Source organism: Arthrobacter sp. MA-N2 (assembly GCF_000517125.1).
GTDB classification, from domain to species: Bacteria; Actinomycetota; Actinomycetes; order Actinomycetales; family Micrococcaceae; genus Arthrobacter; species Arthrobacter methylotrophus.
This window is the reverse complement of the sequence record NZ_KI912155.1, coordinates 1,826,308-1,939,059: the sequence shown is the minus strand read 5'-3', so window position 1 is coordinate 1,939,059 and position 112,752 is coordinate 1,826,308. Positions and strand designations below refer to the sequence as shown.

Annotated in this window: 109 protein-coding genes and 4 riboswitches (1 of these 113 only partly in view); of the genes, 52 read left to right on the top strand and 57 right to left on the bottom strand. The window is 63.5% G+C overall.

Annotated features, from left to right (window positions below; genetic code table 11):
- Positions 1–170: 170 nt before the first annotated feature.
- The 3 genes from A3M3_RS0109825 to A3M3_RS0109815 form a co-directional block, all read right to left on the bottom strand.
- Positions 171–935 carry an NlpC/P60 family protein gene (locus tag A3M3_RS0109825; protein ID WP_028266172.1) on the bottom strand — a complete coding sequence of 255 codons (765 nt, stop codon included), beginning with the start codon at positions 933–935 and terminating at the stop codon, positions 171–173.
- Positions 936–939: 4 nt separating this feature from the next.
- A riboswitch (cyclic di-AMP (ydaO/yuaA leader) is annotated at positions 940–1,107 on the bottom strand.
- Positions 1,108–1,252: 145 nt separating this feature from the next.
- A complete protein-coding gene (locus A3M3_RS0109820; RefSeq protein ID WP_028266171.1) occupies positions 1,253–2,074 on the bottom strand; it encodes a M23 family metallopeptidase in 822 nt (273 codons plus the stop codon).
- Between the two features lie 2 nt (positions 2,075–2,076).
- Positions 2,077–2,287, bottom strand: a riboswitch (cyclic di-AMP (ydaO/yuaA leader).
- Between the two features lie 127 nt (positions 2,288–2,414).
- Positions 2,415–3,110 carry a metal-dependent transcriptional regulator gene (locus A3M3_RS0109815; RefSeq protein ID WP_028266170.1) on the bottom strand — a complete coding sequence of 232 codons (696 nt, stop codon included), beginning with the start codon at positions 3,108–3,110 and terminating at the stop codon, positions 2,415–2,417.
- A gap of 314 nt (positions 3,111–3,424) precedes the next feature.
- Between A3M3_RS0109815 and serC the strand changes: the two genes are divergently transcribed.
- Positions 3,425–4,555 carry a phosphoserine transaminase gene (gene serC / locus A3M3_RS0109810; protein ID WP_028266169.1) on the top strand — a complete coding sequence of 377 codons (1,131 nt, stop codon included), beginning with the start codon at positions 3,425–3,427 and terminating at the stop codon, positions 4,553–4,555.
- Positions 4,556–4,575: 20 nt separating this feature from the next.
- Here the strand turns inward: serC and A3M3_RS0109805 are convergent, their stop codons facing one another.
- The 3 genes from A3M3_RS0109805 to A3M3_RS0109795 are packed head-to-tail and all read right to left on the bottom strand — an operon-like array spanning position 4,576 to position 6,956.
- Positions 4,576–5,937, bottom strand: coding sequence for an MFS transporter (locus A3M3_RS0109805; RefSeq protein ID WP_028266168.1), 1,362 nt, complete (start codon positions 5,935–5,937; stop codon positions 4,576–4,578).
- A gap of 44 nt (positions 5,938–5,981) precedes the next feature.
- On the bottom strand, positions 5,982–6,566 hold the full coding sequence (locus A3M3_RS0109800) for a DUF3027 domain-containing protein (RefSeq protein WP_028266167.1): 585 nt from the start codon (positions 6,564–6,566) through the stop codon (positions 5,982–5,984).
- Positions 6,567–6,572: 6 nt separating this feature from the next.
- Positions 6,573–6,956 (bottom strand): cold-shock protein, encoded by a 384-nt coding sequence (locus tag A3M3_RS0109795; protein ID WP_028266166.1) that lies wholly within the window; start codon positions 6,954–6,956, stop codon positions 6,573–6,575.
- Positions 6,957–7,189: 233 nt separating this feature from the next.
- Between A3M3_RS0109795 and A3M3_RS0109790 the strand changes: the two genes are divergently transcribed.
- Genes A3M3_RS0109790 through A3M3_RS0109780 form a run of 3 tightly spaced genes read left to right on the top strand, consistent with a single transcriptional unit; the run spans position 7,190 to position 11,571 of the window.
- Positions 7,190–7,405, top strand: coding sequence for a hypothetical protein (locus A3M3_RS0109790; RefSeq protein WP_028266165.1), 216 nt, complete (start codon positions 7,190–7,192; stop codon positions 7,403–7,405).
- 49 nt (positions 7,406–7,454) lie between these two features.
- Entirely contained in the window at positions 7,455–9,917 is a 2,463-nt protein-coding gene (locus A3M3_RS0109785) for a helicase-associated domain-containing protein (RefSeq protein ID WP_028266164.1), read from the top strand.
- Between the two features lie 10 nt (positions 9,918–9,927).
- Complete coding sequence (locus tag A3M3_RS0109780) at positions 9,928–11,571, top strand: DNA repair helicase XPB (RefSeq protein ID WP_028266163.1); 1,644 nt, start codon at positions 9,928–9,930, stop codon at positions 11,569–11,571.
- A 25-nt stretch (positions 11,572–11,596) separates the two neighbouring features.
- Here A3M3_RS0109780 and A3M3_RS24590 read toward each other — a convergent pair whose 3' ends face one another.
- Entirely contained in the window at positions 11,597–11,851 is a 255-nt protein-coding gene (locus A3M3_RS24590) for a hypothetical protein (RefSeq protein WP_051423090.1), read from the bottom strand.
- Between the two features lie 70 nt (positions 11,852–11,921).
- The gene (locus A3M3_RS0109770) at positions 11,922–12,830 is read right to left on the bottom strand and encodes a LysR family transcriptional regulator ArgP (RefSeq protein ID WP_028266162.1); all 909 of its coding nucleotides are present in this window, start codon (positions 12,828–12,830) and stop codon (positions 11,922–11,924) included.
- Between the two features lie 69 nt (positions 12,831–12,899).
- Between A3M3_RS0109770 and A3M3_RS0109765 the strand changes: the two genes are divergently transcribed.
- The 4 genes from A3M3_RS0109765 (at position 12,900) to A3M3_RS0109750 (ending at position 16,261) form a co-directional block, all read left to right on the top strand.
- A complete protein-coding gene (locus A3M3_RS0109765; protein WP_028266161.1) occupies positions 12,900–13,535 on the top strand; it encodes a LysE/ArgO family amino acid transporter in 636 nt (211 codons plus the stop codon).
- 82 nt (positions 13,536–13,617) lie between these two features.
- A complete protein-coding gene (locus tag A3M3_RS0109760; protein ID WP_028266160.1) occupies positions 13,618–14,328 on the top strand; it encodes a response regulator transcription factor in 711 nt (236 codons plus the stop codon).
- 1 nt (position 14,329) lies between these two features.
- Positions 14,330–15,823, top strand: a complete 1,494-nt coding sequence (locus A3M3_RS0109755; RefSeq protein ID WP_035741571.1) for a sensor histidine kinase — start codon at positions 14,330–14,332, stop codon at positions 15,821–15,823.
- A 147-nt stretch (positions 15,824–15,970) separates the two neighbouring features.
- Positions 15,971–16,261 carry a WXG100 family type VII secretion target gene (locus A3M3_RS0109750; protein WP_028266158.1) on the top strand — a complete coding sequence of 97 codons (291 nt, stop codon included), beginning with the start codon at positions 15,971–15,973 and terminating at the stop codon, positions 16,259–16,261.
- A 98-nt stretch (positions 16,262–16,359) separates the two neighbouring features.
- Here the strand turns inward: A3M3_RS0109750 and A3M3_RS0109745 are convergent, their stop codons facing one another.
- From A3M3_RS0109745 to A3M3_RS0109720, 6 genes are all read right to left on the bottom strand, one after another.
- Positions 16,360–17,421: a ribonuclease HI family protein gene (locus A3M3_RS0109745; RefSeq protein WP_028266157.1), complete on the bottom strand. Its 1,062-nt coding sequence runs from the start codon at positions 17,419–17,421 to the stop codon at positions 16,360–16,362.
- A 316-nt stretch (positions 17,422–17,737) separates the two neighbouring features.
- Entirely contained in the window at positions 17,738–19,366 is a 1,629-nt protein-coding gene (gene groL, locus A3M3_RS0109740) for a chaperonin GroEL (protein ID WP_028266156.1), read from the bottom strand.
- A gap of 298 nt (positions 19,367–19,664) precedes the next feature.
- On the bottom strand, positions 19,665–20,948 hold the full coding sequence (locus A3M3_RS0109735) for an ABC transporter substrate-binding protein (RefSeq protein ID WP_155854356.1): 1,284 nt from the start codon (positions 20,946–20,948) through the stop codon (positions 19,665–19,667).
- A gap of 62 nt (positions 20,949–21,010) precedes the next feature.
- Positions 21,011–21,214, bottom strand: coding sequence for a cold-shock protein (locus A3M3_RS0109730; RefSeq protein WP_028266154.1), 204 nt, complete (start codon positions 21,212–21,214; stop codon positions 21,011–21,013).
- 139 nt (positions 21,215–21,353) lie between these two features.
- Positions 21,354–21,959, bottom strand: coding sequence for a LytR C-terminal domain-containing protein (locus A3M3_RS0109725; RefSeq protein ID WP_028266153.1), 606 nt, complete (start codon positions 21,957–21,959; stop codon positions 21,354–21,356).
- 49 nt (positions 21,960–22,008) lie between these two features.
- A complete protein-coding gene (locus A3M3_RS0109720) occupies positions 22,009–22,344 on the bottom strand; it encodes a DUF3263 domain-containing protein (RefSeq protein ID WP_028266152.1) in 336 nt (111 codons plus the stop codon).
- Positions 22,345–22,494: 150 nt separating this feature from the next.
- Between A3M3_RS0109720 and A3M3_RS0109715 the strand changes: the two genes are divergently transcribed.
- Positions 22,495–23,265: a uracil-DNA glycosylase gene (locus A3M3_RS0109715; RefSeq protein WP_028266151.1), complete on the top strand. Its 771-nt coding sequence runs from the start codon at positions 22,495–22,497 to the stop codon at positions 23,263–23,265.
- Between the two features lie 15 nt (positions 23,266–23,280).
- Positions 23,281–24,120 carry a siderophore-interacting protein gene (locus A3M3_RS0109710; RefSeq protein WP_028266150.1) on the top strand — a complete coding sequence of 280 codons (840 nt, stop codon included), beginning with the start codon at positions 23,281–23,283 and terminating at the stop codon, positions 24,118–24,120.
- A 27-nt stretch (positions 24,121–24,147) separates the two neighbouring features.
- On the opposite strand, the gene A3M3_RS0109705 is transcribed toward A3M3_RS0109710, so the two are convergent.
- The 8 genes from A3M3_RS0109705 to A3M3_RS0109665 form a co-directional block, all read right to left on the bottom strand.
- Complete coding sequence (locus A3M3_RS0109705) at positions 24,148–25,626, bottom strand: threonine/serine ThrE exporter family protein (protein WP_028266149.1); 1,479 nt, start codon at positions 25,624–25,626, stop codon at positions 24,148–24,150.
- A 78-nt stretch (positions 25,627–25,704) separates the two neighbouring features.
- Positions 25,705–26,778, bottom strand: a complete 1,074-nt coding sequence (locus A3M3_RS0109700; protein ID WP_028266148.1) for a lipid II:glycine glycyltransferase FemX — start codon at positions 26,776–26,778, stop codon at positions 25,705–25,707.
- 395 nt (positions 26,779–27,173) lie between these two features.
- Complete coding sequence (locus A3M3_RS0109690) at positions 27,174–28,604, bottom strand: L-serine ammonia-lyase (RefSeq protein ID WP_028266146.1); 1,431 nt, start codon at positions 28,602–28,604, stop codon at positions 27,174–27,176.
- A gap of 100 nt (positions 28,605–28,704) precedes the next feature.
- A complete protein-coding gene (gene glyA / locus A3M3_RS0109685; RefSeq protein ID WP_051423088.1) occupies positions 28,705–30,042 on the bottom strand; it encodes a serine hydroxymethyltransferase in 1,338 nt (445 codons plus the stop codon).
- Positions 30,039–30,425, bottom strand: a complete 387-nt coding sequence (gene gcvH / locus A3M3_RS0109680) for a glycine cleavage system protein GcvH (RefSeq protein ID WP_028266144.1) — start codon at positions 30,423–30,425, stop codon at positions 30,039–30,041. Before gcvH ends, glyA begins: the two co-directional genes overlap by 4 nt.
- Before the next feature lie 67 nt (positions 30,426–30,492).
- Positions 30,493–31,626 (bottom strand): glycine cleavage system aminomethyltransferase GcvT, encoded by a 1,134-nt coding sequence (gene gcvT / locus A3M3_RS0109675; RefSeq protein WP_028266143.1) that lies wholly within the window; start codon positions 31,624–31,626, stop codon positions 30,493–30,495.
- 10 nt (positions 31,627–31,636) lie between these two features.
- The gene (gene gcvP / locus A3M3_RS0109670; RefSeq protein ID WP_028266142.1) at positions 31,637–34,495 is read right to left on the bottom strand and encodes an aminomethyl-transferring glycine dehydrogenase; all 2,859 of its coding nucleotides are present in this window, start codon (positions 34,493–34,495) and stop codon (positions 31,637–31,639) included.
- Positions 34,496–34,546: 51 nt separating this feature from the next.
- A riboswitch (glycine riboswitch) is annotated at positions 34,547–34,680 on the bottom strand.
- A gap of 1 nt (position 34,681) precedes the next feature.
- A riboswitch (glycine riboswitch) is annotated at positions 34,682–34,779 on the bottom strand.
- A 189-nt stretch (positions 34,780–34,968) separates the two neighbouring features.
- A complete protein-coding gene (locus A3M3_RS0109665; protein WP_028266141.1) occupies positions 34,969–35,517 on the bottom strand; it encodes a TetR/AcrR family transcriptional regulator in 549 nt (182 codons plus the stop codon).
- A 69-nt stretch (positions 35,518–35,586) separates the two neighbouring features.
- Here A3M3_RS0109665 and A3M3_RS0109660 point away from each other — a divergent pair, with 69 nt between their 5' ends.
- The gene (locus A3M3_RS0109660; RefSeq protein WP_028266140.1) at positions 35,587–37,128 is read left to right on the top strand and encodes an MFS transporter; all 1,542 of its coding nucleotides are present in this window, start codon (positions 35,587–35,589) and stop codon (positions 37,126–37,128) included.
- Between the two features lie 16 nt (positions 37,129–37,144).
- Here A3M3_RS0109660 and A3M3_RS0109655 read toward each other — a convergent pair whose 3' ends face one another.
- The 3 genes from A3M3_RS0109655 to A3M3_RS0109645 all read right to left on the bottom strand — a co-directional run bounded on the left by A3M3_RS0109655 (position 37,145) and on the right by A3M3_RS0109645 (position 38,867).
- Positions 37,145–37,546, bottom strand: coding sequence for a VOC family protein (locus A3M3_RS0109655; RefSeq protein ID WP_028266139.1), 402 nt, complete (start codon positions 37,544–37,546; stop codon positions 37,145–37,147).
- Between the two features lie 10 nt (positions 37,547–37,556).
- Positions 37,557–38,015 (bottom strand): helix-turn-helix transcriptional regulator, encoded by a 459-nt coding sequence (locus tag A3M3_RS0109650; RefSeq protein ID WP_028266138.1) that lies wholly within the window; start codon positions 38,013–38,015, stop codon positions 37,557–37,559.
- A gap of 102 nt (positions 38,016–38,117) precedes the next feature.
- On the bottom strand, positions 38,118–38,867 hold the full coding sequence (locus A3M3_RS0109645; protein ID WP_028266137.1) for an ABC transporter permease: 750 nt from the start codon (positions 38,865–38,867) through the stop codon (positions 38,118–38,120).
- Positions 38,868–38,944: 77 nt separating this feature from the next.
- On the opposite strand from A3M3_RS0109645, the gene A3M3_RS0109640 reads away from it, so the two are divergent.
- The 12 genes from A3M3_RS0109640 (at position 38,945) to A3M3_RS24585 (ending at position 49,467) form a co-directional block, all read left to right on the top strand.
- Positions 38,945–39,295 carry an ArsR/SmtB family transcription factor gene (locus A3M3_RS0109640; RefSeq protein WP_028266136.1) on the top strand — a complete coding sequence of 117 codons (351 nt, stop codon included), beginning with the start codon at positions 38,945–38,947 and terminating at the stop codon, positions 39,293–39,295.
- A complete protein-coding gene (locus A3M3_RS0109635) occupies positions 39,292–39,993 on the top strand; it encodes an aquaporin (protein ID WP_028266135.1) in 702 nt (233 codons plus the stop codon). The genes A3M3_RS0109640 and A3M3_RS0109635 overlap by 4 nt, the downstream gene beginning before the upstream one ends.
- The gene (locus A3M3_RS0109630; RefSeq protein ID WP_028266134.1) at positions 39,990–40,412 is read left to right on the top strand and encodes an arsenate reductase ArsC; all 423 of its coding nucleotides are present in this window, start codon (positions 39,990–39,992) and stop codon (positions 40,410–40,412) included. The genes A3M3_RS0109635 and A3M3_RS0109630 overlap by 4 nt, the downstream gene beginning before the upstream one ends.
- Positions 40,413–40,469: 57 nt before the next feature.
- Complete coding sequence (locus A3M3_RS0109625) at positions 40,470–41,867, top strand: FAD-dependent oxidoreductase (protein WP_028266133.1); 1,398 nt, start codon at positions 40,470–40,472, stop codon at positions 41,865–41,867.
- A 55-nt stretch (positions 41,868–41,922) separates the two neighbouring features.
- A complete protein-coding gene (locus A3M3_RS0109620) occupies positions 41,923–42,345 on the top strand; it encodes an arsenate-mycothiol transferase ArsC (protein ID WP_028266132.1) in 423 nt (140 codons plus the stop codon).
- A gap of 15 nt (positions 42,346–42,360) precedes the next feature.
- Positions 42,361–42,894: a DinB family protein gene (locus tag A3M3_RS0109615; protein WP_028266131.1), complete on the top strand. Its 534-nt coding sequence runs from the start codon at positions 42,361–42,363 to the stop codon at positions 42,892–42,894.
- A gap of 158 nt (positions 42,895–43,052) precedes the next feature.
- Positions 43,053–44,117, top strand: coding sequence for an iron ABC transporter substrate-binding protein (locus tag A3M3_RS0109610; protein WP_028266130.1), 1,065 nt, complete (start codon positions 43,053–43,055; stop codon positions 44,115–44,117).
- A 4-nt stretch (positions 44,118–44,121) separates the two neighbouring features.
- The gene (locus tag A3M3_RS0109605) at positions 44,122–45,732 is read left to right on the top strand and encodes an ABC transporter permease (protein ID WP_028266129.1); all 1,611 of its coding nucleotides are present in this window, start codon (positions 44,122–44,124) and stop codon (positions 45,730–45,732) included.
- Entirely contained in the window at positions 45,729–46,883 is a 1,155-nt protein-coding gene (locus A3M3_RS0109600; RefSeq protein WP_028266128.1) for an ABC transporter ATP-binding protein, read from the top strand. The genes A3M3_RS0109605 and A3M3_RS0109600 overlap by 4 nt, the downstream gene beginning before the upstream one ends.
- Before the next feature lie 88 nt (positions 46,884–46,971).
- Positions 46,972–47,109, top strand: a complete 138-nt coding sequence (locus tag A3M3_RS28035) for a hypothetical protein (protein ID WP_442853099.1) — start codon at positions 46,972–46,974, stop codon at positions 47,107–47,109.
- Positions 47,110–47,152: 43 nt separating this feature from the next.
- Positions 47,153–47,725, top strand: a complete 573-nt coding sequence (locus A3M3_RS0109590; protein WP_028266127.1) for an MOSC domain-containing protein — start codon at positions 47,153–47,155, stop codon at positions 47,723–47,725.
- Between the two features lie 215 nt (positions 47,726–47,940).
- Entirely contained in the window at positions 47,941–49,467 is a 1,527-nt protein-coding gene (locus A3M3_RS24585; RefSeq protein WP_035741560.1) for an HNH endonuclease, read from the top strand.
- Positions 49,468–49,478: 11 nt separating this feature from the next.
- Here the strand turns inward: A3M3_RS24585 and A3M3_RS24580 are convergent, their stop codons facing one another.
- The 4 genes from A3M3_RS24580 to A3M3_RS24570 are packed head-to-tail and all read right to left on the bottom strand — an operon-like array spanning position 49,479 to position 52,644.
- Positions 49,479–50,474: a sensor histidine kinase gene (locus A3M3_RS24580; protein ID WP_035741557.1), complete on the bottom strand. Its 996-nt coding sequence runs from the start codon at positions 50,472–50,474 to the stop codon at positions 49,479–49,481.
- A complete protein-coding gene (locus A3M3_RS0109575) occupies positions 50,467–51,141 on the bottom strand; it encodes a response regulator transcription factor (RefSeq protein WP_028266126.1) in 675 nt (224 codons plus the stop codon). Before A3M3_RS0109575 ends, A3M3_RS24580 begins: the two co-directional genes overlap by 8 nt.
- 5 nt (positions 51,142–51,146) lie before the next feature.
- Positions 51,147–51,800, bottom strand: a complete 654-nt coding sequence (locus A3M3_RS24575) for a DedA family protein (protein ID WP_081736761.1) — start codon at positions 51,798–51,800, stop codon at positions 51,147–51,149.
- Between the two features lie 10 nt (positions 51,801–51,810).
- Positions 51,811–52,644, bottom strand: coding sequence for a phosphatase PAP2 family protein (locus A3M3_RS24570; RefSeq protein WP_081736760.1), 834 nt, complete (start codon positions 52,642–52,644; stop codon positions 51,811–51,813).
- 167 nt (positions 52,645–52,811) lie between these two features.
- Here A3M3_RS24570 and A3M3_RS0109560 point away from each other — a divergent pair, with 167 nt between their 5' ends.
- The 3 genes from A3M3_RS0109560 (at position 52,812) to A3M3_RS0109550 (ending at position 56,160) form a co-directional block, all read left to right on the top strand.
- Positions 52,812–53,600 (top strand): alpha/beta fold hydrolase, encoded by a 789-nt coding sequence (locus A3M3_RS0109560; protein WP_028266125.1) that lies wholly within the window; start codon positions 52,812–52,814, stop codon positions 53,598–53,600.
- Between the two features lie 17 nt (positions 53,601–53,617).
- On the top strand, positions 53,618–54,493 hold the full coding sequence (locus A3M3_RS24565) for a hypothetical protein (protein ID WP_051423087.1): 876 nt from the start codon (positions 53,618–53,620) through the stop codon (positions 54,491–54,493).
- Positions 54,494–54,708: 215 nt separating this feature from the next.
- Entirely contained in the window at positions 54,709–56,160 is a 1,452-nt protein-coding gene (locus A3M3_RS0109550; protein WP_028266124.1) for a purine-cytosine permease family protein, read from the top strand.
- A 42-nt stretch (positions 56,161–56,202) separates the two neighbouring features.
- Here the strand turns inward: A3M3_RS0109550 and A3M3_RS24560 are convergent, their stop codons facing one another.
- From A3M3_RS24560 to A3M3_RS0109530, 4 genes are all read right to left on the bottom strand, one after another.
- Positions 56,203–57,783: an arylsulfotransferase family protein gene (locus A3M3_RS24560; protein WP_051423086.1), complete on the bottom strand. Its 1,581-nt coding sequence runs from the start codon at positions 57,781–57,783 to the stop codon at positions 56,203–56,205.
- Positions 57,784–57,992: 209 nt separating this feature from the next.
- Complete coding sequence (locus A3M3_RS0109540; protein WP_028266123.1) at positions 57,993–58,403, bottom strand: (R)-mandelonitrile lyase; 411 nt, start codon at positions 58,401–58,403, stop codon at positions 57,993–57,995.
- 102 nt (positions 58,404–58,505) lie between these two features.
- Positions 58,506–59,423 carry a DUF4389 domain-containing protein gene (locus A3M3_RS24555; RefSeq protein ID WP_081736759.1) on the bottom strand — a complete coding sequence of 306 codons (918 nt, stop codon included), beginning with the start codon at positions 59,421–59,423 and terminating at the stop codon, positions 58,506–58,508.
- Between the two features lie 37 nt (positions 59,424–59,460).
- A complete protein-coding gene (locus A3M3_RS0109530; protein WP_231497221.1) occupies positions 59,461–60,495 on the bottom strand; it encodes an NAD(P)-dependent alcohol dehydrogenase in 1,035 nt (344 codons plus the stop codon).
- A 105-nt stretch (positions 60,496–60,600) separates the two neighbouring features.
- Between A3M3_RS0109530 and A3M3_RS24550 the strand changes: the two genes are divergently transcribed.
- Positions 60,601–61,323 (top strand): TetR/AcrR family transcriptional regulator, encoded by a 723-nt coding sequence (locus A3M3_RS24550; protein ID WP_051423084.1) that lies wholly within the window; start codon positions 60,601–60,603, stop codon positions 61,321–61,323.
- 45 nt (positions 61,324–61,368) lie between these two features.
- Here the strand turns inward: A3M3_RS24550 and A3M3_RS0109520 are convergent, their stop codons facing one another.
- On the bottom strand, positions 61,369–61,833 hold the full coding sequence (locus tag A3M3_RS0109520; RefSeq protein ID WP_028266121.1) for a MarR family winged helix-turn-helix transcriptional regulator: 465 nt from the start codon (positions 61,831–61,833) through the stop codon (positions 61,369–61,371).
- A gap of 105 nt (positions 61,834–61,938) precedes the next feature.
- Between A3M3_RS0109520 and A3M3_RS0109515 the strand changes: the two genes are divergently transcribed.
- Complete coding sequence (locus tag A3M3_RS0109515; protein ID WP_028266120.1) at positions 61,939–62,520, top strand: NADPH-dependent FMN reductase; 582 nt, start codon at positions 61,939–61,941, stop codon at positions 62,518–62,520.
- A 227-nt stretch (positions 62,521–62,747) separates the two neighbouring features.
- Here A3M3_RS0109515 and A3M3_RS0109510 read toward each other — a convergent pair whose 3' ends face one another.
- The 6 genes from A3M3_RS0109510 to A3M3_RS0109485 form a co-directional block, all read right to left on the bottom strand.
- Complete coding sequence (locus A3M3_RS0109510) at positions 62,748–63,302, bottom strand: NADPH-dependent FMN reductase (protein WP_028266119.1); 555 nt, start codon at positions 63,300–63,302, stop codon at positions 62,748–62,750.
- Positions 63,303–63,531: 229 nt separating this feature from the next.
- A complete protein-coding gene (locus tag A3M3_RS0109505) occupies positions 63,532–64,773 on the bottom strand; it encodes an NAD(P)/FAD-dependent oxidoreductase (RefSeq protein WP_028266118.1) in 1,242 nt (413 codons plus the stop codon).
- Positions 64,774–64,822: 49 nt separating this feature from the next.
- Positions 64,823–66,223 carry a dihydrolipoyl dehydrogenase family protein gene (locus tag A3M3_RS0109500; protein ID WP_028266117.1) on the bottom strand — a complete coding sequence of 467 codons (1,401 nt, stop codon included), beginning with the start codon at positions 66,221–66,223 and terminating at the stop codon, positions 64,823–64,825.
- Positions 66,224–66,318: 95 nt separating this feature from the next.
- Positions 66,319–66,522, bottom strand: a complete 204-nt coding sequence (locus A3M3_RS0109495; protein ID WP_028266116.1) for a hypothetical protein — start codon at positions 66,520–66,522, stop codon at positions 66,319–66,321.
- Positions 66,523–66,659: 137 nt separating this feature from the next.
- Positions 66,660–68,519: an FUSC family protein gene (locus A3M3_RS24545; protein WP_081736758.1), complete on the bottom strand. Its 1,860-nt coding sequence runs from the start codon at positions 68,517–68,519 to the stop codon at positions 66,660–66,662.
- 171 nt (positions 68,520–68,690) lie between these two features.
- Positions 68,691–69,446: an SDR family NAD(P)-dependent oxidoreductase gene (locus A3M3_RS0109485; protein ID WP_028266115.1), complete on the bottom strand. Its 756-nt coding sequence runs from the start codon at positions 69,444–69,446 to the stop codon at positions 68,691–68,693.
- Between the two features lie 52 nt (positions 69,447–69,498).
- Between A3M3_RS0109485 and A3M3_RS28495 the strand changes: the two genes are divergently transcribed.
- From A3M3_RS28495 to A3M3_RS0109465, 3 genes are all read left to right on the top strand, one after another.
- Positions 69,499–69,729 (top strand): hypothetical protein, encoded by a 231-nt coding sequence (locus A3M3_RS28495; protein ID WP_028266114.1) that lies wholly within the window; start codon positions 69,499–69,501, stop codon positions 69,727–69,729.
- Positions 69,730–69,820: 91 nt separating this feature from the next.
- A complete protein-coding gene (locus A3M3_RS29510) occupies positions 69,821–70,126 on the top strand; it encodes a HipA N-terminal domain-containing protein (RefSeq protein WP_028266113.1) in 306 nt (101 codons plus the stop codon).
- A 372-nt stretch (positions 70,127–70,498) separates the two neighbouring features.
- The gene (locus tag A3M3_RS0109465; protein ID WP_028266112.1) at positions 70,499–72,064 is read left to right on the top strand and encodes an APC family permease; all 1,566 of its coding nucleotides are present in this window, start codon (positions 70,499–70,501) and stop codon (positions 72,062–72,064) included.
- A 134-nt stretch (positions 72,065–72,198) separates the two neighbouring features.
- Here the strand turns inward: A3M3_RS0109465 and A3M3_RS0109460 are convergent, their stop codons facing one another.
- The 4 genes from A3M3_RS0109460 to A3M3_RS24540 all read right to left on the bottom strand — a co-directional run bounded on the left by A3M3_RS0109460 (position 72,199) and on the right by A3M3_RS24540 (position 75,709).
- Entirely contained in the window at positions 72,199–73,503 is a 1,305-nt protein-coding gene (locus tag A3M3_RS0109460; protein WP_081736756.1) for an FtsX-like permease family protein, read from the bottom strand.
- Entirely contained in the window at positions 73,500–74,231 is a 732-nt protein-coding gene (locus A3M3_RS0109455; RefSeq protein ID WP_028266110.1) for an ABC transporter ATP-binding protein, read from the bottom strand. The genes A3M3_RS0109460 and A3M3_RS0109455 overlap by 4 nt, the downstream gene beginning before the upstream one ends.
- A gap of 162 nt (positions 74,232–74,393) precedes the next feature.
- Positions 74,394–74,696: a DUF4193 domain-containing protein gene (locus A3M3_RS0109450; protein ID WP_028266109.1), complete on the bottom strand. Its 303-nt coding sequence runs from the start codon at positions 74,694–74,696 to the stop codon at positions 74,394–74,396.
- A 170-nt stretch (positions 74,697–74,866) separates the two neighbouring features.
- Positions 74,867–75,709, bottom strand: coding sequence for a COG4705 family protein (locus A3M3_RS24540; protein ID WP_231497220.1), 843 nt, complete (start codon positions 75,707–75,709; stop codon positions 74,867–74,869).
- A gap of 125 nt (positions 75,710–75,834) precedes the next feature.
- On the opposite strand from A3M3_RS24540, the gene A3M3_RS0109440 reads away from it, so the two are divergent.
- Entirely contained in the window at positions 75,835–76,149 is a 315-nt protein-coding gene (locus A3M3_RS0109440; protein ID WP_035741554.1) for a hypothetical protein, read from the top strand.
- A 17-nt stretch (positions 76,150–76,166) separates the two neighbouring features.
- Here the strand turns inward: A3M3_RS0109440 and A3M3_RS24535 are convergent, their stop codons facing one another.
- The 3 genes from A3M3_RS24535 to A3M3_RS24530 form a co-directional block, all read right to left on the bottom strand.
- Positions 76,167–77,381, bottom strand: coding sequence for a virginiamycin B lyase family protein (locus A3M3_RS24535; protein WP_051423083.1), 1,215 nt, complete (start codon positions 77,379–77,381; stop codon positions 76,167–76,169).
- A gap of 91 nt (positions 77,382–77,472) precedes the next feature.
- On the bottom strand, positions 77,473–78,144 hold the full coding sequence (locus tag A3M3_RS0109430; RefSeq protein ID WP_028266107.1) for a response regulator: 672 nt from the start codon (positions 78,142–78,144) through the stop codon (positions 77,473–77,475).
- Positions 78,141–79,691, bottom strand: coding sequence for an ATP-binding protein (locus A3M3_RS24530; protein ID WP_231497219.1), 1,551 nt, complete (start codon positions 79,689–79,691; stop codon positions 78,141–78,143). The genes A3M3_RS0109430 and A3M3_RS24530 overlap by 4 nt, the downstream gene beginning before the upstream one ends.
- Positions 79,692–80,060: 369 nt before the next feature.
- Between A3M3_RS24530 and A3M3_RS0109420 the strand changes: the two genes are divergently transcribed.
- From A3M3_RS0109420 to A3M3_RS0109405, 4 genes are all read left to right on the top strand, one after another.
- Positions 80,061–80,909 (top strand): ABC transporter ATP-binding protein, encoded by an 849-nt coding sequence (locus A3M3_RS0109420; protein WP_051423081.1) that lies wholly within the window; start codon positions 80,061–80,063, stop codon positions 80,907–80,909.
- A complete protein-coding gene (locus A3M3_RS24525; protein WP_051423080.1) occupies positions 80,906–81,796 on the top strand; it encodes an ABC transporter permease in 891 nt (296 codons plus the stop codon). The genes A3M3_RS0109420 and A3M3_RS24525 overlap by 4 nt, the downstream gene beginning before the upstream one ends.
- A 68-nt stretch (positions 81,797–81,864) precedes the next feature.
- Complete coding sequence (locus A3M3_RS0109410) at positions 81,865–82,971, top strand: ABC transporter substrate-binding protein (RefSeq protein ID WP_197023180.1); 1,107 nt, start codon at positions 81,865–81,867, stop codon at positions 82,969–82,971.
- A 163-nt stretch (positions 82,972–83,134) separates the two neighbouring features.
- Positions 83,135–84,133 carry an aldo/keto reductase gene (locus A3M3_RS0109405; RefSeq protein ID WP_028266104.1) on the top strand — a complete coding sequence of 333 codons (999 nt, stop codon included), beginning with the start codon at positions 83,135–83,137 and terminating at the stop codon, positions 84,131–84,133.
- Between the two features lie 476 nt (positions 84,134–84,609).
- Here the strand turns inward: A3M3_RS0109405 and A3M3_RS0109400 are convergent, their stop codons facing one another.
- From A3M3_RS0109400 to A3M3_RS24515, 3 genes are read right to left on the bottom strand one after another with little or no spacing between them, the layout of a single operon-like run.
- Positions 84,610–84,897 carry a YciI family protein gene (locus tag A3M3_RS0109400; protein WP_028266103.1) on the bottom strand — a complete coding sequence of 96 codons (288 nt, stop codon included), beginning with the start codon at positions 84,895–84,897 and terminating at the stop codon, positions 84,610–84,612.
- A complete protein-coding gene (locus A3M3_RS24520; protein ID WP_035741551.1) occupies positions 84,897–85,370 on the bottom strand; it encodes an SRPBCC family protein in 474 nt (157 codons plus the stop codon). The genes A3M3_RS0109400 and A3M3_RS24520 overlap by 1 nt, the downstream gene beginning before the upstream one ends.
- Entirely contained in the window at positions 85,367–87,040 is a 1,674-nt protein-coding gene (locus tag A3M3_RS24515) for a putative bifunctional diguanylate cyclase/phosphodiesterase (protein WP_051423079.1), read from the bottom strand. Before A3M3_RS24515 ends, A3M3_RS24520 begins: the two co-directional genes overlap by 4 nt.
- Before the next feature lie 218 nt (positions 87,041–87,258).
- Here A3M3_RS24515 and A3M3_RS0109385 point away from each other — a divergent pair, with 218 nt between their 5' ends.
- Positions 87,259–87,882 carry a PadR family transcriptional regulator gene (locus A3M3_RS0109385; RefSeq protein WP_028266102.1) on the top strand — a complete coding sequence of 208 codons (624 nt, stop codon included), beginning with the start codon at positions 87,259–87,261 and terminating at the stop codon, positions 87,880–87,882.
- Positions 87,883–88,016: 134 nt separating this feature from the next.
- Here A3M3_RS0109385 and A3M3_RS0109380 read toward each other — a convergent pair whose 3' ends face one another.
- On the bottom strand, positions 88,017–88,847 hold the full coding sequence (locus A3M3_RS0109380) for a response regulator transcription factor (RefSeq protein WP_028266101.1): 831 nt from the start codon (positions 88,845–88,847) through the stop codon (positions 88,017–88,019).
- A gap of 392 nt (positions 88,848–89,239) precedes the next feature.
- Between A3M3_RS0109380 and A3M3_RS24510 the strand changes: the two genes are divergently transcribed.
- Positions 89,240–90,328: a hypothetical protein gene (locus A3M3_RS24510; protein WP_231497218.1), complete on the top strand. Its 1,089-nt coding sequence runs from the start codon at positions 89,240–89,242 to the stop codon at positions 90,326–90,328.
- An 88-nt stretch (positions 90,329–90,416) separates the two neighbouring features.
- Here A3M3_RS24510 and A3M3_RS28030 read toward each other — a convergent pair whose 3' ends face one another.
- The 3 genes from A3M3_RS28030 to A3M3_RS0109355 all read right to left on the bottom strand — a co-directional run bounded on the left by A3M3_RS28030 (position 90,417) and on the right by A3M3_RS0109355 (position 93,490).
- The gene (locus A3M3_RS28030) at positions 90,417–90,590 is read right to left on the bottom strand and encodes a hypothetical protein (protein ID WP_155854352.1); all 174 of its coding nucleotides are present in this window, start codon (positions 90,588–90,590) and stop codon (positions 90,417–90,419) included.
- On the bottom strand, positions 90,587–91,636 hold the full coding sequence (locus A3M3_RS0109365) for a glycosyltransferase family 2 protein (protein ID WP_231497217.1): 1,050 nt from the start codon (positions 91,634–91,636) through the stop codon (positions 90,587–90,589). Before A3M3_RS0109365 ends, A3M3_RS28030 begins: the two co-directional genes overlap by 4 nt.
- A 663-nt stretch (positions 91,637–92,299) precedes the next feature.
- Positions 92,300–93,490, bottom strand: coding sequence for a calcium:proton antiporter (locus tag A3M3_RS0109355; RefSeq protein ID WP_081736897.1), 1,191 nt, complete (start codon positions 93,488–93,490; stop codon positions 92,300–92,302).
- Positions 93,491–93,903: 413 nt separating this feature from the next.
- On the opposite strand from A3M3_RS0109355, the gene A3M3_RS0109350 reads away from it, so the two are divergent.
- A complete protein-coding gene (locus A3M3_RS0109350) occupies positions 93,904–94,155 on the top strand; it encodes a hypothetical protein (protein WP_028266098.1) in 252 nt (83 codons plus the stop codon).
- A gap of 61 nt (positions 94,156–94,216) precedes the next feature.
- Here A3M3_RS0109350 and A3M3_RS0109345 read toward each other — a convergent pair whose 3' ends face one another.
- Entirely contained in the window at positions 94,217–96,172 is a 1,956-nt protein-coding gene (locus A3M3_RS0109345) for an acetate--CoA ligase (protein WP_081736896.1), read from the bottom strand.
- Positions 96,173–96,302: 130 nt separating this feature from the next.
- Here A3M3_RS0109345 and A3M3_RS0109340 point away from each other — a divergent pair, with 130 nt between their 5' ends.
- The 9 genes from A3M3_RS0109340 to A3M3_RS0109300 all read left to right on the top strand — a co-directional run bounded on the left by A3M3_RS0109340 (position 96,303) and on the right by A3M3_RS0109300 (position 106,619).
- Complete coding sequence (locus tag A3M3_RS0109340; protein ID WP_028266096.1) at positions 96,303–96,947, top strand: GntR family transcriptional regulator; 645 nt, start codon at positions 96,303–96,305, stop codon at positions 96,945–96,947.
- A gap of 11 nt (positions 96,948–96,958) precedes the next feature.
- On the top strand, positions 96,959–98,476 hold the full coding sequence (locus tag A3M3_RS0109335; protein WP_028266095.1) for an MmgE/PrpD family protein: 1,518 nt from the start codon (positions 96,959–96,961) through the stop codon (positions 98,474–98,476).
- Entirely contained in the window at positions 98,477–99,382 is a 906-nt protein-coding gene (prpB, locus tag A3M3_RS0109330; RefSeq protein ID WP_028266094.1) for a methylisocitrate lyase, read from the top strand.
- A gap of 38 nt (positions 99,383–99,420) precedes the next feature.
- Entirely contained in the window at positions 99,421–100,563 is a 1,143-nt protein-coding gene (locus tag A3M3_RS0109325; RefSeq protein WP_028266093.1) for a bifunctional 2-methylcitrate synthase/citrate synthase, read from the top strand.
- Positions 100,564–100,680: 117 nt separating this feature from the next.
- Positions 100,681–101,040: a PAS domain-containing protein gene (locus tag A3M3_RS0109320; protein ID WP_028266092.1), complete on the top strand. Its 360-nt coding sequence runs from the start codon at positions 100,681–100,683 to the stop codon at positions 101,038–101,040.
- A gap of 179 nt (positions 101,041–101,219) precedes the next feature.
- Positions 101,220–101,564 carry an EAL domain-containing protein gene (locus tag A3M3_RS27410; RefSeq protein ID WP_442853098.1) on the top strand — a complete coding sequence of 115 codons (345 nt, stop codon included), beginning with the start codon at positions 101,220–101,222 and terminating at the stop codon, positions 101,562–101,564.
- A 312-nt stretch (positions 101,565–101,876) separates the two neighbouring features.
- Complete coding sequence (locus A3M3_RS0109310) at positions 101,877–103,067, top strand: ABC transporter substrate-binding protein (protein WP_028266091.1); 1,191 nt, start codon at positions 101,877–101,879, stop codon at positions 103,065–103,067.
- Between the two features lie 91 nt (positions 103,068–103,158).
- Positions 103,159–105,861, top strand: coding sequence for an ABC transporter permease subunit (locus A3M3_RS0109305; protein WP_028266090.1), 2,703 nt, complete (start codon positions 103,159–103,161; stop codon positions 105,859–105,861).
- Positions 105,858–106,619 carry an ABC transporter ATP-binding protein gene (locus A3M3_RS0109300; RefSeq protein ID WP_051423078.1) on the top strand — a complete coding sequence of 254 codons (762 nt, stop codon included), beginning with the start codon at positions 105,858–105,860 and terminating at the stop codon, positions 106,617–106,619. Before A3M3_RS0109305 ends, A3M3_RS0109300 begins: the two co-directional genes overlap by 4 nt.
- Positions 106,620–107,055: 436 nt before the next feature.
- On the opposite strand, the gene A3M3_RS0109290 is transcribed toward A3M3_RS0109300, so the two are convergent.
- Together A3M3_RS0109290 and A3M3_RS0109285 are read right to left on the bottom strand one after the other, a co-directional pair.
- A complete protein-coding gene (locus tag A3M3_RS0109290; RefSeq protein ID WP_028266087.1) occupies positions 107,056–107,739 on the bottom strand; it encodes an SDR family NAD(P)-dependent oxidoreductase in 684 nt (227 codons plus the stop codon).
- Positions 107,740–107,806: 67 nt separating this feature from the next.
- A complete protein-coding gene (locus tag A3M3_RS0109285; RefSeq protein ID WP_028266086.1) occupies positions 107,807–109,180 on the bottom strand; it encodes an MFS transporter in 1,374 nt (457 codons plus the stop codon).
- Positions 109,181–109,480: 300 nt separating this feature from the next.
- Here A3M3_RS0109285 and A3M3_RS0109280 point away from each other — a divergent pair, with 300 nt between their 5' ends.
- The 4 genes from A3M3_RS0109280 to panD form a co-directional block, all read left to right on the top strand.
- Positions 109,481–110,257 carry an electron transfer flavoprotein subunit beta/FixA family protein gene (locus A3M3_RS0109280; protein WP_028266085.1) on the top strand — a complete coding sequence of 259 codons (777 nt, stop codon included), beginning with the start codon at positions 109,481–109,483 and terminating at the stop codon, positions 110,255–110,257.
- Between the two features lie 11 nt (positions 110,258–110,268).
- Positions 110,269–111,252, top strand: coding sequence for an electron transfer flavoprotein subunit alpha/FixB family protein (locus A3M3_RS0109275; RefSeq protein WP_197023176.1), 984 nt, complete (start codon positions 110,269–110,271; stop codon positions 111,250–111,252).
- 74 nt (positions 111,253–111,326) lie between these two features.
- On the top strand, positions 111,327–112,496 hold the full coding sequence (locus A3M3_RS0109270) for a cytochrome b/b6 domain-containing protein (RefSeq protein WP_081736895.1): 1,170 nt from the start codon (positions 111,327–111,329) through the stop codon (positions 112,494–112,496).
- 22 nt (positions 112,497–112,518) lie between these two features.
- Positions 112,519–112,752 carry the 5' portion of an aspartate 1-decarboxylase gene (gene panD, locus A3M3_RS0109265; RefSeq protein WP_028266082.1) on the top strand. 183 nt of this gene lie beyond the right edge of the window, so the window shows 234 of its 417 coding nt (coding positions 1–234); its start codon is at positions 112,519–112,521; the stop codon falls past the right edge of the window.

The window sequence follows — 112,752 nt, the reverse complement described above, 5'->3', positions numbered from 1 at the left end:
GACTGTGTCGGGCAAAATTCATGTCCCGGACACGTCGCGGGAACCTTCGAATCGTCCGAAGAGCGGGTCTGGAATTGGGTCCCAAGGTTCCCCAGGCCGTGATTTAGCGCATGCCGGTTAAAACGAAACATCCCCGCAAGCACTCCAGCGGGGATGTTTCAGGAAGCTATTTAGCCACCAACGCGGATGAAGACCGGGCCGGAGCCAACGTTGACGCTGTACAGGGCGGTGGTGCCACCGTTCCAGCCACCGTGGACTGCCATGCCGTTGCCGACGTAAACGGCGATGTGGGCCATGCCCATGCCACCGTTCTGGTAGTAAACGAGGTCACCCGGCTGTGCTTCTGCGGCGCTGACGGTGCGGCCCAGGGAAAGGTAGTCTGCCGGCCAGCCGTGGAAGTTGATTCCCACGGCAGCCAGGGAGTTCGACGCCAGGGCGGTGCAGTCCTGGGCAACGCCAAGCTGAGCGTAGGCTGCAGCGGCAATTGCTGCACCCCGGCCGCTGGCAAGCTTGGTAGCAGGTGAAGCGGGGGTGGAGACAGAGAGCGTTGCGGTGGCCGTAGCGGCACCGGTCGTGGCCGCGGGGGCGGCAACGGCTTCCTGAACGGCAACCGGAGCAGCAACAACTGGAGCGGCTTCGGTCGAAACAGCCGGACGCTCGTACTTGATCGCGACCGAGGAGTCGGCCGCAATGCTGGCTTGGGCGATGGACTGGACTTCCAAAGTGGAGGTCCCAGTGGACTCGCGGGGGACGTTGGTTTCGGCAGCATTCGCTGCGATACCGCTAGTGAGGACCAGTCCGGACGCAGCGGCGATAACTGCTGCCTGACGGCCTACGCCACCGGCGTTGCTGCCGACTGATCTAGCGATAACGGCAAGCGAGTTGGTCTTGGTGACCGCGGCACGATGGCGCGCAAGAGTAGAGCGTGAAGACACGTAAGAGGCCTCTCCCTATGCCCGCGAGGTAAGCTGTCGGATTCGGATGGGAGTCATCCGGCCGCACTACTCCCCTTCGGAAGCTGTGCGACTTAACCCCAAGGCCATCGGTAAAGATGGCCAAAAGTTGGGTCCCCCGCCTCTGCCAGACGATGTTTTGCGAACGGAACCTCGGGCAGTGGCAGAGCTAGGCAATCCACCCGAGTGCATCAACTCTCTAAAAGTTGATGCGTGTTAGACGGTACATGAGTTTTGGCTGAATGTCACATTCAGGTCACGGCACGTGACAAGCATGCGATAGGCGGCCATCGGATTGGCTAGAGCCAACCCAAGGGGTCGACAACGTTGCCGTTGACCATGACTTCAAAATGGAGGTGGCAGCCGGTAGAGGCGCCCGTAGTGCCGCTCAGGGCGACCACATCGCCACGGCTGACCATTTGGCCCACCTGGACGTTGAACGAGGACAAGTGGTTGTACGTGGTTTCCAGGCCATTGCCATGGTCCACCACAATGCGGTTTCCGCCGCCGTAAGGGTGCCAGCCAGCGAAGGTGACTTTGCCGGCGGCGGCCGCGTGGACCGGGGTGCCACACTGGGCCACGAAGTCCTGGCCCCGGTGGAATTCTCCCAAACCGCCCGTGATCGGGTTCACGCGGTAGCCGAAGGGCGAGGCCGTGGTCAGGGTGTCCAGCGGCGCCCCCAGCGTTCCTTTGGAGGAAGACGTGGTGATGCTACCGACGGATTGAGCGCTCAAGAGTTGTTTGAGCTTGCTGTCCGGATCTGCCGTAGTGGACACTGCGGCGCGGCTGAAGTCGATCGTGGCATTGGCTGCCGCAGGAATCTCGGGCTGGTTTTCCACGGAAGGGGCGGACTGGCTTGACTCAGAGGCAGCCGTCATGGCGCCGGTGCCGGGCACTGCGACTGTCAGGAGGAGGCCTGTGGTGGCCAGGGCGACCCCTGCCTTCTGTCCAGCACCGCTCGCGGCCGCGAAATCGGCCATTTGCCGCAAGGGTCCTTTGCGTCGGCGGAATTCGCGATGCGGATCGCGGGGCCGTGGTTCGTGCGCAGCGACGCCGGCGGTCCGCAGCTCGGCAGTAAGACCGGACGCACGTCTGCGGCCCCTGGTGTTCTGGGTGGTCAAAGTCTTCCTCTCTGGCAAGCCTGCGAAGTTAGCTGTCGGATTCGGATCAGAGAGTGCATGGACCCGGTCCGCGCGAAGCACTCGAAGCACAGCGGAGTCCCTGAAAGGGTCCTGCGCTTTGTGCACTTCCGCTGCGGACTTCACCCCAAGGCCGCCTTTCGGCGACCGCTGATGGTTCCCCCGCTTCTGCCGATGAATGGGCTAATCCACCTGACCCGCCGGCAGAACTGGGCTTCGAATCAGGTAACGCTTTGGTATCGGCGCCAGTAGCCAACTATAGGGGATTAACCCCCTACGGTAATAATTTCGTTATCTTTGCCGGTCGCGCTGCTGAGGAAGGCTAAGCGACGGTCACAAACACGTGCGAAGCGACCTCGGGGGGAAGCTCCAGCGCACCATCTATATTGGGCACGCGAACGGAGATGTACTCCCCCACACGCTCCAAGGAAACCCTGGCGCCCGGGCGGATTCCACCCTCGTCGAACTGCACCAACAGCTCCGGCTCAACCTGAATCGGTTCGGCCAGGCGACTGACAGTGACTCGGTTCTCCGGCGAGTATTCGTTCATCGCTTCCAGAAGGTTGACCACGCCATCCGTAAAGGCATGGGACGCTACTCCGCCCAATGCTTCGAGTCCTGGGATGGGATTGCCATAGGGAGACTCCGTGGGGTGGTCCAGAAGTTCGTAGAGGCGCCGTTCCACCCGTTCGCTCATGACGTGCTCCCAGCGGCACGCTTCGTCGTGAACGTAGGCCCAGTCCAGTCCGATGACGTCGGCCAGCAGACGCTCGGCGAGCCGGTGCTTACGCATCACCTCGGTGGCGCGTTTCCGTCCGGTTTCGGTCAACTCGAGGTGCCGGTCGTTGGAAACAATCACCAGGCCGTCGCGCTCCATCCGGCCGATCGTCTGCGAAACGGTCGGACCGGAGTGCCGCAAGCGCTCGGCGATGCGGGCGCGAAGAGCCACGATGTTCTCTTCTTCAAGCTCCAAAATGGTCCGAAGATACATCTCAGTGGTATCAATCAGATCCGTCATCCAGCTCAGCTCCTCGAGCGCAGTATCTTGGGTGTGTCCACCGTATCGGGGCCGCCTCAACGGTCGAACAGACGGTCGACCCGCCGGCCGTCCCGGGCCGGGCGCCAGCTCCAAGCTTAGCTTATTTGGAATTACTCCGGATAATTCCGTTCGCGTACTCCTGCGCGCCACGGCAAAACTTTTCCACGTGGCGGACTGTGACACCGTCGGTTCTGCCCCGGGCTGCGGAGTCAGGCAGAATTGGGGAGTCGAAGGGGCAGAGATGCCACCTGCCACGACCCATCTAGGCCGCTACTTCACCATTGGAGCATCCCGTGAGCGACAACAGCATCACTATCCCCGCCGATTTGCTGCCCAAGGACGGCCGCTTCGGCGCCGGCCCCTCCAAGGTCCGCCCGGAGCAGATCGAGGCCTTGTCCGCAGCATCGACGTCGATCCTCGGCACCTCCCACCGCCAGGCACCAGTCAAGAACCTGGTGGGCTCGGTCCGCGAGGGACTCAGCCGGTTCTTCCGCGCGCCCGAGGGTTACGAGGTGATTCTCGGCGTCGGCGGCTCCACCGCGTTCTGGGATGTCGCCAGCTTCGGTCTGGTGGAGAAGAAGGCCCAACACCTTTCTTTTGGTGAGTTCGGCTCGAAGTTCGCCTCGGCCACCAACAAGGCTCCTTTCCTGGAGGCTTCCTCCATCATCACCTCCGAGCCGGGCACACGGCCGGTTTCCCGGGCAGAAGCAGGCGTGGACGTCTACGCCTGGCCGCAGAACGAAACCTCAACCGGCGTCGCCGCTCCCGTCAAGCGCGTTCAGGGCAGCGACGATGGCGCCTTGGTCCTGGTGGACGCCACGTCCGCGGCCGGCGGTCTGGATGTTGATGTTGCCGAGGCCGATGTCTACTACTTCGCGCCGCAAAAGAACTTCGCCTCCGACGGCGGCCTGTGGCTCGGTCTTTTCTCCCCGGCTGCAATAGAACGCGCCGCCCGCATCAAGGCGAGCGGCCGCTGGATCCCCGATTTCCTGGATCTGCAGACGGCCATCGACAACTCGAGGCTCAACCAGACCTACAACACGCCGTCCCTGTCCACCTTGGTGACGCTGGACGCACAGATCCAGTGGCTCAACAGCAACGGCGGTTTGGACTTCGCCAGCAAGCGCACTGCGGACTCCGCCAGCCGGATTTACGCCTGGGCCGAGGCTTCCGAGTACGCCACCCCATTCGTGGCCAAGGCCGAGGATCGTTCCAATGTCATCGCCACGATCGATTTCGACGAGTCGCTCGACGCCGCGGCCATCGCCAAGGTGCTGCGTTCCAACGGGATCGTGGACACGGAACCGTACCGCAAGCTAGGCCGCAACCAGCTCCGCGTCGCTACGTTCGTTGCCATTGAACCGGATGACGTCTCGGCGTTGCTTGCGAGCATCGACTTCGTCGTGGGCGAACTGAAGAAATAACGTCTGCCGCATTCCAGCGGTCAGGAGTGGTCGGCGTCGTCCGGGTATGGATCCCGGGCGGCGTCAGCTTCTTTAACGGCGTCAGCCCTTTTAACGGCGCCGTCTCCTTCGGCACCACGGGAGCCTTGGGATTCGATGCGGAAGAACCGCAAGCCACCGGCGCTGCGATCGAAGCGGAGCCGCAGCTGACGTGCGCGGATAATCCAGATGATGCCGACGACGGCGGTGCTTGCGCCGGCAGCCGCTGCCACCCCGACGGCCCAGCGGGGGCCGGCCACATTGGCCACCCAGCCAACGAAAGGAGCCCCAATGGGGGTTCCACCCATGAATATGGCCATGTACAGTGCCATGACCCTCCCGCGCATGACCGGTTCAGTGGTGGACTGCACATAGCCGTTGGCGCTCGTAATCATGGTCAGTGCAAACAGGCCGCAAGGAATCAGGGCCAAGGCAAACAAGGTGTAATTCGGCGCCAGGGCAGCCAGCCCGCTCGCAATGCCGAAACCGCCCGAGGCGGCGAAAATGAGCCGCATCCGGGGGCGCCCGCGCCGGGCGGACAGCAGCGCTCCGGCGACGGAACCGATCGCCATGATTGAGTTGAGCAGTCCGAATGCGCCCGCGTCCATGCCGAACTCCGTACCGACCATGGCCGCAATGAAGAGCACGAAGTTCAGGCCGAACGTGCCCATGATGAAGATCGCGACGAGGACAACCACAATGTCCGGGCGATTGCGGACATAGCGAAGCCCCTCACGGATACGGCCTTTGCCCGCGGCCGCCCGGGGCTGGACGCGCAATGAGGAGACAGGAATTGCCCGGATCGCGGCAAGCATTGCCACAAAGGTCAGCGTATTGATCATGAACACCCAGCCCGGGCCCACCGCCACCGTCAAGATGCCGGCCACGGCAGGACCGATCATGCGGGCAACGTTGAAGGAAGCACTGTTCAGCGCCACAGCGTTGGAGAGGTAGTCGTCCTTGACCAGCTCCGACACGAACGTCTGGCGCACGGGGGCGTCAAGTGCCGAGACAACGCCAAGCAAGAGCGCGAACACGTAGACGTGCCACAACTGGGCTGCGCCGCTCAGCACCAGAAGTCCCAAGCCAGCGCTCAGGATAGCCATAGCCGATTGCGTCATGACCAGGAGCCTGCGCCGGCTGTAACGGTCGGCAAGGAGGCCAGCCCACGGGGCGAGAAAAAGCTGCGGGCCCAGCTGCAGGGCCAGGGTCACGCCCATGGCACCGGCATCATGGTTGCTCAGGTGCGCAAAGACCAGCCAGTCCTGGGCAGTGCGTTGCATCCACGTGCCGATATTGGAGATCAGCGCACCGATAAACCAAATGCGGTAGTTAAGGACACCCAGCGATTTGAAGGTGGACATTAGCTTCCCCCTTCAAGGAATTCGATCGCCGGGTCCGCCAAGGGTTAGTCGGCCTCGATGTCGTCGGCTTCGTCGCTCTCTTGTTCGTCACCGGAGGCGGTGAGGTCCTCACCGGAGGGATCGCCGTCGTCGTCCGCGTCAACGGGGATGCCAGCCTCCTCCGCCAATTCTTCGGCTGCGGTAGCCTCGTCCTCCGGACGGACGCGCTTTGCCCACGGCACCCATTCAGGGGCGAGGATGGAGTCCTCGGACGGCAGGAGCCCAAGCTCGCTGACCGTGACCACTTTGGAGCGCGAATTGCGGGTCACGACGGCGTACCACTGCCAGCCGCCATAGCCGGCCAGCCGAGATTCGAACAGATGCGTGACGACGCGTTCGCCTTCGGAGCGCGCCGCAATATGCGGTCCGATCTCACCGGGCTTGGCGATGGTCTCTACCGCATTTCGGGCAACGTCGACGGCGGCGGCAAGGAAGGCGTCCGGCTTGCCGACGCGCCACACGGGAATGCCGGCGCGGCGCTTCGCCGTGGCCGGCTTCCGCTCAGCCCCGGGACCGGCCGTTCCAGCCGTTACAGCAGCGGCACCAATTCCGGCCACTTCAGGACTGGCTTCAGCGGATTCCGATGTCATCGGGGTTTAGGCTTCCAGCTCGTCGGCAACCTTGCGCAGAGCTGCCGCAATTGCTTTGCCTTTGGCGCCTTCAGGGTACTTACCGGCCGACAACGTCCCCGAAAGGTTGTCCAGAACGGACACAAGGTCCTGGACAACGGGCGCGAGTTCGCGGGCATTCATGCGCTTGGCCTTCGCGATGGACGGCAACTTGTCCAGCACGCGCAGGCCCAGCGCCTGGGCGCCTCGGCGACCGTCGGCGACGCCGAACTCAACCCGGGTGCCTGCCTTGAGATCCGTTACGCCCTCGGGCAGTGCGGATTTGGGCAGAAACACTTCCTGGCCGTCCTCTGCTGCGAGGAATCCGAAGCCTTTGTCCTTGTCATACCACTTGACCTTGCCGGTGGGCACGTAATCAACCTTCTTCGTTCTTGCTTTGAGACACAGCCGGCACGTCACCGCATCCGCAGGATACTGCGGGAACAGGGGTAACTGCCTGGTCCGTGTTGGTCTATTACTTCAAGGTTATCCTGCCCAGCCACGGATTCGCGCTTTGAGACCCCGGCAGGGCAGGTTCCGCCGCCTTTTGTTCGCAAGCAGACCCGGCCGGGTGAATGAGGTCCGGGACTGTTAGCGTTACATCCATGATTCCCCACGGCTACCGCCGCCCGCTCTTGATAGTTGCCGCCGTCGTCGCAGTCCTGTCCCTGGCGGCCGTAGGCACTGTCATGGCAATCGCTTTTGGCAACGGCGTGGCACCGGTCTGGATCACTTTCACCGCCCTCTACGGCCTGCCGCTCGCCTTTATCTTGATGGCAGCATTGGTGGTTGACTCCGTGTGGGCACGACGCCGCCAATGAGCAGCCGGAAAGCCCGACGGTGGGTCCGGCTGGCGGTAACGTTGAACTGATGTCCCTTATTCGTGCGCTCAGCAAGGAACTGGCAGCACGCAGCGATGATTCGCTGCGGGCCCTGTTTGCTGCGCGGCCGGACCTCATTTCTCCTGTCGTTCCGGATTTCGCGGCACTCGCGGCGCGGGCAAGTGCCAGGGTCAGCGTGCAGCGCGCGCTCGAGCGGCTCAACAAACCGGAAATGCAGGTACTGGAGACCCTCCACCTCTGCACCAATGCAGACACCGGCCACAGTGTCTCTGCGGCCGGACTGAAGAAATGCATCAACGGAGCTACGCTTGCGGCGCTCGAGCCGATCTTGAACAAGCTCCAGGACCTGGCGCTCATCCACCGGGCCGATCCGCCGGCCACGGTGCACAATCCTGGTCGGCAGCGCTTCTACTTGCCGGTGGGCAGCCTCAAGGATGTCATCGGCATCTACCCGGCCGGCTTAGGCCGCAGCTACACCGAGTTGGTACGGCTGCAACCAGCCTTCGCCCAGCGCGTGGTGCAGCTCGTCGCCGAACTCCACCAGAGCGGCGCAACGATCCTTCCTGCCACCACTCCCATGGACGCTGCGCTGGCGCTGCAGCGTTGGACTTCGACGCCGGACAACCTCCAGCACATCCTGTCCGAGGCCCCCGTCCGGACGCGTACTCTTTTGAACAAGTTCGGCAACTGGGCCATGGGTGCCGTGCCGCAGGCGCAGCGCAAGGCCTCCGTGCTCCATGAAGGCCGCGACGTCGGTCCGGTCGATTGGCTGTTGGCCCGCGGATTGCTCGTCCCCCTCGACGCCGGTCACGTCGAGCTGCCGCACAGCGTCGGCTTGTCGCTGCGCGGAGGCGCGATCGTGGACCACTTCACGTTGAAGCCTCCCGTGCCGGAGCTTGGCCAGACCAGCGCCGCGTTGCGCCGAAATGCCGCTTTGGGTGCCATCGCCGAAGCCCTCCGCTTAGTAGGCGAACTCCTCCATGCGGTCCGGGAGCAGCCGGTGGTGACACTGCGCAGCGGCGGGGTCGGCGTGCGGGAGCTCAGGCGTCTCGCGGACAGCCTCCGCTTGGACATGCCGGAGACCGCCCTGCTCCTCGAGTTCAGTGCCCTGTCAGGATTGCTGCGCTTGGATGTGGACAGTTCCACCTGGGTACAGCCGCCCTCGGTGGAATGGCTCACGCTCCCGCGCCAAGAACAGTGGCTCTGGCTGGTCAACGCCTGGCTCGCCAGCGAGCGCGCGCCCTCACTCGTCGGGCAGACATTCCTTGGGCCTGCCACTACCGCTTCGCGATCCGGCTCACCGGCATCTTCCATCAACGCTTTGTCCGCCGAGGCCCAACGCCCTGACGCGCCCCTCGTGCGCAAGCGGATTCTGGAGATCCTCGACGAACTCACCCGCGAGGCCGAAGCGCCTGACGGCAAGGTTCCGGTGCTCAACGCCGAAGCCATCATGGAACGCGCCGAATGGAGCCAGCCCCGCATGTCCCGGCGCTTCAGCTCCCTCGTGCGCGGCATCCTGCACGAGGCGGAATTCCTGGGGCTTATGGGTTCCGGCGCCCTGACCCAGCTGGGCTCCGCGATCGCGGCCGAACACCCCGAGCTAGCCCTCAGCATCCTCGGCGAGCACTTGCCCGCCGCCGTCAATCACGTCCTGCTCCAAGCAGACCTGACCGCCGTCGCGCCCGGGTACCTGGCGCCTGAACTGAGCGAAAAACTCCTCATGATCGCGGAGGCCGAGGGCCAAGGTCCGGCCACGATTTTCCGATTCTCGGGCGACTCGATCCGCCGGGCGCTCGACGCGGGCCAAGACGCCGAGACCATTCTCGGGTTCCTGCGTTCCCACTCGGCAACCGATGTTCCGCAACCCCTCCAATACCTCATCAAGGACATCGCCTCGCGGCACGGACGGCTCCGCGTCGCCAGCAGTCCCAGTTTGATCCAAAGCGATGACGAGGCCGCCATCGCCGATCTCGCTCGCGAACCCGGGGCCGCAAGCCTGGGGCTCGTCCGGATCGCCCCCACAGTGCTGACCTCCGCGGCGAGCCCCCGGGAAACCGCGAGGGTGCTGCGCGAGCTGGGACTCTCGCCCGCCGTGCAGGAGGCGGAGACCGCCGTCGTACGCTTTAGGAGGACGGCGGCGGTGGCCGGCAGTGCACGCCCCGTTTACACGGCGCCCCGCACGGCCCCGGCAGACGACGACGTCGACGCCCAACTTGCCGTGCTGAGGCAGCATCGTGCGGTCCACGGCCAGGCGACAAGCGAAACGGCAACGCAACTGGGACTCGAAACGCTGCAACGGGCCATCCGCCTGAAGCAAGCCGTCATCATGAACGTGGTTGACGGCTTGGGGAATTCCAACACCGAGACCGTTGTTCCCGTATCGGTATCCGGCGGGCGTGTCCGGGTGTTCGACGCTGCCAGGGACACCGAAAGAGTCTTGTCCATTCACCGCATTATCGATGTGGAACCCGCGGGCGATCCGCACAAGTGAGGAAGCAATAGTGAGCGACGGTCCGCTGATCGTGCAGAGCGACAAAACCATCCTGCTGGAAGTCGACCATGAGCTCGCCACCGAGGCACGGCATGCGATTGCGGCATTCGCCGAGCTGGAGCGCGCTCCGGAACATGTCCATAGCTACCGGCTCACCCCCTTGGGCCTATGGAATGCGCGCGCCGCCGGACTGGACGCCGAAATAGTCCTCGATACGCTCCTGCGCTATTCCCGGTTTCCGGTGCCGCACTCGTTGCTGATCGACATCGAAGAGACAATGTCGCGCTATGGGCGGCTGCGACTGGAGAAAGACCCGCAACACGGATTGGTCATGCGCACCGACGACTACCCTGTGCTCGAGGAGGTCATCCGGGCCAAGAAGATCGCACCGTTGCTGGGTCCCAGGATCGATGGCGAAACCGTGGTGGTGCATTCCTCCCAGCGGGGCCAGCTCAAGCAATTGCTGCTCAAGCTCGGGTGGCCGGCCGAGGACCTCGCCGGCTACGTGGACGGCACTCCGCATTTGATTGCCTTGAACGAGGACGGCTGGCACCTGCGGCCCTACCAAAAGCTTGCCACGGAGAACTTCTGGGCCGGCGGAAGCGGCGTCGTCGTCCTGCCCTGTGGTGCTGGGAAGACGCTGGTGGGGGCGGCCGCCATGGCTATCAGCTCCACCACTACGCTGATCCTGGTGACCAACACGGTCGCGGCCCGGCAGTGGAAGGACGAACTCCTCAAACGGACGTCCTTGACGGAGCAGGAGATCGGCGAGTATTCGGGGGCGGTCAAGGAAGTCCGGCCCGTCACGATCGCCACGTACCAGGTCCTGACTACCAAGCGCGGAGGCCTCTACCCGCATCTGGAGCTCGTGGACGGGCACGACTGGGGACTCATTATCTACGACGAAGTCCACCTGCTGCCCGCCCCGATCTTCCGGATGACCGCGGACTTGCAGGCGCGCCGGCGCCTGGGGCTCACGGCAACCTTGGTGCGTGAGGACGGACGCGAAGGCGAGGTCTTCAGCCTGATTGGTCCCAAGCGCTACGACGCACCGTGGAAGGACATCGAAGCCCAAGGCTATATTGCGCCGGCGGACTGCGTGGAGGTCCGGGTGGACCTCCCCCGGGACGAGCGCGTGGCCTACGCCATGGCCGAAGATGCGGACAAGTACCGTTTGTGCGCGACGTCGGAGACCAAGACCCACTTGGTGGAGCAGCTCGTGGCTCTCCACCAGGGCGAGCAGCTGCTGGTGATCGGCCAGTACATCGACCAGTTGGATGAGATCGGCGAGCGCTTGGACGCTCCCGTGATCAAAGGCGACACCACGGTGAAAGTGCGGCAGAAGCTCTTTGATGCCTTCCGTGCCGGGGAAATCAAGACCCTGGTGGTGTCCAAAGTGGCCAACTTCTCGATCGACCTTCCCGAAGCCTCCGTGGCGATCCAGGTATCGGGGTCCTTCGGTTCCCGCCAAGAAGAAGCGCAGAGGTTGGGACGCTTGCTTCGCCCGAAGCAGGACGGCCGGGCCGCACGCTTCTACTCCTTGGTCGCCAGGGACACCCTCGACCAGGACTTCGCCGCCAAGCGGCAGCGCTTCCTCGCCGAACAGGGCTACGCGTACCGGATCATGGACGCCAAGGACGTTCCAACTGCTTAGGGGTTAAGCAAGCCGGCGCTAAGCGCTAGGCAACCAGCTGTTGTGCGTGTTCGTGCTGCTGTTGCGCTGCCGGCAGCACGACGACGTCGACAACCGCCCATGCTTCAGCTTCTTTCAGCTGCGAATTCGCGAAGCGCTCAGCGGCGGAGCGATCGCCGAATTCCTCGTGCTCGATGCGTCCGGAAAGTGTGTTCAGGTAGCTGACATGGAATTCGAGCTGCTGGGCTTCCGGTGGTTGTGGGTTCAGTGGTTGTGGGTTCAGTGCCTGTGAATTCTCCATGGCTCCAGTGTGAAACGAGGCTACGACAATTCATGACCGTGCCGGCGGCGTGTTGGCATTTGGCTGGCTGTCAGGCCCTGCGCAGCACGTCCGCGGCGGTGCTGCGGACCGCCGCGGTCACGGCGTCCAGTATCCGCGACGAAGTCCGCCATCGTTGCCAGTAGAGGGGAATGTCCAGCGGCCGCCCGGGCGCGAGTTCCACCAAGCGCCCATCGGCTATTTCCCGTTCACATTGCGTCTCAGGCAAGAGCCCCCACCCGAGCCCCAAGCGGATGGCCTCGGCAAACTCCTGGCTCGACGGAACATAATGGCGCGGACCTGCCGGTTCCGTTCCACGCCGCGCGCCGCCCATGAGCTCCAGGAACCGATGCTGGTACTCATCCTTGCGGTCAAAGTCCACGGCAGGAGCCGCGCGCAGGGAGGCGACGTTCACGCCGTCGGGAAGCCACCGGGTCCTGAAAACCGGGGTAGTGACGGCGCGGTAGCGCATGCTTCCCAGCGGCTCCACGCGGCAGCCCTGTACAGGCTCCGGAGTCGCCGTCACCGCGGCCATCACCGTTCCAGCGCGCAGCATGGACGTGGAATGCTGTTCATCGTCACGGTGGAGGTCGAACACGGCATTCAACTCAGCGGGGACCCGGGTGAGTGCATTGAGGAACCACACAGCAAGGGAATCCGCGTTGACCACGATCGGAACCGAGACCATCGGGGACTCGCCTGGCAGGCCCAGCTCACGTTCCGCGTCGGCTTCCAGCTGGGCAACTTGCCTCGCGAGCCTGAGCACCACCTGCCCCGACTCGGTGGCCTGGACGGGGTTGCTGCGCTGGAGCAACACCCTTCCGGATGCTTGTTCCAATGCCTTGAGTCGCTGGGAGACCGCCGACGGCGTGATGTTCAATAAGCCGGCGGCCGCGTCGAGCGTCCCCTCCGTGAGCACGGCGGCGAAGGTATGCAGCTGTTCAGAAGAGAATCTGGCCATAAGATGATCTTACGATGCCTAAGAATGTTTAGCTGTACTAATGCTGGGTGCTGAACCTAGCCTCGAAGAATGATCTCTCCCGACGCGTTTCATGCCGCTTGCCTTGGCCTCGGCGCTGGCCTGGCCCTCATCGTTGCCATCGGCGCACAGAACGCCTTCGTCCTCCGGCAAGGAATCCGCGGCGAACACATCGGGCCCATCGTCGCGGTGTGCGCCGTCTCGGACGCCATCCTCATCGCGGCCGGGGTACTCGGCACCGGTGCCCTGCTCGCCGCGGCCCCTGCCGCCGTCGTCGTCTTCCGTTACGTTGGTGCCGCTTTCCTCATCACGTATGGCGTGATGGCGGCGCGGCGGATCCTCACGCCGAAAGCACTGGTGTCCGCCGATCCAGAAACTTCGGGCGGCGGTCGAAGCGGACGGGCGGCTGCCCTGGCAACCGTCCTGGCCCTGACCTGGCTCAATCCGCATGTCTACCTGGACACCGTCTTGCTGTTGGGATCCGTGGCGAACGCCCAGGGGCCCGGGCTGCAGTGGTGGTTTGGCGCCGGAGCCATGCTGGGCAGCATTGCATGGTTCAGTTCTCTGGGGTTCGGTGCCAGACTGCTGCGCGGATTCTTTGCCCGCCCGGCGTCCTGGCGGATCCTGGACGGCGGGATTGCCGTCACTATGGTGGGACTCGGCGTCGGATTGGCCCTGGGCACCTGACAGCCACGCAACCACGACACCTGGGTAATTCTCACAACAAGCATCCAGTCAACTCCCAGAAACTGGGAGCATCATGAATGGTATGAAAAAGAACGGCCCCGAAGCCAAGCTGCTCGTCGTCGACGACGAACCCAACATCCGTGAGCTGCTCTCCACCTCGCTGCGCTTTGCTGGCTTTGAGGTCGTTGCGGCGTCGAACGGCCGCGAAGCCCTCGCAGCCGCGGATCTCCACGCCCCGGACCTCGCGGTCCTGGACGTCATGCTCCCGGACATGGACGGGTTCACCGTCACTCGCCGCCTCCGGGCTGCCGGGAAGCACTTCCCCGTCCTGTTCCTGACCGCCAAGGACGACACCGAGGACAAGGTCACCGGCCTGACTGTGGGCGGGGACGACTACGTCACCAAGCCCTTCAGCCTGGATGAAGTGGTGGCGCGGATCCGCGCTGTGTTGCGCCGCACGCAGCCCATGGAAGACGACGACGCCGTCATCCGCGTGGACGATCTGGAACTCGACGACGACGCGCACGAGGTCCGCCGAGGCGGCACCATCATCGAGCTCTCACCCACCGAGTTCAAACTGCTGCGCTACCTCATGCTGAACCCCAACCGGGTGCTCTCCAAGGCGCAGATCCTGGACCACGTCTGGGAGTACGACTTCAACGGGGACGCTTCGATCGTAGAATCCTACATCTCCTACCTCCGGCGCAAGGTGGACATTGATCCCGATGCAGCTGCGTTGATCCAGACCAAGCGCGGCGTCGGTTACGTGCTGCGGACGGCCGAGAAGCGCTGACTTGTTTAACCGTTGGAAGTCGGCGTCCCTCAGGTCGCAGCTGGTCGCCATCATCATGGGACTGCTGCTCCTTGCCTTGGCCGCCACCGGTGCCGGGACGCTGACGCTCGTCAGGAGCTACCTTCAAGGGCAGGTGGACGACAAGCTCAAGGCCGCCGTCCAGCTCGCCCAGCAGCAACAATCTTTTGCCAACCTGTCTGAGCCCAACCCGGCCGTGCCCACGGACTACTCCCTGACGCTCTACGCTCAGGGGTATCCGCTGTATGTTTTCGGCGGCAGCAAGAGCGACCGGCCCAATATCGCCAACATCACGCCAGCCGAAGCCAAGGACAGGAATTACGTGCCTTTCCAGGTGGGCGGGACAACCGGGGGCGATTGGCGCGTCGTAGCCGTCAACGTGGTGGACAACCGGACCGGCCAAAACGCCGTGGTGATCGTGGGACTGCCCTTATCCCCAGTGGACAAGGTCATGGAACACGCCACCCTCGTGGTGGTGGGCGTCGGCCTCCTGACCCTGGTGCTGGCGTTCTTCATCGCCACCTGGACCGTGGCACGCTCATTCCGGCCCCTCACCCGGGTTGAGAAGACGGCGGCCGCGATCGCCGCCGGTGATCTCTCACGCCGGGTCGACATCGAGAACCCCGTCACCGAGGTCGGCCGGCTGGGTGGCTCGCTCAACGCGATGCTCGCCCACATCGAATCGTCCTTCGCGGCACGGGCAGCTTCCGAAGCGCGCATGCGGCGATTTGCCGCCGATGCCTCCCACGAACTACGTACCCCATTGGTCACCATCCGCGGTTTCTCCGAGCTCTACCGCCACGGCGCCCTCGCCACGCCCGAAGACGTGCGTACCGCGATGGGCAGGATCGAGAGCGAAGCCAAACGCATGGGATCCATGGTTGAAGACCTGCTCTTGCTTGCGCGCCTCGATGAACAAAGGCCCCTGCAGCTCAAACCGGTGGACTTGCACCTCCTGGCGAACGACGCCGTCGTCGACTCCCTCGCAACCTCAGGCGCGCGCAAGATTTCCCTGACAGGACTCGACGGCGGGGCGGCGGCGCCTGCACCGGTCCAGGGCGACGAAGCCAAGCTGCGCCAAGTCCTGGGGAACCTGGTGGGGAACGCTTTGCGCTACACCCCTGAAGGATCACCGATTGAGCTCGCCGTCGGGGTTCGGAACACTCCCTCCGGCATGTTCTCCGTCCTTGAAGTGCGGGACCACGGCAGCGGTATTCCCGCCGAGGAGCTGCCCCGGATTTTCGAGCGCTTCTACAGGGCGGATACCTCGCGCACCCGGGAGACCGGCGGCAGCGGCCTTGGACTGGCCATTGTGGCAGCGATCGTAGGGTCCCATGGCGGTACCGTCAGGGTCGAAGAGACCGACGGCGGCGGGGCCACGCTAGTGGTCAGCCTCCCCTTCCAGGACGCCATCTCCGCGATACCTGAAGACGCGAGCATAGCCGATGGCGTTGCTGAGGCGGACGTCTCCGACTAGCGCCCGGCGGGGTGGCGGCGTGGCCGGAAGTTATCCACATAGCCGGGTTCGCCTCTGGCTGGGGACGTTTGCCGGCTCCTAGGCTCGTCGTGTGGACCACAAGCCAGCCGCACCCGCGGGACACCTTCAGTTGAAAGGCAACGCCCCATGAGCGTTATTTCCGTCGATACCGAACTGCTCCAGATCAAGTCCGCCAACGTCAAAGCCACCGTGGACCGGATCAGCGCCGACGTTCAGGCGATGAAATGTGGTTTGGACGAACTCCAAGCCACGTGGAAGGGATCAGCGGCCAACAATTTCCAGGCCCTCGTCTCGGAATGGACGTTGACCCAGAACAAGGTGGAAGCCTCGCTTGCATCCATCAACCTGGCCCTGTCTTCCGCAGCGGCAAGCTACCTGCAAACCGAACAGGGCAACACCCAGCGGTTCAGCTACTAGACGTACCCAGCAAGTAGGTGAGGGATTCCGGCGGGGGGCGCATCGGCTTCCCGCCGGATCCATCTTGCCCGCCAGCGTCCGTTTCTGCTTCCGCGTCCCTACTTCTCCGGCGTCGACTGGTGGAAGCGTAAGCGCCATCGGCCGTCGTCGAGCAACCAAATCGAACTCCGCACGGCGGATCCTGCCCGCCCATAACTTCTGTAACTCAGCAGGATGGTGTTGCTGCAGATACGGTCTACGGAAATGACCTCTGCCTCCGCGGTTTCCCCCGGATTATCCTCCAACGCCATCATGAGTTCGTCGCGGGACCAAACGCGTCCGGTGCTGCCGATCTCGGTAAAGTCTGGGTGAAGCAAGATCCCTGTTCGCCCGAGGTCCCCCCTGACGTCGGGCCTCAGGAGCTCTCTTTCGAGGCGAACCACCGTGTCCTCGTCCGAGCTTCCACCACTCCGGGCAAGGGCTCCGACCTCGTCGTCCCCGGCGAACAAAGTAGGCTCGATGAAGGCTTCGCGCTCTGTGAACGGCTCCGGCCCGGTGCCCAACGCCGAAACGTTGGAAAGGTCCTGACTGCCGAATAAGGTGAGGTCCTCACCGTCCTCAGCGGCATCAGCGTCGTCGTGGGGATCGTCGAAGAGGGAGGGCACTTCCGCCCTAACTGTGCGGGATGGGGAAGCCCTTGGCGCTTCGACGGCGCCTGGATAACCGGGTCCGCCAGGGGCGACTGTTATGCCTTGTTGGTACGCACTCGCAACGGCCCGGGCGCGCTCGTCGGCGGCCTCGTTGAGCTCGTGGCCTGCGTGGCCTTTGACCCACTCGAACGTATACTTTCGGCCGATGATGGCCTGGTCGATGTCTTTCAGCAGATCGACATTCAAGACGGGCTTTCCGTCGGCTTTTCGCCAGCCCTTCCGCTTCCATCCTGGCATCCACTTAGTGATGCAGTTGATGACGTACTGGCTGTCGCAGAGAATCTTCAGCTCTTCATCGGGAATATGCGCCGTGGACCGGAAAAGGTCCAGCACCGCCATCAGCTCGCCTTGGTTGTTGGTTCCGTGCGGCCATCCGCCGGCCCTCCAGCAAGAGTCGTTCACATACCAAGCCCAACCAGCAGGCCCGGGATTGCCGAGGGCAGAACCGTCGGCGGCAGCAATAATCGTCATGGTTTCCATCCTGCCAGACCACCCCGACACCCCATCACATCCCCCGAAGGACGCTCGCTCACTTATGCGGCGAAAATTTCAAACCCTCCTGCGGATATGGGGCCCAAACCCAAAGCCCTCCTCCACCAAACCTGAGCGAGCGCCGGCGGGAAACCCACCAAACGTGAGCGAGCGTCGCCGGGAAACCCACCAAACCTGAGCGAGCGCCGGCGGGAAACCCACCAAACCTGAGCGAGCGTCGTTAAACGGCGACGACGGCCCCCACCTGAGGCGGGAACCGTCGTCGTGCTTGTGACTAGTGAGTCAGCGCGGGGGCTTAGAAGCCGCCCATGCCGCCCATGTCGTCGCCGCCACCCATGGCCGGAGCGTTCTTCTCCGGCTTGTCGGCAACAACGGCCTCGGTGGTCAGGAACAGACCAGCGATGGACGCAGCGTTCTGGAGGGCCGAGCGGGTGACCTTTACGGGGTCGTTGACGCCGGCAGCCAGCAGGTCTTCGTACACGCCGGTCGCGGCATTCAGGCCGTGGCCTGCGGGCAGGCCGCGGACCTTGTCCACCACAACGCCCGGCTCCATGCCGGCGTTGAAGGCGATCTGCTTCAGTGGGGCATCGATGGCAACACGGACGATGTTGGCGCCCGTTGCTTCGTCGCCTTCGAGCTGCAGGTTGGCGAATGCTTTGGCGCCGGCCTGGATGAGGGCAACGCCACCACCAGCGACGATGCCTTCTTCAACGGCAGCCTTCGCGTTGCGGACTGCGTCCTCGATGCGGTGCTTGCGTTCCTTCAGTTCGACTTCGGTTGCGGCACCGGCTTTGATGACTGCAACGCCACCGGCCAGCTTGGCCAGGCGCTCCTGCAGCTTCTCGCGGTCGTAGTCGGAGTCGGAGTTTTCGATCTCGGCACGGATCTGCGCCACACGACCGGCAATGGCGTCGGCGTCGCCGGCACCCTCAACGATGGTGGTCTCGTCCTTCGTGACAACAACCTTGCGGGCGCTGCCGAGCAGTTCGAGGGTGGCGTTCTCCAGCTTGAGGCCGACTTCCTCGGCGATGACCTGGCCACCGGTGAGGATGGCGATGTCGGCGAGCTGTGCCTTGCGGCGGTCGCCGAAGCCCGGAGCCTTGACGGCAACGGACTTGAAGGTGCCACGGATCTTGTTGACGATCAGGGTGGCCAGGGCCTCGCCCTCAATGTCTTCGGCGATGATCAGCAGCGGCTTGCTGGACTGCATGACCTTCTCCAGGACCGCAACGAGTTCCTTCACGTTGGAGATCTTGGAGTTGACGATCAGGATGTACGGGTCTTCGAGGACCGTTTCCTGGCGCTCTGCGTCGGTGACGAAGTACGCGGAGATGTAGCCCTTGTCGAAGCGCATGCCTTCGGTGAGCTCAAGCTCCAGGCCGAAGGTGTTGGACTCCTCGACCGTGATAACGCCTTCCTTGCCGACCTTGTCAAGGGCCTCGGCGATAAGGTTACCGATTTCGGTGTCGCCAGCAGAGATGGATGCCGTGGCTGCGATCTCTTCCTTGGTCTCGATCTCCTTGGCGGAGGCGAGCAGCTCGGAGATGACGGCTTCGACAGCCTTCTCGATGCCGCGCTTGAGGGACAACGGGTCGGCGCCGGCAGCTACGTTGCGCAGGCCTTCCTTGACCAGGGCCTGGGCGAGAACGGTTGCGGTGGTGGTACCGTCGCCAGCGACGTCGTCAGTCTTCTTGGCAACTTCCTTGACCAGCTCGGCGCCGATCTTCTCGTAAGGATCGTCCAGCTCGATCTCCTTGGCGATGGAAACACCATCGTTGGTGATCGTGGGAGCGCCCCACTTCTTTTCGAGGACGACGTTGCGTCCACGCGGGCCGAGGGTGACCTTGACGGCGTCGGCGAGGATGTTCAGACCCCGCTCGAGACCGCGGCGTGCCTCTTCATCAAATGCAATGATCTTGGCCATAACGGCGGTAGTCCTTTCGGGACAGTCGTTAAGAAGGTGCCTTCACTGCGGTGCCCGCGACGGACGATCCTTCACATTCGGCCTCTGTACGCCGCCTGCTCCGGATCTCACCCCAGCAAGGTGTTCTTTGATCCCCAAGCAAGGCCACCAGCACCCATACGGCCGGGGCCATACGGAGAATTAGCAGTCAATGCTTGAGAGTGCTAATCAATAATTAGCACTCACCTGAGGAGAGTGCAAGCAGCGAGGGCTGGAAACGCCTCGCCACGCCACGGTAGTTCGCTATGGGCACAGCCCATCACGGCGTCCGGGATGCCGTCTCCTTGCCACTCACCCGCGCAGTGTTGTCTGCGCCGTAGGTGAAGACCATGTAGTTGGACGAGGTGACGTCCCCATTGGCGTCGAATCCGATGGCGCCGGACTCGCCGTCGTAATCCGGGAGCTTTGCCCCCTTCAACACCTCGACGCAATCCTTATATGACGCACAGGATGTGCGTTCTTTCGAGGCCGCATCGCCCGACGTCGGACGCACCCCGCCGGACACAGTGGTGAGCCACGCCGCGATCGAGCCCCCGGCGTCGTCGTTCGCGGCTGCAGCGGCAAGCGCCGCGAGAGTGACGGCGTCGAACGTTTCGGCAGCGTACGTCGTGTCCTTGAGATTGGGATCGATGCCCGTCAATCCGGACTGGAACTCAACGCTCGGAAAGACGCCGGGAAGAATTCCGCGCGCACCGTCGAGGCCACCGGCACCGAGCGTGGTTCCGTATTGACGGATGGCCCCGTCACTCAAGATCAGCTGCTTACCGCCCAGGCCCGCGTTCACGAGCTCGGCCAGCGCGCCGGGGGCACCATCACGGGCAACCACGACGACGGCGTCCGGTGACCCGGCCTTGATGCTCGCCGCGGCGGGAGCTGCTTTCCCTGCCGTGAATTCCGCGTTGGACACGGCTTCCATGCCGAGGCTGCGGGCCGCGTCCACGACCGCTCCGGAGACCCGCGTACCGTAGTCCCCGGCTTCGTGGAGGACGGAAATCCGCTTGGCGCCGGCGTCGTGGGCAAGCTTCGCCAGGACGCTGCCTTGGGCGGCGTCAGCGGCCGAGGTGCGGAAGTAGAAGCCGCCACTCTTGTAGCTGCTGAGTCCCGAGGCCGTGTTGGCTGGCGAAATGAGCGGAATCCGGGCGGGAGACAGTACGTCGATGGCTGCGGGCGCATGGCTGGAGTCCGTGGGCCCGACGACGACGTCGGCGTGCGCCGATAGCAACGCCTTGGCCTGGCTCGCCGTATCAGCACTAAAAGCGGCCGCGCTGCTGCCTTCACTCACCCCCGAGGCCGGAAGCAATTCGACGGGACTGCCCTTGAAACCGCCTGCGTCGTTGATTTGTTTGACGGCGAGCTTCGCGGCCGCCAGCTCAGACTCATTGAGAAATGCGGAACTGCCGCTATTGTCCAGAATCACCCCGATGCGCAGGACCCCGTCGCCGCTCGGAGTAACCGAGCTCAACCTGGCATTGCCGACGGACGCGGAACATCCGGACAGCCCGAGGGCCAAGACCGCAAAGCCTGCAAGAAGAGGCGATACCAACGAAATGACTCGGGACCGGCGCCCTCCAATGGGCCAGGACAGCCTTGTTGCCGCAATACCCACTAGATAAGCCGCACGCTTTCTGCCTGGGGGCCCTTCTGGCCCTCGCCGAGTTCGAAGTCGACCCGTTGTCCTTCTTCGAGCGCACGGAAGCCATCCATCTGGATAGCGGACCAATGCACAAAGACGTCGTCACCGGACTCATCCACAGTGATGAATCCGTAGCCCTTTTCGGCATTGAACCATTTGACGGTTCCCAAAGCCATGATCCCCACACTTTCAACTAGCAGTGGCCGGCTTCCGGGATCTCCGGGCCAGCTCACAACTACTGTAACCACAGTCACGTTGCAGAAGCGCAACCCTGGGTATGGGTGGCCGCAATGTTATTGAGGCGTAACCGAGTTGCTACTTGTAGCCTGGGCCCAGGATGACGACCACGGGCTGTTGGAATTCGGCGCTGTCCACGAGGTTTGCGATGCCCAGCAGTTTGCCGAGCGCCTCGGCGTTGCCTTTCTGAGCCGGCCCTTTGTAGAAGACCGAAGAGGTCTGCTGGGGCATGCCGCCCCAGTTTGCGATCGTAGACAACGGCCAGCCCCCGCCTTGCACCACCCCGGCAACCCGAGCGGCCAGGCCCCCCGTGGTGGTTCCGTTGTAGACCGCGACGGCGGCGGTCTTGTCCAACGGCGCGGTCGTGGGCGTCGGAGCACTGGACGGGGTGTCGCTGGGGCTCGGCTGACTGGATGCCGGTGCCGGGCTGCTGACGGGAGCCGTCGCCGCGGCGCTCGGTTGAGGGACGACCGCGGTGACAACTGCTTGCGGCGTGGTCGTCGAAGTGAATCCGAGCTTTGGAAGGATCAGGAAAGCGACGAGGCCTACGGCCAGCGCAATACCGCCCAGAAGCAGGACCGGCCACAGTGCCGGGCGGGACGCGGAGGCGACGAGCCGGTGGACACCCTGGCGAGATGAGCTCTGCGGGACGCGGTCGAATTCATCCCGGGCAAATTTGGTCATGGTGAAGCCTTGTCCTTGCTGCTTGCTTGCTGGGGGATCAGCGGGTGCCTTACGCGTCAGAACCGAGACGGCGCGCTGTGCGGGCCCTCTGACGTGACATACGTAGTCTACGCAATCTCTTGACCAGCATAGGATCGTGTGCCAGAGCTTCCTCGGTATCGATGAGGGCGTTGAGGAGCTGGTAGTAATGGGTGGCAGAAAGATCGAAGAGCTCCCTGACGGCCTGCTCCTTGGCTCCGGCGTACTTCCACCATTGCCTTTCCAAAGCGAGCATCTGCTGCTCACGCTCGCCTAGCGGCGAGTCACTTCGGAGCCCGGTGGACAGGTCTTCCAGCACCAATCCAGTTGCTTCGGACGCCATGGGTTCCCGTGCGGGTTCTGCCACGACACACTCCTTCGACGCATTGACTGAAAAATGTCCCCTGCCAATGGTAACGGGCGAATAACACCGATGTCGTTTGCCCCGCCGCCTTCCCGGAGGACGACTTTCCGGCCGAGTCGCTTTCCCCTGGAGCTCCAAGACAGCGACAATGGCTTGGTGTCAGGCGAAGAAGCGTTGTTTGAACTTGAAGCAGAGGATCACTCCCCCGATTTCGGATCACTCCCGGGAAAAGCCCTGGAAGATTTGATGGCCCCGGACTGGGCTGAAGCGCTGTCCGGCGTCGAAAACGAATTGCGTTCGGTGCTGAGCTTCGTGGCGGGCGAGGCCGCCCGAGGAACCCACGTGCTGCCTGCGGCGTCGAACATCCTCCGCGCCTTCCGGCTGCCGCTGGCCGACGTCAAGGTGTTGATCCTGGGCCAGGACCCCTACCCGACGCCGGGACACGCCGTCGGGCTCTCGTTCGCGGTAGCGGGGCACGTCCGGCCCATCCCGCGAAGCCTCGCGAACATCTACCGGGAAATGGAGTCCGATCTCGGCCTGCCGCCACGGGTCCACGGCGATCTTTCAGCCTGGACCGGCCAGGGAGTACTCCTGCTGAACAGGGTCCTGAGCGTTGCTGCCGGTGCGGCCGGATCGCACCGGGGCAAAGGTTGGGAGGCGATTACGACGGCGGCAGTCGCCGCCGTCGCCCGGCGCCGCACAACTGCCGGGCAACAGAGTCCGCTCGTCGCGATCTTGTGGGGCAAGGACGCCGAAGCGGTGCAACCGCTGCTTGACGGCGCCCCCGCGATCACCTCCGCGCATCCCAGCCCCTTGTCGGCATCCCGGGGCTTCTTCGGATCACGCCCGTTCAGCCGAGCCAACGCGTTGCTTCGCAAGCAAGGCGCAGATCCCGTCATCTGGGAACTTCCACCGTTGCCCTAGCTTAGGCTTGCCTACATGACATCTTTGCCCGCGACGTCGTCTGCTTCCCGCAATACCCGCCCCCAAGTGAACCTGACTGTGCTGCGCACGGAACAGCTCTCGCCCCACATGGTGCGCATCATTGCAGGTGGACCCGGTTTTGCCGGTTACGCGAACAACGCCTTCGTGGACCGTTACGTGAAGATCGTGTTCCCGCAGCCGGGCGTCGACTATGAGCTGCCATTAGATCTTTGGGCCATCCGCGAGACCATGCCGCGCGATCAGTGGCCCTACACGCGCACCTACACCATCCGCTGGGTGGACGAGGCTGCCCAGGAACTGGCCATCGACTTTGTGGTCCACGGCGGTGAGGGCCTTGCGGGACCCTGGGCCATGGCGGCCCGGCCCGGTGACGCGATGGTCTTCACAGGGCCGGGCGGCGCCTACAACCCGGCGCCCGACGCCGATTGGTACCTTTTTGCGGGCGACGACGCCGCGCTGCCGGCCATCGCGGCGTCGATCGAATCCCTGCCGCCCACCGCGACGGGCCTCGCTTTCCTGGAGGTCGACAGCGAGGCTGACATCCTCGACATCTCCGCGCCCGACGGCCTCGAGTTGCGCTGGCTCCTGCGCTCGGGAGTCCCGGCCGGGTCAAGCCACATCCTGCTCGATGCCTTGGGTGAAGCCGAGTGGCTGCCGGGCCGGGTGGATGTTTTTGCACACGGTGAACGCGGCTACATGAAGGGCTTACGGGATATCTTCTTCAAGCAGCGCGGGCTGGAGCGTTCCCAAGTGTCGCTCTCCGGATACTGGGCCCAAGGACGGGTCGAGGACGATTTCCAAGCCGAGAAAAAACTGCCGATCGGGCAGATCTAGCGGCCCTTACCGGCGTCGAACGCGGCCCTAGCGTCGGCGAACGCGGCGGCGCTCGTTGCTGGCCAGCCCCTTGGTCATTGGCCGGGCGAGGTTGTCGCCCAACACAATTCCCGCTGCCACACCCAGCACGATTGCTCCCGCGTTGAGCATGCCACCCGAGCCCAGCAAGACGTCCGCTTCCTGCACCGTCAACACATACATGGAACGGAATATCTTCAGGCCAGGCAACAGGATGAGTGCTGCAGGGACTGCCACCACGAGTTGCGGAGCTCCAAGCCTGAGCGCCACCATCCGGGCCAGCAGGCCGATGACCACCGCCGAAATCGCAGGCGAGAGACGATCCCCCAGACCGAGGTTGGCAGCCCCCCACAAGATGAAGTAGCCCACCAAACCGACTGCCGCCGTCGGGAGCAGAAGTTTGAGCAGTGTCTGCTCGGTGATGCCGATGGCAATCACTGCGACGGCGATCAAGATCGCTTGCCCCCACAATGGATACGCCTCGGGGAATGTTTGCGTGACGTCGATCGGGACACTGCCGGACAGATCACCGACAACCACCGCCACAGCGATCCCCGCAACGATCGCACCGAAGGTGAGAATGGTGGACAGGAATCGCCCGGCCGCTGTGACCGGGAATCCGTTGATGGCGTCCTGCACCGAAGAGACGAGCCGTCCCGTTGGCAACAAGAGGAGAATGCCGCCCGCGACCACGATCGAGGGCGGGATGTCCGCCCCGGCCCAGCGCAGCATGAGCGCAATGAACGTCACCAGGAAGGCACAGGCCGCTGTCACGAAGAAGTCCGGCGTGCGCCATTTGCCCAATTGCCTGGCGACAAGGTTGACGAGCATGTTGGAGACGAAAGCCAAGGCAGACGCTCCAAGGCCCCCACCCAGTACCCCGACGAAAACAGCGGAGAAGACGCCGAACGCCATGGTGACCATCCACCGGGGGAAGGGCTTGCTTCTTCGAATGATGTCATCCAGTCGGCGCACGGCCTCCGCCCTGCCCACTCCTCCGGCCACGATGTCCGTCACGAGCTGGTGGACTTCGGCCAAACCGGCGTAGTTGTTGGTCCAGGAGCGGACCACCCGGAGCAGGGTGATCGGAGTCTGGTCCTTGGGCGCATAGTTGATCTGTACCGACTGGTTGGTGATGTCGACTTCGATGTTCTTCAAACCGAGTGCGGCAGTGACCGCAATGATGCTGGTCTCGACTTCCAATGCACCGGCCCCGTAACGGAACATCGATTCGGCCATGTGCAACGCGAAGTCAATGGTCTTGCGGGCCGAAGCATCAACCCCGCCCACATGAATGGTGGGGTTGGCGTAGGGACTGCCGGCAAGTCGGTCCACAATGCTCAAGGGGGCCGTGGGCGGGTTCTCGCCCTGCACGAGCCTGCGAAGCATGCGTTTGGCGTTGACGTTCTGGCGCACCTGGGATGGCTTGAGCGGCTGCGTCTTGGGCAAGCCGTCCGTGCTGGGCCTGTTGTCGGGGCGGTCAGTCACGCAGGTATTCCTCCAAAGAGCGGGATTCCTCCAAGTATGGTGTTTTTCACATGCAGCAACCGGATCGGCGCGGCGATTCTAGTAGAACTGCTGGCCCGTCCGGCGGGTGTAGATCTGCCGGGCGATGCGTTCCCCAGCTGCGGTCCAGAGCTTGTATTTCAGGGGACTGATGACCTGGTCATAGCAGCCCACGAAGTCCGTGACCGTCTTGCTGAAGCTGGTCTTGAACAGACCGAGGCCGTGGAACGGGTGCGTGGTGTCCTTGAGCCGGTCCGCTGGCGGAGTGCCGCAGAAATCGTACTCAGTGCAGCCCAGCTCCTTGACTTGGTTGATGGCCGTCCACTGGACCAAGTGCGAATCGCCGTACTGTGAGCGCTTCTGCAGCGATCCGCCGTCCTTGTACGTGCCCTTTCGGCCGTAGTTGATCACGAAGGCCCCCACCGAAGGAACACCATTTTCGAAGACAAACAGGAGCCGGCCCTGGCCGCGGTCCATGAAATTGGTCCAGAACTGGCGGTAGTACCCGAATTCGCGGACCCGTACTTGGGACTTCGCCTCGACGGTGTTGGTCATGAGGGCATACATGGAACGGAAGTTCTCTTCCGAGGGTTCCATGGTGTGGACCTCGACGCCTTCGCGGATGGCCCTCCGGACGGCGTTGCGGCCGCGGGAATGGAGGTTACGCAGAAGCTGGTTCTCCTCCGGAGAAATGTCCAACAAGGCGGTGGAGTCGTTCGGCTGCAGGTTGGGAGTCTTGACCACTCCGGTGTCCTCGATCGCGTCCCGGGATTCCGGGCTGAGGACGATGTCCGGTTCGATCTTCACGGCGAAAACTCCGAGCTTGTCCCGCTTCACGAATTCCGCATTGGCCCTGATGATCCCCGGGATATCCTCGACGCCGGCAACGTCCGGGCCCTTGATCAGGTACCAGAGCTTGCCGAGCAGCGGAAAGGACTTCTCCAGGACCAGGTTGTAGCTGCTGTAATCCTGGGTTTCATAAACGAGGTGCAGGGGCTTCCAGCCGAAGTGCTGCTTGACGTCTGCGAACGCCTCGGATTGGAGGAGGTTGCCCCCGTTGGGATTGGCCGTGACGTGTTTGTCCCAGTGTTCGATTTCTTCGGCGGTGGCAAAGCGTGCGGTAAATTCTCGCAAGGGGGCCGTGTCCAATCAGTTGCGTACTTGAGGCAGCAGGCACCGGTGTGCGGCGCAGGCGTTTCAGCCTCAAGTCTATCGGCCTCCCAAGATAGCTACGGCCTGATCCGCCCAGGGCCCCGGAACCCTCCGGTTCACAGCCAGGGCAAAGGTTCCCCAAAGTCCACAACTATTCCGGCGGCGGAGAGTGGTTATAACCCGCTGAACAAGGAGGACCCGATGATCGTCTACCGCCCCATTCCACCGCTCTTCGCAAGCCGCAACAACAGCTTGTGGTCGGTATTCGCAGCCATGGCATCGGCAGCATTGCTGGGCCCGGCTTGGCCGTCCGGTGCCCGGCGCGCCAAACATAGTGCGCGACGCGCCGAACATCAAGAGGCCGGCGGGCTACTCCCCTAGCATTCGACGACGTTGACGGCAAGGCCGCCCATGGCGGTTTCCTTGTATTTGGAGGACATGTCCTTGCCCGTTTCGCGCATGGTCACGATGACCTCGTCCAGGGACACACGGTGGGTGCCGTCACCCCAGAGCGCCATCTTCGCGGCGTTGATGGCCTTCGCCGCGGCGATCGCGTTTCGTTCGATACAAGGGATCTGCACGAGCCCGCCGATCGGATCGCAGGTCAGGCCCAGATTGTGTTCCATCGCGATCTCGGCCGCGTTCTCTACTTGTCCCGGGGAACCGCCCATGACTTCGGCCAAGCCCGCGGCGGCCATCGAGGACGCCGAGCCGACCTCGCCTTGGCAGCCCACTTCGGCGCCGGAGATCGAGGCTTGCTCCTTGTAGAGCACCCCGACGGCGCCCGCGGCGAGCAGGAACTTCACCACGACGTCGTCGCGGTCCTGCTGCGTGGCTTTGTCCATGCCGGGGGCGAAGTGCAGGGCGTAGTACAGCACTGCGGGGATGATCCCGGCGGCACCGTTCGTGGGGGCGGTGACCACGCGGCCGCCCGAGGCGTTTTCCTCGTTCACGGCCAAGGCGATCAGGTTCACCCATTCCTGCCAGTACTTCGGGTCCCGATAGTCGGGGTCCTGGTCCTTGGTTTCCTTCAGGAGCCGTTCGTGCCAGTCAGGAGCCCGACGGCGAACCTTGAGTCCGCCGGGCAGCACCCCTTCGCGCTTCAGCGACGTTTCAACGCAGGCCACCATGACGGAGTAGATGTGCAGCAGTCCTTCGCGGATGTCCTCTTCGCTCCGGGAGGCGCGTTCGTTGATGAACATGATTTCCGAAATGCCGAGTCCCTTGGAGGAGCACCGGCCCATGAGTTCGGCGGCGGTGCGGAAGGGCAGCGGGAGTTCCTTCTTGGACTCCTCCAGTTCCTTCTGGGCTGCGTCTTCCTCGCCCTCGCGGACAATGAACCCACCGCCCACGGAGAAGAACGTTGCTTCGTGCAGCACTTCGCCGTCGGCGTCGGAAACGGAAAACTTCATTCCGTTCGTATGCCGGGGCAGGACGGTGAGGGGGTGGAGGATCATGTCCGCCTCCCCATACGGCAGGGCCACCCCGGATTCTGGATCGACTGCGCCGCCAAGGTTCAGGGTCCCGGTTTCGGCGATCGAGGCGAGGCGTTCCTCCACTTCCTCGGGCAGGATCTGCTCCGGATGGAAACCCTCCAGCCCCAACAGCACTGCAGTCATCGTGCCGTGGCCGCGGCCCGTGGCGGCCAGGGAACCGTACAGATCAACGCGCAGGGAAGCGACCCGCTCCAAGGCACCGGAATCCTTGAGTTCGCCCGCGAAGACCGCGGCAGCACGCATCGGCCCCACGGTATGCGAACTCGAAGGACCAATCCCGATAGAGAAAAGATCGAAGACGCCAACAGCCATGTTGGTTCCTAACTAGATAAGTGGGGGCGGGTGAAGTGCAAAAGCCCGAAGGCCGTTGGATCCGGCAGGCTCGCCGGATCCAACGGGCCAAAGGAGAACCTCAGCTAAGGTTCGCAACACCCGGGTAGAGCGGGTGCGCGGCGGCGAGGGCCTCCACGCGGTGACGCAAACCGGAAAGGTCGGCATCGGCGTCGGCGATCAGTGCCTCGGCAATGATGTCCGCAACCTCGCGGAACGCCGCTTCACCGAAGCCGCGCGTGGCCAGCGCCGGGGTGCCGATCCGCAGACCGGACGTCACCATCGGCGGACGCGGGTCGAACGGAACCGCGTTGCGGTTGACGGTGATATCGATCGCGGCGAGGCGGTCTTCGGCCTGCTGACCGTCGAGTTCGCAGTTGCGCAGGTCCACGAGCACCAGGTGCACGTCCGTGCCGCCGGAAATCACGGAAATCCCCTTCGCAGTGACGTCGGGCTGGACCAGGCGCTCGGCCAGGATCCGGGCACCAGCCAGAACACGCTCCTGGCGTTCCTTGAACTCCGGCGAGGCGGCGATCTTGAAGGCCACTGCCTTGCCGGCAATCACGTGCTCCAACGGACCACCCTGCTGGCCGGGGAAGACCGCGGAGTTGATCTTCTTGGCGATGTCGGCGTCGTTGGAGAGGATGATGCCGCCGCGCGGACCGGCGAGGGTCTTGTGCGTCGTCGACGTCGTGACGTGTGCGTGCGGGACCGGGGACGGGTGCAGACCAGCGGCGACGAGGCCGGCGAAGTGCGCCATGTCCACCATCAGGTAGGCGCCCACGAGGTCCGCGATCCGGCGGAACTCGGCGAAATCCAGCTGACGCGCATATGCCGACCAGCCAGCGACGATCAGCGCCGGCTTGTGCTCCAGCGCCAGTCGCTCCACTTCGGCCATGTCGATCCGGTGGTCCTCTTCGCGGACCTGGTACGGGACGACGTTGTACAAGCGGCCGGAGAAGTTGATCCGCATGCCGTGGGTAAGGTGTCCACCGTGTGCCAGGTTCAGGCCCATGATGGTGTCGCCCGGCTTGATGAGCGCGTGCATGACCGAAGCGTTCGCCTGGGCACCGGAGTGCGGCTGCACGTTCGCGTACTCGGCACCAAACAGCGCCTTCACACGGTCGATTGCGAGCTGCTCGATGACGTCCACGTGCTCGCAGCCACCGTAGTAGCGCTTGCCCGGGTAGCCTTCGGCATACTTGTTGGTCAGGACCGAACCCTGCGCCTGCATGACGGCCACGGCGGTGTGGTTCTCCGAGGCGATCATTTCAAGGCCTGAACGTTGACGGTTCAGTTCGTCGTCGATCTTCGCCGCGATCTCCGGATCCAGCTCGGACAACAGCGCGTCAAGGCTTGGCGAAACAACTTGCTCGAACACGGCGTTCTCGGTGCCGGCGGCTCCGGTTACGGCGCTCACAGCTCGCCACCGTTCTTCGCAGCGTATTCCTCCGCCGAAAGCAGCGGACCGTCGGACTCGGCGGCCACCTTGAAGAGCCAACCCGCACCGTACGGATCGTTATTGATCAGCGCGGGATCGTCGACGACGGCGGAGTTCACTTCCGTGATCTCGCCCGTCACCGGGGAGTACAGGTCCGAGACGGACTTCGTGGACTCAACCTCGCCGCAGGTCTCGCCAGCGGTCACAGCAGCGCCGACCTCGGGCAAGTCAACGTACACGATGTCGCCGAGGGCATCAGTGGCCACGGCGGAGATACCGACAGAGACAAGATTCGATCCGGCGTCGCGGGCAACCCACTCGTGCTCATCGGAGTACTGCAGTTCAGGTGCAACTTTTGCCATGTGTTTTTTCCTTTACGTTGTGAAGCTCTGGGTCTAAATCAAGCGTGATCGGCCTGGCGGCTTGGGGCTACTTGGCCCGCTTGTAGAACGGCAATGCCACGACTTCGAAGGGTTCTGCCTTGCCGCGGAGGTCAACGTCAACCGGCGTGCCGAGTTCGGCGTGTTCGACGTCGACATATGCCAGTGCCACGGGGTAGCCGAGGGTGGGGCTGGGCTGGCCTGAGGTGACTTCGCCGACCACCACGCCGTCCTTGAGTACCGGGTAGTGGCTGCGACCGGCGCGTCGGCCCAGGCCCTTAAGGCCAACCAGCTTGCGGCCGCTCGTGGAACCTGCCCCCTGAGCCTTCAAAGCTTCCAGGGCGGCACGGCCCACGAAGTCGCTTTCCTTGGCGAGCGAGACTACTGGACCCAGTCCCGCTGCGAAGGGGTTGCCTTCGCGGGAGAGCTCGTTGCCGTAGAGCGGCATGCCGGCTTCGAGGCGCAGCGAGTCACGCGAAGCCAGGCCTGCGGGGATCAGCTCGCCGTCCTCGGCGACGGCTGCGATGGCCTGCCACAGAGCCGCGGCGGCGTCGTTGTCCACGAAGATTTCGAAGCCGTCCTCGCCCGTGTAGCCGGTGCGGGCAAGCAGCAGTTCCGTAGTGTTCCCGGCAAAGGTGAACGGCACCTCGACGGCGGCGTAGTACTTGAGCTCGGTGACGAGGGAGTGTTGTTCGGCCGGCACCAAGCGGAGGAGGATCCCTTCCGCTTTGGGGCCCTGGACGGCGATCAGCGAGGTTGCCGCGGAGGCGTCCTCGACGACGACGTCGAAGTTGGTGGCCCGTTCGGCGAGGGCTGCGGCAACCACAGGGGCGTTCCCGGCGTTCGGAACCACCAGGAACTTAGTCTCCCCGCGGCGGTAGGTGATGAGGTCGTCGATGATGCCGCCGTCTTCCTGGCAGATCAGCGAGTACTTGGCCTTGCCCACTGACATGGCGGAGATCTTGCCCACCAAGGCGTAGTCCAGGAACGCGGCGGCTTCGGGGCCCGTGACCCAGACTTCGCCCATGTGGGACAGGTCGAACAACCCGGCGGACTGGCGGACGGCGTGGTGCTCTGCCAGCTCGGAGGAGTACTTCAGGGGCATTTGCCAGCCACCGAAATCGGTGAAGGAAGCGCCGAGCTTCTTGTGCTCTTCGTAGAGCGCAGTGTAGTTCTCAGTCATCACGAAATCCTTAGTCTTCAAACTCGGAAAGGGGAGGGCAGGAGCAGATCAGGTGACGGTCGCCTGCGGCGCCGTCAATGCGGCCCACGGGCGGGAAATACTTGTCCTGCTTGAGGTGGTGGACCGGGAACACGGCCTGCTCACGCGAGTATTCGCGGTTCCAGTCAGAGCTCACGACGGCGGCCGCGGTGTGCGGCGCGTGGCGCAGCGGGCTGTTTTCCACCGTGAAGTCCCCATGGGCAACCTGGTCGATTTCCTTACGGATGGCAATCATGGCCTCGATGAAGCGGTCGATCTCGCCGAGGTCCTCGGACTCGGTGGGCTCCACCATGAGGGTGCCTGCCACCGGGAACGCCAGGGTGGGGGCATGGAAACCGTAATCGATGAGGCGCTTGGCCACGTCTTCCGCGGTGACCCCGGTCTTGGCCGTCAGTTCACGCAGGTCCAGGATGCACTCGTGGGCCACGAGTCCGCCTTCACCCGTGTAGAGAACGGGGAAGTACTCGTTGAGGCGCGAGGCGATGTAGTTCGCGGCAAGCAGCGCGGACTTGGTGGCCTCAGTGAGGCCTTCGCCGCCCATGAGCTTCACGTACGCCCAAGAGATCGGCAGGACACCGGCCGAACCGAAGCGGGAAGCCGAGATCGGGACGCCGTTGCCCTCGGCCCAAACCGCTGCGTTACCGGGCATGAACGGCGCCAGGTGTGCCTTGGCCGCGACCGGGCCAACGCCCGGTCCGCCGCCGCCGTGGGGGATGCAGAACGTCTTGTGCAGGTTCAGGTGGGATACGTCGCCGCCGAACTTGCCGGGCTGGGCCAGGCCCACCAGGGCGTTCAGGTTGGCGCCGTCGATGTACACCTGGCCGCCGGCCGCGTGCACGGAGTCGCAGACCTCGCGCACGTCGGCGTCGTACACGCCGTGGGTGGACGGGTAGGTGATCATGATGGCCGAGAGGACATCCTTGTGGGCCTCGATCTTGGCCTGCAGGTCCGCATGGTCGATCGTGCCGTCAGCAGCGGTTGCCACCACCACCACCTTCATGCCGGCCAGCACTGCGGAAGCCGCGTTGGTGCCGTGGGCCGAGGCCGGGATGAGGCAGACGTTGCGCTGGTCATCGCCGCGGGAGCGGTGGTAGCCGCGAATCGCCAGAAGGCCCGCGAGTTCGCCTTGGGAACCGGCGTTGGGCTGGATGGAGACTTGGTCGTAGCCGGTGATCTCGGTCAGCTGGGACTCGAGGTCGGCGATCAGCTCACGCCAGCCTTCGGTCTGGGAGTCCGGAGCAAACGGGTGGATCGAGGCGAACTCCGGCCAGGAGATGGCTTCCATCTCGGCAGTGGCGTTCAGCTTCATGGTGCACGAACCCAACGGGATCATGGTGCGGTCCAGAGCGAGGTCGCGGTCCGAGAGCTTGCGGATGTAGCGCAGCAGCTGGGTTTCGGAGCGGTGGGTGTTGAACACCGGGTGCTGCAGGTACTCGGAAGTACGTTCGACGGCGGCCTCGAGGGCGAAACCCTGGCTTTCACCGGACACAGTGGCACCAAACGCGGCGACAACGTCGGCGACAACCGCGGTCGTTGTGGTTTCATCAACGGAGACGCCGACCGTGTCGGCGTCGATACCGCGCAGGTTGATCCCCTTCGCTTCGGCAGAAGCGACGATCTCGGCAGCCTTGCCCGGGACCCGGACCGTGACGGTGTCGAAGAAGCTGCCGTGCAAAACCTCAAGGCCGGCGGCCTTCAAGGACGCGGCCAAGGTCCGAGCGTGGTTGTGGGCGGTTTCGGCGATCGCCTTCAGGCCGTCCGGGCCGTGGTAAACGGCGTACATCGAGGAGACGATGGCCAACAGAGCCTGCGCGGTGCAGATGTTGGACGTGGCCTTCTCGCGGCGGATGTGCTGCTCGCGGGTCTGCAGCGCCAGGCGGTAGGCGGGAGTCCCGGCGTCGTCCTTGGAAACTCCCACCAAGCGGCCCGGCATCGAGCGCTCGAGGCCCTTCTGGACGGCCATGTAGGCGGCGTGGGGGCCACCGAAGAACAGCGGAACGCCGAAGCGCTGCGTGGAGCCGACGGCGATGTCGGCGCCCTGCTCGCCCGGAGGCGTGATCAGGGTCAGGGCCAGAAGGTCCGCGGCAACGGTGACGAGTGCGCCGCGTTCCTTGGCGGCGGCGATCACGGCGGAGTGATCGAACACGCGGCCGGAAACGCCCGGCTGCTGGAGGACGATACCGTTGATGTCGCCGTCGGGCAGGCCTTGGGACAGATCGGCGATCTCGACCTCGAAGCCCAGCGCCTCGGCGCGGCCCTTGACGATGGCGATGGTCTGCGGGAGGCAGTCGGCGTCGAGGACGGTCTTGCCGCCTCCACTGCCTGCGGCCGCACTCTTGTTCTTGTTGGCGCGGCGCATCATCAGGACGGCTTCGGCAACGGCCGTGGCTTCATCGAGCAGGGAGGCGTTGGCGATGGGCAGGCCCACGAGGTCCTGGACCATGGTCTGGAAGTTCAGCAGCGCTTCGAGGCGGCCCTGGGAAATCTCCGGCTGGTAGGGCGTGTAAGCGGTGTACCACGCTGGGGATTCGAGGACGTTCCGGCGGATCACCGGCGGAGTGACGGTGTCGTAGTAGCCCTGGCCGATCATCTGCACGGCCGTCTTGTTCTTAGCCGCCAGCTTGCGCAGTTCAGCGAGGACTTCGACCTCGCTGAGGGCGGCCTGGAGCGTCAACGCAACGTCCTGGCGGATGTCGTTGGGAACCGCGGTGTCAACGAGCGAATCGACACTGTGGTATCCAACAGACTTGAGCATGACGTCAATGTCGGCCTGGCGCCGGGCGCCGATATGCCGGTCAACGAATGTGGTGGAGGTTGAACTAACCGTCACGAAGGAACTCCATTACTAAGGCGGCGTGGGTACGCCACAGCTAATCGGGTTCCTCCCCGCTCTGTATTGGACCTGAGAGTTTCCGCAAATACGTGCTTTCGCACTGCTTCGCTTGCACCGTCGGTGAGCACAGCGCCGTCGGGTGTCACGGACACCGGTGGACAGCGTGCTGCTTTCCAGAGTTGCCTTGCCGCGGCGGTGCGTGGGCCTGAGAGATTCCTGGGGAGGATTTGCTCCTACGGCGCCTGCATCACATGCCTGCAGGACTCTCCCGCCGCAGATCAAAGGCGTATTCAGTTGTGTGGGTCTACTGTGGCTGCCGGTGACGGCTGCCACAACTACCAATTGTCCTATGGACTGCCCGTGTCCGCAAATAAAGTCACCGGCGTCGCCCGGCTTTCCCAACTGACTGGCATTTGTTGTCGCTTTGAGGGCTCAAAACGACGTTAATTGCGAGCTAGTTCGGCCGGCGCTTAGTTTCGGAGGCGTTCGACGGCGGCCAGCAGCGCACCGACGTCGGCATTCCTCGCGCTGGCCTTGACTTCCGTATCGCCGGCGCCACCTTCAAGCATCGCGTTGAAGTAGAGCCCATCACCCATATATCGGACTGCCTTGGCCATCTCGGGGCCTACTTCCTCGGCGAGCACATCCAGCCATTGTTGCTGGATCCCGGCGAAGCGCCTGCGGGTTTCTTGATGCGCCACCTCCGCGAGCCGCGTAGCTGCCACAAACACCCGGTCCAGGGGGGTGTCCGCCCAAAGGGAGGACTTGATGAAGAACGCGGCCGCACCTTCGGGAGCTGCTTTCATTGCCTCGATATCCTGGGCCGCCAGCCTGTCCATGCGTTCCAGCAAGGAGCCGATCATGGCTTCCTTGTTGGGGAAATGGTAGAGCAAGCCGCCCTTGGAGACTCCTGCGCGTTTGGCGACCGCGTCCAGGGTGGCAGCCCGTTCCCCCACCTCGATCAACAGTGCTTCAAAGGCATCCAGGACAGCGTCCCGGGCAATAGGTTTTCGCGGCATGGTGTCCATCATCCCTCAGTTGGATACAGTAAATTGAAACTATACCGTCCAGACGGTATAGTAACGTTCATGTTCAGCCCGTCCACAACCCAGCACCCACGCATCGCCTCGACCCAGTCCGCCCCGTGGCGCGATTGGGCTGCCTTGACACTCCTGATGTTCCCCGTGCTGCTGGTGGCTGTGGACAATACCGCGCTCACGTTTGCCCTGCCGGCAATCGCACGGACACTGGAGGTCGGCGGCGTGCAGTTGCTGTGGATCGTCGACGTCTATGCGCTGGTGCTGGCTGCGTTACTCGTGTCCATGGGCAACCTGGGAGACCGGATCGGTCGCCGCCGATTGCTGATGATCGGCAGCACTGGCTTCGCGGCCGTTTCCGCAGCCACCGCCTTCGCACCGTCGGCCGAATGGCTGATCGCTGGACGCGCCGGCATGGGGATCTTCGGGGCCATGCTCATGCCATCCACGCTGTCCCTGATCCGCAACATCTTTCCGGACCCTAACCGCCGCCGTCTTGCCGTCGCGATATGGGCCGCGGGATTCTCCGGCGGAGCAGCGCTCGGGCCTATCTTCGGCGGCTGGCTCGTGGAGCACTTCTGGTGGGGAGCCGTCTTCCTGGTAGCCGTGCCCCTGCTACTGCCCCTGCTCGCCTTCGGCCCCGTCTTCATCCCCGAGTCCAAGGATCACAATCCGGGCAAGCCGGACATCGCCAGCATTGTGCTATCGGTCCTGACCATGGCGCCCGTGGTCTATGGCGTCAAAGAGTTCGCAATGCACGGATTCGGGCCGGGACCTGCGGCCTACATGGCATTCGGCGTGGCCATGGGAATCGGCTTTGTCCGCAGGCAGCGCTCTTTGGCTTCTCCCATGCTGGACGTGAAGCTTTTCCGGAACAAGGTGTTCAGCACGGCGATCACCGCCAACGTCCTGTCCCTGTTCTCCATGACCGGCTTCATCTACTTCTTCGCACAGCATCTGCAGCTCGTCGAAGGCCAGTCCCCCATGCAGGCTGGAATCGCGATGCTTCCGGCGCTGCTGGCCACCATCGTGGCGGGCCTGGCGGTTGTTCCGCTGGTCAAGCGGATCCGTCCGGGAGTGGTCGTGGCGGCCGGACTCACCCTCAGTGCCGCGGGATACCTCGTGGCTGCCGTGGCCAACCACGGCCAGGGGCCCGGGTACCTCCTTACGGCACTCCTCCTGCTCGCCTTGGGGGTTGGCTCGGCGGAGACCATTTCCAATGACCTCATCCTGGGTGCTGTTCCCGCCGACAAGGCCGGAGCGGCATCGGCGATCTCCGAGACAGGATACGAACTCGGCTCGCTACTGGGCACAGCCGTACTCGGCTCCATACTGACGGCGTCCTATCAGCACCACCTGCTGCTTCCCGTCGAATTGTCCGGGCATGCCGCGGAACGTTCCCGGGAGACGCTCGCAGGAGCCATGGACACCGCAGCCGCCCTGCCGCAGCCGCTGGCAGGGACCCTGACCGCCGCCGCGCGGGCCGCCTTTGAATCGGGCGTCCACATCACAGCGGCGATCGGGCTGGTACTGATGGCGGGAGCGGCACTCCTTGCCGCCGTCGTACTTCGCCGCGTGCCGACCGCGCGCTGAGCGGTGTTCGGGTCGCCTACGCCTGCGAGATCCGCACCATGTTGCCCGAAGGATCACGGAAGGCGCAGTCGCGGGGACCCCACGGCTGGTCGATGGGCTCCTGCATGACCTCAGCGCCGGACGCCCGGACCTTTTCAAAGAGGGTATCGACGTCGTCGGAGCGGAAGACGATCGGCCCCAGGACGCCCTTGGTGACAAGCTCCTGGAGGGAATCGCCGTCGGCCTTGGAGCGGCCCGCATGCGGTTCGGAAAGAACGATTTCAACCCCCGGCTGATCCGTGCTGCCGAGCGTCACCCACCGAAAGCCGCCCTGGGCGACGTCGTTGAGCACCTCGAGGCCGAGAGCGTCCCGATAGAAGGTGAGTGCTTCGTCCGGGTCGTTGACAGTGATGTGTGAGTACTGCAGTGAAATAGTCATGGCAATGACGTTAGTCCGCGGCCACGGCGAGCGCTTCTTGAATCCTGCTCGCTTCTTTCCGGGCGGCTTGCTCGTTGCGGCGGGGCCTCGTGCGGATCTTCGCGACGCAAGCGGGCATGGCGGCCACGGCGAGGTGCTCCCGGGAACGGTAGATACTGGGGGTCACTCCCACCAGTTCGGTGAAACGCGAACTGAAGGAGCCAAGTGAGGTACAGCCGACCTCCATGCACGCGTCGGTCACGCTCATTCCGCCGCGGAGGAGCGCCATCGCGCGCTCAATCCGGCGGGTCATGAGGTAGTTGTAGGGAGTCTCCCCATAAGCGGCCCGGAACTGCCGCGAGAAATGTGCCGGCGACATAAAGGCATGGCTCGCCATGGTGGGTACGTCGAGGGGTTTTGCGTACTCGCGGTCGATCAGGTCACGGGCCCGCCGCAAGTCGGTGAGCCTGGCAAGGTCCTCCGGGGTCATGCCACGAGCGTACCTCGGCCCGCTGGGCTTTTCCACGGAGCTTACGGGCCACGGAGCTTGTTGCGCGCGTTAGCTTGCGGCAGATCTGCGTCTCTCCGGCCGCTATTTCAGGGGCGCCGGCCGCACGCGCACGGGAGCGAGAATTCCGATGATCATGATGGCCGTCATGGAACCGGCCGCCATGATCGCCGCGAGCACCACGATCTGGAAGCGTCCCGCTTCGAGCGGAGAGACACCGCCGAAGATGGCACCGACGAACGCCCCCGGCAAGGTGACAAGTCCCGTCGTCTTGGTTTGATCGGTGGAGGGGATGAGCGCCGAATAGACCGTGCGCCGGGCGAGATCGAGTGTTGCCTGGCGTGGAGTCGCACCGAGCGCGAGCCAGCCTTCCACCTCCTCCCAATGCTCGTCCACCGACTCTTTGAAACGCCTGCCGGCAAGGACAGCTATGGTCATTCCGTTGCCGATCACGATCCCGCCGATCGCGAGCGCGTAGCGGGGAGTGAACGCGATGGCCCCCGTAGCGAAAATGACGGCGAGGGTTATTGCGATGCCGGCGGCCATCGAGCCGCTGACGAGGCCCAAGTGGGGCATGCTCCAGCCGATGCGGCGGGTGGCAACCATCGCGGCCACTGCAAACATGACGAGAAGTGCGACGGCGACCCATAGCGGGCTGGAGATCACTCCCCCGAGAATGAAACTGATGGCGGCGAGCTGGACGGCTCCGCGGAGGATAGCCAGGGCAGGTGCGAAGGGGTGCGGGGTCTTGAACGCCAAGAGCAGCGTCAACGTGGCTGCCATCAGGATGCCGACGCCAAGGAAAGTCGGCAGGAATTCGGCGAAACCGGGCATGGAGCCAGCTTAGCGACTGCCGCAAGACACTTGGCCTTGCGGTTAATATCGACAAGTGTAAATATATACAGGTGTCTATGTCTTTGGAGTTAACGCCCGTCCAAGCGGTTGCGTGTTGTTCGCCCCTTTCGAGGGTGCCGTTGTCGGAATCGGAAGCGGACGGGATCGTGCCCCTGCTGAAGGCGTTGGGCGATCCGGTGCGGTTGCGGCTGATGTCCTTGGTAGCGTCGCACGACGGCGGCGAAGCCTGCGTGTGCGACCTCAACGACGCCTTTGAGCTTTCGCAGCCGACCATCAGCCACCACCTGAAGGTCCTGCACGAGGCAGGTCTGCTGGATCGGGAAAAGCGCGGCGTGTGGGTCTACTACCGTGCGCGCACCGATGCATTGGAGAACCTTGCCGCACTCATCGGGGGAAAGAGCTTGTGAGCGTTCTCCAGCGGCGGGCCGTCGCGGAGTTCGTCGGCACCGCCTTTCTGGTCATGGCCGCGGTCGGGTCCGGCGTCATGGCCTCGCGGCTGTCCCCGAACGACGTCGGACTGCAGCTCCTGCAGAGCAGCATCGCCACGGGCGCCGCACTGGTGGCGCTGATCCTGGCCCTGCAGCCGGTCTCGGCATCCTTCAATCCGATAGTCACTCTGGTCGAGCGGGCCTTGGGCATGGTGGATACGCGCACCGCCATGGGAATGATCGCCGCCCAGTTCGCCGGGGGCCTGGCCGGCGCAATACTCGCCAACCTCATGTTCGGCCTCGACGCCGTGGCCCTGTCCTCGCACGAACGCGCCGGAACAGGGCTGTGGCTTGGCGAGATCGTCGCGACCGCAGGACTGCTGTTGATCGTCTTCGGCACGCTTCGCTCCGGCCGGACTGAGCGGGTGGCATTCGCCGTCGGTGGCTACATCACGGCCGCCTACTGGTTCACCAGCTCCACTAGTTTCGCCAACCCCGCTGTGACGGTGGCCCGGACCATCACCGACACCGTCGCCGGCATCGCCCCCGCCTCGGCTCCGGCATTCATCCTTGCCCAGCTGCTGGGCGGCGCCGCCGGGTTCTTCCTGATCCGCGCCCTCTACCCAGCCGTTCCTGCCTTGGCCGCAGACGCGGCTGATCGAAAGGTCCTCTCATGAGCACTGAACCCGCCAAGAAACCGTCCGTCCTCTTCGTCTGCGTGCACAACGCAGGCCGTTCCCAGATGGCCGCAACATTCCTCACCACCCTGGCCCAAGGACGGATCGACGTCCGCTCCGCCGGGTCCCAGCCCGCGGACCAAGTCAACCCTGCCGCCGTCGAAGCCATGGCCGAGCTTGGCATCGACATGTCCGCCGAAATTCCCAAGGTCCTCACCACCGAGGCCGTGAAAGAATCCGACGTCGTCATCACCATGGGCTGCGGCGACGAGTGCCCCTATTTCCCAGGCAAACGCTACGAAGATTGGGTCCTCGAGGACCCTGCCGGCCAGGGAATAGAAGCCGTGCGTCCCATCCGGGACGAGATCAAGTCACGCATTGAGGGCCTGATCGATTCCCTCACCCCCGCCGCCACGTAAGGCCATGACCAGACACCTCCCTTGAGCCGCACAGCTACGGATGAAACAGAGGACATCATGGATTCGACAAAGAAACTTCCCGTTGCCGTGATCGGCGCCGGACCGATAGGCCTGGCCGCCGCGGCCCACCTCTTGGAGCGCGGACTGGAACCGGTGATCTTCGAAGCGGGCCCCACCGCGGGTGCGGCGATCGAGCAGTGGCGCCACATCCGCCTGTTCTCCCCGTGGCGATTCAACCTCGACGCCGCGGCCGTCCGCCTGCTCGAGGCTTCCGGTTGGGAGACCCCGCGCCTGACCGCGCTGCCCTATGGCGGAGAACTCGTCGAGCAGTATCTGGCCCCTTTGGCCGCGCTCCCCGCTCTCGCTTCCCGTCTGCGGACGGGAGCCCGCGTTGTGGCGGTCACCCGCGCGGGCTTGGACAAGACACATGTCCGCGACCGCGACACCACCCCTTTCACCGTCCGGGTCCACCACGGAGGCGGGGAAGTACGGGACCATGCCGTGGCAGCCGTGATCGATGCCTCCGGCACGTGGTCCACCCGCAACCCGCTTGGCACCTCGGGCCTGCCGGCCATCGGCGAGAACGCTGCCGCTGGCCGGATCTCGTCGCCCCTTCCCGATGTCGCCGGACGGGACCGCGCAGCGTTTGCCGGCCGCCGGGTCCTGGTGGTCGGAGCGGGCCACTCTGCGGCGAACACCCTGATCAACCTCACGGACCTGGCCAAGGATGCACCCGGAACCAGGATCCTGTGGGCCATCCGAGGAGCATCGGCGGAAAAGGTCTATGGCGGCGGCGACGCCGATGGCCTGCCCGCCCGCGGGCAGCTCGGATCCCGGCTCCGCCGCCTGGTCAACGCCGGAACCATCGAACTGCACACCGGTTACAACATCGGCGCCCTGAACACCCTCGACACCCACGTGAGCGTTGAGGCCGTCGACGGGCGCAGCGTGGAAGCCGACATCATCGTTCCCTGCACCGGTTTTCGCCCCGAGCTGGAGATCCTGCGCGAACTCCGCCTCAACCTGGACCCCGCCGTCGAGGCCCCCGTTGAGCTGGGCCCGCTGATCGACCCCGAGTTCCACTCCTGTGGCACCGTCCCGCCTCATGGGGCCAAGCTGCTGGCCCACCCGGAGAAAGACTTCTACATCGTGGGCATGAAGTCCTACGGCCGGGCCCCGACCTTCCTGCTGGCCACGGGCTACGAACAAGTCCGTTCCGTCGCCGCAGCCTTGGCCGGTGACCAGGCCGCAGCCGACACCGTCCACCTGGAACTGCCCGAAACCGGAGTCTGCTCCACGGACGGCGGCACCAGCTGCGACATTCCTTCCCCGGGCACGGCAGCATCGGAGGACACCGGCTGCTGCGCAGCACCCGAACCGGTCCTCATCGGCTTCCCCACCGGGCTTTCGCACGGACGCACCGGGCTTTCGCACGGACGCAACGGCGGACTCTGACCCCCACCCGCCGCCGTGCGCTGGGAACGTCCAAACAGGAGGAAGAATCGTAGGCATGACTGAAATCAGCAAGGTACCCAGCGTCCTTTTCGTCTGCAGCAAGAACGGCGGCAAGTCCCAGCTCGCCGCCGGGCTTATGCGGGATCTGGCCGGAGAGGCAGTCGCGATCTACTCCGCCGGAACCACGCCCGGAAAAGGGTTGAACCCGGAGTCCGTGGAGTCCCTCAACGAGCTCGGCATCGACATCACGGGCGAGCACCCCAAACCTGTCACAGACGAGGTGCTCGAGGCCGTCGACGTCGTTGTTGTCCTGGGCACCGAAGCCAAGCTCGAACACCACGGCACGGCCCGCTTTGAAACCTGGGAGACCGACGAGCCATCTACGCGCGGAATCGAAGGCCTGGAACGCATGCGTCTGGTCCGGGACGACATCCAGGCCCGTGTCCAAAAGCTCTACGCTGAACTCGTGGAGAAGTAGGCGCCCGAGGAGACCATGGAACCGTTCCAGGAGCAGACCGTGACCGACTACAGCCGTGCTATGCGGGAGCTGAAGGGTTGGCTGGAGAATGCCACCACCTCGGATCTGCAGCGCAAGAGCAATGGGACCCGCTGGACCAACGAGGAACTGCTTTTCCACATGGTCTTCGGATACATGATCGTCCGGACCCTGCTCCCTTTGGTTCGGGTGATCAGCAGCCTGCCCCCATCGTGGAGGAGGGCTTTCGCCGCCGGACTAGACACGGCCACCGGCCCGTTCGACGTCGTTAACTACTGGGGATCGCGGGCCGCCGCGATGGTCTACAACCGGCACCGGATGAGCCGGAAGCTCGAAAAGACGGTCGCGGCCCTTACCCGTCGGCTCCAACACGAAAGCCCGGCTTCCCTGGCCAGGTCCGTACCCTTCCCCACGCGATGGGACCCTTTGTTCACCGCCGATATGGCACTCTCGGACATCTATAGCTACGCCACGAGGCATTTCGATTTCCACGCCAAGCAATTGAGCCTCGGCCTATCAGAACCCGAGTAAGCAATTAGGTCATGTAAATCTTACGTAATGTATGTGATTCGTGTCACGATCACGCTTTCTGGATGGAAATTTAGGTATGGCTAACCTAAAGTTTCAAGCTGTGAGCCCGCACTTCCTTCCCCCGGGCTCCCTTGGATTTGCTCGCAGAAAGTAGCCTCATGAAGATTCGCGCACATGCGCTGGCCGGCATCGCACTCGCCGCCACAGCTGCCCTGAGCTTGGCCGCTTGCGGCGACGGCACAGCCTCCCCCGCAACCACCGGCACCGCTTCCGCCGACGCTGCCACCAAGGTGGCTGGCGAAATCACCGTCTACAACGCCCAGCACGACACCCTGACCAAGGAATGGGTGGATGCGTTCACCAAGGAGACCGGCGTCAAGGTCACCATCCGCCAAGGTTCAGACAGCGAGCTCTCCAACCAGATCATCCAGGAAGGCGCGGCATCCCCGGCCGACGTCTTCCTCACGGAGAACTCCCCCGCCATGGCCCAGGTTGAGAACGCCGGCCTCTTCGCCGACATCGACAAGGCCACCGTGGCCCAGGTCCCGGCAGAATACCGTCCCTCCACCAACAAGTGGACCGGCATCGCCGCCCGCTCCACTGTCCTGGTTTATGACAAGACCAAGATCGGCGACGACAAGCTGCCCAAGTCCATGCTGGATCTGGCCAAGCCGGAGTGGAAGGGTCGCTGGGCAGCTTCGCCGTCCGGCGCCGACTTCCAAGCCATTGTTGCCGCCCTCCTCGAACAAAAGGGTGAGGCAGCCACCACCGAATGGCTCAAGGGCATGAAGGACAACTCCAAGGCGTACAAAGGCAACAGCACCGCCATGAAGGCAGTCAACGCAGGCGAGGTCGACGCCGCGCTGATCTACCACTATTACTACTACGGCGACCAGGCTAAGACCGGCGAGAACTCCAACAAGGTCACCCCGTACTTCTTCAAGAACCAGGACCCGGGCGCCTTCCTGTCCGTTTCCGGGGGCGGCGTGCTGAAATCCTCCAAGAACGCCGCGGCCGCGCAGGCCTTCCTCAAGTTCATCACCGGCACACAGGGCCAGGAAGTCCTCAAGAACGGAACCTCCTTCGAGTACGCGATCGCTTCCAACGTGGACTCGAACGCTAAACTCGTTCCCATCAAGGATCTGCAGGCTCCCGCCGTGGATCCGGCAAAATTGAACTCCTCAAAGGTCACCGACCTGATGACCAAGGCAGGACTGCTGTAATTCTGTGACCACTGATCTAACGGCTCCCATTTCTCCGGATATTCCGGAGGCTTCGGAGAGCACGACGACGGCGGGTAGGGGCAAGCGCCCCCGCCCGCCTTTCGGCGTTTCTGCAATATCCATCCTCGCGGTGCTGATCGCCCTGTTTTCGCTCATCCCGCTGGCCTACGTCGCTTACATGACGGCAGCGACCGGTTGGGACACCGCCGTCGCGCTCATCGTCAGGCCGCGGGTCGGCGAGCTACTCCTGAACACCGTCATGCTCGTGGTCTTCACGGTGCCCATATGCCTGGTGTTGGGAGTTGGCGGCGCATGGCTCGTCGAACGCACCAGGCTGCGGGGCCACCGCTGGTGGGCCGTGGCCTTGGCTGCCCCGCTTGCCATCCCGGCGTTCGTCAACAGTTACGCGTGGGTGTCCGCAGTCCCCTCCCTTGAGGGCATCTGGTCCGGCGTGCTGATAGCCACGCTGTCCTACTTCCCGCTTGTCTACATTCCTGCTGCGGCAACGCTGGGGCGTCTCGACCCCGCCATTGAACAGTCCGCGGCATCCCTTGGATTGGGTCCGTGGGCCGTCTTCTTCCGCGTTGTCCTGCCGCAACTCCGGATCGCGATGACAGGCGGGGGGCTCTTGGTGTCCCTGCACTTGCTGGCCGAATACGGGGCGTTCGCGATGATCCGGTTCGACACGTTCACCACGGCGATCATGACCCAGTTCCAGTCCACGTTCAACGGCACCGCCGGCAATATGTTGGCAAGCGTCCTGGTGTTCTTCTGCCTCATCCTGCTCCTGGTGGAAGTCAGGAGCCGCGGCACCGCCCGCTACGCCCGGATCGGTTCAGGCGCCCAGGCCAGGTCGATCAGGCTCCCGCTGCGCCACTTCCAGCTTCCCTCCCAGCTCGCCCTGCTGGCCCTCACCGTCTTGGCTTTCGGCTTGCCGGTCTGGTTTGTCCTGCGCTGGGTAGTGGCGGGAGGCGCCGGGGTCTGGGCGGCCGACGAGTTCCTTCCGGCGCTCCTCCAGACCCTCGCCTATGGCACCGTAGGCGCCGCGGCGACAATCGTCGTCGGCTTCCCGATGGCGTATCTGGCCGTGCGGCACCCCAGCTGGTTCAGCAAGATGCTGGAACTCTCCAACTACATCACCAGTTCCCTGCCTGGAATCGTGGTGGGCCTGGCCTTCGTGACCGTGAGCATCCGGATGGTCCCGGGCGTTTACCAAACTTCCGGGGTCCTGATTGCTGCCTATGTGCTGCTGTTCCTGCCACGGGCCCTGGTCAACATCCGCTCCGGCTTGGCCCAGGCCCCCAAGGAACTCGACGAAGCGGCACAGTCGCTCGGCAAGGCACCCCTCGTGTCCTTCCTCAAGGTAACCCTGCGCCTCACGGCTCCGGCCGCTGCCGGCGGAGCCGCACTGGTCTTCCTCGCCATCGTCAATGAACTGACGGCGACCCTGCTGCTATCCCCCAACGGCACGCACACCTTGGCCACTGAATTCTGGAGCAAGAGCAGCGAGATCGATTACGCGGGAGCGGCACCCTACGCCTTGCTCATGATCCTCTTGTCTGCCCCCATGACGTACCTGCTTTTCCAGCAGTCCAAGAAAGTAGCCGGACAGTGACCGAACAATCCCCCTCAAGACTCCCGGCCCCCCGTGTCGCGGCTTCGGTGGCGCCTACTACCAACACGCACCTGGACATCTCCGAAGTAACCAAGAATTTCGGCCCCCAGGAAGTGCTGAAGGGTGTCAACCTGTCCGTGGCCAAGGGCGGAACCACCGCCATCGTAGGACCTTCCGGATCCGGCAAGACCACCCTTCTGCGCCTGATCGCAGGTTTTGAACACCCCGATACCGGATCCATCAGCCTCAATGGCAGCAAGGTGGCGGGGGACGGCATTTGGGTACCGGCCCACAGGCGCCACGTTGGCTACGTCGCGCAGGACGGTGCGCTCTTCCCGCACCTCACGGTGGGACAGAACATCGCTTTCGGGCTGGACAGCTCAGCGCTCGACGGCGGCCGTCGCGCCGTGAAGGCCCGGGTCCAGGAGCTGCTGGAGATGGTGTCGCTGGACGCCGACATGGCAAAGCGGCGCCCGCACCAACTCTCCGGAGGACAGCAGCAGCGGGTCGCGCTTGCCCGTGCCCTGGCTCGCGAACCGGAGCTCATGCTGCTGGACGAACCGTTTTCCGCCCTCGACGCCGGCCTCCGTGTGGCCACTCGACGCGCCGTGGCGAGGGTGCTGAACGAAGCCGGCGTCACCACCATCTTGGTGACGCACGACCAAGGCGAGGCCCTCTCCTTCGCAGACCAGGTAGCGATCATGCGTGGCGGGAAGCTGGCGCAGATCGGCAACCCGTTCGTGGTGTACACGCGTCCGGCCGACCGGGCCACGGCAGAGTTTCTCGGCGACGCCGTCATCCTGGACGCGTGGATGGAGGGCTCTCTGGCAACATGTTCGCTGGGCGGAATCCCCGTACGCCGTCCCCCGGCCCAGGGCCTGGTGCAATTGATGCTCCGCCCGGAACAGATCCGGATTGCCCCGGACGGTCCCATCCGCGGCGTGGTGGTTGACACCGACTATTTCGGGCCAGAGACCACCGTGCGGATCAAACTTGCTCCGCGCATTGCTGCCGAAGGCGCCACCCGGACCAATCCGGGAGGCGGCGAAGTCATCACCATCCGCCACTGGAACGCTTCCATCACCAAGCCCGGGACGGAACTCTGCCTCCGCGTGGTGGGCGAGGGCGTGGCGTTCCCGATGGAGGACTAGGCAAGCGACATTAGCCGACGATGGCGCGCCACAACGCGGGCGTCCGAGCGTCGTGGCGATCGTGATCTATTGGCAGGAGGTGAGACCCATGAACGCAGTATCCAGCAACTCCGAGCACATGTTCGGCGCCAATGCCATGGATCTGTCGCTGCGTCCGCCCGCGGCCCAGGCCGGTTACGAGCAAGGTCGGACCCTTGCCGGGCAGCTCACTGGGTGCTGGGGCTAAGTGCCGCGGAGCTGCTGATCAGGGACAGGCATAACCTTATGGCATGACGCCAAGCTACAGGTACAACGTGGAGATCCTGCATCTGCTCGTGTCATCTGGCCACGCCTACTTCGGCCGTGCCCGTGATGGCGCAGCCGAGGTGCCCACCACGGATGCCGAGCAGGTCGCCGTCGTAAGCGGCAAGGGCATCGTCGGTGACCGGTTCTTCGGCAAGGCCGCACACATGGATGCCGCAGTCACGCTGATGTCCATCGAGTCCCTCGAAGCCATGGCCGCCGAGTTGGGTGCCGAGCCTTTTGACCCGCTCCTCACGCGCCGCAATGTGGTCCTCAGGGGAGCCCACCTCGCTCCCCTGCTAGGCGAGGAATTCGAGTTGGAATCGCGAGGCGGCCTGGTGCGGTTACGGGGCGGGCGGCCTGCCCACCCCTGCGCTTGGATGGACCAAGTCCTGGCTCCGGGTGCGCACGCCGCCATGCGTGGACGGGGCGGCGTGCGCTGCCAAGCGCTCTCGGATGGCGTCCTGCATCGTGGCCCAGCTGTGCTAATTAGCCCGGTGCCGCTCGACCCCGACAAAGCCGGCGACGCCACCCGCCTCCGGGCTTCACGGCTGCCCTAGCTCAGTTCACATGACTGCCGCGGTTCGGCTGCATGGCATGGAACACGTAGATCCCGACGCGGGCGCGGAGCGGCGCTGCCGACATCACGTACCGTGAGGGTGGGTTTTTTATGGCGTCGCCTGAGACCAGAAGATTTCTGCCAATTTTCCGATTCTTTCGGCGGGCAGGTGTACTTCGAGCTAATAATGTCGTACCCCTTTGCGATGCTTTGGTTATGGCCGGGAACCGGGAAACACAGCTGATCGGTTCGGGCGCGCCTTCCCGCGGCGCGGGTCCGGATTTTGCTGTCCCGCGGGTTCGGGTGCAGGATCTGATCGACGCGGTGAACTCGCTCCGGCCAGGCACCGTCGGCACCGAACTAGCTGTCGGCACCGAGCTTGCCGACCTGATAAACCAGTTGCGGGGCCTTGAAAACCTAAAGTCCGCGATCGCGTGCGCCCAGGCCCGGATCGCTGTCGCGTTCGATGCCGCCCAGCGCAGCGCCGAGAAGGACATGGGCGTTCCTGCCGACGGGCAGGGACGCGGCGTCGGAGCACAAATAGCCTTGGCCCGGAGGGAGTCCCCGGCCCGCGGATCCCGGCTCCTCGGACTCGCGAAAGCCCTGGTCACCGAAATGCCGCACACCCTCGCCGCCCTCAACACCGGACAGCTGAACGAATGGCGCGCCACCCTGCTCGTGAAGGAAACAGCATGCCTGACCGCCGAAGACCGCTGCGCCGTGGACGAAGAGCTCGCCGCCGACACGGGGATCTTCGACGGCGCCGGAGACAAGGCCATCACCGCCGCGGCCTACCGGCGGGACCCGCGCTCCGTCACGCAGCGCGCCAGCCAGGCCGCCACCGAACGGCACGTCAGCCTGCGCCCGGCCCCGGACACCATGACCTACCTGACCGCCCTGCTTCCCGTCGCCCAAGGCGTGGCCGTGCACGCGACCCTGAGCCGGCACGCCGACACCCTCCGCTCCGCCGGGGAGACCCGCAGCCGGGGCCAGATCATGGCCGACGCCCTCGTCGAACGCGCCACCGGCACCCCCGGCGGGATTTGCGGCGTCGAAGTCCAGCTCGTCATGACCGACCGCACCCTCTTCCAGGGCGACAGCGAACCGGCCCGGCTCCCCGGCTACGGCATCGTCCCCGCCGCCTGGGCCAGGACAATGCTTGCCGGGAACGAGCACGCCGAACCCGACCAGCCCGCGGTCAGTGAACCTGGTCAACTTGCCCAGGCCCAGGATTTGAAGGTTTGGGTCAGGCGTCTCTTTACCGCCCCCAGAAGCGGGGAGCTCCTCGCAGTTGATTCCCGGGCGAGGCTCTTTCCACTAGGCATGCGGCGCTTCATTCAGGCCCGCGACGACACCTGCCGGACACCCTACTGCGACGCGCCGATCCGACACTTCGACCACGTCGTCCCCTGGCACGGCGGAGGACCCACCAGCCTGAGCAACGGGGCGGGCTTGTGCGAAGCCTGCAACCACACCAAAGAACTCCCCGGCTGGACAGCACAAACCGGGACCGCAAAAATACGTTCAGGGACACGGCATGTCATCGAAATCCGCACCCCCACCGGGCACCACTACGAATCAACAGCCCCGCCGTTGCCAGGGACTGAGCCTCCAAGAACTGGGCCACCGGGCACAGACCCTCCCGTTACCGCGGCACCGCATTCCAGGCGCAACCGACGCAAGCTCCGACACCACGTCAAAGCCCTTAAGTTTGCCTGCGTCGCCGAACTGCAGGCCGCCTAAGTAAGCTATGCCTAGCGAGGAGCCGCATCCTTCGGGGCGAGCGGCAGGGTGATCTTCATGACGGTTCCCCGCGGACCGCTGCGCTCAACTGCCACTGTGCCGCCCGCCCGGGTGACGATTTCACGAACGAGTGCCAAGCCGATTCCGAAGCTGCGCTGGCCGGGTGCGCCTTCCGGACTGTGGGTCCTCACGAAGCGGTCAAAGATCCGGGTCTGGTCCACTCCCTTGATACCGGCCCCCGAATCCGCGACGGTGACCACCGCCCGGTTGCCGAGCACCGCCGTCGTGATCCCCACGTGGCCACCGGACGGGGTGTGCGCCAACGCATTGTCGGCCAGGGCAAGGAGGGCGCGCCGGAAGCCATTGCTCTCAATGCGGGCGAACGGGCGGTCCCTTTTCGTCAGGGTGACGCGGACGTTCTTCTCTCCCGCAAGTTGTTGCAAGCTCTCGACGACGGCGTCCGCAACCTTGGCGAGATCGCTTGCCTCTGCGGCGGCATCCGGCGGCGAGCCGGTGGCTGCCACCAGCAATTCGTTGACGATGCCGGTGAGGGTCGCAGTGTCATTGCGGATGCGGGCCAATGCTTCCCCGGTTTTTGAGTCCGCGGCGGCATCGCGCTGGGCCAGCTGGACGCGGGCGTCCAGGATGGCCAAGGGCGTGCGCAATTCGTGGCTGGCGTCCTGCACGAACCGTCGCTGCAATGCGAGCGCCTCTCCCAACGGCCGGATGGCACTGCGCGCGCTCAGCCAGCCGATGGCACCGGCCAGAAAGATCCCGGCAATGCCGGCAATGATCATGGCCTTCAGGAGGTCCTTGGTATCCAGATACGCGTAGACGGAACCGGTTTCGCCCGGGCCTGGCAGTGCTGGCTGCCGCGCCTGGTTGAAAAGGTAGATCGCAGCGGCCGCCAGAAGGCACAACACCAAAACCGTGCATGCCGCACTAATCCGCACTGCGATCTTCAGGGAGGCTTTGCGGAGGGTCGCCTGATCCGGGTTCTCAGTCATGGGGATCTCCGATCTGGTAACCGAGCCCGTGGACCGTCCGGATCACGGCCTTGGAGATCTTGCGGCGCAAGTGGTGGACGTAGGTGTCGATCACGCCCGGCTGGTCCGTGGGGTGGAACAGGGCATTGATGAGGTCTTCGCGGGTGAAGACCCGTTCTGGTGCGCTGGCCAGGATCTCCAAGAGTCCGGCTTCCTTCGCCGTCAATGTGACCACGGAACCATACACGGAGCGCATGGAGCGGGCACCGGCGTCGAGCTCCCAATCCCCGATTCCCAGGGTGGTGCTCGGCTGGGCATACTTCCGGGTGAGAGCGCGCAAGCGGGCGGCGAGTTCCAAGGCATCAAACGGTTTGGCCATGTAGTCGTTGGCACCGGCGTCGAGCCCACGGATCTTCTCCTCGGTGGCCCCGAGCGCCGTGAGGATGAGGATGGGGGTAACGATTCCCTTGGCGCGAAGGGCCGTGATCACGGCAATGCCGTCCATGACGGGCAGTCCACGGTCAATGACCATCGCATCCCACGTATGGGTCAAGGCGAGGTGGAGCCCGTCGCGCCCATTGGCAGCTAAGCGGACATCGAAGTCCTGCTCAAGGAGTTCGGTGATGAGCGGGCCCAAGGTAGCGTCGTCTTCGACCAGAAGGATGGAAGGCCGCTCAGCTGTTGTCATGCTGTCTATTGTTCCCCGGGCCGCCCGTTCGTGGCGCCTGCCGTGACCTTGCGGCGCTTCTTGAGGAATTCGACTCCCCAGGGCAGAACGGAGATCAAAACCATGATCACGGCAATGGCGTCAATGTTGTTCGCGACGAACTCAAAGTGTCCCAACCAGGACCCGAGGAGTGTCACGGAGGTTCCCCACATGATGGCGCCGGCGATGTTCCACAGGGTGAAGGACTTGTGGTCGTAGCGGGCGATGCCTGCGCTCAGCGGAGCGAAGGTCCGCACGATGGGCACGAAGCGGGCCAGGACAATAGCGGGCCCGCCGCGGCGCTTGAAGAATTCCTCGGCCGTGTCCAGGTGAGCGGTCTTCAAGACCCGGGCATCGTCCTTGAACCAGCGCCGTCCAAACTTGCGCCCCAGCATGTAGCCAATCTGGTCTCCAGCAATCGCTGCCGCCGATACCACCGCGATCAACACCGGCAGTTCCAGCTGCAGTTGCTGGTGCAGGAGCCCGGTAGTGAACAGCAAGGAATCACCGGGCAGGAAAGGGAAGAGGAGCCCGGATTCGATAAACACGATCAAAGCCACGACCCCCAGCGCCGCGGGGCCCAGGCCCTGCAGAAGGGTGGTGGGATCAAGGAAAGCCGGCATGGCGGAAAGTACGTGCATGGGGTCCTCCTCAGGATCCGTGTGCTTGCGTTGCGGCTGCTTCCGGAGAGGCTCCTCCTGGAGAGTCCAATGCGGCAGCGGTCCGGCGCGGCAGCCGCTCCAGGACCCGCGGTGCGTACCGGTTCCAGAGTCCGGCCAAGACAATGACCGCGGCGCTGGTGGCCAGGAAGGACGCCACCACATCGCTGGGGTAATGGACTCCGATATAGATCCGGGACCACGCAACCATCACGGCCAGGCCGGCACCGGCCCACGCGGTGATGGGGCCCCATCGCGTGCCCCGGACCAGGAAGTACAGTGCAAAGGCGAGCGCTACGGCGAAGGCCGTATGTCCGCTGGGAAAGCTATTGGAACCCGTTTCCGGGGCGAGCGGATCGAAAAGCAGCGCAGGGTTGGGCCGGTGCCGGGCGACGATGAGCTTGAATCCCTCGCTGGCCACCCACCCCGAACACGCGAAGAGCACGAACATGAACGCCCGCACCAAGGACCTGCGCACCAGGAAAAGGTACAAGCCGATCACCAGGACAATGCACACTCCTGCCACGGGGGCGAAGAGAAAGTTCAGTGCCATGGCGAGCGCCGTCAGCACAGCCACGTGATGGCGGCTGAGTTCCTGGTCAACGCCGAACTCGTTGGTGGTCAGGCCGCCTATCAACTGGACGCTGAAGCCGATGGCAAGGACTGCCGCGGCGAGGGCAATGCCCCACAGAAGCCAGTATCTGGGCTGCGGAAGCAACGGCACGCCGCGGCCTGCCGCAACAGTGGGACGTGCGGCAACAGTGTGACGGACGACGGCGGAAGGCCGGCCTTCCGTGGAGGCGTTCTGCTTGGCATATGGCGGCATGGGACTCTCCGGTTCGGGGGGTGGCGGCCCTTGCGGGGCTTGCTTCCACTCTCGCGCACGGCATTTAAGAAGCTCTTAAGAACTCAGTCACGGCCTTTTCCTTGACCCGCCGGGGGTTGGGCACCAGAGTTTAGGAACCTACTGTCTGCTCAATCGAAGGATCTGGGATGTCCGAATTTGCGATCTCGAAAGACGGTACCCGCATCGGGTATGACCAATACGGCGAGGGTCCTGCCGTGATCCTTGTTGGCGGTGCAATGCAATTCAGGGGCTTCGACTCCAACACGGTGGAAATGGCCAAGCTCCTGGCGGGCAGAGGGTTCACCGTTTTGAACTATGACAGGCGCGGCCGAGGGGAAAGCGCCGAGGCGCCGTCATTGACACTGAAGGACAACATCGACGATCTCGCCACGCTCATCGAAATCGCCGGCGGCGAAGCTGCGCTCTTCGGGAGCTCCTCCGGTGGCTCGATTTCCCTGGCCGCGGCAGCAGCAGGCCTACCCGTCACGAAGCTGGCGCTCTGGGAAACTCCCCTGAGCGAGGAGCTCGGCACCGGCGGAGCAGAGTTCTTCTCCGGGCTCCAGGAACGGATCGCAGCCGGAGACAAGGCGAGCACCATCGAGTACTACATGAAGGACATGCCGCCGGAATGGCTGGCCGGCGCCAAGAACAGTCCAGGATGGCCCATCATGCTCGAGTTGGGTCCCAGCCTCTCGGCCGACGCAGAATCACTCGCATGGACCCAGTCCGCGCCACGTGCTGAGCTGTGGTCGGGCATCACCCAGCCCACCCTCGCGATCGTTGGCGAGCAAACCCTACCGATCATGACGGAAGCCGCCCGCTCCATCGTGGCCAATATCCCGAGTGCCCGCCAAGCCACCATCCCAGGCGCGAACCACGGCTGGGAACCCGGAGTCATGGCTGAGGCGCTGGCTGAATTCCTCGCCGCTGGCTAAGGCCGGGCTTCCAAGCCATGGACCTGGCTGCGACCGCCGTCGAACTCTACACGCTGGTTCCTTCGGCGTTCACGGCGTCCCGCACTGCCCGGGCCAAAGAAGCCAAGTCCGCCGGGGACGCCGAGCTGGCGAAACAGATCGCCCAACTGCCCAAGCCTTCGACGGCGGCGTGGGCGGTCAATATGCTTGTCCGCCACGGCACGAGGGAATTCGCGAGTGTCTTGGAGCTCGGGGCGTCGCTGGGGAGGGCCCAGGAGCAGCAAGACCACGACCGTCTCCGGACGCTGGGCCAGCAGCGCCCGCGCGTGCTGGCCGCCGCCGTCGAGCAGGCCCGTGCGGTGGCGGAAGGCCTGGGCGTCAAGGTCAGTGGCGCCGCAGCGATCGAAGTCGAGGCGACGTTGAGGGCCGCCATGACGGATCCGGGCGCTGCCGCAGCGCTCCGCAGCGGACGATTGGTGCGCTCGCTCTCCACGAATGGATTGGAACCCGTGGACCTCGCCGGCGCGGTGGCGGTGCCGGGTGCACTTACCGTCGCGGTTACCAGCACAGAAGAGCCCGACGACGGCGCGCCGCAGCGCGAGCGGGCAGCGGCGCAGCGGGAGCGCGAGAAGGCGCACGCCGCCCTCGTGGATGCTGAGCGTCAGGCGGACGACGCCGAGATGGACCTCGCCCAGGCAGAGCGCGAAAAGACGGAGGCCGTGCGCCGGGGTGAGCAACTCGCCGTCGAGGTCAAAGCCACCAAGGACAAGCTGGCCGCGTTGCAGCAGGAGCTCGCCGCCACGGAATGGGCAATCACTCTGGCCGAGCGGAACCGGAAAGTGGCGGCCCGGCTGGCCGGGAGGGAACGCCGGACTGCAGAGGCGGCGCGGGCCCGGCTGAACGGGCTGCGCTAGGACGGAGCTCGACGGGGCGCACGTCACGCCCAGCAGGCTTTTGGCAGATCAGGCTCTCGAGGGCCCCGGAAATCCGGGCTTTGGCAGGCTGCAGACCCCCAAAAAGATGTTATGCGTGACGCGGAACCAGTTCCCCATCACGGGATCCCTTTTGGGCAGGCCCACTCTGTGCTAGACCAAAGCCAGATGCACCGACGCGTCCAAGGAGAACCACCATGAGCACAACGAGCGATAAAGGACCGGGCCGAGGGCTGGAGATCCGGTCGATCGACTACGTTCCGCTGGACGAGCGGCACGGCAAAGTCTCACACATCGGACCGTTGTGGTTCATCAGCAACGCCCAGATCGCCACCCTTGCCGTGGGGTTGATCAGTATCACCACCGGCGGCAACCTGATCTGGTCGCTGATCGCGATCGCCGTCGGGGTCCTCCTGGGCACACTGTTCATGGCCGCGCACTCCTCGCAGGGTCCCCAACTCGGCCTGCCGCAGATGATCCAGTCCCGCCCGCAATTCGGCTACATCGGCGCCCTGCTGGTATGGCTCTTCGCCTATCTTCAGTACGCCGGCTTCAACATCTTCAATACGATCCTGGCCGGCCAGGCCATCTCGGAATCGGTAAACTTCGGCTCCCAAAACCTCTGGCTCTGGGTGGTCACCCTTGTGGCCGTGATCATCGCACTCTTCGGTTATGACCTCATCCACGCCTTCGAGCGCTACCTGACGTACCTGACCATCGTCATGCTGGCGTTGCTCACAGTGGCGGCCTTCAAACTGGCCATACCTGCCGGGGCATACAACCTTGCCGACTTCCATCTCGTCCCGTTCCTGGGCCAGCTGGGCGTCGCGGCAGGCTATCAGATCTCGTGGGCCATCTACGTCTCCGACTACTCCCGCTACCTGCCGCCTGCCAGCGGACGGGGCACTTTTCGGTGGACGTTCTGGGGCAGCGCCTTGGGCGGTATTTGGGTGATGTTCCTGGGCGCGTACATTGGTTCCGCGGCCGGAGAGAACTTCGAAACCATCGGTTCAATCAAATCCACCGCCGATCAGCTCTTCAGCGGATTCGGCGGGATCGCCTTGTTCGTCGCCGCCCTGGGTTTGCTGTCCGTGACCGCGCTGAACATGTACGGGGGTGCGCTGACCTTGATTTCGTCTATCGACAGCGTGCGTCAGATCCGGCCGACCCTGCGGCTCCGGATCATCACGATCGCCATCACCGCCCTGATTTCCGTGGTCTTGGCAAACCTCGCCTCGGCCGACTTCCTGGCCAATTTCAACGACTTCCTGCTGCTGGTGCTGTACTTCTTCATTCCGTGGACGGCGGTCAACCTCACCGACTACTTCATCGTCCGCAAGGGCCACTATGCCATCGCTGAGATCTTCAAGCCCGACGGGATCTACGGACGCTGGGGTTGGCCCGGCATCGTCTCCTACCTGGTCGGCTTTGTGCTGATGATTCCGTTCTTCTCCGCCGGAAAGCTGTTCGTCGGGTTCGTAGCCCAGGCAATGGACGGCGCCGATATCTCGCTGTTTGTCGGACTTCCGGTCTCCGCAGCGCTGTATTGGCTGATGACCCGGGGTGTCGACGTCGACGCCGAGACCCGCTTGGCTAAGGCAGAGGCCGACGCCCTGGATGCGGCCGCGCACCACCACATCCTGCCGTAGCTCCGCCGCACGGGACCGGTAGCCGGTCGGTAATGCCGGGAGTCACGCAGTGGCGATGACCGCGGAAGTCGCCAAAACGTTGCCGGACTTATCCAAAGCGTCGACGGCGGCCCTCGGCGCCGCAGCCACCGCCGTCGACGTTTCAAAGCCCCGACGCGGAACCGTCACTGCTTCGGACATGGACCCGGGGCCGGTTCCGGTGAGGAACCTCCATCTGGCCACCTCGGTTGCACCGTTCCAGCTGGTGTAGAGCTGCATGGTGGACCCGTTGCCCGGAACCGCCACGAGGTCAGGGACTGTGTCCGGCCGGCTTGTCCACGGGGAGCGGTACGTGCGATAAGAAGCATCCCCCAGGCCGGTAGCCTCATACACGGCCTTTCCTTCGGGAGTGAATTCAGTAGCCGCAGGGTCCGCTCCCCAGCCCACCAGGAAGTGTCCGTTATCCAGGAACTGCAGGTTTCCTTCTGCGTCGCCTCGGTGGCCGCCCCTGCTGAACTCCTGTTTGACGACGGCGGTGCGCGCCTTTTCGTCGACGGCGAGCAGGAGCCCGCGGGACGTCCCCGTGTTGCCTTGGTTGTAATGGTTGTCGAACATGCTGATGATGCCGTTGGGCCGCCGGCGAACATCATGCTGCCACGCGAAGACAGACTCCGGAGTCATGGCAAAGTCACTCCGTTTTCCGCCCAGGCGCCAACGGATCTTCCCATCCGAACGGCCTACCAAGTACGCGGTATGCGTGTGACGGGACGAAACCAGGAGCGCATCGCCACTCTCGTCCACGGAATTGAGATGGAAGGGATCGAACGCTTTCGTGGCGTCTGAGCCGTCGGCCTTCGAGCTATCGGACGGGCGCACATAGGACTCGCTTATGTCGATGTGGTCCGAGGCTACCCAGTCGAAGAGGACCGCACCGGAGCGGATGCCGATTTCCTGGACATGGCAATCGAACATGTAACCTTGGGCGGGTCCGCCCACCGACGTCAAGTCATGCCGAACGGTCGGGTAGGAAATCATTAAGGCCGTCCCGGCCGAAGTGATAGTGAATTCATGGAGATCGGCCTGCAAGCCGTTGCCGGTATTGACTTCGGCCACGGTGCGGTAGCGGGCGTCCTTGACGATGCCCTTGCCGGCACCGTGTCCACCGGCTCCAATGCCAGTCCAGTAAGTGAGGACGGGCTGGCCCTCAAAGACCTGCACGCGAAGGTCGGTCACGCCTGCACCAGTCGGTTCCATCCATACCGGCTCCCCCCGGTTGTCCATGATCAGGCCATTGCTGCCGTGGCCCATCGGCCCGACAAAAAGCAGGCCTGCCCCAGTGGCCCCCGTGGCCCAACTGGCAACGCGCGCAGCTGTCAAAGAAGTGGAGACGAAGCTCCGGATCGTGGGTGCGGAAGCCGCGGTGCTCGGCGACGGCGACGCTGCCGGCGTCGGGGTAGCCGCGGTGACTGAAACCGTTCCGCCGGGCAACACGCCTGCCTTGGCAATACCCAGCCCGGCAAGCACCCCCGCGCCCGCGATCCCTGCCCCCGAAAGGAACCCGCGACGGCTCATTCTGAAGCGAGCCTCGCGGCCTTCCCCGGAGTCAGTTCGCTCGCCATTCCCGGACCCGGTGTTCTGCTCCATTCCCTCAGGATAGAACCGGTTCGCGGTACGGGACCCGCGTATAAGCTGCAAGTTTGCCGTAAACCGGCGGGGCGGGAACCCGACGTCTGCTGCTGGCCTTCTCGGCGTCACGCAGAGCAAGTTTTAAGGTGCCTCGCATCGGCTGCGGCCCGGGATTCCGGGGGCCGAGGCGAAGCCGGGTGCCAAAAAGCTGCGTAGCGTGACGCGCATCAACGCTTGGCAGGGGCGTGGGCGGATGCGTAATCCTGGTCGCTGACGGGTTCAAGCCATGTGGCGCTCTCCCCGTTGTCGTGTTCCACCAAGGCCAGGTGGCACATCATGTTGTCCTGCGTTGCGCCATGCCAGTGTTCCTCGCCGGGCGGCGTGTGGACGGTGTCTCCTGCGCGCATGAGGACCACGCTGCCGTCCCGTGTGGCAACAAGACCGACTCCCTCGGTACAGTGCAGGGTCTGGCCGAGGGGATGGGAATGCCAGTTCGTGCGGGCACCTGGCGTGAAGCGGACCAGTGCCGCGACGAGACGCGAGGGCGCCTCGCCGTTGTGGAGTGAGTTGAGGTAGACGTCTCCTGTGAACCTTTCCTTCGGGGCTTTGGCCGTGGGCGTAGGCGGTACGAGTTTCATCGTGGGTTCCTTTGGCTAGTGCAACGGGGGACTGATTCAAGGAAACCAGTCCCTGCCTCCGCGTGGGAGTGCCTGTTATAACGGGTACTGCCAGTGCCTGTCTCAGTCGCTGTCTGGGATTTCCGGGGCTCGGGGCGGCTCGAGCGGCCCCTGGTCCAAGCGAAACGGCGGATACGTGTCGCTCATCAGCGCAACGTAGGTGATGGTCCTATAGACCCATCGGTTGATTCCCATGATCAAGGTGAAGAGTCCCCAGCGGTAGACACCGGTGAACAGCAGGATCACGGCAGCGATGAACACGAGGAAGCCGAGCAGCGATATCCCGTTTGTCCCACCCTCAGTGGAGGATCTCCAGATGCTGCCGGTGAGTAATCCGACAATAATCACGTGCGGAAGGGCGAGAAGCCAGGACTTGACGAGCACTTGCCAGTGGGAGAGCTTTTCGGGATAGTCCACTTCGAAGGTGGCGGGATAGTCGGTGTGCGCGAGGGTAAATGGCGGGTAGTGGTCGGTGCCCAGGACCCCGGTGGCGTAGAAAGCCACCCGCCAATTCCAGCGCATGACCCCAACGGTAAAGTGGAAAAGCGATGCCGGGTAGCGGCCGGTAAACAGGATGACAAATCCTGCAGCGATGGTCACCACGACTGAGGCAAAGCCGAGGAACGCGAGCACTATGTAGTGCGGAATGGCAAGGAACCATTTGACGAGCCATTTCCATCGCGAGAGATTCGGATCCAGATGTCCTTCCAACCGTGACGGATAAGCCCCTCCTGCTTCTCCGCTGCCTCCCGGAAGGGAAGGGAACATTCTCCTTCCGAGTCCGGCTGCCCCAAGGATGATCAGCGCGGCTCCAACTGCGAGCATCGCGAGCCCTGCGGGGAGCGACCGGGAATTGACGAAAACGCCGGCAGAACCAGCAGCGAGCAAGTCTCCCAAGATCACAAAGAACATGTGCACGGGACTCATTTTCTCCCTTGGCGGGTTGGGATACGCGACGGTTCCGGCTGTGTTGTTATTCATTGTTTGATCCTGGGTTTGTTAGATGGTGCCTGGGTTCCTATATGGTGATCGCGATCTTCCCGCGGGTTCTACCGGCGTCGAAATAGCGCATTGCCTCCGGGACTTGCTCTAGAGGATAGATGCGGTCGACCACCGGCGTAAGTACCCCTGATTCGATGAGTCCGGCGAGGTGTTCGAGGTCTTCCGGGCCCTGGGTGCCCAGGACCATGGTCAGCCCCTGACGGATGAACAGGGACAAGGCCACGCCCCGGAACTGTCTGTCGATGCTGCCCGTCCAGGAGCCGCCTTCCTCACCACCGATGATGACGGCGGTGCCGGTGGGAGTTAGTGCGCTCCGGAGACGCGCCAGAGTGGGGTTCCCAGCGACATCCAGGATCAGCTCATAGTGTCCAGTTCCATCGGCGAAGTCCTGTTTGGTGTAGTCGATGACGTGGTCGGCGCCGAAGCCGCGCACTGCGTCCATTTTCGCTGTGCTGCAAACGCCCGTGACCTCGGCCCCGGACGCCTTGGCGAGCTGCACTGCATAGCTGCCCACTCCCCCTGAGGCACCAAGGATCAGCACCTTCTGTCCCGGCAATATCCGGGTGGCGGCGCGGAGGGCCTGCAGTGCAGTGCAACCGGAAACCGGGACCACGGCGGCCTGTTCGAAACTGATGTTCTTTGGTTTGCGAGCGAGTTGGTTCTCGCGGGCCGTGGCATATTCAGCGAAAGAACCCTTCCCGACGCCGAAAACGTGGTCTCCCGCGGCGAACCGGGTCACTTCAGCTCCGACCGCTACGACGGTACCTGCCAGATCCATCCCTGGCACGGGGTTCCTGGGGGCGCGGAGGCCGTAGGCCAGACGCACCGCGTAAGGCAGGCCGCGGGTTACGTGCCATGTGCCACGGTCCAGGCCCGCAGCGTGGACCCGAATCAGCACTTCGTTCCCGGCGATCTTCGCTCGGGGGATCTGCGCCAGGTGCAGGACGTCGGCGGGGCCGTATGCTTCCTGCACGATGGCCCGCATCCTGGGCTCCGGCGCGGACGGGCCATCTGAAAATTGGGTCTCCGAAACATGCTGGCCAGAGGTCATTGCCGTTCCTTTCACAACATTTGGTGCGCAAAACAGGATTTTCGTACGTTGTACTAACGAGAGAGTATCGTACAATGTACTAAATCGCTAGAGCCAAGGAGCCCCGTGCCCACCACAACGCAGCCCGTCCCGTCGCAGCGCCTCCCGCTCAGCCGGGAACGGGTGCTCGGCTGTGCAGTGGATCTCGCAGATGAGTCGGGAATCGCCGCGCTGACCATTCGCTCCCTGGCCCAAAGCATGGGAACCAAGCCCATGTCTCTTTACTATTACGTGGCCAACAAAGACGAGATCCTGGACGGCATCGTGGACATCGTCTTCGGCGAAATCGAACTACCCTCTCCCGCAGGCGACTGGCGGGAGCAAATGCAGCGAAGGGCGCACGCCATGCGCGCAGCGCTCAGAAGGCATCCATGGGCGGTCGGCCTGCTGGAAAGCCGTTCTTCCCCTGGCCCAGCGACCCTGCGCCACCACGAAGCGACTTTGGGCACCTTGAGGGCGGCTGGGTTTTCGATCCAGATGACCGCCCACGCCTACGCGTTGCTGGACAGCTATATCTACGGATTCGCGCTTCAGGAAGCCGCCCTGCCGTTCAATGGCCGGGACACCGCCGCCGAAATCACAGCACCCATCGTTGAGCGCTTTTCCACCGGACAATACCCCCGCATGATGGAGATTGCCGCCGAACACGTCCTTAAGCCCGGCTATGACTTCGGCGACGAGTTCGACTTCGGGCTAGACCTCATCCTTGACGGCCTCAGCCGGTCGATTCCCGTCGATGGCGGAGACAAGCAACGGCACCCGGCTGAATGCGAGCAGATCGATGGATAGCAGTAGGCAGCGGCACAGATGGTGCAGCGGAAAAGCATGACAAGACTAGTCGCATTCGGACTGAAGCGTGGCCATGATCTTCCGGCTCACCGAAGCCAGAGCATCCTGTTCCCCGCGGGTGAGCTGGTCGAAGAAATGGGTGCGGATGAACTCCAGATGACCCGGCGCCGCGTGCTCTATTGCATTCCGGCCACCCGGAGTAATCTCCACATCCAGGCCGCGGGCATCGGAGGAGCAGTTCTTTCGCTCCAGCAGCCCCCTCGCTTCCATCCGCTTGAGCAGGTGGGACAGGCGACTGCGGTCCCAGCCCAGGGACTTACCCAGATCGCGGGCACGAACTACGCCATCCGCGTGCTCCGAGAGTGGAACAAGCACTGCGTATTCGGCCCCGGAAAGCTGCGACTCCCGCACTAGCTGACGGTCCATGGAGGTCGCCAACTGCTGTGATGCCGCAAGGAATCCGCGCCAGACTTCGCTCTCGCGCTCGTCCAGCCATTGCGTGTTTTTCATCACAAGTTCTCCACATAGTTGATAGTTCAAGTTTGGCGTCATATTGTTGATATGTCAACATTTTTAGTGACACGTCAACAACCTTCTTTCCTAAGGGGATAAAGCATGACCAAGATCGCGATTGTCACCGGCGCCAGCCGTCCGGGCAGCGTCAACAAGTCCGTCGCCGAGTGGGTCCTGGCCCAGGTCGACGGCCGCACCGACGCCGAGTTCGAACTGGTAAACATCGCCGACTTCAACCTCCCCCTGCTGGATGAGGGCTACCCTGCCATGTACCAGAACTACCAGAATGACCACACCAAGGCCTGGTCCGCCAAGATCAGTGAGTTCGACGGCTACATTTTCGTCGCCCACGAATACAACCACACCGCAGGACCGGTTCTGGTCAACGCATTGTCCTACCTGAACGCCGAGTTCAACAACAAGGCCGCCGGCTTCGTGTCCTACGGCTCCATGGGCGGCGTCCGCGCCGTCGAGCACCTCCGCGGCGCCCTCTCCGAGCTGCAGATTGCACACGTGCAGCGCACCGTCATGTTCTCACTGTTCACCGACTTCGAGAACTTCTCCGACTTCAAGCCGACCGAGCAGTCCGCCGGCACCCTGGCCCCGATGGTTGACCAGCTCACCATCTGGGCCCGCGCCATGGAGTCCGTGCGCGACGAGCAGCTGGCTGTCACCAGCGTCTAAGAACCTTCCAATTGCCAGGAAAAGGGCTCCCCGGGTATGAACCGGGGAGCCCTTTCCGTCCGGGCAACCATTCTGCGTCCGGGCGCCCGGACAGCCTGCCCCGGCAATGCGTCCAGCGACCGGGATGGACCACGGCGAGACAACAAAAAACCCGCGGCCGGGAGGTCACACTTCGAAGTGTGACCTCCCGGCCGCGGGTTCATCTTGGCAGCTCGTGCCGGGATTTTTTAGCGGACGGTAGCGAAGCCTTTGGCCCACGAGACCAACTGGTCCACCATCGGGGCCAGGGTGCCGGCATTCTGCTCGGTCGGCTTGAAGTCGGAGAAGTTCTCGAAGTCAGTAAAGAGGGAGAACATCACTTGGTTGCGCACATGGGCAAGCTGCAGTTCAGAGAGGGTCTTGCGCAAGTGCTCGACGGCGCGGGCGCCGCCCATGGAACCGTAGGACACGAAGCCGGCGGCCTTGTTGTTGAACTCGGCGTTCAGGTACGACAAGGCATTGGTGAGCACTGGTCCTGCGGTGTGGTTGTATTCGTGAACCACAAAAATATAGCCGTCGAACTCACTGATCTTGGCAGACCAGGCCTTGGTGTGGTCATTCTGGTAGTTCTGGTACATGGCCGGATAGCCCTCATCCAGCAAGGGGAGGTTGAAGTCGGCGATGTTCACCAGTTCGAACTCGGCGTCGGTGCGGCCGGCAACCTGGGCCAGGACCCACTCGGCCACGGACTTGTTCACGCTGCCCGGACGGCTGGCGCCGGTGACAATCGCGATCTTGGGCAGGGCGTTCCCCGCCAGAGGATCGGCGGCCGGGGCAACCTCGGCGGGAGCCTTTGCGACAGTGGCACTTGCGCGTGGTGCTACCGATGTGGCGGAGTGACCGGCCTTGGACTTGCGGGAAAAAATTTTGAACCAGGACATGACGTCTCACCGATCAGAATAGTTGATGTTTCAATGATTCTAGGTGGCGCTTTGATGATGTGTCAACAAAATTACCCTGAGCCGCCGGCCGTCACTCCGGCCGGCCGACGACGACCTGTGCGGGGCTGTGGGTGATGTAGCCGTTCAGCCAGGAAAACAGTGCGCGGACCTTCTGTTGGAATCCCGACAGAAGGGCCAGATGCACCAGGAGCCAGGACACGAATGCCAAGGGCCCCTGCAACTGGATACGCTTGCGTCCGATCTCGGCGACCGCAGCGCCTCGGCCGATCATCGCCATGTATCCTTTGTCGAAGTACTCGAACGGCCGCCGGGTCCCGCCTGTGAGGTCTGCGTGGATGTTGCCGGCCGCCCACTTCCCAGCCTGCTGCGCGACGGAGCCCAGTTGCGGGAGTTTGGCCCCGGTCGAATCGGTCATGTTGGCCGCGTCGCCAAGGACGTAGACTCCCTCAACGTCCGGGGCGGTCAGGTCCGGGCGGACATCGATTCGGCCTCCCCTGCCTTGCCTCAGGCCGGAGCCGGCAATAATCCTTCCTGCCTTCAGTCCACCGGCCCACACCACGACCCTGCCGGGTATGCCGGTCCCGTCGGCGAGCGTCACAGTGTCGGCGCGGACTTCGGTCACGCCGACTCCCAAGTGCAGCCGGACGCCGATCTTCGTCAGGCGTCGCCTGGCGTAGTCCTGCGACTTTACGGAAAAAGCACCAAGGACGGTCGGGACCATGTCGACCAAGTGGACACGGCAGCGAGCCGCGAGTTCCGGCGAAAAGTACTTGGGCACCACGAACTTGACGTTTTCGGCCAAGGCGCCGGCTGTCTCGACGCCCGTGGGGCCGCTGCCGATGACCACGACGTCCACGGAGCCGGCGGCCTCCCGGTCGGCCTCATCCAGCAGGTGGGTCAGCCGCGTACCCAGTCGGGTGGCATCGGTGACCGAATACAGCGGGAAGGCATGCTCCTCCGCGCCAGGCGTGTCGAAAAAGTTTGGTACGGCGCCTGCCGCAATGACCAGGATCTGAGCCCGGTACGTATTGCCCTCGACAGTGGTGACAGCGCGGTTGGCTGCATCGACAGCTGCCACTTCCACGGTGAGCAGCCGCACCAGTTTGAAGCGGCGGAAAACGGACCGAAGCGGCCGCGCAATGGCCGACACCCCGATCTGCGACGTCGCCACCTGATAAAGGAGCGGCTGAAACTGGTGATAGTTGTTGGAGTCGATGAGCAGCACTTTCACGCCCTTGCGGCCAAGTTCCTTGGCCGCCGTCATGCCGGCGAACCCGGCCCCGACAACGATGACCTGGTATTCGTCTTCCATCCGAGCAACCTACTCCACCTGAAGCCGGTGCAACAGTGCCGGGCGCTGCTCAATCTTCGAGGAAGGCTGGAGTGAACAGCAGGGTCAGGCCTTCGGCCATGGTCGGATGGGTGATGATAGCGTCGCGCAGGGCGGTGTATTCCATTCCGGCGAGCATTGCCATCTGCACCACGGCGATGGTTTCGCTGGCTTCGGTGCCCAGCAGGGCCGCGCCGAGGATCTGGTTGGTCTCGCGGTCGACGACGGCTTTCCAGAACCCCTCCAGATGTCCCACGGTCCGGGCACGGGGAACGGCCGTTACGGGCATTTTGGCGATCCGGACGGCGTAGCCGGCATCCCGGGCCTGCCGCTCGCTCAGGCCTACCCGGCCGAGCTCGGGGGTGGTGAACACACTGTAGGGAATCAGCCGGCCGGCGGTGCTGCGCGGCTGGCCGGCGCCGGTTCTTGCCGCCAGGTTGACCTTGAGCACGCGGTAGTCGTCATAGGAGGCGTGGGTGAACTGGGGCGTTCCGGCGGCGTCACCTGCTGCCCATACTCCGTCGGTAGTCGTGCGCAGCTGATCGTCGACCCGGATGTATCCGCGGTCGTCAAGTTCCACGCCGGCACCTTCGAGGTTCGCGCCGCCGGTCATTGGCTTACGTCCTACCGCCACCAGGATGTCTTCCGCGCTCAGGGTCTCACCGGAGGCGAGCGTGAGCGTGACGGTACCGTCTGCGGCGCGGGCGATCCTGTGGGCCCTGGCCCCCAGCCGAACGGTGATGCCGGCGTCCGTGAAGTTCTGCTCGATGGCAGCGGCAACGTCCGCGTCTTCGCGGGCGAGCAGTTGTCCGCCGCCCTGGACGAGGGTGACTCTGACGCCGATGGTGTTGAGGAAGTCCGCGAACTCGCACCCGACGTATCCGCCGCCCAGCACGATAATGCTCTCCGGCAGCGATTCCAGCTCGAGCAGGGTGTTGCTGGTCTGCACCCTCGACTCCGCCAGGCCTTCGATGGGCGGCAGGAGCGGTTCAGTACCCAGGTTCAGCACGACGTCGGTGCCCCGCAGGGTGCGCACGCCGCCGTCGTGCAGGGTCACCTCGACCGTCCGGGGGCCGACGAATTTCGCTTCGCCGAGGATGAAGTCCATACCCGACCCGGTGAAGGAGGACAGCTGGCCCCTGACCATGGTGCCCACGACGTCTTCCTTGCGGTGGCGCAGCAGGTTCAGGTCCATTTGCGGGTCCTCGGCGCCGGATATGCCGAATTCAGCGGCCCTGCGGATGGTTGCCAGCACCCGGCCGCTGTTGATGAGGGTCTTGGTGGGGATACAGGCGACATTGATGCAGGTTCCCCCGATCATCGATCGTTCCACCATGGCGACGGTCCTGCCGGCCCTGGCCAGGTCCATCGCAAGGGTTTTCCCGGCCTTGCCTCCCCCGAACACCAGCAGGTCCACATCCTCGATGTCCATGCCGTCCCTTCCCTTGGTTTTGCCCGTTGTGCAACCGCATCACGGTGCGTCGGCGGCTCCTACTGTCGGTTCGGGTTCAGATCGGGGCCAATGCGCTACTTGCTCGGCTCCTCGGGGCGGTGTGACTGCTCGCGGATTTCCTGTTCCTCTTCGTATTCGCGCAGGTCGTTGGCCTGGTCGGCGGAATCACCGTGCCACTCTTCGCCGCTGATCTGGCGCTCGAACTCCTGGGTCGGCTGCGCATCCTCAAGGGCGTCGACTTCTTCTTCAAACTTCTTCTGCTCGGACTCATTGCTCATGACATCGCCTCGACTTCTTCTGGGTAAACCTACTGCTGCACCAAAACCTGGCCCTGAGCCACCAGCATAGATCCGGCAGCCGAGACTGCAAACAGCTAGCGGAACAGTGACCCCGTGGAGGTAACAAGTAGTTGGGTTCAATGTGGGGCCACCGGCAGTGAATCTCTCAGGGTCGCGGTTTCCTGGGACAAGAAACGCGGCAGTTCCGGCAATGGTTCCGGCGTCCCGCCGGTCAGGATGGCCGCCTTGAGGATTCCGAAGGCTTCGTGAACCGCCGCCAGTCCACCGGTATCGGGGGCGAAGGCGCCGGTGATTTCGCCGTCCATTTCTGCGTCGGCTCTCCCCAGCATCCAGCAAAGCGACAGGATGCTGTAGGCCAGGGTCTGGGCCGCGGACACGGTGGGCCAACACTGTTCGGCAGCGCGGCGTTGCTCGCGCGAGCCACTCACGGCCGTGTCGTAGGCGGCGCCGAGGGTGAAGACCGCGGCCTGCAGCTCGCGCCGGGCCAAATGCGCACGCCGGGTGTTGGCTTCGGAGGCGGCCAGGAAGTCAACCACGCTGCCCGCCGCGTCTAGTGTGGCCGTCAAAGCCTCGGGGATTCGCGTTATTTTGGCACGCGGTGTCAGGAGGGCGAACACGGCAAGCGCGATGCCGCAGCCGATGGTCGTATCCACGCCCCGGGCAAGAAGCAGGCCCGCAACGTCGTCGACCTTCTGCCCGCCGGAAGCGATCGTGAGGGCAACCGTAGTGATGAACACGGCTGCGAGGGCGTAGTTGCGCATCACTGTCACTTCGATGACGAACTGCAAGACCATGACCACCGCAACAAGCCATAGCCCTTGGGGATGAACGGCCAACACCGCCCCGGCCAGCAAAAGCCCGATCCACGTGCCTACCAGCCGCTCGGCGCCTCGCTGCAATGTACGCATCCAGTCCATCCCCATATGGAGGATCAGCACGGCGGCGGCCACCGCCCAATAGGCCCGCTGCAGGTCCAACAGTCCTGCAGCGATTCCGGCGACGAGTGCGGCGACGCCTACACGAAGGACCACCAGCTCCGAGACGGAACCTCGGCGCAGCCCCGTACGCAAGGCTTCCCAAGGACCAGGGGCGCCCAGCGGGATCGATGCATGGGGCGTCGTAGCCGGAGGCGGGTTGACGGCAACGGTTGCCAGATGGGCGGCCTTGTCCGCCACCGCCGGGTCGAGCGTGCCCCCGCGGGCGCCCGAGCGATTGGTTTCGGCAAATAACAGGTGCAGTTGCCGGTTGATGCCCCGGAGCCCGTTCAGCGCAGCCCCCTGCCGACCGTGGGTGGGCTGGTAGGTCAGGAGCGCCGCCCACGCGGCATTCAACGCCAAGGCAGCCCGGTGCTGCGCTCCCGTTTGACCAGCCGAGCCGGCCGTCCTCGCGTAAGCGGCCACGGCCCGGGCGGCGGCCGCCACGGCGTGCTTTTCCGGTCCGCGCGGCCGGAAAAGGGCCGGGACCATATGGACCACCCATGAGAATGCCCCGCCGGCGAGCACCAGAAGGCCGGCGAGGCCCGGGGACATTCCTGTCGCCGGAAGCGCTGTCCCCGCCGCGCAGGTCAGCGTGAACATGTAGGCCCCGGGTCCGCCCACGCGCAGGGCGCTGCAAATGTAGGTGGCCGCCATGGCGATCACCACGATGGTTGGCACCGCCAGCGGCGGGATGGTCTTCACCGACATGCCCAGGGCTACGGTAAATGCGAATGCGAGCGCGATCACCGCCAAATACCGGGCGCGGTTGAGGTAGGGCCGGCCACTGCCATAGAGGGCGGTAAAGGCTCCGAGAGTGGCCATCAACCCGGCGGCGGTCTGTCCGGTCAGCCAACCGACCAGCAGCGGCGCCCCGGCACAAATCGCGGCCCGCAGTCCGACCGGCCAGCGGTTCGGTGCGTCCTTCAGGCTGAACAGGGCGCGAATCCCGTGCGGGGGCGGGGGCGGAGCTGATGACTCCGCCCTGGGATGCCGGTTCATGAATCCCATCCTGCCACGCGGATCCCGGTATGGCCCCGGTGGGCCACCACGTCACGGCCGCTTCCATCCCCCCGTTGCAGCGCCGACTCGGACTGCGCACCGATCCACCGGTGAATCCCCAATTCCTGGATGGATCAGTGCGCAGTAGCCGCAAGCCGCTAGCGGTGAGGCTTAGACGGCGGTGTAGCCGCCGTCTACGAGTACGTACGATCCGGTCATGAAACTGGCCTTGTCCGACAGGAGGAAGGTGGTGACGTTCGCGACTTCCTCCGGCCGTCCCAGGCGGCCAAGCGGATGCTTTGCCTCGAGCCCGTTGACGACTTCTTTCGGCGCAGCGGCCAGCAGCGGCGTATCGATATAGCCGGGCCCGATCGCGTTGACGCGCAGCCCCTGGGCTCCATATTCAGCCGCAGCATTCTTGGTCAGGCCCACGACGCCGTGCTTCGCCGCGGTATAAGCGGCGTTGCCGGGAGCGGCGACGGTGCCGTGGATCGAGGCCATGTTCACGATGGCGCCTTCGGAAGCACCCGCGGCAAGGATGGCCGGTACCTGGTATCGCATTCCATAGAGGACTCCGCTCAAGTTGATGGCGATGACCCGGTCCCAATCCGCAATGTCGACATCGCCCACTGGAGCGTTGGCGCCGCCGATGCCTGCGTTGTTGACGGCATAGTTGAGTGCGCCATAAGTCGCGACTGCGAAGTCGACGGCCTTCTTGCTGTCCTCGGCGATCGCTGTGTTGGCCTGGAACGGAACGGCAGTGCCGCCTGCGGCCGTGATCTCGTTGGCCACACGCGTGGCGCCGTCGAGGTTGATGTCCACGACAACGATGTTGACACCGTTCTTCGCGAGGTCCTTGCCGATCGCTTCCCCGAGTCCTGAACCTCCGCCGGTGACGAGCGCTGTCTTGCCTTCGAAGTTACCCATAGTTCCTCCTGGTACGCGGGATCGGTCCCGCATATTTCCGTGGTGAGCGCTGGTGGATCCACTCGCTTGTGGCAACCGGTCTCTCCATGGAAACATTCCATGGAGATGCACGAACCGCCCGGATTCCCGCCAAAACCTCCGGTCCGGCACCGCCCGACGGACCATTGGCAGGCTCGAGCACGGCAAAGCAGTCTCAATCGTCGTCGCCATGGACGCCATCCGGGTGCTGGGCCGGGACGTCGCCCTGGTTCCCCGGTTCGCGAAGCTACAGGTCAAGGCGTGAGCCCGCGGAGCAAGAGCCTCGACGTATTCCTGTACGGGGAACACGGCGGCATCCTGAGCGGGTCTGGCCTGAGGATGTCCTGTCGCTGCCAGTGGGCCGGAGGAAGATCGACGGGACCGCGGCGTACAACTACTTTGACGGACTCCTGCCGGAGGGTCAGCTCCGCTCGCATCTCGCTTCAGAAAACAGGCTCTCGACCCTTGATGCCCTGGGGCTGCTCGCGATCCTGGGCGCCGACTGTGCCGGCGCCGTACAGGCGCTCCCGTCCAAGGTGCTGCTCAGCCGCCACGGTGACGGCTGGGCGTGGCCGGGCCGCGGGGCAGTGTCCATACACATCATCAAACCGGAGCCGCTCGCTGAACGACCTCACCCTGGATCATGTCATCCGGGAAGGTGAGTCGTGGGGCATGGATGCCGGGGATGCGCGCGCGACGGCGGTTACCGTGCTGGAGTCGGCGGCCACCTGACATATCGGACCAGAACTTGAGAACCAGCTGCCGCTGTTCGGGCTCAGGTGATCAAACCGATGCCAGGGCCGACGGCAAGGAATACTCCTTCCGGGCCAAACTCAGCGCCTGAGTAGCTCCATGGCCGTTTCCAGAAAGTTGAATTGAATTCCAGAACCACTTGCGCCATGGCTTCTCCGCGTTCATACTAAATGAACGTCATTCATTTAGTGACTCCCGTCTCACCGGAGAGCGCCGTGGATGACCGGATGCCGCGGCATCACCCAGCGACACCTCTCGGCCATCTAGAAAGAGCCAATAACATGACTCAAATGACCCGCCTAAGCGCAAGGAAAGCCGTGGAAGCCCACGATCCTGCCGGCACCGAACACGGCATCACCGGCAAGGGACTCAAGACGGGGCAGCTGGGGCTCCTCGCCGTCGTCGTCCTTGGCATTTCCTCCGTGGCACCCGCCTACAGCCTGACCAGCTCGCTTGGCCCGGCAGTCAACGCCGTGGGTTTGCAGCTGCCCGCCATCTTCATCGTTGCGTTCATCCCGATGATCCTCGTCGCATTCGCTTACCGCGAGCTCAACGCAGACTCTCCGGATAGCGGCACCACCTTCACCTGGAGTACCAAGGCATTCGGCCCGTTCATGGGATGGATGGGCGGCTGGGGGCTCCTCGCCGCGAACATCATTGTCCTGTCCAACCTGGCTGGCGTCGCGGTGGACTTCTTCTACCTCTTCCTCGCCCAGGTGTTCGGCAATCCTGATCTGGCCGACCTGACGTCCAACAAAGCGTTGAACATCGCCACCTGCCTGGCCTTCGTGGCCCTGGCTGTCTGGGTCAGCTACCGCGGCCTGCACGCCACCAAACTCGTGCAGTACGCCATGGTGGGGTTCCAGGTGGTGGTGTTGGGAATCTTCGTCATCATGGCCCTCACCCACGCCTCATCCGGTGACACCCCCACCGCGCTTGCATTCAGCTGGGATTGGTTTGATCCGACGAAGATCAGCAGCTTCGAGCAATTCGCTGCGGGCATGTCCCTGGCGGTCTTCGTCTACTGGGGCTGGGACGTCTGCCTGACGGTCAATGAAGAGACCAAGGGTGGCAAGGGCACCGCCGGCAAGGCCGGAACCACCACGGCGATTGCCGTCCTGGGACTTTACGTTGCAGTGATCGTCGCCACGATGATGGTCGCGGGCGTCGGTGGCGACGGCATCGGGCTGAACAACCCGGACAACCAGTCCAACATCTTTGCCGCACTGGCCTCACCTGTGATGGGCCCACTGGCCATCCTGATGTCCTTGGCCGTGCTCGCAGGCACAGCGTCGTCCCTGCAATCGACCATGGCATCCCCTGCCCGAAGCCTTCTTGCCATGGGGCACTACGGCGCCCTTCCGCACAAATTCTCCACCGTCAGCAAGCGCTTCGGTTCCCCGGGCTACGCCACCATCATGGCCGGGGCGATCTCAGGAGGGTTCTACGCGATCATGAAGGTCGTCAGCGAAAACGTCCTCAACGACACCATCTTGGCGCTGGGCCTGATGATCTGCTTCTACTACGGGATGACCGCCTTTGCCTGCGCTTGGTACTTCCGGCACAGCGTGTTCAGCAGCGTCCGCAACTTCTTCATGCGCCTGCTTTTCCCGGTGATCGGCGGCGTGGTGCTCACGTTGGTCTTCATCCAGACGGCAGTGGATAGCTGGTCACCGTCCTTCGGCAGCGGTTCCGAAATCTTCGGAATCGGCTTGGTGTTCATCATCGGCGTGGGGCTTCTGGCCCTCGGCGTGGTGGTCATGGTGGTCATGGCCCGCGTCCGGCCCGGCTTCTTCCGCGGCGAGACCCTTCGCAAGGACACTCCGGCCCTCGTCGTGCCGGAATAGTCGCCGGCACGGATAACGTCAACAAGCCAGAAGCCCTGTTCCGGATTTCCCCGGAGCAGGGCTTCTGGCGTGTGTTCAAACCGTCGGTTGGCTGGTGCCGGCCGGGTCTCCGGATTCAGATGGTGGCGATGGATTCAGATGACGGCGAGCCGGAGTTCTGTCGCGAGGGTGTTGCGGCTGGACTGGATCACGGGGCGGGAGGTGGTGATGAACATGAGTACGTATCCCAGGACGAGGACGAGCGGGATCGGCATGAGAGCGGCGAGGGGGGTACCCTGTGGCCCGCCTTGCGGCCAGATGACGGCGGGTAGTGCGATGACAAGGGAAATGATTCCCGCCGTCAGCGTGATGATGAGGGACTCCAACGCTGCGGCGGTGAGGGCGACGGCTCGGGTTGCTCCGGAAATCGCTAGGAGCGCGGTGTCCCGCCGTCGGTGTCCTGAGGTCATGATGATCGTCGCGACCCCCGCGAAGAGAACAAGCCCGATGGGTGACCCGAACACAGCAAGTCCGATGGCCATGTACTGGGGTTCGCTCCACAGTCCGATGTAGCCGGTCACGATCGCGAGTCCGATGGCAACGACCATGAGCGTGATTCCGGCGTGGCTGCGGGTGACGTTGTATTTTGCTGATTCGCGAGCGATGAACCAGCTATCCGAGCGACTGCGGATCAGTCCGACCCAGAAATACATGACACGCTCCGCCACCCACGGTGCGGCGAAGAGGAAAGCGACCAGGATCAGGAGCTGGGCGAAGTCAAACCATCCTGACCCGGTGGCCTGTTTGAGCACGATTGAGGTGAGCGTGAAAGCCAGGAAGGCCACGGCGAGATTCTTGCGTGTCTTAGACAAGGGGGCGTTGATGATCTCAGGAGTGCGGATCGCGGCAAGGATCGAGGTGCGGCTGGCCTTGCGGGCCGCGCCCAATGCGCTCAGCACGACGACGGCCATGAACAGAACGAAGGCGATCGACAGCTCGAAGACCCCCAGAGTCACATGACGGAGAGGAGCGGCCTCGGAGCGGATCGGCGCCGAGAGTGTGTTGAGGAACAAGTTCAGGGTGGGCGCAGCCAGAAGCAATGCGATAGCGAACGCGGCGATTCCGAGAAGCGTGGCCTGCAGAAGGATGACGGAGCGGATGGTGCGCGGGCCGACTCCGGCGAGCTGCCACAGTGCATACCGGGAGCGTTGCAGGTCGACGATGTAGCTCAGCAGCACGTTCAGAGCGCCGATTACCACCGGCACGTTGAAGCTCGCGAAGATGATCGCGTGATTGATCAAGCCTGCCGGATCCTCGCTCGCGGGAGTGACGCTGGCGGTCGAGAAGTCGCCCGCGCACACGCAGGCGATGAGCGCCGCGAAGAGGGCGACGACGAACGCACCGGCCCAGAGCCGCCAGGCGACGAGCAGTTCGGTGGTAACCAGTTTCAGGATCATCATGACCTCCGAGCGTGCTCGACCGCGTCGAGGACGTCGGTCACAGTCGGGCTGTGGAGTTCACCGTGGATCTGCCCGTCGCGCATGACCAGCACCCGGTCGCCGAGCGCAGCCGCTTCGAGATCGTGTGTCACCATCACTACGCTCTTCCCCTCGGAGGCATAGTCGCGCAGCAGCCGCAACACCCGGCTGCCGGCTTCTGAATCCAGCGCCCCTGTCGGCTCATCGGCGAACAGCAGGTGCGGAGAAGTCGCCAAGGCCCGCGCGATCGCGACGCGCTGTTGCTGTCCGCCCGACAGCTGCCCCGGCCGCCGGTCGGATACCTCGCCCAGGCCGACCGAATTCAATGCCGACGTCACTGCGGTCCGATCAACGGTGCCACGGGACATGCGCATTGCGAGCGCTACATTGTCGAACGCGGTGAAGGCCGGAATCAGATTGTAGGACTGGAAGACGAAGGCGATGTTGTCCCGTCGGAACTCGGCCGCCTGATCGGGGTCCAAGGCGCCGATGTCCGTACCAGCGATGGTCACCTCGCCCGTAGTGACCGCGTCCAAGCCCGACATGCACTGCATGAGCGTCGACTTGCCCGAGCCGCTCGGCCCGACAATCGTCACCATTTCGCCGAGTTGAACATTGAGCGAAATACCCTTCAGGACGTCAACCGGGGCCGCGCCGGAACCACTACCGAACGACTTGGAAATATTGCGGGTTGTCAGCACAGTATTCATGCAACTCTCTTTTCAATGAATGTGCCGTCCGCGCAAGGGCGCAACACGGCTGCCACACTCAATAGATGCCAACCCGGCCAGAGTGACGCCATTCAGCTGAAAATATTTCCCACCGTGAGAACCAGAATGCGAGGACGCTCCAGTACCCGAAATATCGGAGAGTTAGCCTTCGCAGTCGCGGCAGTACTTGAGGCCATTCTTTTCCAGCGCGATTTGCGAGCGGTGACGGACCAGGAAGCACGATGAGCAGGTAAATTCATCGGACTGCTCCGGGACAACGATGACGGTCAGTTCTTCACCGGACAGATCGGCACCCGGAAGGTCGATGCCCTCGGCTGTATCGTTCTCGTCGACGTCGATCACGGCGGTCTGGGCACCGGAGCCGCGCGACGCCTGAAGGGCCTCAAGCGATTCGGCGGGAGACTCTTCTTCGGTCTTGCGTGGGGCGTCGTAGTCGGTAGCCATTGTGTGGTTCACTTTCGTTGCTGCATAGTGCCATTTCAGGCACCTCAGTGAAGCAGTTTAGGGCATAGTACACGCCGTCAGCGAATAGTGTGTTGAACAAGACATTCAGCGACCCGGAGCCCCGTAACTCAAGGGTTTTGGCTACTCCTCGGGGCCGGTTTTCCGGACTGTCACACCTGTGTTAAATGATCCTGCCGCTCAGGATCATGGCTCCGCTTGATCGTCATGAGTGCGACCAGCACCGCTATCCCTGCCGCCAGGGCGAGGCTGACCGGGCCGGTGCCCCAGTCGAGGCCCCCACGGTCAGTGGAAACGGCGGTCCAGTCAGAGAAGGACGCCCCCAGCGGCCGGGTCAGGATGTACGCGAACCAGAAGGCCGGGATCGCCGCCAACAAGCGGCGCCAATGCGCCAATGCAGGAACGGCGATCACGGCCGCGAACATGATGCCCGACGCGAAGTAGCCCAGCCCGAGCGTGTACGCGGTCAGGTCTCCGGCGGCTGTGCCGAGTGCGAAGGTTGTCAGCACCGCGGCCCAGTAGAAGGACTCCCGACGCCGGGTGGTGATGCTGTGGATGGACAGTGTCTTTTCGCGCCGGTGCCAAAGCAGGAAGACAACAGCGAGCGCCACGGTGAAGAACAGGGTTGACACCTGGTAAGGAACGCCGAGTCCGACGTGAACGGCGTCGGCTGCCATGGTTCCGAACACGCTGACCATGGCGACGGCGGTCCAGTACACCCAGGGGATGTAGCGGCGGACCGAGAACTGCAGGAGCAAGGAAATCAGCAAGACCGCGAATCCGAGGGTCAAGGCGATCTCTGGTTCGAATTGGTGCACCAGGAAATCGGACGTGGTTTCGCCCATCCCCGTAGTGAGGATCTTCACCACCCAGAACAAGACGGTGACTTCGGGTACTTTCGAAGCAGCGGCTCGGGATACGGCGCTTTGCAGGTGACCGCCAACAGCTACGGTGTCCTTGACCCGCGGGCTAGCGGTGAGTTCTTCGGGCATCATGGCCCCTATTGTCCATGGCCTTTCCGAACGTTTCCCGAAGATGACGCGTGGCGCCGGGAACCGGCATAGTGGAACTCCGTCAGCTTCGCACGGTTCGCGGTATGGATTCGCGGGATAATGGGACTATGGCCGATCAGGATCAGGATCCGTGGGATGAGTTCGACAGGCTTAAGCCCGTGGGACCCGATCGCGTCCCCGGCCAACCCGGAGGCGAACCATATGGATTCGGCTTCCGGACGGGAGTACGCAGCGCAAGGGTGGCTTTCGGGTTTGCCGTCTACGCGCTGGTCCTGGGATCCGTGCTCGTCCTGGTTGGTGCAATCGACTTTATCGGCAAGGGCGAGTTGCTGTGGCTCGGATTAATGGTGTTGATCGAGGCCGCCTTCGTCTATGGCTTCATCCAGCTCGCGCATCAGGCGCGCAACCGTCGCTCCACCTAAGCCGCCATTTCCAAGCTTTAGCCTGTAGACCCCGTGTCACCACTGCCGGAAACGCGGGATCGCTTGCGGCGTCCCGCCGCCACCATGACGACGACGGCGATTGCCACTGCCGCGGCGCCGCCAGCGATAGCGGTCACGGAATTCCACAGGCCCACCATCCCGTTGCCGGACGGCCCTACGGCGGCCTGGTCCGTTTGCTGGGGCACGGCGATCGCCAACGCCTGTGTCGAGGCTGCGGAAGTCGCTGCGCCCGTGGCCGTAGGGGCGAAGCGGGATACCGAGCCGTTGCCCGTGCCGTTGCCCGGGCTCGTCACAATGATCGTCCCGTCCAGAGCCACCGCAAGATGGCCGGAGTTCCTCTCGGTGGGAATGGACGATGCGACGGCGGTTGCGCCAGGCGGGATGAGGGACATCACTCCGCCTTGGACGGTGGCCACGTAGAGGGTACCGTCCTGCCCGACAACCGCCTCTTGGGGTCCTCCCGCGACCGGAATGCGGTACGTGACAGTGTCAGCGCCCGGCTTGATGACAGCGAGCTGATCGGAACTGATGTTGGTGACGTAGATTGTCCCGTCGGGGCCCGCGGCGATCCCGTGGGGGTTCTCGGTGTGCCCGGGTGTCGAACTGAGCTGAATGGTCCGTGACACTGCGTGCGCCCCGGCAGGAATGACAGAGACCGTCCCCTCAACTTGATTTGACACAAACGCGGTCCCGTCCTTCGTGACCGCGACCTCCACGGGTCCGGCCCCGACCGTTACTGTCCTGTCCACGGTCGATCCGTTCGGCGCGATGACCGACACGCTGTGTTCCAAGGAGTTCGGCACATAGATCGTGCCATCGGGGCCGGAAGCGATCAGATGGTTCCCGGGGGAAATCGGAATTCGCCGTGTTACACCGCTTGCGCCGGCGGGAACGACGCCGACGTCGTACTGATTCGTGGCGTTGTCCCGCTCAGCGACATAAAGGGTGCCGTCCGCGGCGATTGCCAGGCCTGATGTGGAACCTCCCGTGCTGATGGTCCGGGAGGGCCGGACCGCTCCGGGCGGTATCACCTGGACGCCGCCAACCGGGCCGTAATTGCCCACATACGCCGTGCCGTCAGAACCCACCACTACGCCAACAGGCACCCCGCCGACGTCGAGAACCTCCGCAGGGGCCGCTACCGCGGGCACCGCCCCGAGAGTGAGGAACGCTCCTGCCGCGGCCGCGATGGCCAGACTCCAATTCTTCACTTTCTACCCCCACAGATGTCCCCGCCACGGCGCTGGGCGCCGACTCGGCGGAGCCGTGCTCCGCGCCAGCAGCATATCCCGCCGCGGGGCCTCACCCTTTGCGGGCCACGTACGTGTTCACCGGCCGCCCGGTCGCGCCGTAGGCCAAATGCAGGTCAACGAGTCCTTTGCGTTCGAGTTCGCTGAGGTAGCGCTGGGCCGTGGGGCGGCTGATGCCGACGCTGCCCGCGATCTCCGAGGCGCCCAGGGGCTCCGTGGAGTGAACCACCATGTCGAGGACTTTTTGCATGGTGGGTGGCAGGCGCCGGGGTCCTTGGGCCGGGGCAGCCGTCCGGCGCAGGCTGAAGAGCTGGTCCACCGTCGCCTGGTCGGCCACAGTCCGGGATTCCGCCTCCCGCCGCCAGCGCCGATAAGCCTCCAGCTGGGTTTGGAGTTGCTCGAAGCCAAACGGTTTGACGAGATAGTACACCGCTCCCCCGCGCATGGCAGCCCGGACGGTCTCAAGGTCGCGGGCAGCGGTGATCATGACGGCGTCGAGCTTTTCTCCTGCCGCTTGGAGGGACCGCAACAAGCTGATTCCGTCTTCGTCGGGGAGGTACACATCGAGGAGAAGCAGGTCAGGCTTGAGCCGCTGCACGGCTTCCCGGGCTTCGGCCGCAGTGTGTGCTTCGCCCACGCATTCGTATCCCTCGATTTTGGCCACGCGGCTGGCGTGGATGCGCGCTACGCGGAAGTCGTCGTCGACCACCAAGGTGCGGATCATTCGATTGATTTTCCTGTCATGACCGGGGTTTCGGATTCCGAGCGGGGTTCCGGCAACCAGATTTCAAAGCGTCCCCCGGGGCCCGGGAAAACATCCATGGTGCCTCCTGCCCGGTGAACGATCCTGCTCACCAGCGCAAGGCCTATCCCGCGCCGCATTCCTGGCCGCGGTTCCTTGGTGGTGAATCCATCGGCGGTGATCGTGCCCACCAATTCTGCGGGAACACCGGGCCCATTGTCCGTCACGCAGATGAAAATGCCGGAGGAATCGTCCAGCTGGATGGTCACCTCGCGTGGCGTGGGTTGTTCAGCAAGGATTTCGACGGCGTTGTCCAGCAGGTTTCCGACGATCGTCAGCAGAGCTTGAGTCTCCAGGAATGGTTGGCGCAGCTGCGAGTCGTCAGTCACCGATATTTCGACATCCTGCTCGGCAGCCACGGTGATTTTGGCGAGTAATAGCGCCGCGAGCTCCGGCGGCTCGATCCGCGAGCGCAAGCCCTCGCCAAGCGATCGAGAGGTGTCCGAAATCCGTGACACGAAGTTTCTTGCCTGGTCCACGTCGCCGAGTTCCAGGAGTCCGTCCACCACGTGGAGCCGGTTGGCGTATTCATGTTCCTGGGCGCGCAAGGCCTCCATCAGGCCTTCGACCGAGCGAAGGTCACGCACCAGGCCCTCAACCTCGGTACGGTCACGCAACGTCACCACCGAGCCTATGCTCCTTCCAGCCAAGGCAACGGACATCCGGTTCACTACGAGCAAGGCATCCTCAGTGATGACCACCTGGTCCGTTCCGCTGATCTGGCCGGTCAGCAAAGAACGGAGCCTTCCGGGCGGCAGAAGGTCCTCGATCTTCTCTCCCAGCACGTTTTCCTCGAGGTGCAGCAGGGAGCGCGCCTCAGAGTTGATAACGGTGACCCGGCCGTCGTCGTCGAACCCGATCATCGCTTCGCGGATGCCGTGCAGCAGGGCTTCGCGCTCTTGCAAGAGGGACGCAATCTCCACCGGCTCGAGATCGAAGGTGACCCGCTTGATCCTGCGCGCCAACAATGCCGAACCCATTGCGCTGATGACGAGCACCACGGCTGAATAACCGGCAATGAGCAACGCCTGTTTGGCGAGCTCGCTGCTCTCCGTGGTCACCAGGATCCCCACTGAAACCTGCCCGACGACGGTCCCGTCCGCCGCGCGTACCGGCGCCTTGGCGTTGACGGAGGGTCCCAGGCTGCCTTGGTCTATGCCGACATGGGTCTGCCCGTCGAGGACGGCGACGGGTTCTTCCAGGGTTTGTCCGATGAGGGCCGGATTCGGATGGGAGTATCTGACACCTTTCCGGTCGGTGACCACGACGTAGTCCGGTTGTGCTTGGGACTGGACTTTGCTCGCGATGGCCTGGATCGAGTGTGTGGGATCGCCGTTGCCCAGCGATGTCACGATTTCGGGCATCTGCGCCACGGTCGTGGCAATCCCCAGCGCCCGGAGCCTGTACTGATCTTCGAGCGTCTGGTTGCTGATCTGGGTGTAGAGAAGCGCGCCCAAAGTGACTGTCACGAAAAGGATGCAGAGCAACCACACGAGAATCTGGGAGGCAAGGGGCCGAGCCTTCCAGCGCGCGCGCAACCCTATGTGCACTGCCAACCCCTTTCTCATCTCCCACCAGCAGCTTATGTGACAAAGTTCACTGCCACTACGCAGCAAGACGCCCGCCCCGGATCTCGCCGTAGTGCATAAATGCACAAAACCTGCACTTTTGCTGTTAAGCCCCACAACTTACTGAAGACTTCTGGCCCGAACTATTCCTTCCTAGGCTCGACGTAGTTTCCGTGATCCGGATCACGCAAGAAAGCGACTACAAGAAGCAGCGTAAGAGGGCCGGCGTTCCGGCCCACATGATCCTAAAGACAGAGAGGTCTTAGCGTTATGAATGCTAACCACCCCCATCGGCCGCCCGGGGCCCCCGAAGACGCCGCGGGCATCGACATTGTCGGGTTGACCAAGCGCTATCTCACTCCCAAGCATGAGACATTCACTGCCATCCGCGATGTGACGCTCCGGGTCGAACCCGGCCAGTTCTGTGCGATCGTCGGGCCGACAGGCTGCGGCAAGTCCACCACGCTGGCTCAGGTTTCCGGACTGGAGCGGCCCAGCGCCGGCTCCGTGCGAGTCCACGATCAGATCGTTGACGGCATCACCAATGGTGTCAGCTACATGTTCCAAGCGGATGCGCTCTTCCCCTGGAAGACCGTCCTCGGAAACGTCCTGATCGGCCCGGTCTTGCTCGGCACGCCCAAGCGGGAAGCAACCTTGCTCGCGAGGGACTGGCTGCGCCGCGTGGGTCTGGCGGGTTTCGAGGACCGGTATCCGCACCAGTTGTCCGGCGGCATGCGCAAGCGTGTGGCCATGGCCGCGGCCCTGATCAACAACCCGCGGATCCTGCTGATGGATGAGCCGTTCGGCGCTCTCGACGTGCAGACCAAGGCCATCATGCAGAACGAGCTGCTGCAGCTCTGGGAGGAACTGCGCCCCTCCGTCCTGTTCATTACGCACGATCTCGACGAGGCAGTGGCGCTCGCGGACAAGGTAGTCATTATGACCAGCAGCCCCGGCACGATCAAGGACGTCTTCGACATCGACCTTCCCAGGCCGCGTGGAGATGTCCAGAAGATCCGCCACGAGGAGCGATTCCTGGAGCTTCAGGGCCAGATCTGGGAGTCCCTGAAGGACGAAGTCACCCGGGCCTACAAGCAATCGGCAGGTGCAGCAGCATGACTGCCACAATCCATAAAGGTGCTCCCGTGCAGAAGCAAGAGAAAGAGCAAGCGCAAGCGAGTGAGCTCAAGGCTTCGGCCCGGCGTGCCATGACGCGCCGGACCACTTGGGTTTGGGCCGGCCGTGCCATCCTCGCGATCATCGTGATCGGTGGCTGGCAGTGGTTCACCACGGAGGGCTGGGTGGACAAGTTCTTCTTCGGCCAGCCTTCCGAGATTTGGAACAGCCTGGTCGATCTCTTCACCAAGGGAACGGCATTCGGGACCATTTGGGAGAACCTCTGGGTGACCATGCAGGAGGCCATCTACGGCTTCTTGCTTGGAACGCTCGTTGGCGTCGTACTCGGGATCCTCCTGGGCTCGAACAAGTACCTGTCGGAAGTCGTCGGCCCGTACATCCGGATCGTGAACTCCATCCCCAGAATCGTGCTCGGCTCGATCTTCATCGTGGCGTTCGGCCTCGGAGTATTCCCGAAGGTGCTGCTCGCGGCGGTCCTGGTCTTCTTCGTCGTCTTCTTCAACGCCTTCCAGGGTGTCCGCGAAGTGGACCAGAACCTGGTCGGAAACGTGCGCGTCCTGGGTGCATCGCCGCTTCAGGTAGCGATCCACGTGACGATTCCCTCGGCAATGACGTGGATCATCGCGAGTTTGCACACGGCGTTCGGCTTCGCGATCATCGGCGCACTTGTTGCTGAAGTGCTCGGCGCCCAGCAGGGAATCGGCCTGATCATCAGCCAGGCACAGGGAACCTTCGATCCGAACACGGTCTTCGCCTGCATGGTGATCATCGCCGTGATAACGCTCGGCGCGGAATACCTCATCGCCCTGCTAGAGCACACGCTGCTCAAGTGGCGGCCACCAAACCGTTCCGAAGCCCAGGCGATCTGACGCTCGCCGTCTAACCATTTCCACTTATCCAACGCTCTAATCCTCAAAATAGAAGGAAAAGCACAACCATGATGAAGAACAAGATCTACGCCGTCGGCGCTGCCGGAGTGATCGCACTGAGCCTCGCTGCTTGCGGCACCAGCTCCGCAAGCAGCAACAGCACGGCAAGCGGCAGCGCTGCCGCGGACACGGCCTCGATGCCCACCGTGAAGATGATGGTGGGCGGCATCGACAAGCAGATCTACCTGCCATACCAGCTAGCAGAGCAGCTCGGCTACTACCAGAAGTACGGCGTCAAGGTGGAGCTTTCCACCGAGCAGCAGGGTGGCGTCGGCGCCGAAGACGCGATGGCGTCCGGGCAGGTGGACATGGCCGGTGCGTGGTACGTCCACACCGTTGATTTCCAGTCCAAGGGCAAGAACGTCATCAACCTCGTGCAGCTCTCAAGTGCACCGGGAGAACGCATCATGTGCAGCCCCAAGGCAAACGTGAAAACAGGCGCAGACCTCAAGGGCAAAACCGTCGGCGTCACCGACCTCGGCTCGGGAACGGATGAGCTCACCCAGTTCATCGCTTCGAAGGCCGGGCTCGCCAAGACTGACTACCACACCATCGCCGTCGGTGCCGGATCAACCGCAATCGCGGCCATCCAGCGCGGGTCCGCCGACTGCGTGATGACCACCCAGCCGACCGTGGGCGCACTTGAGAACAAGAACCTCGCCGTTCCTGCGATCGACCTCGCCACCACTGAGGGGGCCACTGCAGCGCTGGGCGGCACCCTGCCGTCGGCCGGCCTGCTCGCCCAGTCGGACTGGGTCAAGACCCACGAGGACGCAGCCCAGAAGGTCGTCAACGCCCTTGTGGACACGATGCACTGGATCAGTACCCACTCCGCGCAGGACATCGCCGATAAGCTGCCCCAGTCCTTCGTCCAGAACAGCACCATCTCGAAGGACCAGTACGTAGCCGGACTGAACCAGGACAAGGGTCAGTTCCTTCCGGACGGCATCATGCCTGCCGGCGGCCCCAAGACGATCTTCGACGAGGAAAAGACCATCGGCGTTGACACCTCCAAGGTCAACATCCCCGATACGTTCACGCAGAAGTACGCCCAGGCCGCGCTCAAGCTTGAGGGCTACACCGCGACCACGACGCCTGCCGGCGACAACGGGTGATCCAATCCCTACGCAGAAGGAGCGCACGACGACGGCGGCTGACCGCCGTCGTCGTGCGTTCCCTTCCGAGAGAGGTACTGACAGGGACTCCCTGACCGTACTGACGTATCCCTAGTGTTGACGGCAAGGCTGGCCTTTGTTTCACAACACAGGAGGACGAACGATGGAAAAGCGCACACTGGGCACCAACGGTTTGGAAGTCTCCGCCGTCGGGCTGGGCTGCATGAGCATGACCGGTGGATACAGCGACAAGCCTGACCGGAACGAAATGATCTCGCTGATCCGTGCCGCTGTGGACCGGGGCGTGACGTTCTTCGACACTGCCGAAATCTATGGTCCCTACGCCAACGAAGAGCTGGTGGGCGAAGCCCTCGCTCCGTACAAGGGCCAGGTGGTGATCGCCACCAAGTTCGGGTGGGACATCGATCCCGTAGAACGCAAGCCAAGCGGACGCGTGAGCAGCCGTCCGGAGGTCATCAAGGACGTTGTGGATGGCTCGTTGCGCCGGCTCGGCGTCGACGCCATCGACCTCTACTACCAGCACCGCGTGGACCCCGACGTTCCCATCGAAGAGGTCGCGGGTGCGGTCAAGGAACTGATCGGGGCCGGAAAGGTGAAGCACTTCGGCATGTCGGAAGCTTCAGCGGGAACCATTCGCCGGGCGCATGCCGTCCAGCCCGTGAGCGCTGTCCAAAGCGAGTACTCGCTTTGGTGGCGCCGTCCCGAGGAGGAAGTGCTGGCCGCGTGCGAGGAGCTGGGCATCGGATTCGTCCCCTACAGCCCGCTCGGCAAAGGCTTCCTGACTGGCACCATCACGGCATCTACCAGTTTCGATCCAGGCAACGACATCCGCAGCACCATCCCCCGGTTCGCGCCGGAAGCGCTCCAGCACAATGCCGCCGTGGTTGAACTGCTGGCAAGCATTGCGCAACGCAAGGGCGCCTCTCCCGGTCAGATTGCCTTGGCCTGGCTCCTCGCCCGGAAGCCGTGGATCGTCCCGATCCCCGGCACGCGCAAGCTGCACCGTTTGGAGGAAAACATTGGTGCAGCCGCCGTCGAATTGTCTCCCGCGGAGCTTAACGAAATCGAGGACACTGCGTCCAAGATCCAGGTTCAGGGTGGCCGCTACAACGACGCCGCGGAACGGATGACCAACCTGTAATCGTCCACATCTTCAGCGTCGATCTCCGGTGGAGCCTCCCCCGCGCATGGTAGGACGGCCAGTCCTAGGACGGGCAGGGAGCGGCATGGCTGCTGACATGGCCACATCGGGCGCTTAGCGTCGTTAATAGAACCTTGCACGACGGCGGGTCCGCCCCTGAGCGTTCGGGTTTCTTCAGGCGCAAACCGGGTTCCCGGTTCAGCGCACGACGTCACGGATGAGAAGAAGATGACCATGGATTTTTCGTTGATGATGGCTTGCGCAGTCATCAACATCGTGAATAACGACAGCCGCAGTGCATTGCCCGATGCGCCGGTTGTACCCGAACGCCGGGTAGCTTGCGGACGGCTGCCTCGCCTGCGGGGTTGGCTGGCGACCGCCCTTCATCGAGCCGCGTGGCTCATTGAACCCATGCCGCAGCCGGCTACGGAGACTTGCGGGTGAGGCCAGCCGAAGCTTGAGCACTCACCGAGTGCTCAAGCTTCGTCCTGCGTACCGAACGTTACCGCGTTCCATTCCCGGATCTCGCTCGGAACCGCCAAGCCTTCCACTACGAAGGGATCCCCCGCGATGAACTGCTCCGCCCTTTCCCTGCTGCTAAAGATGCCCATCGACCCGTTCACGGCCGGATCGTCGAAGGTGCCGATACCGATCAGCCCGCCCTCCGCAGCGAAGGCCTGAAAGTATGCGGCGTGGCGAGGGTACGCAGCCTGAAGACCGGGGAAAGCCGACGGTTCCGAGCTGTAGAACACGACGAATTGCATCACTCGCCGCCAGCGCCCGGCTCGCCGGAATCGAGCCCGGCGAGGGTTTGGGCGAGCCGCGGGAGAACATGGTGCCGCCATCCCCCGCTCATGATGCGGTGCGATGCCACATGCGTCGGATCGTCGGGGTTGAACCCCTCGTGGACAAGGAACAACCGGGTCCCGGCGTCCTCCGGGGTGATTGTCCATGTCACCGTGCTGGTGAGGCTGTTGCCGGAATTCGCGTCCCGCCAGGAAATACGCAACCGCCTCCCGGCGTCAAGGTCAAGGACTTCGCTAGCCACGAGGCCGCTGAAACCGACTGCAGGGACGGGAATTCCGCGCATCTGGAACTGATGCCCGACCATCGCTTGGAAGTCGTTCTCCATCAGCCAACTGGCCAGCAGCCCGGGTTCGGTCAGGGCCCGCCAAACCTTCCCGGGCGGATGCGGCAGAAACTCTTCGACCTCGATGGTTTCCAGTTGTTCACTCATTGCTTGTCCTCAATGTTGTTCAATGTGATCATCCTAATTTCCGAGGGGGACATCGGCGGGGAGATCAAATACCCCTGGGCTGTATTGCAGCCCAGGTCCCGTAAGATATCCAATTGCTCCTGGCGCTCCACTCCTTCGGCGGTGACCCGGACTCCCATGGCGTTGAGGGTTTGAATCAACCCCCGGACCATCGTCTCAGTGTGCGGCTCGCTGTCGATATCTCGGATGAAGGCCTTGTCGATTTTTAGCGTCGTCAGCGGGAGGGCCCGGAGCATGGCCCAGGACGAATAGGCACTCCCGTAGTCGTCCAACGCCACACCGACGCCCATGCTGATCAGTTCCCGCAACTGCGATGCTGCAGACGGCACGTCCGCTATCGCCCTTCCTTCAGTGATCTCAATTTCAAGCATCCGGGCGGGAATTCCATGCCGGTTGACGGCGGCCCGGATGTCGGCGGGAAGAGTTCCGGCCGCGAACTGGACCGGAGAGACATTTATGGCGATTTTCCGGGGTGTCCCGGCGTCTATCCAGGACCGCGACTGGGCACAGGCTTGGTCGAGGACCCATGCACCGATCCTGAGGATCTCCCCTGTGTGTTCGGCGAGGGGGATGAACTCGTCAGGTGCCACCGGACCGATTTCCCGATCATGCCAGCGCAAAAGCGCTTCGACGCCGGCGTCGCCGCCCGTCACGAGGTCCAAAACAGCTTGGTAGTGGAGCGTCAGTGCCGAGTCGTCGATGGCGGAGGGCAGCCGACGCCGGATGTGCGCCTGCCGTGCGAACGGTGCGGGTTCCTGGCAAGGTCCGATGCGTCCGATGCGTCGCTTGCCTTCCTGCTTTGCCCGGAGCATCGCCCCGTCGGCATGCCTGAGCAGGACTTCAGCTCCGGCGAGCATGTCCTCTTCGATGATGTCGATTCCCAGGGCCACGCCGATTGTCGCGCTGATGTTCAGCTCGCAGCCGTCATGGCGGAAGGGCTTCACCAGGCTGTCCAGGATGCCGTCCGCAACGGCGAAGGCGGAGGCTTCATCGACATCGGTGAGAAGGACTGCGAACTCGTCGCCACCCAAGCGCATCAAGGTGCCCTTGGGTCCGACGCTGCGCGCCAGGCGGCGGGCGAACTCTATGAGGACAGCGTCCCCGGCGCGATGGCCGTAGGTGTCGTTGACCCCTTTGAAATCGTCAAGGTCGATAAAGAGGATCCCGACGCCGGGAAGCCCCGCCGCCGCAGTGACGTCAGGGTAAAGCTCTTCAAGCATTCGCCGATTGGGCAATCCCGTCAGCGGGTCATGAAGGGAAGCGTGGCGGAATAGCGCGGAAACGGCAGCGAAGATATCGGACACCGTGACAACGCGGGGACCGTCAGCGCCCAAGACCAACAGATCCTGATAACGCTGGTACTCGGGTCTTTCCAGGACCGCTTGGGCAGCGGACTGAAGGTCCATATCGGCGGCCATGGACGAGCCTGTCGGGGGGAGCAGCTCCGAAGCTATCCGTCTGCTGTTCAGCGCCCTCCCGTAGCCGAGCCGGCCAGTCAGCATGAATTCCAGCTGCTCCCTCGTCAGAAGCGCGAAAGTGCCGTACTGCTCGATCGCGATGGCCCTGAGGTTGCGGTCATTCCGGAACATCGCATCAATGTCCGCAACCAAGACGGTACCGGACACGACCATGGCCGCCACCCCAAGGTCACCTAAACGGGACGGACGGGGACGCAGAAGGAAAGGCACCGGACTGCCGCCATCAGAACACACGATGTCCTTCTTACCACCCCGACATGAACCGTCCCCTTAGACTCTTGTTTAACGACACTCAGCGATATATCGTTAACTATCGCAGAAGAATCTGCGAGCCTTAGGGCGACACCCAAAATCGAAAGGACGATGCCGTTATGAAAGGCATTCATGACAACAAATTCACGGATAGCGAATCAGGGATGGGACGCTTCGGGCGTGGCAGGTCCCGTCGGGGACCGCACGGGCACGGTGGATTCGGGCCGGGGCGCGGGTTTGGGCCAGGCCGTGGTTTCGGACCTGGCTTCGGCCCGGGGTTTGGACCAGGTTTTGGTCCCGGGGGCCCTCGTCGCGCCAATAGGGGCGATGTTCGCTTCGCCATCCTCTCCCTGCTGGCCGAAACCCCGTCCAACGGATACGGGCTGATCAAGACGATCGCCGAGAAGACGTCCGGATCCTGGCGCCCGAGCCCGGGCTCGGTCTATCCGACCCTGCAGCAGCTCGTTGACGAAGAGCTCATCGCACCCGTCGGCGAAGGCCGACGCACCGAGTTCACACTCACCGGTGCCGGAAAGGCCTACGTTGCCGAGCACGCCGAAGAGCTGGAAAATGCGTGGAACATCGATTCGGAGGGATCAGGACCCGCGTTCCACCAGAGCGTGGCAAAGCTCATGGGAGTTATCCACCAATTCCGCTTCGCCGCCACCGAGGAACAGCGCACCGCCGCGACCGAAAAAATCGACGAGGCCCGGCGCGCCCTGTACCACATCCTCGCCGACTAGTAGTTTGTCACCACCGAAGTGGAAGCTCGGTAACAGCAGCCAACCGAGGGCCGAGCCGACGTCGATGCAGAGCCACATCATAGGATGGTTGAGGAAAATACCTGGCCAGCGCCCCTCATTGCGTTTCGGAATAGTTACGGGGTCAGCCGGTATCCCACACCCCGGACGGTCTCCACCCAGCGCGGAGAGCGTGAGCTGTCTCCGAGGCGCTTGCGCAGGTTGCCTAGATGGACCTCGACGGCGCGTTCCTCGCTGGTGCTGACATAGGAGCCCGTGTTGAAGGGTTCGTTCCGCAGCCGGCGGACCAGGTCCGCTTTGGTCTGGACCACCCGTCCGTTCTCCATCAGGACCAGGAGAAGGTCGAACTGTGTCCGGGTCAGGTCAACGGGCACGCCGTTGATTGCGGCTGCACGGAAGCCTTCATGCAGGGTCAATCCCTTGTGCTCGAAACCACCGGAAACCCCTTCGGTCAGCGGACTGAGCTGCGACTCGGCCGATGAAACGGAAGGAGAGGTTGGCGGTGCCGCGGTCAGAGGCTCGGGATGCAGCCGGTACCCGGTGCCTGCAGAGATGAGCGACGGCTTTGGGCTAAGTGACCGGGGGCGTCGGAGCATGGCGGTGATCCTGGCGCGCAGCTCGCGAGGACGGAACGGTTTCGTCAGGTAGTCGTCGGCGCCGGCTTCGAATCCCATCAGGGCATCGGCCTCCTCGACTCTTCCCGTGACGATGATGAGGTAAGCGTCGCTGAAGGTGCGGATCCGCCTGCAGGCCTCAATCCCGTCATAATCGGGCAGGCCGACATCGATGATGATGATGACGGGGTTGTGCTCCCTGACGGCCTCGACACCTTCGATCCCGGAGGATGACGTATGCACGGTAAAACCTGATTGCCGGAGTACCTCCTCCAGGATTCCCCTCACGTCTTCGTCGTCCTCCACAACGACGGCAATGCCCCGCTCGACCATCTATCCGTGCCCCCGAAGCTCGTACTTGCAGCCACAACCGAGCGGCTTTCGACATGGTCGGTGTCCGCTCGAACCGGTCCGCCTTCAACTCACAATCTAAGCTATTTAACCTTCTATTCACGAATACAAAAGCTACTGGTTTATATATTTCAATTTACTCGCATTGTCCGCATCGGCGACCGAACCCCTGCGTACATGATTCCATTTCGAAAATTGTTGTTATTTTGAGGTAAACCTGAGGTTGCGGAAATAGTGCGTCTTTCTTGAGATTGTGTATTCCTCAAAAATTCACAATGGGTCTATTGCGCTCTGTTCCTGATGTGGCTGATGATCTTCGTGTGCTCAATGGGGCGCAAGTTGGTTGACTGGGAGCAACAGGCAAGGACTGCTATATGCCTTCTTTTCGAATTTCTATTTTTCATCCCGCCCATTTGGTGAGACCGCTGGCCATTCTGGCTGCGGCTGCCCTGATATTGATGGCCTTCGTCTCACCCGTACAGGCCGCTAGCTCGACACCCTTGGATCCCGGTCCTGGCCCGGCAGGGGACTTCGCTTGGAAGGGCTTCAATTGGCAGAAGAGGTTCTGGGGCGGCGCTCCCCAGTACAACAAGGCATTTGACGCCGCTAATGTGGTCGGCCCCGACGCGAGCGGCCGCGTCACCATGAAGCTGACCAACCCCACCGGGCAAGCTCCGGTGGCCGCTGAATTCCAATCCACCAGGCAAGGGTTCGGCTACGGAACCTACAGCACCACGGTTGAAAAGAACCTTAGCCTTTTGCAAAAGGAAGTAGTCTGGGGGTGCCTGTTTACCTACGATCCCGCGGCCGTGCCCGGCTTCAACGAAATCGACCTCTGCGAAGCATCGGCATGGGGCGGCGGAGCAGCCTACGGCCAGTCGTGGCCGGTAACCCAGGGCCACGGGTACTGGTTTGACGCCAGCAAGCCCCCCGGGCTGGGGAACAACACCACCGTCTTCAACGTGACGACCGACCTTATCACCACGCAGAGAATGATCTGGGAGCCCGGCAAGCTGACTTTTGAAACCTACGCCGGAGAAGGCTACACAGGAACCCTTCTCAAGCGCACCGTGCTCCAGGGTCCCACGGTTCCTGTCCCGGCCAAAGAGCAAATTCACTTTAACCTCTGGGTGACCGACGGCGGAGGCGGAGATCCCGCCCACGTGAAGCCCGAGTCCGTGGTGCTCCGGGACTTCTCCTTCACGCCCGCGGCGACCCAAACCCCGCTGGCCCCGGTCTCCGCCATCCAACTGACCACCGCCGCCAAGGCGAAGAGCTCCAATGACACCACATTGACGTGGACCGGAGCGACCGGAACTGCCGTCGTACTGTGGATTGACGGAGTACGAAAGACACTGGCCAACACCGGCAGCTTCGTGAACAAGGTCAAGGGCAGAGGCACCACGAGCTACAAAATCTGCGACTCCGGGGGATGCTCCAACATCGTCAGCGTCGCGAGCTAGCAGATTCCCTGAAAAAACAGAACGCAGGGCGTTTGGTCTCCGGACGCCCTGCGTTGTTGTCCAGCGAATCCTGTCCAAGGAATTCTCCCTAGGACTTTTCGACCCGGACCGGCACTATCCGTTTGATGGCCAGGCCCAGGGCGAGAAGGGCGAACGCTGCCAGGGCGACCCAGAAGAGGTCACCTGCTCCGGTCATGGCGAGCGTTCCCGATCCGAGACCCGCGGCTGCGGGTGCTGCTGGGTTGTTATACATACTTGTCACCAGGCTTTCTTGTTGTTGAATGCTGCATCTGCGTACGCCTTCGCATGGACCACTTGCAGGAACAAATCGATCACTAGTTCGTACATGGTGGCCGCGGCGAGCATGTACTTCCATCCGCGCAACCGGACGGTCACCACCCGTTCGATCACGAAGACACCGGTCACGGCAAGCCAAAACGGCTGTATATGCAGCCCTGCCCCCGTGGCCAGTGCAAACGCCACCGTGCTGAAATAGCTCAGTGTGACGAGCACGCCCAGCATGGACAGGCCCTGCCGTGCCCAATATGGCCGGGTAACCCGGGTCCAGCCGTACTGAACGCAGTTCTCCACCGCTCCGCGCTTCCACCGCAGGCGCTGTGCCCACAGCTCCCGCCAGGTGGGCATGACCTCAGTGACCAATGTGCAATCGGCCGGGGACTTGATCCGGTATCGGAGGGTGAGGAGTGCAAATGAGAGCTCGTTGTCCTCCGTCAGGACCGAAGTGTCATAGACGCCGCCGCGTCCGTCGCCAGCAGGAAGGGTCCCGTCCAACCTGGCCGCGATGACATCGCGTAGGGTCCGGACCCTGAACAGCGCTGCCGTGCCGGTCACCACCAGGCATTTACCCCTGAGGCGCTTCACGTCGCGGGCGTACCGGGCGTACTCATTCCGCTGCAGGTGTCCGACGAACCCTCCGCCGCCTGCCCCGCGGAAGACACCACCCACCGCTCCGAGCCGTGAATCCGCCCGTAAATGAGCCACCGCCCGCTCGATGAAATCGTAGGAAAGCTGTGAATCGGCATCCTGGACGAGGATCATGTCCTCAGGCGCGGCCTCCGGGAGGAGGCCGGCCAAAGCGAAATTCAGCGCGCCAGCCTTCTTGTCCTCGTTCCCGAGGGTGCGGATGACTTCTGCTCCCTCAGCCAAGGCGAGCCTTTCGGTGCCGTCGGTGCAGTTATCGGCAACAACAATCACCCTGTCCGGAATAAGCGTCTGTTTCTTCAGGGATTGAAGAGTTCCAACGATGCCAGACGCCTCATTGTGCGCCGGGATAAGGACCGTGATCACCAGAGTTTTTTCCTGCTCCAGACAGCACCGCATCTACGAAAATTCCGGACATCCTGAATTCCTGAATGACCTATCAACGAACCGCTCATTAATCTCATCGCCCCCGAAGTGTCCAAAGTTGTATTTGACTTCGAGTGTTCCAAGGCGAACGCAAACCATCAGCAGAGAAAATGAAGCAAGGCCGCAATGTTTGCTGAAAAACAACGCAGCGGAATTCCAGCTCAACTTCTCCGCCCTGAGCCGCACCCATCGGCGCTTAGGGAACGATGCTCCTTGAACGGTGACCCGGCTTATCGGCTCCACTTTTCTCCGCGAATGCGGCGATCCAAGCTGAAATCCGTCCGAAGAAGACGCGCAAGACTGACCGGTGGTAGCGCAGGGGGTGGTTGCCGGTGCTTCTGTCCGAAGTCCCGGGGCACGGGGCACGGGGCACGGGGCACGGGCCAATGGCCCTCCAAAATTTCCCTTGTGGAACGGGGTCTCCCTCCGCAACGACGCCCTCGCTACGAACTACCGCCAATGGTTGACCGAGCACGTGGCCCAAACCGGCCGTCGCGGCGCCGGTTTACGGGGTCCGGCGGATGCATCTCAACGGTTAGGCGCTGACGTCATTGGATGAGGGACGGCGTCGTGGCGGGCGAGGGAAGAGCCTCGCCGCGGGGCTTAAGAAAATACGGCGATGCCGTAGACCGCGAAGACCACGAGATGGGCCGCGCCGTGGATCGCAGTCACCTTCTTGGAAGCAAGTGTGGTCACCGACAGCATCAACGTGACGCCGAGGAGTAATAGCTTGGCCGGGGACTCCCCGAGTACGACGGCCTGACCGGTGAGGGCGCCAATGATGAGGACGGCTGGGATTGTCAGACCGACCGTGGAAACCAGTGCGCCATGGCATAGGTTGCTGACTCGCTGGATCTCACCCCGCAAGGCTGCGCGCACCGATGTGATCGACTCAGGCAGGAACACAATCATGGCGATCAGGACGCCGGAAAGGGCCACGGGCGCACCGACACGGCCGAGCCCGTCGTCCAGGAGCGCGGCCATGTTGTGCGAAAGCAGCACGATGGGCAGTACCGTCACGATCAACAGCACGACCCGCAGCAACACCTCGGCCTTGTGCTCCGCGATGACTTGGGTAACGCTGGCCCGGCTGCGCTTCTCGGCGCTGTCAGGTAAGTCCGGGCCGGCCGTGAAGCCTGAATCAATTTCCCGGAAGTCGTCAGCTTGTCTGCCCATCTGCCGGTAAAGGAAGAAGGCATACAAGGCGAGGGTAAGCGCGATGACGGGGACTTCCTGCCCGAGCGTATATGAGCCGTCACGCCCAATGAGCGCCGGCAGGGCGAAGGCCAGCGAAACGAGCACGACGAGCAGGGCGAGATATGACGAGGTGCCAGTCCGGTTGTGGCCCAGATTGCCGTGCTTCATCGCCCCGACGAGAAGTGAAAGCCCAATCACGGCGTTGAGAATGATCATGGACACGGCCATCACCGAGTCCCGGGCGATGGTGGCGTGCTCACCCGGCCCCAGCATGACAGCCGAAATGAGCACCACCTCGATCAGCACAATCGAAAGTGTCAGGACCAGGGAGCCGTAGGGATCACCAAGCCGGTGGGCGAGATGTTCGGCCTCGTGGACCACCCCAAAGGCGCAGACCAGAACGACTCCGACGATGAGCACGAGTGCAGTAATCAGCAGCCAGGTGGGGACTGGGGGCTCAAGCAGGGGCCCCGCAAACACAAGCCCGACGACGGCGCCCCAACCCACCGCGACGCGCACTATGGCTGCACGCGTAAATATGGATCGTACAGTAGAGGAAACCAAGTGTTGAGCCCCATTCCACAAGGCCGTCCCCATGTCGATCCAAACGAACGGGCCGTCCCGTCCGCAGCGCTGGTGTCTCACTCTGCCGTTCATGATACTTCAGGCCAAGACCGGTCAAGCCCGAGCCGCAATTTGACGTCTATAGGAGCATCGTCGTAGACACCCCCGGCCACGGTGTCCGGAGCTCTGCGACGGCACGGCCCGGACCCAACAGCCGGCCGCGCCAGCGGACGCCCTTTCCTTGGTGAGCCTGCGAAGCATTAACCCAACACCCCCGGTACTACCCAGGTTCGTGCCCGTGCCGTGGACCGACAACGCGGATGGCGGCCGCGAGGTCCGCGTTTCCTGAGGGGTGATCCCGGTCCAGGCCTCCTGCCAGCGCGGCGCGGCGGGCGTGGGTGCGATGCTGTTGGGCCAGCCCGCAGGCGGTCGCCCCCATCGCCCCCATGGTCGGACCACCCGCCAACGGCTCGAGCCCTGACCCAGCAATCACCACGGTGACCGGCACTGATATTGCCGTTGCCGGAACGCCGACGGACGCCGACAGCGGCTCCGCTCCGGCGAGTACCGGTTCAAGCTCCCCGCTAGCGAAAACCGGCGCAAATCCCCTCGGCGCGCTCCTCGTCGGCGTACTGCTTCTCGGGGCCGGTCTCGGCGCAACACTCCTGGTCGCTCGCCGCCGTCGCTCGGTCAGGTAGTAGACGCTCCTGCCCCATCGGCCCGATTTTGGGGCTCGGGCCGATGGGAAATAGCGGCTAGTCAGTCCGCTGCGGAAGTGGGACGAAGAACCGCGACGAGCCGCTCCAGAACTTCGGGGTCCTCGATGGTCGAGGGGGTGACATACTCTTCTCCGTCGACAAGTTGGCGCATCGTCTTGCGGAGGATCTTTCCCGACCGCGTTTTGGGCAGCGCGTCCACCACCTTGACGTTCTTGAAATCGGCGACGGGCCCGATGTCTCGGCGGACCATGGCGATCAGCTCCTGCGCGAGCTGGCCTTCGTCCATATGGACACCGGATTTCAAGACGACGTAGCCGCTGGCGCGTTGGCCCTTCAGGGGGTCGGCGACGCCGATGACGGCGCATTCCGCCACCGCCGGGTGTTGCCCGAGAACCTGCTCCATGGAGCCGGTTGACAACCTGTGGCCGGCCACGTTGATGACGTCGTCGGTGCGCCCCATCACGAAAACGTAGCCGTCGGCGTCTTGATACCCGGAATCGCCAGTGGCATAGCAGCCCTTGAAGACTTCAAGGTATGAGGAAATGTATCGGGCATCGTCTCCCCACAGCGTGGTGAGGGTTCCCGGCGGCAAAGGAAGGCGCAGGACGATGTTGCCTTCTTCGCCAGGCTCCACCGCGTCTCCGTTGCCGTCCACAATGCTGAGGTTGAACCCTGGCATCGGCACGGAGGGTGAGCCCGGCTTGATGGGAAGGGCGTCCAGGCCCCTCGGGTTTGCACAGATGGCCCAACCTGTCTCGGTCTGCCACCAGTGGTCCACCACGGGAACGTCCAGCGCTTGGTCGGCCCAGTGGTAGGTGTCCGTGTCCAGCCGCTCACCGGCCACGAAGAGGGTCTTCAAACTGGATATGTCGTAATCGGCCAGCAGCTCCGCCCCGGGGTCGGCCTTGCGGATCGCGCGCAGAGCGGTGGGCGCCGTGAACAGAACATTGACCTTATGGTCCTCGATAACGCGCCAGAACGCCCCGGCGTCGGGAGTGCCCACAGGCTTGCCTTCGTACAGGACGGTGGTGGCGCCCGCCAGAAGCGGCCCATAAGTGATGTAGGAGTGCCCCACCACCCACCCGACGTCGGAGGCGGTCCAGAGAACATCCCCGGGGCCAATGTCGTAGATGTTCTCCATCGTCCACGAAAGTGCGACCGCGTGCCCACCGTTATCCCGGACAACCCCCTTGGGAATTCCAGTGGTGCCGGACGTGTACAGAATGTAGAGCGGATCCGTGGAGCTGACGTCTACGGGCGCCGCAGGTGAGGCCGCGGCCATCTCGTCGTCCCAGTCCAGCCAACCGTGGAAGTCCGCTGCGGTGGCTTTGAAGCCGTCGCGGTCCTTAACCACTACGCGCAGATCCGGAACCCCCGCCAGTTCCAGGGCCTCCGCTACGGCGGGCAGGTATTCCACCCGGCGGGACGGCTCGATGCCGCCGGACGAAGTGACCACTACTGCTGGCTCGGCGTCCCGGATGCGGGCAGCAAGTTCCTTCGGGGCGAACCCACCGAAGACCACCGAATGGACGGCGCCGAGCCGCGCGGTTGCCAGCATGGCGATCACCGCTTCGGGGATCATAGGCATATAGATCACCACCCGGTCTCCCTTGCCCACGCCTTGTCCCTTGAGGACGCCGGCGAATTTTGCCACGAGTTCCGTGAGTTCGGCGTACGTATACTGCCGCTGGCTGTGGAGCACTGCGGAGTCGTAGATGAGCGCGTCCTGGTCCCCGCGGCCCGCCAGGACATGACGGTCCAGGGCGTTGAAGGAAGTGTTGAGCACGCCGTCCGGGAACCATCGGTACAACGGGGCGTTGCCGCTGTCCAGCGCCCGCTCCGGTGCCGTGGACCACGTGACCTTTTTCGCGGCGTCGAGCCAGAAATCCGGTGCATGCGTCAGGCTGCGTTCGTAGGCATTCCGGTAGGCGGAGTTGTCCATGAGTGAGTCCTTGTCCACGACGTTGTGATGAGCAACATGGTAGTCGCTCCCCATCTTCACAACAAGACCTTTGTATACACAGATTCAATTCCTAGGCAGCTATTGCGCTCACTCACGGCAAGATGTCATTGTTGTGTATACACTAGTCAAGTTTGAGGATGTTTGCGGATGAAGGGAAAGGTCCATGCGTGCCAGTGACAGGGCCTACGCGGCCCTCCGCAAGGACATCATGGAGTGGCGTCTTCTGCCGGGAACGGTGCTGGCGGAGGTTGAGCAGTCCGAGCGTTTGGGGGTCTCGCGCACCCCTGTGCGGGAGGCGCTGGGCCGGCTCAACGCGGAAGGGCTCACGACGGCGGCAGGGGGCCGCGGCGTCGTCGTCACCGACATCTCGCTGGAGGACATCGACGAACTGTTCGAGCTGCGCGAAACCCTGGAAGTCAAGGCGGCGGCCCTGGCCGCCGAACGCGGCGAGAGGGCCGTGTTCGGCGAGCTTCACGCCAGGCTGTTGGAGGCTCCCAAGCTACTCAATGACAGCGATCCCGCACGGCATGCCTACTACGCCCTGGTTGCCCGCTTGGATGAGGCGATCGATGAGGCTATTTCCAATTCCTATCTCGCCCAGGCCATGCGCAGTCTGCGCGTGCACTTGGTGCGGGTCCGGCGCCTCGCTGCCGACGACGCCGAGCGCCTCAACGCCGCCGCGGCCGAGCATGCCGCGATCGCCGAAGCCATCGCGGCAGGCAATCCGCGGCTCGCCGAGGCGGCCACCATCCTTCATCTGCACCGCAGTCTTTCCCACGTCAAAGCCACCCATACACCTCACTCATAAGGAGCACCACGGTGAAGAACAACCACGTCCGCGTCTACAAGAGCGAAGAAAACCTTGCCCGGCAGGATCAGCTGGCGCACAAGATCGCGACCGTCGCCGCCGATCCCGTCGAGGTGACTCCCCTGGTCGCGGAAATGATCATCAACCGGATCATCGACAATGCCGCCGTCGCCGTTGCCTCCCTGAACCGTGCCCCCATCATCGCGGCCCGGGCGCAGGCCCTCACCCACGCGCCGACCACCAACGGCAAAGGCTCCTCCGTCTTCGGGATCAGCGACAAGGTCTCCCCCGAATGGGCCGCCTGGGCCAACGGCGTCGCCGTGCGTGAACTGGACTACCACGACACCTTCCTGGCCGCGGAATACTCCCACCCCGGCGACAACATCCCGCCGATCCTCGCCGTCGCCCAGCACGTCGGCTCCAGCGGCAAAGACCTGATCCGCGGCATCGCCACCGGATACGAGATCCAAGTGAACCTGGTCAAGGCCATCTGCCTGCACAAGCACAAGATCGACCACGTCGCGCACCTGGGCCCCTCCGCCGCCGCCGGCATCGGCACCCTCCTGGGCCTGGACGTCGAAACCATCTTCCAGTCGATCGGCCAGGCCCTGCACACCACCACCGCCACGCGGCAGTCCCGCAAGGGCGAAATCTCCACCTGGAAGGCCCACGCCCCCGCATTCGCCGGAAAAATGGCCGTCGAGTCCGCGGACCGTGCCATGCGCGGACAGACCTCCCCCGTGCCGATCTACGAAGGCGAAGACGGCGTGATCGCCTGGATGCTGGATGGACCTAACGCCTCCTACGAGGTCCCGCTGCCCGAGGCCGGAGAGCCCAAACGCGCCATCCTGGACACTTACACCAAGGAACACTCCGCCGAATACCAGGCCCAGGCCTGGATCGACCTCGCCCGCAAACTCCACAAAGAGCACCCCGAGACCACGGACCCGGCCAACGTGAAGTCCGTGCTGATCAAGACCAGCCACCACACGCACTACGTGATCGGTTCCGGCGCCAACGACCCCCAAAAATACTCGCCCACCGCTTCGCGGGAGACGCTGGACCACTCCATCCCGTACATCTTCACCGTCGCGTTGCAGGACGGCTCCTGGCACCACGTGGACTCCTACAGCCCCGAACGTGCCGGACGTGCCGACACCGTGGAACTCTGGCACAAAGTCACCACCGTCGAAGACCCCGAATGGACCCGCCGCTACCACTCCCTGGACATCGCCGAAAAGGCCTTCGGCGGCACCGTTGTCATCACGCTTACCGACGGCACGGTCATCACCGAATCGATCGCCGTCGCGGACGCACACCCCCTCGGTGCCCGGCCGTTCGCCCGCCAGCAGTACATCGACAAGTTCCGCACCCTCGCCGCGGGCGTGGTGGAAGAAGCCGAGATCGAACGCTTCCTCGCCGCCGCCGAATCCCTCCCGGACCTCGGCCCGGGAGAACTGGACCAACTGAACATCACCGCCGCCCCCGGAGTCATCGACCTCGCCGCGGCACCGAAGGGACTGTTCTAAATGCTGTACTCCAAGACCACGCCGGAGCAGAAGCGCCTGGCCCTGCGCGAGCTGCTCGCCTCCGGGACCATCCAACAGTTCCCGGGCGCGTTCAACCCGCTCTCGGCACGCCTGATCGAGGAAAAGGGCTTCCCCGGCGTCTACATCTCCGGAGCCGTCCTCGCCAACGACCTGGGCCTGCCGGACATCGGCCTCACCACCCTCACCGAGGTGGCCACCCGCGCCGGCCAGATCGCCCGGATGACCGAGCTCCCGTGCCTCGTGGACGCCGATACAGGCTTCGGTGAACCGATGAACGTCGCCCGCACCATCCAGGAACTTGAAAACGCCGGACTCGCCGGTTGCCACATCGAGGACCAGTTCAACCCGAAACGCTGCGGGCACTTGGACGGTAAGAACGTCGTCGACGTCGACACCGCCGCCAAGCGCATCCGCGCCGCGGCCGACTCCCGCCGGGACCCGAACTTCCTCATCATGGCCCGGACCGACATCCGTGCCGTGGACGGCATCGAAGCGGCCCAGGAACGCGCCCGGGCACTCGTCGACGCCGGGGCCGACGCGATCTTCCCCGAAGCCATGCGCGACCTGTCCGAGTTCCAAGCCATCCGTGACGCGGTGGACGTGCCGATCCTGGCCAACATGACCGAATTCGGCAAGAGCGAGCTCTTCACCGTGGAACAGCTCCAGGGCGTCGGCGTCAACATGGTGATCTACCCGGTCACCCTGCTCCGCATGGCCATGGGCGCCGCGGAACGCACCCTGGACACCTTGAAGACCGCCGGAACCCAGGAGGCGCAAGTGGAGAACATGCTCACCCGTGCACGCCTCTACGAGCTCGTCGACTACGAGGCCTACAACCACTTCGATACCGGCGTTTTCAACTTCCAGATACCCGGAATCCACTAGACCGTGACGCGTCCATCAACCCCCCACAAGGAAGTCTCATGAACACCGCAACCGTCGAAATCCGTAAGGGCCTGGCCGGCGTCGTGGTTGACTACACCGCGATCTCCAAGGTCAACCCCGAGACCAACTCGCTGCTCTACCGCGGATACCCCGTCCAGGAACTCGCCGCCAAATGCAGCTTCGAAGAAGTCGCCTACCTGCTCTGGCATGGCGAACTTCCCACCCAGGAGGAACTGGCGGATTTCTCAGCCCGCGAGCGTGCCGGCCGCGCCCTGGATCCCCGCGTGAAAGCCGTGATCGATGCCCTGCCCACCACGGGACACCCCATGGACGTATGCCGGACGGCAGCGTCAGTGCTCGGAGCCCTGCACCCCCTGGCGGAAGATTCCTCCCCGGAAGCGAACCTGGCCAAAGCGAAGGACCTGTTCGCCGCCTTCCCCGCCGTGGTGGCGTACGACCAGCGCCGCCGCCGGGGACAAGGCGTCGTGGACCCGCGCGATGACCTGGGCTACTCCGCGAACTTCCTGTGGATGGCCTTCGGCGAGGAACCCGTAGACGAAGTCGTCGAAGCCTTCGACGTCTCCATGATCCTTTACGCCGAGCACTCCTTCAACGCCTCGACCTTCACCGCCCGCGTCATCACCTCCACCCTCTCGGACCTGCACTCCGCCGTCACCGGAGCCATCGGCGCCCTCAAGGGACCACTGCACGGCGGCGCCAACGAAGCCGTCATGCACACCTTCGACGAGATCGGCATCCGCACCGAAGAATCCCTCGAAGACGCCGCCGCACGCGCAAAAGCCTGGATGGAAGACGCCCTGGCGCAGAAGAAGAAGGTCATGGGATTTGGTCACCGCGTCTACAAGCACGGCGACTCCAGGGTACCCACCATGAAGGCCGCCCTGGATAAGATGATCGCCCACTACGGCCGGCCGGAACTTCTCGGTTTGTACAACGGGCTGGAGCAGGCGATGGACGAAGCCAAAGCCATCAAACCCAACCTCGACTACCCCGCCGGACCCACGTACCACCTCATGGGCTTCGACACCCCCACCTTCACCCCGCTCTTCGTCGCCAGCCGCATCACCGGCTGGACCGCGCACATCATGGAACAAGCCGCCTCGAACTCCCTCATCCGCCCGCTGAGCGAATACAACGGCGTCGAACAGCGGACCGTGTAACCGCACGAGCCGCTACCCGCGGCAACCAAGACCGCGGTGGGGCACCAGATAACCACAAGGGTTATCAACGATCGCAACGTTTGGTGCCCCACCGCTTTGACAAGCAGGTTGACGGGCATGGCGGTACCCGAGGAACTGCTCGGCCGACCCAGCAGCCTGGTCATCGGGCCAGAGGACCTGGCCGTGGCCCGGAGCGCGATAGGGACCTCGGCACGTCCCGGCGGCCCAGGATGGCACGGTGTCTTGATGTGCTGCCGCCACCGCGACGCCAGCACCGTGTGGCTGGAAACATCGGGCCGGGTCCGCTTCGGCACCGACGGCCAACGCAGCGCCATCGAGGGAATCAGCCGGCGCTTCCCTGCGCAGACCGCGCAGGAAGCTGCCGCGAAATATAAGAGGATCCGCATCCGGGAAATGATCGACGGCAACGCCTTGCAGACAGCATTTCAGCCCATCCACGCACTGCCCGACAGGTAACTCCTCGGCGTCGAGGCCCTCTGCCGGTTCCCCGGCAACCACGCCGCCGGCACCGAGCACTGGTTCGCCGAGGCCGTCCGGGCAGGCCTGACCGCGGACCTGGAACAAGCCGCCGTGCCGCTTAACCGGATCGTTCTGGAACTGACCGAATACTGCCCCCTGGTCGCAACGCTGGAACCTTGCGGCAACAAGGCCTGCGCATAGCCGTCGACGACGCCGGATCCGGATTCGCCTCCATGCGCCACATCCTCCAGATCCGGCCGGACATCATCAAACTGGACCGAAGCCCACACGGTCACCCGGATCAGGATCACCGCCGGACAAGGCTAGCTCCTCGGCCGACCCGGCACCCACCCCCAGGCATAACGCCGGGAACCACTCGGGTTGATCAGTTTGCTTCGGCAACATCGGAGCTCCAAGAACTCACCGCGGGAGCACAGTCGACAAGTTCGCAATGTATCCCCGCCGACCCCTGCGCCGTGGATCCGCTGCTCTATTGTCGCTTCCTGATCTGCCCCTCCTGACCGCCGGTTCGGTTCCAGAACACCTTCGAAAGAAGGAGTCTTTCCGGGCTATTCAGCCTGCACGTCCAACCCGTGGCGGTGCAGAGAAGGTCGACCAACGGTTGACAGAAGCCTCACTCCCCTATGCATACCGGGTATTTGGCTAGATAAGTCGCGAACTCTTGACATCATATGAGGTACATAACATATTATGTACGAAGTGATCATCGTCACTGTCCAAGGAAGGGCAGTCCGTGCCCGGCACCGCAACCCTTGACGGCTGCGGTGCCGGGCAACCTACCTTCCATACGCTGATGTGAAGGAGTTACAGTGATGCGAAAACGCACCCCTGCGGCAGTGTTGTTGATGAGTGCGGGTCTGCTCTGCGCGGTGACTGCGTGCGGTGCCGCGGAAGCGGACAACTCGGCCACTATCGGAGTCTCGAACAAGGTCGTCACGATCGGGTTCGACTCGACCCTCAGCGGCCCCTTTGCGCAATACAACAACGCCGCATCAGGAACCGAGGCCTACCTCAACGACCTCAACAGCAGAGGCGGGGTCAACGGGTACACGTTCAAGTTTGTCAGCAAAGACAACGCATTGTCCGCGTCCACCTCGGTAGCCGCCTTCAAGAGTCTGGCGAGCTCGAGCCTATTAGTCGTCTCTGCGGGAACGGCACCCGTTCAGGGGATCAAGACCGTCGCCGACACCCTTAAGGTCCCCGTCCTTGCCGCGGCGAACGGCGATCTGTTCGTTCCGCCGAGTAAATACATGTACGGCCAGAATCCGTCCTACACCAAGCTCGGTGAGGCAGACGCGCGCTTTGTGGTCCAGACCCTCGGGATCAAAGAGATCGCCTTTCTATACCAGAACGATGATGTGGGACAGCCCACCGCAGCGGTGCTGCCGGACTACGTGAAGTCCCTCGGGGGAAACGTCGTCACCCAGGTTCCCGTACCCACGACGGCCACGGATTATTCCGCCTATGCGGCGCGGCTGCAGCAGAGCGGAGCAAAGGCCGTGGTCTTCGAAGGTGGCCCGCCCCAGCTGGCAGGTGTTCAGAAAGCGGCGGCCGCCCTCGGTTACAACCCGAAATGGACTGGTCTTTTTTCACTGCAGGATAAGTCTTACACGACCAGCGTGCCAGCTGAGGTCCTGGCTAACACATACTCGGACAGCTATCAGGTACCGCGCGGCGATGACGCAGAATCGAAGCGCTACGCCGACGTCGTCGGTAAAGCCTTCCCGGCCATCGAGGAATCGAGCCTGACCGTACAGGGCTGGAACTTCGGCGCCATCATCGAGCAAGCCATCCAGAAGGCCACTACAGGGGGTCAAGCATTGACCCGCGATTCGTTGGCCAATGCACTCCAGACCGGATTCAACGGCGAGCAAGTGGGGTTCCTCCCCGCAGTGACCTACGACAGCACCCAGCATTACGGCAGTGCCGTCTCGTCGATGTACACCCTCACCGCGGGCGGGGTGGGGAAGCAGGTCGCACCGATGGCCGCGATGCCGAAGTGATGGCCTGCAGTATGAACGACCCCGACATGCCCCGGCTGTCGCTGCCGCCCCAACCACGACGTTCTTTCGGCACCAAAAAGAAGAGGTAAGTATGCAACTCGGGATTCTCTTATCGGGAGTTGTGACAGGCAGCCTGTACGCCCTCACGTCCGTTGCGGTCGTGATTATTTACAAGTCATCGAAGATCGCAAACTTTGCGTTGGGCGGTACTGCGAGCTTGTCAGTCTACGCGGCGTATGCAGCCTCCGGGCAACACCTTCCATGGGTCGTGCTCCTGCTCATCGGCATGCTCGCAGGGGCGGCCGCGGGGGCCTTGACTGAGCTGGTGATCCGTCTCCTTGGGGAGGCGGATCACCTAAGCTACGTCGTCGCAACCTTCGCGCTTTTCCTCATTACCCAGGGCCTGATCGTGTGGATCTGGGGCCCGGACAACAAGCCCTTCCCGACGGCCTGGTCAACGGAGTCGGGCTGGCGCTTAGACGGCGTTCTGATCAGTTACAACAACATCCTCGCCGTGGTAGTCGCGCTGGTCGTCGTCCTGGCTCTCCAACTGGTCGTCCAGCGGACAAGATTCGGATTGGCCATCCGGATGGCCAGTTCAGGGCCAATGACCGCACGGCTGCTCGGCCTCGCGGTGAAGCGAGTCCGGTTCTGGACCTGGGTTCTTGGAGGCGGCATTGGCGGTCTCGCGGCCATCCTGGTCACTCCAAGTACGACGCTTTCGCCGTCTGGTTTCACGTCGTTCATGATGGTCGCCCTCGTCGCCTTGGTTATCGGCGGTTTTACCAACATTCGAGGGGCGGCGACCGGCGGGTTCATCCTCGGAGTGTTGCTGAATGTACTCGGATTCGTGTTCACGCCATCGCTAACACAGACTTATCTGTTCGGTATTGTCGCGGTCCTCCTTTTCGTCAAGCCTAATGGTGTCCTCGGAGTACGCGATGCCACCATTTCGGAACCGGTTATCCACTCAACACGCTTCCGTCGGATTCGGTCCGACGTCCGGGAAAACGCCGCTTCGATTAACGCCTATGGTCAGAACAGTCGAAATGCCGTTCCGCGGCGGGTGCGTAGGAGCGCCGCCGCGGTCGCTATCGTCGTCCTCATCATTGTCTTGCCCCTGCTGGTCCCGACAACGCTTCTAGTGCTGCTGCCACAGCTCACGGCCATCTATATCTCCGTCCTAGGGCTCAACATCCTCGTCGGATACAGCGGCCAGCTTTCCGTCGGCCAGTCCGCGATCATGGCAATTGGTGCCTATGCCGGGGCGATCGCAGTCGCTCACCTCGGCGTTCCGACACTCGTGGCAATCCCGATCGGCCTCATCACCGGACTCATTGCCGGTCTGATCATCGGGCTTCCGGCGGTGCGTCTCGGACCACTGTTCCTCACACTATTCACGCTCGTCCTTTCCTTCGCGGTACCGGAAATGATCACCTACTTCGACGGCATCACCGGCGGTACCCAGGGCCTCGAACTCGCGCTTCCGGCGTCGCTGTTCTACCCAACGAATCAGTATTGGTTGGGAGCGGGGATCGCCTTGGCGTGCACCGTTTCCATCTATCTGGCACGCCGGTCCGAATTCGGCCGTCGGTGGATCGCTGTCCGTGACTCGACAGCAGGTTCACAGGCCACGGGGCTCAACCCGGGCGCCGTCAAATTGGGTGCCTTCGTGGTGGCATCAGGCCTGGCGGGATTGGGTGGAGTCTTGAATGCAAGCTTCACCGGACTGGTGACGCCCACGGACTATTCACCCTTTCTATCGATCACCCTGCTTGTCGCCGTTGTCGTCGGTGGAACCGGTTCGATCCCAGGTGCACTCATTGGCGCTGCACTCCTCACAGTGACTACGGCCTACGCACCAGAGATCTCCCTGCCGCCGGACCTTATACTCGGCTTGGTCCTTCTCGTCGTTTTGGTGCTTTCGCCGGCAGGGGCGGTTGATATCTTCCGGCGCGCCGGCTCCCGTGCGGCCGCAATCTTTGCGAGCCGCTCGGCTTCGACAACCCCACTCCCACGAGACGAGCCGAAGGTCAGGGTGTTTGCCGGGCACCACACTCCGTCAGAACGGGAGGTGACGGGCCCCCGGCCATTGCTTGAGATCATTGATCTTTCAGCGGGTTATGCCGAGGCGAAGGCTCTCTCGGGCGTGTCGATTGCCCTCCCTGAGGGCTCGGTCACCGCGCTTCTCGGCAGCAACGGCGCTGGAAAGACGACCCTGTTGCGCGTGATCTCAGGCTTGGTCCGCCCATCACAAGGTGAGGCTCGTTACGCGGGAACCGACATCTCAATTACCGCGCCCAGCGCGCTCGCTCAGGCAGGCATCGCCCACGTGCCGGAGGGACGCGGGATCTTCCCCGATCTAAGCGTTAAGGAGAATTTGTCCGCGGCGCGATTCTCTGGCAAGCACCAGGGCGCCGTAGACATTTCCCAAGCGCTGGATGTCTTCCCGGCGTTGCGGCCGCTGCTGAGTCAGCGGGCAGGCTCCCTGTCCGGAGGGCAGCAGCAAATGCTCGCAGTCGGTCGGGCGATGTTGACCAAGCCGCGTCTGCTTCTCCTGGATGAACCGACTCTTGGGTTGTCGCCGCTGGCTGCCAAGAACCTCCTCAGCTCGCTAGATGCGATCCGAGGCACAGGCCTGACAGTCCTGCTCGTCGAACAGAATGCGCGGGCTGCACTCGGTTTCGCCGACCGCGCCTACGTTATGTCGGGTGGCAGGGTCGTGGCAGAGGGGCCCAGTGCCCATCTCCTCGACGAAGATATCCTTGCCAGCTACATGGGAGTGAAGGCATGATCAACCTCGATTCGTTGGTGGACCGGAAGCCGGACACAAAGCCTGTGCTCGATGTGCGAGGACTGAAGGTCCAATTCGGCGGAAACATCGCTCTGGATACCTTTGATCTTCAGCTGTGGCCAAAAGATCGGGTTGGGCTGATTGGGCCGAACGGTGCCGGAAAGAGTACGTGCGTAAACGCCATCACAGGCTACGTCAAGAGTAGTGGTGACATCCGCCTCGGAGGCGTCAATTTGGCCTCGGCTGCACCTCACAAGCGCTCGCGAGCAGGACTTGTCCGGACCTTTCAGAACTTGGAGCTGTTCCTCTCGATGACAGTGGAGGAGAACATCTGGTTCGGTGCCGGCCTCGGTTCGGATACTCCGGTTTCCACGACGCACAGACGCGAGGCGCTTGGGAATATCCTGTCCATTCTGGGCCTCGAACGGGACCGCAAGAGACCAGTCTCCGAACTGGCCTATGGAACGCGCAAGGTTGTCGAACTTGGCCGCGCCTTGGTGGGTTCTCCCCGCGTACTGCTCCTGGACGAGCCGATGGCTGGATTGGACACGAGCGAGAAGGCTCAATTCGTGGGCGTACTCCGCGATGCTTTCGACAAGACCGACAGTGCGATTCTCCTCATCGAACACGACATGTTTGCTGTCGAGGCTCTCACCGACACCGTCTGCGTCCTCGATGCCGGTCGTCTCATCGCCTCGGGTTCCTTTCTCGAGGTCTCCCGGCAACAGACTGTCATCGACGCCTACCTAGGTGCCTGATTTAGGATCGGTCGATAGAAGGCAAACAAAAGCGAGCGGTCATTGGCCTCTGGGTAAGGACCAGGGGCCAGTGGCCGCTTGTCGCTCCACTTGGGACGCACGGTGGATCTGTAATTACGCACACTTGCCGAGCCGCATATCGCGCTTTGCAAGGGGCAGGCATACGTTGACGGCGCTTACTTGCGCGCGAACGGATGGCGAACGACGCCGGTGACAGGGCTTTCGAGGGCCAGCTCGCTCCTCACGCGCCTCAGCTGAAGAAACGGGTCAGCGAGCGGTTCTGCGAGAGCGGGTACTACGATTTTGCCCCGGATGCCACGAAGCGGCAGGTCGATGCGTGCGCTTCCACCCGGGCCAGGGCCTGTCGCTCGGCCTGATGAACGGGGACTGCCCCCAGGGCGCATTTCCCTAGGGGCAGTCCGGGGGGTGATAGGTCTTATGCCAGCAGATATCCGCCGTCGATGGGAAGAATCACGCCGGTGATGTAGTCGGCGCGCGGTGAAAGCAGGTAGGAGACGCCATGAGCAATGTCGGCGGGGCGGCCAAGACGTCCCAACGGAATGTGGGCCAATTGGCTTTCCCGTCTCCCGGGTTCATCGAGGCGCGCCTGTTGCATCGGCGTGTCAATTGAACCAGGAGCGATCGCGTTGACCCTGATCCTATGCTGGGCGAGTTCGAGCGCTGCTGCCTTGGTCAACATGGCAACACCGCCCTTGGACGCCACATAGTGGGGCTGGCCTTTTACTGGTGCAACAGCGTTCACCGAAGCAATGTTGACCACGGCACCTTGCCGGTTATCCGCGATCAGGGACTTCGCGAATGTTTGTATGCCGAAGAAGGTGCCGGTCAGGTTCACTCTGACGGTCTCGTCCCATCCCTCCGGCGTCAGATCGAGCAGCTCAGCCCTCTTCCGGATTCCTGCGCAATTCACGAGCGCATCAAGCGGACCGATCTCGTCCATGACACGCAGCCATGTGTCGTGGCTGCTGATGTCAAGCTCGATCACTCCGTCACGCGGTGCCACGTCGGCCCGCACGACGTCCCACCCTTCGGAGCTCAGAAGATCTGCCGTTCCGGCTCCAATGCCGGAGGCACCTCCGGTAACTAGCACCCTTGCCATATGATCCATCTCCGTCCAGTTTCAATAGACCCATTCCAGAAATCTGGGCCATAATCCGTCAACTCCGTCAGTTCCCGGCCGTCAGTTGCACTTCCCTGATTGGGTCCTGCTGAGGCAGCAACTGCCTGCTTGTTATCACCCGGAGCCGGAGCGCCGCGACAGCAGCCAGGGCCAAAGGCGCCGCCGCGGCAAAGTAGAGGGTGGATGGGGCGACATACTGCAGCCCAATGCCTGCCAGGATCGGCGTCAGGATAGCCCCTACCCGGCCAACGCCCATCATTGCGCCGAATCCACCGGATCGGACGAGAGCCGGATAGATTGGCGGGGCGGCGCCCGCTGCGGCCGTGGACGCCGTCAACAATGTGGTGCCCACCATCACCGCCACCGCAAAGGCCCCCGCGGGGATACTTATCAAGGACGCGAACGCGAGCATGCCAATGCAGGACAAGGCAATAGCGACCCAAACGATTTTCAGGGCATCCACCTTCAGGCCGATCAGCCCGAAGAGGATCGCTCCGAGCAGTCCTCCCACCCCGAGGAAGGTGCCCACAAGGCCGCCAAGAGCCGCACTCCCGCTCGTCGTGGTGATCAGCTGCGGGGTCCAACCGGTGACGAAGTAGATGGTCGAGATGAGACCGCCATACATGACCCAGACCAACAAGGTGCGCTCCCGAAGGTCCCGGGTCAGTAGTTGCCCAAGTGAGCCCCAATGGCGCCCCGGCGTGGCCGGGGGAACTTCCGAGGGGACTCGCGAAGTGTCGTAACTGATGTCGCTTTGGTCAATCCGAAGCTTCCCCAGGGTGCGCCGTGCCTGCTGCTCGAAACCCGCCGGGCGTTTGCCCAGAAGGAAGTCCAAGGACTCCGGAATGACGACGATCGCGAGCACCAATGCGAGGGCGCTGATACCAGCGCCCGTGAAAAAGAAGCTCCGCCAGGACCCGAAGTTCTGAATCAGCGGGGCCGCGACGAGACCTACGATGATCCCACCGATGCTGTAGCCCGTACCGGCTATGGCAACGTTCAGGTTCTTGCGCTTCGCCGGCGAGAACTCCTGAACGATAATGACCGCCAGTACCGCAATGGCGCCGATACCGACGCCGGTGAGAAGGCGCGAAAGCATCAACGAGACATAGTCGGGGGCCACGGCCGATATCAGGGTGCCTGCGGTATTGACGAGCAGCGCGACGATCATGATTTTGCGGCGCCCATAGCGGTCCGCTGCCGCCCCAAGGAAGATCGCTCCGATTCCCATTCCGACCATGGCCGCGCTTGTCACGAACCCCTTCTCGGCACTCGTGGCAAGGTCGGAGAGGTACGGCAGCGCGAACCCCATGAGAAATAAGTCGAACCCATCCACCAGGTGGATCAGAAAACACATCCCCACCAGCAGATAGTGATATGGACTCATGGACGAGCCGTGGAGCTTTGCGGGCAAATTCATAGTTTTTTCGTTCCAATCGGACGGACGGCATTGTCTGTCTCAGGGAGGCCGCTCTGCCGGCTACCAGGCAAGGGCCGGAGAGATCCTCCCTCAAGAGTGATACAACTCATACTCGATTCAAAATATATTAAGTTGGACAGCTTGGCCAATGCGCCCCCCGCTTCCCCCTCGACCCGAGCAAAGCTGGACATCACCATCTAAGTGTGCATAATATATTTTAGATGGTTTGAAGAAATAGCCTGTATGGCCCGACCCCTGAACCCCGAAATGCAACGAACGTGCGATAGGAGTGTGAGACGGATGAGAATCGCTGTCTTGCTGAAAGAAGTTCCGGACACATATGGCGAGCGGAAGCTGAACCTGGAAACGGGCTTGGCTAACCGAGGCGCAACGGACGCGGTGCTTGATGAAGTCGGCGAGCGCGCACTTGAGCTGGCACTCACGTATGCCGATGGGCATCCGGACTCGAACGTAACCGTTCTGTCCATGGGGCCGGAGAGCGTGGTTTCGACCTTGCGCAAGGGCATGGCCATGGGAGCCACCGACGCCGTCCACGTGCTCGACGACGGCCTGCTCGGCGCAGACCTGAGCCTCACCGCGGAGGCACTCGCCGCAGCCTTGCGCCGGCGGCAGTTCGACTTGGTGATCGCGGGCAACATTTCCACGGACGGGTCCGGCGGCGTCCTTCCTGCGATGATCGCGGAACTGTTGTGCGTGCCTCAGCTGACTGGACTCAATTCGGTGTCCATCGAGGAGACTTCCGTGAGCGGACGGCGCGTGACCGAGTCCGGCGTGGTTTCGGTTCGGACCGAACTCCCAGCTGTCGTTTCCATCACGGAGGCACTGCCCGCGGGCAGGTTCCCGAGCTTCAAGGGCCTCATGGCTGCAAAGAAGAAGCCGCTGGAAGTACTCTCGCTCGCCGAACTGGGAGTTGACGCCGGGGATGAGAGTGCGGGGCGATCGATTGTGATCGCCGTCGCCGAGCGCCCGGCGCGCGCGGCTGGAGTGAAGATTGTGGACGAGGGCGACGCGGCCGCCCAATTGGTCAATTTTCTTGTCACGAACCGATTGGCTTAAGGAGGAGCATCATGGAGTTCGCAAATAATTCGATTCTGGTGGTGGCTGACGTTGATCCCGAAGGGAACGTCAGCTCGAGCGCTGCAGGCTTGTTGGGTGCCGCGGCTGCGGTGGGTAACCCTGTCGCGCTTGTCGTGACCGGCCCGGGCAAAGGCGCCTCCGCCGCGGATTCCTTGGGCAGCTGGGGAGCCGCACACGTGCTCGTCGCGGAAATTGCAGGGGCAGCAGAGGTACTCACGCGCCCGGTCCTTGACGCCCTGAGCGCCGCCGTGGAAACGGTAAAGCCCGATGCGGTCCTGATCTCGAATTCGGTCGATGGCCGCGACCTCGCGGGCCGTTTCGCGGCCCGGACGCGCTCGGGATTGAACGTGGACGCGGTCGGCATCGAGCGCGACGAGGAAGGCATCCTCGCCAAGCACTCTGTTTATGGCGGCGCCTACAATATCGATTCCGCGGTGACGCTCGGTACCCCGGTCATCACCGTCCGGCAGGGATCGGTCGATGCCCGCGCCGAGGCCCGCGAGGCAGTGGTGTCCACGATCGACGTCGTTCCTTCCGGTGCCCGCGCCGCAGCGGTGATCGGCTTCGAGCCCAGCACCTCGAACTCGAGCCGGCCTGAACTTCGCGGCGCGGCAAAGGTGGTCTCCGGCGGGCGCGGCCTGGGCACGGGCGAGAAGTTTTCCTTGGTCGGCGAACTTGCCGATGTCCTCGGCGCTGCTGTCGGTGCTTCCCGCGCGGCCGTGGACTCAGGCTTCATCCCGCAGACCCATCAAGTGGGCCAGACCGGTGTATCCGTTTCCCCTCAGTTGTATGTGGCGCTGGGCATTTCCGGCGCCATCCAGCACCGGGCGGGCATGCAAACCGCCAAGACGATCGTGGCGGTCAATAAGGACGCGGACGCGCCGATCTTCGACATCTCCGACTTCGGAATCGTGGGGGATGTATTCACCGTGGTGCCGCAGTTGATTTCGGCCCTTGAGGCACGGAAGGCATAGCGGACGTGAGCGAGGACGGGAGCATAGGCCGGCCGACGACGGTCCGGCGCGGGCTGCCCCGGCGCCTGGACGGGATGCCGCCGGAGACAACCGCAACAGTGGTCAACCCGGCGGCTGGTTCCGCCGGCGGGGACCCGGCGGCTACGCCCGCGGCACCTGCGGGGAGTTCGACGCCGGCACCCTCCACCGGGCGTCGCGCGGGTCTTCCCCGGACCGGCAATGCCGCGCAGGCGGAAAAGCCCGAGGTAGCAGCGGCGTCGCCGGTAGCAGCGGAGCCTGCCGCTCCTGCTGTCCCGGTTCGAACCACGACGGCGGCCCTGGCCCGCGATGAACCTTCACCTTCCAAGAAGCTGCCGCGGACGATCGTCCTTGGGGTCCTCGGCTTGCTTTTGGCCGCGGCCGCAGTGGTTCTGGGCGCCCGCTGGTTCGTGTCCGTGGACTTCATGCGGGACTTCGTCAAAACCTATCCGGGTGCAACGCATCTTCCGGCCGGAGCGCCGATCGGTCTTCCGGCCTGGCTTGGCTGGCAACACTTCCTGAACGCGTTCTTCATCGTTCTGATCATCCGGACCGGGTGGCAGGTCCGCACACAACAACGGCCGCCGGCCATGTGGACGCGGAACAACGAGGGATTCATCAAGACCAAGAATCCACCGAAGAAGATCAGCCTTACCCTCTGGGCCCACCTCAGCCTGGACGCCCTGTGGCTTCTCAACGGTCTGGTGTTCATTGTGGTGCTGTTCGCCACCGGCCAGTGGATGCGGGTTATCCCCACGTCCTGGGACGTCTTTCCCAACGCCGTGTCGGCGGCCCTGCAATATCTCTCCCTGGACTGGCCAACCGAGGACGGTTGGGTGAACTACAACAGCCTCCAACTCCTCACGTACTTCCTCACCATCTTCGTCGCCGCCCCCCTCGCGGCAATCACCGGCGTCCGTATGTCGGGTGCGTGGCCTGTTCGGGCAACCCGGCTCAACAAGGCCTATCCGATCGAGCTGGCCCGTGCCATCCACTTCCCGGTCATGCTCTACTTCGTTTTGTTCGTCGTCATGCACGTGACACTGGTTTTCGCCACCGGTGCACTACGCAACCTCAACCACATGTACGCAACCCAGGATTCGGCCAGTTGGGCAGGATTCTGGATCTTCTTCGCCTCGCTCCTCGTGATGGTGGGCGCAGTCTTCGCCGCACGGCCCGTAGTGCTCGCACCGATCGCCCAACTCACTGGAAAAGTCGGGCGCTAAGGCCCGGACGAACGGAACCCCCGTGAAACGCACCATGTTCAAGTCCAAGATCCACCGCGCGACGGTGACCCATGCAGACCTCCACTACGTCGGTTCCGTCACTATCGATTCAGAACTGCTCAAGGCAGCCGACATCCTTCCCGGCGAGCTGGTAGCCATTGTCGATGTGACCAACGGTGCACGCCTCGAAACATACGTCATTGCCGGGGAAGCGGGTTCTGGAGCCATCGGAATCAACGGTGCGGCGGCACACCTG

Bases quoted from the DNA above. Each gene is read 5' to 3' on its own strand.
- A3M3_RS0109505 (WP_028266118.1), bottom strand. From the start codon at position 64,773: ATGGAAGACGAATACCAGGTCATCGTTGTCGGGGCCGGGTTCGCCGGC.
- A3M3_RS0109640 (WP_028266136.1), top strand. From the start codon at position 38,945: ATGTCTTTGGAGTTAACGCCCGTCCAAGCGGTTGCGTGTTGTTCGCCC.
- A3M3_RS0109725 (WP_028266153.1), bottom strand. From the start codon at position 21,959: ATGACCAAATTTGCCCGGGATGAATTCGACCGCGTCCCGCAGAGCTCA.
- A3M3_RS0109550 (WP_028266124.1), top strand. From the start codon at position 54,709: ATGAGCACAACGAGCGATAAAGGACCGGGCCGAGGGCTGGAGATCCGG.
- A3M3_RS0109400 (WP_028266103.1), bottom strand. From the start codon at position 84,897: ATGCAATTCGTCGTGTTCTACAGCTCGGAACCGTCGGCTTTCCCCGGT.
- A3M3_RS0109730 (WP_028266154.1), bottom strand. From the start codon at position 21,214: ATGGCTTTGGGAACCGTCAAATGGTTCAATGCCGAAAAGGGCTACGGA.
- A3M3_RS0109520 (WP_028266121.1), bottom strand. From the start codon at position 61,833: ATGAAAAACACGCAATGGCTGGACGAGCGCGAGAGCGAAGTCTGGCGC.
- A3M3_RS0109655 (WP_028266139.1), bottom strand. From the start codon at position 37,546: ATGACTATTTCACTGCAGTACTCACACATCACTGTCAACGACCCGGAC.
- A3M3_RS24545 (WP_081736758.1), bottom strand. From the start codon at position 68,519: ATGAACCGGCATCCCAGGGCGGAGTCATCAGCTCCGCCCCCGCCCCCG.
- A3M3_RS24565 (WP_051423087.1), top strand. From the start codon at position 53,618: ATGGACCTGGCTGCGACCGCCGTCGAACTCTACACGCTGGTTCCTTCG.
- A3M3_RS0109495 (WP_028266116.1), bottom strand. From the start codon at position 66,522: ATGAGCAATGAGTCCGAGCAGAAGAAGTTTGAAGAAGAAGTCGACGCC.
- A3M3_RS0109340 (WP_028266096.1), top strand. From the start codon at position 96,303: ATGCGTGCCAGTGACAGGGCCTACGCGGCCCTCCGCAAGGACATCATG.
- A3M3_RS0109345 (WP_081736896.1), bottom strand. From the start codon at position 96,172: ATGGGGAGCGACTACCATGTTGCTCATCACAACGTCGTGGACAAGGAC.
- A3M3_RS0109710 (WP_028266150.1), top strand. From the start codon at position 23,281: ATGACATCTTTGCCCGCGACGTCGTCTGCTTCCCGCAATACCCGCCCC.
- A3M3_RS0109300 (WP_051423078.1), top strand. From the start codon at position 105,858: ATGATCAACCTCGATTCGTTGGTGGACCGGAAGCCGGACACAAAGCCT.
- A3M3_RS0109805 (WP_028266168.1), bottom strand. From the start codon at position 5,937: ATGTCCACCTTCAAATCGCTGGGTGTCCTTAACTACCGCATTTGGTTT.
- A3M3_RS0109440 (WP_035741554.1), top strand. From the start codon at position 75,835: ATGGCCGATCAGGATCAGGATCCGTGGGATGAGTTCGACAGGCTTAAG.
- A3M3_RS24585 (WP_035741560.1), top strand. From the start codon at position 47,941: ATGGCCGGGAACCGGGAAACACAGCTGATCGGTTCGGGCGCGCCTTCC.
- A3M3_RS0109325 (WP_028266093.1), top strand. From the start codon at position 99,421: ATGAACACCGCAACCGTCGAAATCCGTAAGGGCCTGGCCGGCGTCGTG.
- A3M3_RS0109645 (WP_028266137.1), bottom strand. From the start codon at position 38,867: ATGCCCGGTTTCGCCGAATTCCTGCCGACTTTCCTTGGCGTCGGCATC.
- A3M3_RS0109650 (WP_028266138.1), bottom strand. From the start codon at position 38,015: ATGACCCCGGAGGACCTTGCCAGGCTCACCGACTTGCGGCGGGCCCGT.
- A3M3_RS0109690 (WP_028266146.1), bottom strand. From the start codon at position 28,604: ATGGCTGTTGGCGTCTTCGATCTTTTCTCTATCGGGATTGGTCCTTCG.
- A3M3_RS24510 (WP_231497218.1), top strand. From the start codon at position 89,240: ATGCCTTCTTTTCGAATTTCTATTTTTCATCCCGCCCATTTGGTGAGA.
- A3M3_RS0109815 (WP_028266170.1), bottom strand. From the start codon at position 3,110: ATGACGGATCTGATTGATACCACTGAGATGTATCTTCGGACCATTTTG.
- A3M3_RS0109560 (WP_028266125.1), top strand. From the start codon at position 52,812: ATGTCCGAATTTGCGATCTCGAAAGACGGTACCCGCATCGGGTATGAC.
- A3M3_RS0109380 (WP_028266101.1), bottom strand. From the start codon at position 88,847: ATGGTCGAGCGGGGCATTGCCGTCGTTGTGGAGGACGACGAAGACGTG.
- A3M3_RS0109770 (WP_028266162.1), bottom strand. From the start codon at position 12,830: ATGGCCAGATTCTCTTCTGAACAGCTGCATACCTTCGCCGCCGTGCTC.
- A3M3_RS24580 (WP_035741557.1), bottom strand. From the start codon at position 50,474: ATGACTGAGAACCCGGATCAGGCGACCCTCCGCAAAGCCTCCCTGAAG.
- gcvT (WP_028266143.1), bottom strand. From the start codon at position 31,626: ATGACTGAGAACTACACTGCGCTCTACGAAGAGCACAAGAAGCTCGGC.
- A3M3_RS0109290 (WP_028266087.1), bottom strand. From the start codon at position 107,739: ATGGCAAGGGTGCTAGTTACCGGAGGTGCCTCCGGCATTGGAGCCGGA.
- A3M3_RS0109310 (WP_028266091.1), top strand. From the start codon at position 101,877: ATGCGAAAACGCACCCCTGCGGCAGTGTTGTTGATGAGTGCGGGTCTG.
- A3M3_RS0109485 (WP_028266115.1), bottom strand. From the start codon at position 69,446: ATGGGTAACTTCGAAGGCAAGACAGCGCTCGTCACCGGCGGAGGTTCA.
- A3M3_RS0109355 (WP_081736897.1), bottom strand. From the start codon at position 93,490: ATGGGGACGGCCTTGTGGAATGGGGCTCAACACTTGGTTTCCTCTACT.
- A3M3_RS24570 (WP_081736760.1), bottom strand. From the start codon at position 52,644: ATGCCGCCATATGCCAAGCAGAACGCCTCCACGGAAGGCCGGCCTTCC.
- A3M3_RS0109280 (WP_028266085.1), top strand. From the start codon at position 109,481: ATGAGAATCGCTGTCTTGCTGAAAGAAGTTCCGGACACATATGGCGAG.
- A3M3_RS0109270 (WP_081736895.1), top strand. From the start codon at position 111,327: ATGCCGCCGGAGACAACCGCAACAGTGGTCAACCCGGCGGCTGGTTCC.
- A3M3_RS0109385 (WP_028266102.1), top strand. From the start codon at position 87,259: ATGAAAGGCATTCATGACAACAAATTCACGGATAGCGAATCAGGGATG.
- A3M3_RS0109530 (WP_231497221.1), bottom strand. From the start codon at position 60,495: ATGACCTCTGGCCAGCATGTTTCGGAGACCCAATTTTCAGATGGCCCG.
- A3M3_RS0109610 (WP_028266130.1), top strand. From the start codon at position 43,053: ATGAAGATTCGCGCACATGCGCTGGCCGGCATCGCACTCGCCGCCACA.
- A3M3_RS0109285 (WP_028266086.1), bottom strand. From the start codon at position 109,180: ATGAATTTGCCCGCAAAGCTCCACGGCTCGTCCATGAGTCCATATCAC.
- A3M3_RS24560 (WP_051423086.1), bottom strand. From the start codon at position 57,783: ATGGAGCAGAACACCGGGTCCGGGAATGGCGAGCGAACTGACTCCGGG.
- A3M3_RS0109750 (WP_028266158.1), top strand. From the start codon at position 15,971: ATGAGCGTTATTTCCGTCGATACCGAACTGCTCCAGATCAAGTCCGCC.
- A3M3_RS0109410 (WP_197023180.1), top strand. From the start codon at position 81,865: ATGATGAAGAACAAGATCTACGCCGTCGGCGCTGCCGGAGTGATCGCA.
- groL (WP_028266156.1), bottom strand. From the start codon at position 19,366: ATGGCCAAGATCATTGCATTTGATGAAGAGGCACGCCGCGGTCTCGAG.
- gcvH (WP_028266144.1), bottom strand. From the start codon at position 30,425: ATGGCAAAAGTTGCACCTGAACTGCAGTACTCCGATGAGCACGAGTGG.
- A3M3_RS0109620 (WP_028266132.1), top strand. From the start codon at position 41,923: ATGACTGAAATCAGCAAGGTACCCAGCGTCCTTTTCGTCTGCAGCAAG.
- A3M3_RS0109275 (WP_197023176.1), top strand. From the start codon at position 110,269: ATGGAGTTCGCAAATAATTCGATTCTGGTGGTGGCTGACGTTGATCCC.
- A3M3_RS24540 (WP_231497220.1), bottom strand. From the start codon at position 75,709: ATGATGCCCGAAGAACTCACCGCTAGCCCGCGGGTCAAGGACACCGTA.
- A3M3_RS0109430 (WP_028266107.1), bottom strand. From the start codon at position 78,144: ATGATCCGCACCTTGGTGGTCGACGACGACTTCCGCGTAGCGCGCATC.
- A3M3_RS0109665 (WP_028266141.1), bottom strand. From the start codon at position 35,517: ATGCCGCGAAAACCTATTGCCCGGGACGCTGTCCTGGATGCCTTTGAA.
- A3M3_RS0109790 (WP_028266165.1), top strand. From the start codon at position 7,190: ATGATTCCCCACGGCTACCGCCGCCCGCTCTTGATAGTTGCCGCCGTC.
- prpB (WP_028266094.1), top strand. From the start codon at position 98,477: ATGCTGTACTCCAAGACCACGCCGGAGCAGAAGCGCCTGGCCCTGCGC.
- A3M3_RS0109630 (WP_028266134.1), top strand. From the start codon at position 39,990: ATGAGCACTGAACCCGCCAAGAAACCGTCCGTCCTCTTCGTCTGCGTG.
- A3M3_RS0109350 (WP_028266098.1), top strand. From the start codon at position 93,904: ATGGTCGGACCACCCGCCAACGGCTCGAGCCCTGACCCAGCAATCACC.
- A3M3_RS0109765 (WP_028266161.1), top strand. From the start codon at position 12,900: ATGATCTCTCCCGACGCGTTTCATGCCGCTTGCCTTGGCCTCGGCGCT.
- A3M3_RS0109500 (WP_028266117.1), bottom strand. From the start codon at position 66,223: ATGGACATCGAGGATGTGGACCTGCTGGTGTTCGGGGGAGGCAAGGCC.
- A3M3_RS0109450 (WP_028266109.1), bottom strand. From the start codon at position 74,696: ATGGCTACCGACTACGACGCCCCACGCAAGACCGAAGAAGAGTCTCCC.
- A3M3_RS0109305 (WP_028266090.1), top strand. From the start codon at position 103,159: ATGCAACTCGGGATTCTCTTATCGGGAGTTGTGACAGGCAGCCTGTAC.
- A3M3_RS0109625 (WP_028266133.1), top strand. From the start codon at position 40,470: ATGGATTCGACAAAGAAACTTCCCGTTGCCGTGATCGGCGCCGGACCG.
- A3M3_RS0109420 (WP_051423081.1), top strand. From the start codon at position 80,061: ATGAATGCTAACCACCCCCATCGGCCGCCCGGGGCCCCCGAAGACGCC.
- A3M3_RS0109800 (WP_028266167.1), bottom strand. From the start codon at position 6,566: ATGACATCGGAATCCGCTGAAGCCAGTCCTGAAGTGGCCGGAATTGGT.
- A3M3_RS24590 (WP_051423090.1), bottom strand. From the start codon at position 11,851: ATGGAGAATTCACAGGCACTGAACCCACAACCACTGAACCCACAACCA.
- A3M3_RS0109320 (WP_028266092.1), top strand. From the start codon at position 100,681: ATGGCGGTACCCGAGGAACTGCTCGGCCGACCCAGCAGCCTGGTCATC.
- A3M3_RS24555 (WP_081736759.1), bottom strand. From the start codon at position 59,423: ATGAATAACAACACAGCCGGAACCGTCGCGTATCCCAACCCGCCAAGG.
- A3M3_RS0109540 (WP_028266123.1), bottom strand. From the start codon at position 58,403: ATGAAACTCGTACCGCCTACGCCCACGGCCAAAGCCCCGAAGGAAAGG.
- A3M3_RS0109455 (WP_028266110.1), bottom strand. From the start codon at position 74,231: ATGAATACTGTGCTGACAACCCGCAATATTTCCAAGTCGTTCGGTAGT.
- A3M3_RS0109460 (WP_081736756.1), bottom strand. From the start codon at position 73,503: ATGATGATCCTGAAACTGGTTACCACCGAACTGCTCGTCGCCTGGCGG.
- A3M3_RS0109405 (WP_028266104.1), top strand. From the start codon at position 83,135: ATGGAAAAGCGCACACTGGGCACCAACGGTTTGGAAGTCTCCGCCGTC.
- A3M3_RS0109785 (WP_028266164.1), top strand. From the start codon at position 7,455: ATGTCCCTTATTCGTGCGCTCAGCAAGGAACTGGCAGCACGCAGCGAT.
- A3M3_RS0109745 (WP_028266157.1), bottom strand. From the start codon at position 17,421: ATGACGATTATTGCTGCCGCCGACGGTTCTGCCCTCGGCAATCCCGGG.
- A3M3_RS0109590 (WP_028266127.1), top strand. From the start codon at position 47,153: ATGACGCCAAGCTACAGGTACAACGTGGAGATCCTGCATCTGCTCGTG.
- A3M3_RS0109660 (WP_028266140.1), top strand. From the start codon at position 35,587: ATGTTCAGCCCGTCCACAACCCAGCACCCACGCATCGCCTCGACCCAG.
- A3M3_RS24575 (WP_081736761.1), bottom strand. From the start codon at position 51,800: ATGCACGTACTTTCCGCCATGCCGGCTTTCCTTGATCCCACCACCCTT.
- A3M3_RS0109575 (WP_028266126.1), bottom strand. From the start codon at position 51,141: ATGACAACAGCTGAGCGGCCTTCCATCCTTCTGGTCGAAGACGACGCT.
- A3M3_RS24525 (WP_051423080.1), top strand. From the start codon at position 80,906: ATGACTGCCACAATCCATAAAGGTGCTCCCGTGCAGAAGCAAGAGAAA.
- A3M3_RS24520 (WP_035741551.1), bottom strand. From the start codon at position 85,370: ATGAGTGAACAACTGGAAACCATCGAGGTCGAAGAGTTTCTGCCGCAT.
- A3M3_RS0109515 (WP_028266120.1), top strand. From the start codon at position 61,939: ATGACCAAGATCGCGATTGTCACCGGCGCCAGCCGTCCGGGCAGCGTC.
- A3M3_RS0109760 (WP_028266160.1), top strand. From the start codon at position 13,618: ATGAAAAAGAACGGCCCCGAAGCCAAGCTGCTCGTCGTCGACGACGAA.
- A3M3_RS24515 (WP_051423079.1), bottom strand. From the start codon at position 87,040: ATGGTCGTGTCCGGTACCGTCTTGGTTGCGGACATTGATGCGATGTTC.
- A3M3_RS0109615 (WP_028266131.1), top strand. From the start codon at position 42,361: ATGGAACCGTTCCAGGAGCAGACCGTGACCGACTACAGCCGTGCTATG.
- A3M3_RS0109465 (WP_028266112.1), top strand. From the start codon at position 70,499: ATGACTCAAATGACCCGCCTAAGCGCAAGGAAAGCCGTGGAAGCCCAC.
- A3M3_RS28035 (WP_442853099.1), top strand. From the start codon at position 46,972: ATGAACGCAGTATCCAGCAACTCCGAGCACATGTTCGGCGCCAATGCC.